The sequence below is a fragment of the Azospirillum oryzae genome (assembly GCF_008364795.1).
Taxonomy (GTDB): Bacteria; Pseudomonadota; Alphaproteobacteria; order Azospirillales; family Azospirillaceae; genus Azospirillum; species Azospirillum oryzae.
In genome coordinates, this window is the sequence record NZ_VTTM01000008.1 from 114192 (window position 1) to 229534 (window position 115343).

Here is a 115343-nt window from a genome sequence, read left to right on the forward strand (position 1 = left end):
TTGCGCTGCACCCAGGCGAAGGCATCGGCCAGCCCCAGGGGACGCGCGGCTTCGTCGGTCGCTTCGGCTTGCCCGCCCAACCGGGCCAGGGTGCTAAAATAGGCTGAAATGTCCCGTTCCATGCATGTACCGCCTATTTCAACAGCGTCTGAAGATATTTGAGCACCGCCGATTTTTCCACCGACTTGCGGTGGCCGACGATGTTCACCTTCAGCGCGCCGGCGACGTTGCCGATGAAACCGGCATGCGCCAGCGACGCTCCGGCGGCCACCAGCGGAGCCGTGATGGCGAAGAAGGCGTCGCCGGCCCCTACGGTGTCCACCACAGTCCTGGTGAAGGCGGGGATGTGGATCAGCGGTTCGCCCGGGCCGCGGGTGACGCAGCCGTGGCGGCCGTTGGTGATGATGGTCCGGTCGCAATCGACGCGGGCGGGAAGGAGTTCCGAGATGATGTGGCTGATGTCGGCGTATTTGTCGGCGACCGCCAGCCGCGCCTCCGGGGCGTCGATGCAGATGTAGTCGGCGCGCGGGTAGCGGGTGATCAGGTTGAAGCCGGTGTTGGCGCTGTTGGACTGGGCATTGACCGCAAGGAAGGGCGAGCACTCCGCAAGGGCCTGGATGACCCGCGGCGTGATCAGCCCATGGCCGAAATCGGTGACGATCACCACGTCGGCCGCCGCCGCGCGCTCGCGCAGGGCGGCGATGAAGCGGGTCTCCTCGTCCGCCCGCAGCGGGGCGTCGTCCATATGGTAGACTTCGAACAGCTTGCGCAGATAGCTCTGGTCGACGAAGCGGCATTTCCGGGTGGTCGGCATGCCGTCCCGCTCGATGGAGCACAGCGAGACGTTGGGCTTCAGGCTTTCGGTCACCAGATCGCGATGTCCGTCCACGCTTCCCAGCGCGGTCAGGACTTCGACCTCCCGGCAGAAGCTGGCCGCGTGATTGGCGGCGGCGACGACGCCGCCGGCGAACAGTTCGCGGTTCTGGAACAGGGTCGCGATCATGTTTTCCTTGGGCGAGCGGCCCATCGGAATGACGTACTGGTATTCGTCGACGATGGTGTCGCCGACCATCAGGACCTTGAAGTCGCGGACACGCTCCAGCAGTTCGGACATCGCCGTGAGCCCGTCGGACTCCCGCAGACGGTTCAGGAACTCGCGCAACGGCGGGTCGTAGATGTCCAGGTGGCGGTTGATCAGGGACGACGAGCTGAAGGTGACCTCGTCCGTGAAGACGGTCCGTCCGCCATAGCTTCTGACGACCGCCTGTTCGTCATTGATCTTTCCGGTGACGTCGTCCTCGGCGTTGGCGTAATCGCTCCCCTTGACGTAGACGTCGGGCCGAATGATCCGGAGAACGCCCTCCGACGTCGGCTCCTCGCTGATGCCGACATAGTCCACCGATTCCAGCGAAGCCAGCATTTCGGCACGGATGCCGTGGCCGAACACCGGCCGGCCGGGACCCTTGTTCACGAAGCCGTCGGCGGTGACCGTCACGATCAGGACGTCGCCCTCGCTCCGCGCCGCTTGCAGATGCCGGACGTGGCCGAAATGCATCAGGTCGAACGTGCCATGGGCGAGCACGACGGTCTTGCCTTGCGCCCGCGCCGCCTTGGCGATGTCGCCCAGTGCACCGATGTTGCGGATTTTCGAGGTCGGATCGTTTCCCATGCTGTCTTCTCAGTCCTTCAGATACCGGAACCAAGCCTGGGTGGCATCGGCGATGCCCGCCTTGTCCCACACCGGCGCCTCGCGCCAATCCTCGATGTGATCGAGCATAACCCGCACGCCCTGCTCGAAGGAGACGCGCGGCGCCCAACCGAGAGCCTCCCTGATGCGCGAGGTGTCTGCGAAGGTGCAGTCCGGCTCTCCCGGGCGCTTGGGCACATGGGTGACCGGTCCGCCCAGCAACTCCACAAGGCGGTTGATGGGGTAGGTGCCGCCGGACCCGACATTGAACACCTCGCCGTCCGCCTGCGAATCAGCCGCGGCCACGAAGGCTTCGACCACATCGCCGACGAAGGTGAAATCGCGGGTCTGGCTGCCGTCGCCGACCACCGTGAACGGCTTGCCGGCCAGCTTCTGCGCCAGGAACACCCCGAAGACGGCGCCGTAGGTACCGCTGGTCCGGGCCCGCGGTCCATAAACGTTGAACAGGCGCAGGGACACCACGGGAAGCCCGTACACCTTGCCCCAATGCAGCACGCTGGATTCGCCGATCCATTTGGTCAGCGCATAGGGATAAGCCGGCGCGATCGCCGCCGTCTCGGGCGTGGGGAACTGGGTGGCCAGTCCGTAGCAGGACGATGACGCGGCATAGACCAGACGCTTGACGCCAGCCCGCCGGGCCGCCTCCAGCACGCTGACCGTGCCGTTCACATTGCTGTGGTGATAGTGCAGCGGGCGTTCGATGGATGGGACGATGTCGGCCAGGGCCGCCAGGTGGAAAACCCAGTCGGCACCGGCGAAAAGCGGGGATATCGCGTCGATGTCGGCTACGTCGACCTCATGGAACGTGAACCGCCCGCTTCGCTCCGCCGCCTCCAGATTGGCTCTGCGGCCGTTGGACAGGTTGTCCAGGCCGACGACCGTGCAGCCCCCGGCGATCAGCCGGTCGGTCAGGTGGCTGCCGATGAAACCGGCAGCCCCCGTCACGACCGCAAGCTTGCCGTCAAACGCCAAATCCGTCACGCGATCCCCTCCCACCCCGCAGCCCTGTCAATTCCGCTTTGCGATCCCGTTCGTGCGCGGTCCCAGTCCTCCAGGATTTCGCGCTCGCTTTGCGGATCAAGCCGGTCGCTTCCGTCTAAGGACATTTTCCGCGAAAGCCAAGCCGCCATGTCGCGGGCCGTGTCACCGACCGGCCGGAAAACCAGACCGGCTTCGACCGCCTTCCGGTTGGAGGCGGCGTAAAGCCAGCGGAACTTCTCCGGCAGGCACGACCAGTCGGCCAGATCAAGCCACCGGCGGCCTTTCGGATGGCCTTGCAGATAATCCGTGCCGACCCAGTCGAGGCGGGCATCGCCGGCCAGCGCGCCCGCCATCTCCGTCAAGAGGGATCCTGCGGTGGATTCTCCGGCGGGACCGACGGCGTTGAAGGTTCCGGCCCGTCCGGTTTCCAGCATCAGGCCGATCCAGTCGGCCAAATCCCGCACGTCCAGCACCTGCCATGCCGCCTCCGGCCGTCCCGGCACCAGAACCCGTCCGCCGGCGGCAAGGCGCCGGGTCCAATAGGCGAAGCGGACACTCTGGTCGTGGGGGCCGACCAGATATCCGGGCCTGACCACCAAAGCCCGGTCGCCGAAGACGTCGCGCACCGTCCGCTCGGTCCCGGCCTTGAGCGGTCCGTAGGTGACGGCATCGAGGCGGGGTTCATCGGCCGGTTCCGGTTCCGACGGATCGTCTTCGGCGATACCGCAAACCGGGAATGCGCTGTACTGGTTGATGGTGGAAATCAGGACATAGCATCCCACGCTGTCGCGCAGCGCGGCGGCACTGGCCGCCGTCTGGCGCGGATAGTAAGCGCAGGTATCGATCACGGCGTCCCAGCGCCGGCCGGACAACAGATCCAGATTTCTTTCACGATGGCCCCGCAGATGCTCGATCTCAGGAAAGGAATCGGGAGCACTCTGACCACGGTTGAAATGGGTAACGGTATGCCCGCGCTGGACCATGGCATCGGTCAGGTGGCGTCCCAGAAAGACAGTCCCGCCGATGATCAATATGTTCATTGCCCAGCACCTTTTATGGACGGGAACCGGCCTCCTCGACCGCTGATTGATTCGGCACCCACCATCATCGCTGTCTTATTATTCCGCAAAGGCTTATAATATTGGCTGAGATGCTTGCAAATCGAAAGAGACGGAGCGAAATCATCGGGTCAATGATCACTTTTCCGCTTGAAATTTATTGACAATAGCGTCGGCAAGACTAGCGCGGAATGAGTAAACAAAAACTTAATTGTAGCGGTGGCTGGACAGTGGGCAGGGTGACGTAACCGCAGGCCGGCCGAGGGCTGCGGTTACGCGACGCTCCAGGGGTGCTTCCTGTTGCGCGGCGTGGGGGGACAGGCTTTACTGTCGGCCACGTCATGCAAGATCGGCTGTTCCAGGTACGGCCCCGTTCATCGACCGGAGATCAACGCCGATGGCACCATTGTCCAATGCCATTCCCAGTGCCACCCTTGCATCGCTTTTTCCGGGGATCGAACGCAACCTTCCGATCGAAATCAGCAGCCAGCTGTTCTCTTTCGGGGCTCCGGAAATGCCTTTGTTCCTGCCTTACGAACAGGCCGTCTTGGCGGGAATCGTCCGTTTCACCGCTCCCCGCCGCCTGCTGGAGTTCGGTACGGCTCAGGGGCAGACCACCTTCGCCCTGGCGGCGAACAGCCCTGCGGACGCCGAAGTCCACACCGTCGACATCATGCAGTGGACGGACTACACCCGGAAATGCCTGCGCGGCGACGAGACGATCGGCGCCTTCTACCGCTCCTCTCCCCACGCGGGCAAGGTTCGGCAGATCTTCCGCCGGGTTCCGGATGAGGTTCCGGATGAAATCGCGGCCCTGCGCGGCCGTTACGATTACATCCACGTCGATGGCGATCACAGCTATGGCGGCGTCAGGACGGACACGGTGACCGCCCTGGACCTAGCGGCCCCCGACGCGATCTTCACCTGGCACGACTTCTACACGTTCCCGGACTATGTGGCGGAACCGCCGGAACGGCGCGGCGTCTATCCTTATCTGAACGAACTGGCGCGGTCCGGCGGCATCACGTTGCGCCACATCGTCGGTACGTATCTGGTCGTGGGCTGCCGCACATGGCCGCAGGACATGCCCGGCGTCCTGGTTCAGCCGGGGGAACCGGAAGCGCCGTTCGGCCGCCGGAATCTGCGTCTGGCCGACACCGGATGGAAGCAAGGTGCCTCCTGATGCGCGATGCGACGCGGGGTTGAGTCGTCGTCCCGCCGAGGCTCCGCAGACGCGAGGCGTCAGCGAAATTAGTTCCGGGACGCTTCTTTCCGCTTTAGTATCGCAGTCGTCCTGCCTCCAAGCGACAAGACGTCGCCGCAAAAAAGCGTGGCCATTGATGAATGTGCTCGGCCTATCCTTCGATTACCATGACGCTGCGGCAGCGATTCTGGTGAATGGGGCAATCGTCGCCGCAGCGCAGGAGGAACGGTTCAGCCGCCGCAAGCATGACAAGGCCCTGCCGGAACAGGCGATCGACTATTGTCTGAAACAGGCCGGATTGCGTGCCGTCGATCTCGACAAGGTTGTCTATTATGAGCAGCCGCTGTTGAAGTTCGACCGGATCCTGCGTTCATCCCTGCGCCGGGGAAAGGCTGGCTTCGCATACCTGAAGGACACCGCCGCGGCGTGGCTGCGGGAGGACAAGTTCGAACCGCGCCTGCGGATCGCCGAATGCCTGAACCTGCCTCTGGAGCGGGTCGTCTGCGTTCGCCACCATGAGTCGCATGCGGCGTCGGCCTTCTACTGTTCGCCCTTCGACGAGGCGACGGTCATCACGCTCGACGGGGTGGGGGAGTATGAAACCGCGACGATCGGCGTCGGACGCGGCTCGGAACTCCGGACGCTGTCGACGATCCGGATGCCGCATTCCCTCGGCCTGTTCTACAGCGCCTTCACCGCCTATCTCGGCTTCGAAGTGAACGAGGGGGAATACAAGGTGATGGGCATGGCCGGCTTCGGCCAGCCCGATCGTCATGACGAGCTGCTGCGTCTGTTTTCGCTGCAGGACGACGGAACCTTCCGGCTCGACCAGCGCTTCTTCGAATTCACCGCACCGAACGACCTTCCATACACTCCGGCGCTTCCCGCATGGCTCGGTCCGGCCCGTCCCCCGGAGAGCCCGTTCGCGACGACGGAGGGCGAGGGGCTGGACGCCGCCGCCCTGGCGGATTGCCGCCGCTATGCCAACCTGGCCGCCAGCGTGCAGAAATGCACCGAAACGGTCATCCTGCACATGGTGAGCCGTGCAGTCGAACGGACCGGCATCCGCAACGTCTGCATGGCCGGCGGCGTGGCGCTCAACTCCCTCGCCAACGGCCGGATCATCCGCGAACTGGGCCTGCCGCTCTACGTGCAGCCGGCGGCGGGCGATGCGGGAGGCGCGGTCGGAGCCGCGCTGTCCTATTACCACTCCGCTTCCGGCGGGAAGGGACGGCGGCCGCTGACCTCCGCCTTCCTCGGCCCGGCCTACACGCCGGATGAGATCGCGGCGGCGATTCGCGACAGCGGCTTCGAACAGGTCGAATGCTTCGACGACGACGATGCCCTGATCGACCGCACCGCCCAACTCCTGGCCGACGGCTTGGTGCTGGGCTGGTTCCAGGGGCGCTCGGAATGGGGGCCGCGGGCATTGGGGTGCCGCAGCATTCTGGCCGACCCCACCCGTCCGGACATGCAGCGCGCCGTCAACGAGCGGATCAAGTTTCGCGAGCCTTTCCGGCCTTTCGCACCGGCGACGCCGGTGGACGAGGCCGTACGATTCTTCGATATGCCGCCTGTCGGCGGCGCGGCGGCGCCGGAATATTTCATGCTTGCCGTTCATCCGGTTCGCGAAGAGCAGCGCACGGCGATTCCGGCGGTATCGCACGCCGACGGCACCGCCCGGGTGCAGGTCGTCAGCGCGCAGAGCAACCCGCTTTTCTTCGCTTTGCTGCAAGCATTCGGGCAGCGGACGGGAGTGCCGGTCCTGCTCAACACGTCGTTCAATCTGCGCGGCGAACCGGTGGTCGAGACCCCTACGGATGCCTTGAAGACTTTCGCCTTCAGCGGGATCGACGCGCTCGTGATGGGGCGCAGCATCGTCCATAAAAGCTTCACCCTCTGATCACCCAGGAAGCCTGCATGTCCATCGCCGTCGTTCTGCCGCCCGACCATCGCTTCAACCTACGCTGGCTTGTCCAGCCTTTGGAAGCCGTACGGACATGGCTGGGTGAGCGTTTCGAGAGCGTGAACTTCTTATGCGCTGCGGAGCTGATGGACGCTTATCGACCTGCGTTGGGCACGGGCGCGGCGGTAAGCCAACTGACCCGTGAAAGCCCCGCGGCTTTCACCGAAGTGTTCTTCATCATCCTCGATCCGGGATATCCGGTGGGACACTATCGCACCGCTCCCGAAGCCGCCATCCATACGGTCGACCGCACGGGAGCCATTCGCCCGCACGGCCGTGTCCTGACGGAGGATGAGGATCCGGGGATGAACGCGCACGTCTTCACCAGGTTGGGGCCGCGCGACAGCCAACATGCCTGGGCGTTCAATCATTTTCCCTGGGGATATCTATACCGCGATCCATCGTGGGGAGCGGTCGATGGTTTCGGACACCGGATCACCGCGGACCTGCGCGCCCTCGAAAAACGCGAGCGTACCCATAAGGTGGTCGCCTGTTACGGGGGCTCCGCCGCCTGGGGATGGGAGTGCCTGCCGCATCAGGTCTGGACGGCACTTCTGGAAGAGCGGCTGAACGCGCGCAGCCGGAGCGTCGGATCGCCGCTGCGCTTCACGGTGCTGAATTTCGCCGGGCCGGGCCATGTCGTTCTGCATCAGATATTCACGCACATCCTGCACGCCCATCGCCTGAATCCGGACGTGGTGATCACCTTCGATGGCATCAACGATCTGTTCGACGGGCAATTGTGCGACCCCTCCCTCGTCGGCCCACATGACATCGTCTATCAGGAGGCCCAGGAGCTCTGGGCGCAGATCCTCCACCAATCCCATGACCGCGCCCGGGTTTTTCCGCCGGAAACAGATGGTCCATGGCGGGCGGTAAACCAACCGATGACGGTGCTGCGCGCCTATGTCGCTCGCGCCCGTCAGTTCCGGCGGATGGCCGAAGGCATGGGTGCGCACTTCATCTGGGGTGTCCAGCCCGTCGTCTCCAGCAAGGCCGCGTTGTCGCCGGAGTTCGAAAAGGACTATCTCGATCGCCATGCCGACCATCGCCTGGAAAGCATCCATGACAATTGCCGCCGCATGCTCGATATTTTGTCGCGCGAAGCCACGGCATCGGATCGTGAGGCGATGGTCGATCACCACGCCCTGTTCCGTCGTTTCGGGGCCGAGGACTGGCTGTTCTGGGACTCCTGCCACCTGACCCCTGAAGGCAATGTCCGTGTTGCCGATTTCTTCGCCGAACACATGGCGACCCGCATCCTTCCAATACTGGAAGCGGACGGCTTTGGGAGAGGAACCGATGACCAGCGCTGATCATTCCACCCGGGAGCGTGCCCGCCTGCGCCGTTTGATCCGGCAGGCATGGTCGGAGCGCCTGTGGCTGACCTTCCTGTTCCTGGTCGCGGTGTATCCCTTTCTATGGCGCCTGGCTGTCCGGATGCGGCTCCAGGGAGGAGCGGGCAAGCCGGCGTCTCCCTTCGTCTATACGTTGCGCTAGAACAATCGCATGAACTGCGCAGGGTCCGCCGTCCGATCGTCGCGCCGGATCGGGTGTGATGCTTGACCCTTCACTTGATCATCATGCACTTTGCGTCGTTGACAACCGCGGCGCAGGGGCTGGGAAAAGACAAATGGCGGTCGATCGGTCAAACAATGTTGCCTCTGCCCATGCCGCCTCTGCATCGACGGTGCCTGCGATGATTGACGTCGACGCGTGGCGGCGGCGAATCAGGGAAGACACCTTCTCCCATTATCATCTGGCGATGGGCGTGGCATTGCGGAGGAATGGGGATGGCGCTGCGGCCATCGAACGGTTCCAGGCAGCCATTGCGATAATCCCCGGCCATGCGTTGGCTTACTGGAACTGGGTCGGGATCCTGCACGACGCCGGTCGGGCCGCCGAAGCCGAGGCGGTTCATCGGGAAGCGATCGCCGCCAACCCGCATTATCAGGTCGAGGCCTTGCACCTCGAAGGCAAGAGGCTGGTCGAAGACAGGGACTATCTGGCTGCCGCCGAACGGTTCCGCGAAGCGATCCAAAATGGATGGAACGTGGAGACGGTCAGGCGCGATCTGAGCGATGCGCTGCGGTGGCAAGGGGTGATGGTCGCCGGGAAAGGATCCGACGAGAAGGCTCTGCCGTTCCTTGAAGAGGCCAGCCAACTGAACGCGACGGACGAGACGCTGGTCACCCTGAGCGACGCGCTCCTCCGTCTCGGACGAAGCGCCCAGGCGGTCGGGGCATTGCGGCAGGCATTGGCGGGCAACCCGTTGCTTGCAAAGTCCCACTATGCGTTGGGGCAGCACCTCAACCTGCAGGCCAATTCCACCGCGGCCGTGTCGATGGCAAAGCTGTCGATGGCAAACGCCATCGCGGTCGATCCGCCCTTTTCCGCTCCCTACGACATGCTTTCGCAATTCTCATTGCGCGACGGCCAATTGCGGGGTGCGGTGAACCATGCACGTCATGGTGTCTGCCTCAACGCTTCCAGCCCGATGGCGCATTTTCACCTGGGGGTGGCATTGATCGCTTCCGGCCGCTACGAAGACGCGGAAGCAGTCAATGCCAAACTGCGGTCCATGGTACCGCAGGAGCGCTACCCGGTCGAACAGCACATCATGATCATGATCGGCATGGAGCATCATCAGTCGGCGCTGACCGCCCTGGCGCCTCTGCTGGCGGCCACTCCCAACGATCCGATGACATTGGGGTGCAAGGGACACTCGCTGTTCCGCATCGGTCATCGGGAAGAGGCGGAAGCCGTGCTGCGATCCGCGGTGGCCTCAACCCCCGACTCTGCATGGGCCAGGCTGTGCCTGGGATGGATGCTGCGCCGGACCGGCCGCGGCGAAGAAGCCGCCATGCATTTCCGGCACGCCGTCCAGTTGCGTGGATGCTGGGTGTTGTATGAAGCACGATTGTGCCCCTGGACGGCGGAGGACGCACTTGCGGCCTATCGGGAATTGGGGGTCACCTGACGCCGCGTGCCCTTGGCTGGAATTGACCAATCATTGACGAATGCCGCCCATAATGCAGGCTCCAAACATACGGAAAGCGTTTTACCAATGACCGAAATGAGCTTGCCGAAAGACACGCAGCCGGTCGATGGAAAAGGGGAAAAGCATCTGCTTCATCCCAACCTGGAAGACTTCCAGGACCCTCGTAAAATTTTTCATCACGCGGATCGCGTTTTCGAGCTGTGGCGGGATGGCGATACCCGGCCTGTTCACATGACCATCGGCCTGACCAATTACTGCAACCATAAATGCCCATGGTGCTACATCAATTGGAATCAGGCGGGACGTGCCAGCGAACGTTCCGGGGGGGAGCAGGCGGATGCCGGGCGGCGGGCCATCAACGCCGACTGGCGGTTGATCGAAGCGGTCGGAGAGGCGGCGGCCATCGGCCTGAAGGCCGTCACCATCGTCGGAGACGGTGAACCGACGCTGCACAAGCGCTTCGTCGAGTTCCTGACGGCTCTGAAGGGCTTCGGACTCGATATCGGCATCTTCACGAATTTCAGTGCCGACCGCCCGGACGTGATCGAAGCGATGGCAAAGCACTGCTTCTTTGTCCGTGGCTCGATCGACGCCGATTGTCCGGAGCACCATCGCCTGACCCACGGCGCCGATGATTTCGAGCGCGTGATCGCCAACTTGCGCCATCTGATCGCTTTGCGTGGAACGGCGACCTACCCGATCATCGGCGTCCAGTTCGTCACCAATCACTGGAACTATCGCGACCTGCCCCGTGCCGCGGCATTCTTCCGTGATCTGGGCGTCGATTATATGACGATCAAGCCGGCGTATAAGAACGCTCTCAACCCGGCACACCCGGAGAATGAACTGGATCCCAGAGCTGCCTTTCCCTTCATGAAGGAAGCACAGGCGTGCTCTACCGAAAAATTCAAGGTATATGCAAAATATTCTCAGTTCATCGAAGTCCTCGACTACGAGACGAACGACGGACGCTTTTACAAGAAGTGCATGGCAACCCCACTTTCCCCGTACCTCGATGAGGACGGGAATGTCGAGATGTGCGGAAACTTGAAGGGCCGCAATTTCACGATGGGAAATATATATGAAAATTCTTTTCAGGAAATCTGGGCATCGGAAAGACGCAAGGATTGCCTGAAGCGGATCGATCTTCACGCCTGTCCTTCAGGCTGCAAGCTTGACCCTTTAAATAAAACCCTATGGACGGCATTTCACCCTCAAGAGGAAAAGACTCATCCAAACTTTGTTTAATTCAAGGTATCTCCGCCAGACTTACCTAATCCATGAGTTATTGCTGGCCATAAGTCACTGCTGGTGAGCGGCAAGGTGGGCTGGAATGGTACGAGAAGTACGGTTTCTTGATCCTGTCCTGTACAGGATCAATTCCCCCCTGCTTCAAAAATAATGCTCCGGCTTTAATCGTTAAAGGGTAGATCCATGCCACGTCTTGTCACCTCCTGCCCAGTCTGCTTGCAAAGCAATCACCGAATCATATCCTCCTTGTTCCGTGACCAGGATTTTCCTGAGCGTTTCATGTTTGTGCCGAATCGCAATCTTGTTGCCTGTCAAAACTGCGGAAACATCATGCGGTTTCCTGTGGAGATTTTTGACCAGAGCGAGATCAACCGCTTCGGCGGTGAATATTACGACCGGGTCGCCGCAATGGCGGACTGGTCCGAGACGGTAAAGATCCACATCGATTATCAGGTTCATCATTACCAGAGACTGCACGAGGTGCTGCATCGCATCGCCACTCCGACAAGCCATCCGCAATGGCTGGACGTCGGGTCGGCGGGATGTCCGACGGCTTACGATGACTTTCAGTTCCATACCGTCGAACCGGATGCCAGGGTTGTCGCCGTCGGTCAGCAGCGGTTCCGGGCCGACCGCATCCATTGCGGCATCATTGAGACCTTTTCGGCGGCGCCTCGTCTAGATGGGATTGTGTTCCACGACAGTTTTTACTGCATTCCGGACCCCAACTCGGCATTGGCGCGTGCACGCGAACTGTTGCGGGAAGATGGGCTGCTGGTGATCCGCATCGGCAGTCACTTCATGGAATGCCATGATTACGCCAACGATGAGCATCACCATCGGATCGAAGACATCTTTCGCGGCGACGTGATGTGGAATTACTTCAATCCACTCAGCTTGCGCCACATCTGTGCCCGCCATGGTTTTGCCCTGGAACAGGATCTGTTAATTTCCGACGTTTATTCAGATAGTAGAAGCTGGCGGTATTTCATCTTCAAGCGTCAGGAAACGGCCGAATCGCCGGTTTCCTTCGAAAGCATGCGAGCGCTCCAAGAGGAACGCCTGCAGATGTTGCTCGATAGTTTCGATGGGATCACCCAAGCGACGCTCGACATGATCGACCGTCCGGACGTGGCCGTAATCGGGGCTCGCGACCTGATCCGCGATCTTTGGCGCGGCCGGCCGCCCAAGGCCATGAGCCGGCACATCGACCTCAAGCACTATCCAATGGAACCTGCCTTCTCCCTGGATGGCCTGAGCTATTGCCCGATGCCGGCGTTGGCCGATGCCTTGCGACGGGGAGAGGTGCAGCATGTGGTGATTGCTTCCTTCCGTGACGTTCCAACCGCCATCGGGTTGGTCGCCCACCATGCGCCGCTGAACGGCGCGCGACTTTACATCCCGACCCGCCGTTCCGGCATCGAACGACTAATGGGCGAGTTCGACGGTGTCTGGCGTCCGATCAAAGCCTTTGCGCTGATAGAGATCGAGATCGCCCCCGAGGCACCAAGCGGATACCGCCTGGTCGACGAGGGAGCGACGGTCCGCGAATTGAAAGCACGCGAAAACGGATAGGATGCCTGATACCGGGTTCGGAAGGCTCCAGCTTTCCGAACCCGGTTATCACCCGCGACTGCGGGCGCGCGCCGGATCAGCCCGCAGCGCTTACGGTGTTCCGACGATAGCGGAACTGGGTGGGGATCGTGTTGGATGTCGATGCGCCGCGCCGCCGTGCGACGAAGACGACGTCATGGCTGTTTCCGGGCGCCCCCAGCTTGGCATATAGCGGATCGGGTTGATGGTCGTAACTGTTGAAGCTCCAATGCCGATGACGATGCTGACCATTGGTGAAGTCATGTTCGACGATGGAGCACTCCAGTATTTCGAAGACATTCGCCTCATAGTAGTCAAAGAAAAAAGTCGGCGAAAATTGATAGAATCCATGCTCCGGAACGTTGTTCATCGGAGATGAATGAATGATAACTCCGTCGTTTTTAAGATAGTGGAAAGCATTTTCAAGGAAGTTCGGGACATGGAAAATATGCTCCATTGTCCCGTTGTTATATAGGACATCAAAATAACCGATATGGGATGCCGGTGGAGTGACGTTGAGATCTTGCTCTATCTCAGCTTCCTCGGATCTATCGAAATCAATTGCAAGGCATTCGGAGAAGCCCAGCAGGCCAGTCAGGCGCTTGTCGTTGATGATCCGGTCATCGGCATAGCCGGCGGTGGCGATGTTCGGGAACGAACCATGCTTCGATAGCAGGGTTTTTACTTGACCGAAGGTGACTTGGCTTGGCCACAGCCGCCCAAGAAAACCGATTCTTCCCTTCAGCAGATGATCTTTTGTCAACCTGGCAAGCAAGTCACAAGCGTAAGGTCCAAGAGGCATCTGGTTTCTTTCGAATCTCTATCCGGAAGGGGTTTCGGAAATCAGGCGTCAGTTCTTGCGGACCATGCCGGCAAAGAAGACATCGGCTTTGGAATAGTCGTTGGCATCTTCGCGAATGATCGACTTATGGCGGCAATGGGTGCATCCCCGGCATTCCGGATTCATCCGTGCGGGGTCGTTGACACCGGCGCGAAAGGCCTCCAATGCGGAACCGTTCCAGATTTCCTCAAGAGAGGACTCGGCGAGATTGCCGACCGGCTTGTACGACACGGGACACGGATAGACTGCACCATCCGGCTGGACCGACAGACGGCGCCACGGCAGGAAGCAGGGCCGATGTCCAAGCTCGCGCGTGGCCGCCTGGTTTTCCTCCATCCCGCCGCTCTGCAGGGCCATCCGTACGCCCTGTTCACGGGCATAGCGCAAGGCTTCCTGGGTCAGGCGGACGAAGCGTTCCCGGTCCTTCAACGGCATCCGCTCGACCATCTCCTCGCCATAGGCGATGAGCGCCGTCACCTGCACACCCTCTTCCGCCTGATGCTCCTTGGCGAAGTCGACGGCGCGGGGAAGATCCTCCAGAGTGTCCAGCATGCCGACCGTGGAAATGCGCAACATGGGATAGTGGACGCCACGTTTGCGCTTCAACTCGTTGATAGCACGCAGATTGGCCACTACCTTGTCCAAGCGGTCGGCCCCCATATGGCGCGCATAATCTTCGCGGTTGAAGCCGGTGACGGAAACGGTCAGCCACCGCAACCTGCCGACGATCGCCTCGATGGACTCCTCGGTGAAGAGAATGGCATTGGTTGAAAAATAGGTCTCGATGCCATATTCAGATATTCTATTAAATATCTTGACGAAATCCCTACACGTAAGGGGTTCGTACTTGCTGAACAAAGTAACTGACTTCAATTGCTTCAATATAGGGTCGATCTTCTCCATAAAATATTCAAAGGAGATTTGAGAACTGTTCGGGACATTGAAATAGCTGAGATGACAGAATGAGCAGCGAAGATTGCACTTGCTGCTCAGGTCGATGTCCATATGCAACGGGAGGGTCGAGGGCTTTATCGCGCCCAAGAGGTCTCCGGACATTTCTTCATCGGTCATTGTTCGTATCCGTTGGATATCGACGGGGCGAAGCCGTCACCAGCCGAAGGAATCATCCTGCCATTCAGCGTCGAGGAATGTATGGTCATGCGTGAGCCGTCACCGTCGACCCGGCGTTGACATCCACTTCCAGGTAAGAAGGACCGCGATACAGCTTGTTGACGTGCGTGCGCAGCAGGAAGCGGCCCAGCCCGTTGGTGCTGGTGCCATATTGGCGAATATAGGCTTCGATGAGTTGACGCTGCTCGTCGGTATGACGGATGCGGAGTTGGTGACGCCGCCCGGTATAGTCCGCCGGATCGGCCTCGAAACGCTTCCCCATCAAGGCCACAAAGTCGAAATCGAAGGTCTCGACAATGTCGAGAGCGCTTTCCAGAAGGGAATCCTTACGCAGCAGACTGAAACGCTTGAGCTGGGTAAGGTAATTCTCGGCCAGATCGTTCAGGGCGCCGGCATCCTGCAACAGCTGGCGCCCGGTAGCAAAGGCGATATGATGCAGATCCTCCTGATGCTGGAAGAACGCGATGGCTTTGTATTTGTAGAGTTCGCTGCTGCCCAATTCCCCGGAAATGTAGCGGGTGATGATCTCGGGCTGGGCGACAAATTGCTCCAGTTCCTCCTGTATCATCCAGAGCTTCTCATCGTTCTCGCGCATGTATCCATCATAGATCGCCGCCAGACCGCTGTCGGGCGCAAAAGCGGCGGCATGCGTCTGCACCAGGAACCGCGATGTCGGCACGCCATGCAGATTGAGGAAGTTGCACAGTTCCCTGAAGACGCCACCATTGTGGAAGAGTTCAACGGAAAGGTCGAGCGCCCGGCAGACAAGATAGTCTTCATAGGACAGGCTATTCTGTGAAACGCAGATCTCCTCCATCTCGACGACGCCCACTTGGTCGCCAAGCATGTCATAAAACCCGAAACAACGTGGCAACACCCGGAAGCGGCCGACCAAGCCGAAGCGTTCGCGATAGGCGGCATCGGAAATCTCCGATCCCGGCAACATCATCGCCTGGTACATCATCACGTCATTGATGTTGGCATCGACCATGCTGGCGACGCTGCGGAAATGCGCGTCCCGGCTATCTCCTGGCAAGCCGAGGATGATCTCACAATAGCTGTTGGCGCCGGTTTCCTCGGCACTCTTGCCGACGGCTACGATCTGATCCAGGGAGATGTTCTTTCTCTTCACGTTCTCCAGAATCTTTTCATCGGCAGTCTGAATGGACACGGTCAGAACCATGGCGCCATCCAGAATGCGGGCGGCCTCCAAAACCCGTTCCTTCTGGTTCTTGCCGGAAGAGTTGGCGACATACTTCGGCCATTTCCTCTCCCGCCGAAGGTCAGCCAGAATTCGGCAGATATCCAGATCTTCCCGATACATGCCAAAGTTGGAATCGCTGAACAGAAGGTCAGGAGTCTTCGCCCGGTCAGCGATGTAATGCAGCTCTTCATGAAGCCTTTCAAAGCTGTGCCTGCGCACTTTGTTGAAATAGGTGCGACCTATCTCACAGAAAGTGCATTGGAACGGACAGCCGCGAGCCATCTCGATCATTGGAATGAGGACAGGATCGAAAAACTTCTCGAGAAGACCTAAAAGATAAGGAGAAGGGATTTCGTCAAGGTCGCCGACCCGCTCGAGCACCTCTCCGCGGACCATGGTGTCGCCTGAGATATAATGGACGCCGCCGATAAGTTCCCGCGCCTTCTTCATCGCGGTGACATTGAGGTCGACAGCGATCAACCGCTCCAGCAACAGCGAGAACGCCCTTTCCCCCTCCAGCCAGACATAAAAATCCACGGCGGGGTGGGCTTCCAACCAACGGCGCTGCTCGGCTTCCTCGCCAGGATAGGTTGGTCCGCCAAAGACGATTACAACTTTTGGGTTCTTCTGCTTGATGCGCTCCGCATAGGCATAGGCCAAGCGTGTGTTCCAGAGATAGTTGGAGAAGCACGCAATCTGGGGCACTCCCCTGTTCAAATACCCGGAGAAATCATCTGGGTATTTGAAGATTTCGACATCGATTTCATCGCCAAATTTTTGTTTAGCGTAGGCTGCGACCAAGGAGATGCCGTAAGGAAAAGTGTTGGCTGCAATCACCTGTCCTGTATGAGTCAGATCGGCAAAACTTATCTTGATCGACATATCTGACCAATCCTGCTTATCGTCCTGGCTATGCACAATGGCATGGCGCACAGCTACAGCAAACACCTGATTCCATAGGGCGGCAAGGGCACCCCTTACCATCAGGCTTCGGCGGGAAAGGGATGCGGATGACCGCGGGCTTCGCCGCCACGCCTTGCAATCGCCCGCTCATAGAGCGCGATCAGCCGATGAATTTGCGTGTCCATCCCGAATTCACGATTGAGGCGTCGAATGTTGGCGACGGCGCCGTCATAGTCGAAGCTTTTCAGGCGCTCTGCGAGAGTGGGGATTTCCGATGATGCAATGGAAAGGCCAACCCCCCATTCATTGACCAGACGTGCCATTTCATCGTACTCGGCGTTGACGATGACCGGCAGGCCGGCCTCCAGATAGGTGAAGAACTTGGTGCCGAATCCGCCACGCATCTGCCCGGGGTTCAGGCGCAGGATGGAAAAGTCGATGTCACACAGGATCAGGCCGAAATCATAACCTGCGATGACGCGCGGCAAACGGTCGGGCAGCACGCCGTCGTGGAGACGATAGCAGGCATATTCCCTCTCCAACTCGACGAAGGTCTGATAAGTCGGGTCGCCCTCGGCAATCGGGCGGTAGGGGGTGTGCCGGACCTCCAAGGCGAATCCCTGTTCCAGCAGCATTCTGAAAGTCTGGGGCTGGCTGGCTTCGGGATAAATCGTTCGCGGATGGTCCGCCGTCTGGGGCACCAGCCCCCCCGCATAGACCAGCCGGGTCACTCCGTCGCGTTTGGACGGCTTGTCGCTGCGGTAGCAAACATATTCCGGGCAGACATAGCTATGCATTTCGATATTGGGCGGCAAGTCGCCTTGCCGCCCGCCCCATACCTCCACTTCGCGCGGGGGGAACCGGTGCACGAGGCCATCGGCTTCGTCCAGGATCAGCGACTCCATGGCCAAGTCGAGATCGATGCATGCCTCTCCCCACAACTCGGCGAGAACTTCGCGGCTGCCGTAGATCGAAGTCACGTCATAGAATTCGCAAACGACCGGCGTCTGCCCTCGATTGCGCAGGACTAAGCCACCCAGAACATAGCTCAGCATCCAGCACTGGACGTGGAATAGGGTCGGCCGCAACTGGCGCACGAGCCCGCGCATGATGCGGCCGCTGTTGCAGCCGTCGGCTACCCCGTCGAAGGCCTCCTCGAAGAACGCCTTGATCGCCGGCGGCAGGTGGGCGGCGCAGATCAGATAGGTGCGGAAGCCGTTCCGCCGGAGATACAACGACTCCCGCGAGATTACGAAATAGGGCGTGGTCGCCATGAAGACGACAGTGCGTGCGCCATCTGCGTGATTGTTCGCCGCATCGATGAACTCGCCGAAATCCCGCCGTGGCGAACGGGAATCCATTCGGAAAAAGCTTGCCAGCAGTCCTCGCTCGTCGGCGATCCTGCGGAAGCTTTCCAATTCGCGCGATACGGCGTCCGCATCCCAAGGGCCGGCGACCAGATCCTCGACCCGCCGACGCAGCGCCTGCGCATCGGCGGGAGAAAGGAGCTGGGCAAGGTCATCGGCGACCGTTACCAGTGCCTGCGCATTCACGCAAACGTCCCCCCCGGCCGGACCAGCCTCCGGTTCCATCACTGGCCCAACCTCCGGACGTGGCAATCCGAAGGTCTTCCGGTAGGCCTCATCGACCTCGACCGTCCAGGCCCCCGGGCGATCGGCCCACAATCCCGTCATGCAAGACCCTCTCGATAGGTTGGGAAAAAGCCCGTTCCGCCCTCCGGAATCGGGGGAGACGCGGTTCTGCGGGCCTCCGTGGCGCGCCGGTAGGCCTCCTGGTCGTGCACATGGTGGACGATGTGGTAAGGGCAGGTTCCTTTGGAAAAACCCTGTTTGAAAAACACCAGCGAAGCCCGGCCGCCGCCCAGATGCAGGTGCCGGTATCCCCCCTGGTGTGCCCAGGACGCCACTTCGTGAATCATGAAATGGTTGGGGTGCTTGCCCAGGAACCGCAGATCCGATGCGCTCAGGAAATAATCGAGCACGTTGCCATGGCGGAGGAAAATCGACGCCGCGGCGATGTCATTACCATCGCGCACGACAAACAGCAGAATGTCGTCCCGCAAGCTTTCGAAGAGCTTCAGGAAATAGGAACGCGGCAGATTAAGATAGCCGGTCTGGTTATGCCGCTCCATCGTTCGGCGGTAGAGTTCCGCGAAAGCATCGACCAGTGTGTGCTCACGGTCCAGTTCCAGGCGCAGCCCGGTAGCCGAGGCCTTGCGAATGCACTGGGTGTAGCTTTCCCGGTAACCCCGCACCCGTTCCGCCTCGTCGAGGCGGAGATCCATCAGAACATTGTTCTGGTGCAGATACAGCCGGTCGAAGCATCCCTCTCCATGCCGGTGGTTCTGCAACATGGGGTGGAAGCGGATGAATTCGGACACCACGCCGGTTTCGCGGCAATGGCTGGAAAAAGCTGCCCGGAAATCCCGGATCAGGCCGGGCGCACGCTCATCCCCGGCATTATGGACATAGCCACCGTAGCAGTAGGGCGTCACCAGATCATACCGGCCGGCCCAGGACTCCCCAAGAAAGGGCAACTCGGCCAGAGGCCGCCGGATGTAGGGGTAGAGCACGATCAGGTCATCCGCCTGATACTGGAAACACTCGGCCAGACCGTCCCCCTTTTCCTGGTAAACGCGGCTGAACCGGGGGTAATGCGTCAAATCCTTGTTGGGTATCCGTTCAAGGCTGGCCGACCACGCGGCAATATCGTCCAGCGTATGGATGCTCACCCGCTCCATCGCCTTCCCCTAGCGCTTCGACAACAGATGGCTGCCGAGCATGAGCGCATCCATCCCCGACGTCGCATAGGTTCGGATGGCATCGGCCGGCGATTCGACGATCGGTTCCCCATTCAGGTTGAACGAGGTGTTGACCAGAACCGGAACGCCGGTCAGCGTGCCGAAAGCCGTAATCAGGTCATGGAAAAGGGGATGGTCATCCCGTTCGACCGTCTGCACGCGCCCGCTTCCATCGGCATGGACGACGGCCGGGATGTCCCGCCGCCGCTCGGCCCGGACCGGCAACACCTTTTCCATGAAGGGAACACGGGTTCCGGCCGGCGCCTCGAAGAACCGCCCGACATCCTCCGCCCGCACCGCCGGCGCGAACGGACGAAATCCTTCGCGGAACTTCACGGCGGAATTGAGCCTGTCCTTCATGTCCGGATCCAGCGGAGAGCCCAGGATCGACCGACCGCCCAGCGCGCGCTGCCCGAACTCCATGCGGCCCTGGAACCAGCCGACGATCTTCCCGGCGGCCAGCAACTCCGCGGCGGCGCCGGCAGGGGCGTCGACCCGGGTCGACACCAGCCCGCAGCGCCCAATGGCTTCGGTGATCGCCTTATCGTCGTAGGAACTTCCAAGAAACGGCGTGATCACTTGGTCGCGAACAGGATCGCCTGCCCGTTGGGCGACCCACAACGCCGCCCCGATGCTGTTCCCGCTATCGTCCGGTGAGAAGGGCACGAAGACATCGTCGAACGGGCCGTCCAGCGACAAGCGTCCATTGAACAGGGAATTCATGGCGACGCCGCCGGAGAGGCAAAGCCGGGGACAGTTGGTCTCCTTGCGCAACCAGTCCAACGCCCAGCGCAGAACCTCCTCCAACCGGGCCTGGGCAGCGGCAGCGATGTCGAAATGACGCTGTTCCATCGCCTCGTCGCCACGCCGAGGCTGGCCCAGAAGACGGTGTGCGGCCGGCGTCAGATATCCGGCCGTGTCGAAGTTGAAGTGATCGAAGAAGTCCAAATCGAGGTGGAAACCTCCATCCGGAGCCAACCGGATCATGCGCTCCATCGCCGCGCGGTAAGGCTCCGGGTCGCCATAGGCCGCCGCCCCCATCACCTTCCATTCGTCAAGATCCGGCCGGAACCCGAGGAACTCCGTGATCGCCGAATAGAAGCTGCCCACCGAATGAGGGAACTCGATCCTCTTGAGGATGCGGATGTCGCTGCCACGCCCCACGGCCCATATGGTCGTATCCCGCTCCCCATAGCCATCGCACGAGAACAGCGCCGACTCATCGAATCCCGAAAGGCAATAGGCGCCCGTCATGTGGGCCAGATGATGGGAGACGTATGTCAGTTGGATCGGCTTCCCGCCCTCACGATGAAAGATCTGGTCGGTGGCCACATGGGGCGCCCCGCCCAACCGCGGCAGCAGGTGATTGGGGTTGGCGGAAAACCGCTCCCCCGGATAAGCAGGCCATTCGGAAAAGCCGGCGCGATAGCGCCCCGCTACATTGATTGCCGGATTCCAGCCGATGGCGAACACGTCGACGTCAGCCAACGTCAAACCTTGCCAGCCCAACGCCCGACCGATCGCCAGATGAGGAAAATACTTGGAATGCTTGCGTCGATCTAGGCGCTCCTCGGCACACCCGAAGACGAGCTTTCCATCGACCACAAGCGCGGCCGAACTCAATATCCCGGTGTTGTGAATGCCGATGACGATCAACGCTTTCTCCTCGTGCCGTCCCAGTCCAGGCACCGTGCCGGGGAGGGGACGTGGCGAAACGTTATCCGACCTTCGCGCGCAAGTGTTCAAGGATTCTTAATTTACGCGGCCATTCCCCCACGCCTCCGGCCCGAAGGGGCCACGCAACCGGAACGGAAGCGTGGAATTAGGAATTGCTTAGCCTTTCGCCGCCACGATCCCACTGTTGCGGACGCTTACCGGCGTGTCGCAATCAACTCAAGATGGAGCTTTACACCTTGTCTTTCCCGGATGATTTCTGGAGCGTGGTCAGGCCGTTGCTCGGCCCTGACCGGGCACGCCAGACACTGGAACTGGCCGATGAGGTGGAAGAGTATTTTGGCGGTCCGCGCGACACAGGCATCGCCCGGCAATTCATCCGGACCCACCTGCCACCCGGCCGCATCTACGTCTACGGCGCCGGGCTGCACTCGGAAAACATCATCGATATCCTGCATCGCCGCGACGACTTGGAGATTCTGGGCTTCCTGGATCGCGATGCCGAACGGCTGAAGAGGTTCCACGGCTATGAGGTTCTCCCGCCTGAACAGATCGTGGAGCGGGATTTCGACTATGTCCTGGTTTCCTATCAGCGGATCGAAGCCACGATGGTGGACCGGCTGCGGCAACTGGGCGTGCCGGCGGCCAAAATCCGTACGATCTATTCCGACTCCGACTTCATCGCCACGGCCGTGGCCGAACAGTTCTCCAGGATCGAAAGGCGTCTCGACGGCCGCCGGTTCGATCACGTCATCGTCCGTTCAGGCATTCACGAGGTCGTTCCGGACTCGGTCCTGGTCGAGTTGTTTCCTCCCGAAACCACACTGGCCATTCACATCGGCCCGGCCAAGTCGACGGTTGCCGCCAGCCCTTTCTGGACCATCGACGCCCAGGGGTGCGCGGCTTTGGCCGCCCGCATCGTAAAAGCGTTGCAACCCAAGACCATTTATCTGAGCACCGCCCAGGAGTTCGAACTTTTCTATTTTCCGATTCGTCGCGCGGCTCCGAACGCACGGCTGATCCACGAGATTTATGACTTCTTCCCGCTGATCCCGGAGGACTGGATCAAACTGGGAATCAACGCCGGCGACAGGTTGATCGATTTGATGCGGCTGGCCAATTACTTTAGCTGTCAGGACTCCCAGATGATCGTTTCCAAGCGCGCCGGACGCGAATGGAACAAAGCCTGTGAGGGGTTCAGTGCACCCTATCTGTTCGTCTATCCGGGGATTGGTTCCAAAGGAAGCGTGGATTGGGATGAGTCGACCCGCAATAGCCCTGGAGACGGGCCGATCCACATTCTCTATGCCGGGGCTCAGGTCCCGCCTCATTTCCGTATCTACATGCGGTCGGATTACAATTTTCTTCCTTTGATGGAAGAGGTGACCGCAAAATCCGATGTCACCATCGATATTTTCAACTCAAGCCATGCCTATGAGATAAACGATCCGTCCTTCCGCGACTATATGGAGCGTTATCCCGGTCCGCCGATAACCTATCATCGGCGCATTCCATTCGACAATTTGATACGTCGGATGCAAAAATACCATTTCGGCTGGCTCTGCCTTCCTCCGCGCGAGCAGGATCTGGCCGATCAGCAGGTGGTGATCTGTAACCGCTTCAGTGCCTATGTCTATGGAGGGCTGCCGACGATCGTCGATGCCGAATGGCATTTCATCGCCGATCTGGTCGCCGAATACGGGGCCGGGCTGGTGATCGAGGATGCCGATGCAGACAAGGTGCTGCGGGCCATCAGCGATTGCGACTATCAGGCTTTGCTGCATGGTACGGCACGACTGCGCGAATATATGTGGCGGCACAACGAGGCGACCCAGGAACTGCTTTGCCAGCTTGTCGGCAAAGCAGCCGTCAGTCCTTGAAGAGAAATGACCCTATAACTGATGGGTATTATGGACTCTCCTCGCCGTGTCCTGACCATGTCCTGATTACGCTTCGCAAAGCTTGGCTGTGGTTCTGGACATGAGATGAAGCGCGTGTTAAAAAATTCCGATCATTCGAGTCGCCTTATGCAGAGATTTTGGTGTGATCGTCCAGCGGGCGACAACCGAATCATTGTACGAATGCTATATATGTCGGCGGAAGGGGTGGGACGCGAACATCGTCGCAGGTGCGATGGGCGTCAACGCTAGGAGGCTTCAAGACCATGAGGGTACTGATCGTTGCGCCGAAGTTCACGGAGTCTCCCGGAGATTTCTACCAATTCCCTCTCGGCCTCGGCTACATCTCCTCGGCCCTGAAGCGGGCGGGTCATGAAGTTCATTGCTTGAACTGCAACCAGTTCCGCGAGGATCCGGTGGTGCTGGTCGAGCAGACGGTTCGCGCCATCAACCCCGACGTCTGCGCCACTGGTGGCCTGTCGCCCTTCCTGCCCAAGGTCCGGGACATCTTCGCCGCCGCCCGCCGTGCCAGGCCCTCTATCATCAACATCGCCGGCGGCGGCTGCCTGAGCAGTGACCCCGAAGCCGGACCGATGGTAATGGACATCGACGCCGGCGTCATCGGCGAAGGCGAAGAGACCATCGTCGACCTGTGCGACGCCCTGGAAACCGGACGCGACCTGTCCAGCGTCATGGGCATCGTCTACAAGGACGCGCAGGGCGCCATTCGCCGCACCATCCCGCGCCCGGCAATCATGGATCTGGGAAGCATCGCCTGGCCGGATTACGAGGGATTCGGGTTCGGGGAGATCATCGATCTTCAACGCCCCACGGACAATTACTTCTTCCACACCATGGACCGTCCACGCTCGGTGGACATGATCACCAGCCGTTCCTGCCCTTACCGCTGCACCTTCTGCTTCCATCCCACCGGCAAGGTTTACCGGGAGCGTCCCCTCGACGATTTCTTCGCGGAACTCGACCATCTTGTTGCGCGCTACCGCATCAACATGGTGGCGGTCATCGACGAGCTGTTCTCGTTGAAACGCCAGCGGCTTCTGGAGTTCTGTGAACGGATCAAGCCTTACAAGCTGCAATGGATGGTCCAACTCCATGTGAACGTCGCGGACAATTATATCCTTGATGCGATGAAGGATGCCGGCTGCACGTACATCAGTTACGGCATCGAGAGCATGAGCCAAGATATCCTCATCAGCATGAAGAAGAAATCAAAGAAGGAACGAATTTCCCTGGTAATGGAATCCACCTATAATAAGAAGATCGGAATCCAAGGGAACCTTATTTTTGGCGACACGAACGAGACGCTGGAAACCGCCAATGAATCTCTCGACTGGTGGGCAAACAACCGGCGTTACATGGTCAACATCAACCGTCTTCAGGTTTATCCCGGAAGCCCCGATTACATCGAAGCAGTGCGTGACGGCCTGATCACCAACCGCGTTGGATACATCGAGAGCCAATTCGTCGATCTGAACATCTCGAAGATGAACGACGAGGATCTCAGTATCCTGTCGACAAAGATATGGACAGCCCAATCCTCGCTCCTCAACCTTGCCAAGGCCACCATCTTCGAGAAGGAGCCGGAACCTGATCCGGTTCGCAAGGAGTTGCATCGCATCGCCTGGGATTGCCCACGCTGCCAGCATCACAACGACTATCGGGGCGTCCTGCTCAACTCGACAGAGTTCAAGCACTCCTTGCGCCTGACCTGCCGCGGGTGCCTGAGCCGTTTCGACATCGAGAACGCGAACCGCGTCAAGTTCGAGGACCACTATGTGCTCCCCGAACTCGACGGGCTCTTCGCCCAGGCGAAATCACTCGCCGATGCCGGGGATCGGAAGGTGGCCCTGCAGCAGATCATTACGCGCGGCTCCTGGTACTGGCCGGCCCAGGTCGAACTGGGGCGCCTCTATGCCGAGGCAGGCGACCGCCCGATGGCGGTCCGCCATTACGGAGCGGCCGTTCAGGAAAACCCCTATGAACCGCAATGCCATGTGCTCTTCGCCGACTTGATGGTCCAGGAGCGGTCGATCGGCTTGGCCCTGCTGCACTACCGGCAAGCCCTTCTGCTCGCCCCTGAGAATGCTGATGCCGCGCGCAAGCTTGCCGCGCTGGAAGCCGGGGAGTGGACCGAGGAGGACTATGCCACCTATTGTACCTCCTACTCGGAAACTCCGCCGCCACGCCGTCTGGAGAACGAGGACAGCGGGTGTGGCGGCAAGCGCAAGGGAGAGGCCGAGTTCCCGGACATCGCCGCTCTGGAAGTGAAGGCTTTGCAGAAAAGGCAGGAGAACGGCGACTACACGGTTCACCGCTATCCCAGTGGCCATCTATCCCATCCCAGGGCCGCCAAGCACGACGAGGCCGCTGCCCTCGACTTCGTCTGCACCCGTCTTCCCGCCGGACGCGTCATGGTGTATGGCGCGGGAACGCATACGGCGCGGCTGATGGATGCCTTGGCACAGCGAAGGCCCGACGTGTCCGTGACCACGGTGCTCGACCGGAACGCCTCCCTCACCGGCGAGTTCCGGGGCTGCGCCCTGCGCCCGCCCAATTGGGCCGTGACTGGCGAGGCGGATTGGATCGTCGTGGCTCACCCACTCTGGGAAATGGACATGATCGAGGTTCTGCTCAGCCATGGAATGTCGACGGAGAAGCTGTTCTCCGTCTACTCCAATCCCGATTTCACCGCCTACACCAGCGAAGCCAAAGAAAGGCTTTCAGCCTGACCCGTGCGCCGTGACAAGGAGACATGACGAAGCCCAGACGGCCATGCCAGCAGTTCCCTCGGCCATGAGGGTCCTGATCGTAACCGCGGAAATCGGCGAAGGTTCAGGAGGGCCGTTTCACGAAACCCTTTCGAACATCGGGCTTCTGGCCTGCGCTCTGAAGGAGGCGGGACACCGGGTTTTCTGTCTCGACCTTGGACATGGGGCCGATGCATCGGAAATTGTGGCGCGGACCGTCCGCGCCACAATGCCCGATATCTGCACCATCGCTGCCGAACTGCCGACGCTTCTCACCCGGAGTATCTTCCGGACGGCTCGGCAGGTCAGGCCCGGCATCGTCGGGATCGCCCGGTCAGACGGAGTCATGACAGGCGTTTCCGATCCTGACGGGCCGGATATCGAAGTCGTTGGCGTGGGTGAAGACGCCTTTATCCGGCTTTGCGACGCTTTGGCCCAGAACCAGGATCCGTCGGGCGTCCCCGACATCGTCTGTAGGGACGGGAATGGCCGAGTCCGGCGCACACCGCCACGCTCGACCGTCACCCGGCTGATGTACGACGTTGTGTCGAAAGGGACATCGGAGTCCGGCGAGGACTTGAATGGCCTGGACGCCCATGTCCATCGGACCGTGACTGCCCAATGGGCGCCGCGCGACGAAGCGGCAGCCCTGGATTTTGTGCGTGACCATCTTCCGGGCGGCCGGATCATGATCTATGGAGCCGGCACCCACACGGCGCGCCTGCTCGATGTCCTCGCCGACCGGCCAGACGTCACTGTCCTGGCCGTACTCGACCGCAACGCTTCCGGCACGGGAACCTTCCGCAGCCATCCGCTGCTTCCCCCCTTGGCAGCGCGGCAGGCCGATGTGGATCATGTCGTCGTTGCCCATCCGGTCTGGGAACTGGACATGGTCGAGGCATTGTTGCGCCACGGCGTGCCGTTGGAACGATTGTTCCAGGTTTATTCCAGCCCTGCCTATCTCGCCCGGGTGCTCATCCGATCGGTCGCCACCGCGCTTGCGACGCTGGATGGCGGGATCCGGAACCTGGTCATCGGACCGGCGAAATGGAGCATCGTTTCGGATGCCGAATTGGCCGAAGCGCTTCCTCCCGACCAGACGGTCAAGCTGCATTTCGACCCGACCGACCCTTTCGTCGCCAGCCGGACCTACCGCACCATCGACCTTCGGCATTCCTATGCCCTGCTGGACGCCGTGATCCGGCATGTTCGTCCGGCAACGATCTATCTGCGGACTCATGTCGGAAGCAACTTGCTGGGCTACGTCATCCGCCGGATGGCCCCGCAAGCCCGACTGATCCATGAGCTGTACGATTTCGCCAGCCTGCTGAGCGACCAGATGCTTTTCGGCTGGATGGAACGGTCGCCGGAAGCGGTCGCCGCATGCAGAGCGACCGAACGGCACAGCATGCGCCACAGCGACCTGATCGTTTCCAAGCGCGCCGGCCCGTCCTGGCAGCCTTTTCTAGAGCGGTTTACCGCACCGTATCGCGTCTTCTATGCCGGCAAGGCGGCTCAGCCACCATCACGTCCCCCTCCTTCGCCGGGACGTCCCATCCGCATTCTCTATGCCGGCATTCTGCCGAGGCCGGAGCTTTTGGATGTCAGCCTCTGCGACTACAACTTCCTTCCCCTGCTGGAAGCGCTCGCGGCGACCGGCCGCTTCGAGATTGCGCTTTACAATTACCTTCATGAGGGGAGCGCCATGGACTATCTGTTCAGTGGCTATCTGGAGCGCTTTTCCACCCCCGCTCTGCGCTATCACCGCTGTGTCGCCTATGAGGCATTGGTCGAACTGGCCGGTCAGTTCGATTATGGCTGGCTTTACCGCGATGCCACGCAGGAAGACAATCCGGACGCCCGCATCATCGTCGGTCAGCGTTTCACCGGCTACGTCTTCGCCGGCTTGCCGCAGATCCTGGATGAGGGGTGGGAAAGTATGGCCGATCTGGTTCGGCGCCATGGCGCGGGCCTTGTCGTCTCGCATGCGGACCAACACCGGCTTGCCGACATCATAACCGCCGCCGATCACGCGGCACTGGCGGCCGGAGCCCAGCACCTGCGGGAAGCGATGATCGAGCATAACCAGGCCGTTCTGCACGATATCGCCGGACTGGCTGCACCGGCGGTCAGGGACGACGGCGACGGACGTCCCTGACCGCCGTGCATCACACCGCCAGCACCGGATAGCCCTCCGGCAAATCCACCACCTGTGGCTCCGGCATCGGCCCCAGCTCCGCCACCATCGCGCCCCAGGACCAGCCCACGCCGAAGCCGGCCATCAGCGTCTTCACCGGCCCGGCTGCCACTTGCGCGCCCATGCTGTGGCAGATCGCCAGCGGGATGGAGGCGGAGCTGGTGTTGCCGAAGCCCTGCATGTCGATGACAAACCTCTCCGCCGGCGCTTTCACGCGCTTGCGCAGATGCTCCAGCATGAAGGCGTTGGCCTGGTGCAGGACGAAGCGGTCGATGCCGTCGACGTCGGTGCCGGCATGCTCCATCGCCTCGCGCAGCAGCGGCGGCACGGCGCGGAGCGTGAAGGAGAACACCTCCGCCCCGTTCAGCGTCAGGCGGGAATCGCGCTCCAGTTGGGCGGCGGCTTCCTCGTCGGCGATCCGGCCGGCGGTGCCGACCGGCGGGATCAGGCAATGGCGCTTGCCGCCGGCCTTGACGAAGATGTGTGGCGCGCCGGCGCCGTCGGTGCCGATCACCACCGGGATGGGCGGGGCGGCAGCGTCGACCTCCAGCGCCGTCGCCGATCCGGCATCGCCGAACAGGGGCAGGGTGGCGCGGTCCTCCGGGTGCAGGTGGCGGGTCGGGTTGTCGCCGCACAGCACCAGCGCCCGTTTGGCCGAGGATCCGCCCAGCAGCTTCGCCGCGATCCACAGACCGTAGACATAGCCGGAGCAGCCCAGCGGCACGTCGAAGGCAGCGGCGCTGGTCGGCAGCCCCAGCCGGTGCTGCATGATGCAGGCGGTCGCCGGCAACACATAGTCGGCGTCCTGCGAGACGAAGACCAGAACCTCCACCGTCGCCGGATCCCAGTCCAGTTGCTGCATCAGCCCTTCCGCCGCGGCGAGGCAGAGGTCCGACGCGCAATAGGGCGGCAGCAGCACCCGGCGTTCCTGCACGCCGATGGTGGCGGCCAGCTTCTTCGCCTCCTCCACCGTGAACATGCCCGGATTTTCGACGAAGGAATGGCGCTGGGGCGGCACCACCGCGCGCAGGCCGGCGATCCGGATGCCGTCGATGATGGCTTTCATGGCTGTCCTGTCCTTCGCGTGTTCACGGCCCGGCGGGGGCCTCTTCGGAAATACGGTGGCCGGCACCATAGCGCAGAGTGGCGCCGGATTGGTTTCCAGATCCTTGATTCCGGACAATGGAGGAGGGCGTGACCGGTTTATGAGTGGCTTTCGTATGATCCTGAAGGATTATCGATGAAACCGCGGTGAGACTCGCAATACTGTTGTTCCGCGGCCACCGGACAACTCCACCCGCGTCACCACCGGGTGGATGATAGGGAGATCGATAAGATCGTAACGGTGCCGGCAGCACTGGGCCGTCGCCCTTACAGCCGTCCCGCAATAGGGGCAGACCTCGGCCAGACGCCGCTCCGTCTTGTCCGGCTCCTCGCTCAGCGGATGCGACACACCGGAGCGGGATGCCCGCGGCTTGCGCCGACACTTGGCCGCTGCCTTCGAACTGGGGCGGCCGGGACCGTCCTGCGATGGCGGGGTGTGGGAATTCGACGACGTCTTGCGCGGCTTGCCGACCAGGGCCTCAAGTTCCGTGATCCGAGCGGCCAATCGCTCGATCAACGCCGCCTGCTCCAAAAGCAGGGCGTCTTTTTCGGCATCACTCAGGCCGTAGTGCGGCGGTTTCTCCATCCAAACGTTGAATCATATTCAACGAGGTGGCGCAATCTATTTCACCAGCCCCATGAGCAGTTACGTACACCTTCGACCGGACAAGGGGAAGGAAGCAATCTTTACGACTGGAATTCTGTTATCAGTCAGTCAATACTCCAGATCCACGACATATCAGATCGTCGCGCCAGCATCGAACATGACGGGAATTCGGGTAAAGACCCTGTACATGTATATAATCATGGCCGGGGCTTGTGCACTGTACGCGGATACTTGTGCCCCGCCATCCCCCCCCTGGATACCACAAAGCAACCCATCGCGTTCAACTCAGCGACGAGCATCGCTGACAATGTGACCAATTTCGTTCTGCCGTATCCGTTGTTCGTGCCGGCTGGGCTCGGCATCCGGTTCACCCGTGCCATCAGCGGGACATCGAGCATGGGATACTATATGACCTATGATACCGGACCCGATTGGCGGGGACGGCGCGGGCACCCGCCGGGGCCTATCCGAAGGTGGCGCGCCCGATCCTCCGATCTCCAGCATATGGGAGTGATGATGTCTCGCGCGGCGGATGGCGTCGGCTTTTACGAACGCTTCTTCAAGGGCGAAACCTTCCTGTCCCCGGGACGGACCTCCGTATATTCCGGAAAAGCCTATCTCCGCGGGATGGGCATCGACGATCCCGCCCTTTTCGCCGGACGCAGGGTTCTAGAGATCGGGGCGGGGCGGGGGCGGGTGACGCTCCAGCTCGAGGAACACGGTATGCTGGCCAGTACGACGGAATATGTCGTCGTCGAGCCGACATCGGCGATCGACCGCATCGCCGAAGCCTTGCCGCCGGGGCGCGCGACATTGGTACGGAGCCCGCTCGAAGGTCTGCGGGAAAGGCTCCAGCCGGCGTCGTTCGACACCATCCTCTGCCTGGGCGTCATGCCCCATCTGGATGAATCGTTGCGGCGATCCTTCGAAGCCGTCGCCCATTTCCTACGCCCCGGAGGAGCGGTGATGGTCAACGCCTTCTTCAACGGCGACCGTCTGCGCCTATCGCAGGAACTGCGTCGGTACACCGTGGGGCATCCGGCCCGGACCTCGGCGGCCGCCCTGGGGCAGACCCTGTTGCAGAAGGCCTCCTACGGCCTGCATTTCGGAGCCCCGCGACTCTGGTACCATCGGCATTTCCCATTCAGTTTCCAGAAATCGTTCCGCGGGATTTTCGATCAGTGTCGTGAGTATTTTGGCGTCCCCAACTACGACATTTCTTTATCTTATGAGGACTACATCGAAGCGATGGCTTCCGCCGGATTGGGGCTGGCCGAACTCTACCCGACGTCGTTGTCCCTGAAGGCGGTCAAGGGGGCCGCGACCTGTCGACTGGGCGGCATCCGGCCCGGCGCGACGGTCGCGGTGGTCGGCCGCGATTGGCGCGGGCGGGCGATGGCGCGGCGGCTGGGACTGAGGGAGGCTTCCCTAAAGGCGACGCCGGAGGAGGCCGTCGGCCACGATCAGGTCGTCATCGCCTACGACTACACCCGCGGCCCTTCCTACATTGATGCGGTGTCGGTTCTGGTCGATCATGGATACCGGTTGGGGGAAACGGTCTTCATCCACCAGATGCTCGGGCCGTCCAAAGCGTGACGTCGCTCCGTCAGATGTCGGCCTCCATAGCAGCACCAGCGCGTAGCGGGCCGTCGATCCGCCCAGCGGCACGTCGAAGGCCGCAGCACCAGTCGGTAAACCCGGCCGGTGCGGCATGATGCAGGCGGTCGCGGGGAGCACGTAATCGGCATCCTGCGAAACGAAGTTGGTTTCCGGAAGATCGATTGTGGAGATGGCCCCGCCGTCACCGACCCGGCTCCTTTGCGCCAGGTTCCCTTGCAGGGAGCTCCGGGATCAGGCCGACGGTCAGTCCGAAGGGCCGGGCCAGCCGCTCCAGCGTCGTCACCGTCGGGTTGGCGGCCCCGGTCTCCAATGCGAGACCTGCCGGGTGGTGAGGCCGAAGGTCCGCCCGAACTCCGCTTGGGTCATGCCGAAGCAGCGGCGCATGGCCCATACCCCTTCGGCCCAGGGCAGATCTCCCCCTTCGGCCGCCCGGAGCAGGCTGTGGCGTGCCTCCACCAGGTCCATTCGGCTGGGCGGCTTACGGCGCGGCATCGCCGTCCTCTGGCCTGGTACCGCTTGCCGGCAGGGCCGCAAGTGCCGCAGCAAGCTCGCCGTAGGCGGCGAAGGCGCGGGCGATCACCGGGTCCTTCGCGAAGAGTTCTCCGCCGTCTCGACAAGGCGTTCTCCGCCTTCTTCCGTCGCCTGAAGGCGAAGGGCAAGGCCGGGTTCCCGCGCTTTCGCGCCAAGAGCCTGTTCGATAGCGCAGAGTTCCGGGTTGGCGATGGGGTGACGATCCGCAAATCCAAACGCCTTGGCATCACCGGCATTCCCGGCGAGATCAAGGTCAATTGGCACCGTGACCTTCCTGCCGGCGTCAAGGTCGGCGCGGCCATTCTCTCCCGCTCCGCCGGGAGTTGGTTCGCCTGCTTTCAGGTCACGGTGCCGGACGGCAAGGTTCAGCAGCGCGACGGCACGTCGGTCGGCATCGATGTTGGCCTGTCCAGCCTGATTGCCACGTCGGACGGCGAGACGTTCGAAACGCTGCCGTGGACGAAGCGTGCGGCTAAGAAGCAGCGCCGTCTCCAGAGGGCGCTTTCGCGATGCAAGCGGAACAGCAAGCGTCGCGCGAAGGTGCGGCGGAACCTTGCCCGTCACATCGCGGCCACGGCCAACCGCCGCCGCGACATCCTGCACAAACTGTCCCGCTCGCTTGTGGACCGCTACGCCTTCATTGCCTTGGAAGACCTGAGCGTTGACCGTCTGGCCCGGTCGATGTTCGCCAAGGCGGTTTACAACGCCGCGTGGGGCCAAATTCGATTGTTTCTCGAATACAAAGCTACGAACGCTGGTGTTCGGGTGGAAGTCGTCGATCCGCGCGGAACCTCTCAGACCTGCCCGGAGTGCGGGGCCGTTGCCGCCAAAACGCTTTCCGACCGCACGCACCACTGTGAGTGCGGATGCGTGCTGGATCGGAACCTTGCGGCGGCAAAGGTCATCCTGCAAAAGGCCGTCTCACGAATGGGGCCGGAACACGGCCTTGGGGCGCCAAGCGTGCCGGTTGCGGCGTAGCTTGCCTCAGAAGCTGCCTGCTTCGGCGGGCAGAGTTGTCACATCGACCCGGTCGCGCACCGACACCGTCCGCCAGTCGGTCACCGGCCGGCCAGCGGTAAACTCTGCATTGCCGAAGCTGATGAAATAGAAAGGGTCGTACCCAAGCCGGGTGGCCGAGCGGAGCCCGACCCTGGTATCGGTGACCGCCAGATCGGCGGCATCATGCGAAGCACCGTGATGATGGACCTGGACAGTCAGGCTTGCACCGTCGCCCATGGCACCTTGCCTCAGAGAAGCATTCCACTTTAATGGATTGTTCATACAGGCTTTTTCGAATAAAATACGCCATTATAATAGCGTGCTTTGCCAAGGGGCCGGCATCGACGACGCCGTTGCTGCCGATTGGGAAACGGGCGCAGCGCCCCGCACCAAAAGGCCGCAGCCCCGGACGCGCTGATGTCGGCCGGCCATCGTGCTATGGTCCCTGCCTCACACTCCACCGAACCGGATTTCCCTGCCATGACAGCCGCCTACAACCCCATGGACCTGACCGGCCGCCGCATCCTGGTGACCGGGGCGTCGGCCGGGATCGGCCGGGCGACGGCGGTGGTGCTGGCGAAGCTGGGGGCCCGGCTGGTGCTGAACGGCCGCGACGAGGAACGGCTGGCCGGGACCGCCGATAAACTCGAGGGAGATGACCATGCCATCGCCCCCTTCGACCTGTTGGATCTCGAATCCGTGCCGGGCTGGGTGAAGGGGCTGTGCGCCGACGACGCGCCCTTCGACGGCATCGCGCACTGCGCCGGCATCCAGACGCTGAGGCCGATCCGCATCTTCTCCGCCGCCTTTTTCGACGAGGTGATGCGGGCCAATCTGGGCAGCGCGTTGGCGCTCGCCCGCGGGCTGCGGCAGAAGGGGTGCCATGCAGACCGGGCGGCGATGGCGCTGATCTCCTCCACCGCCGCCACGGCGGCCTCGCCGGGCAACGTCGTCTATGCCTCCAGCAAGGGCGGCATCATCGCCGCCACCAAGGGGCTGGCGGTGGAGCTGCTGAGCGACGGCATCCGCGTCAACTGCGTCGTCCCCTCCATCGTCGAGACCGAGCTGATCGAGCGCGGCAAGCAGAAGCTGACCGCCGAACAGTACGAGCATCTGCGCACGCTGCAGCCGCTGGGCTTCGGCCATCCCGACGACATCGCCCACATGATCGCCTATCTGCTCGCCGACACCAGCCGCTGGATGACCGGGTCCATCGTCACGGTGGACGGCGGCCGCACCGCCTGAGGGCCGCGATGTCCAACGATGCTCCCGAAAGCCGCTGGTTCCACCTCTGCATGGCGGATGACCTTGCCAGCCCCAACGCCTTCGTCACCACGCGGGTGGGGGCGGTGCCGCTGGTGGCGCAGAACATCAAGGGGCGGGTGGTCGCCTTCCGCAACGTCTGCACCCACCGCTTCGCCGTGATCCATGGCGAGCCGTCGGGCTGCGGCCCGCTGCGCTGCCCCTATCACGGCTGGAGCTTCGACGCCGACGGCGTGCCGGTGGGGCTGCCCTTCAACCCGACGGACTTCCAGCTGGAGGCCGAGGGACGCCGCCGGCTGGCCCTGCACCCGGCCTCGCTGGCCCGCTGCGGCCGGCTGGTCTTCGTCCGGGTGGCCAGCGACGGCCCGTCGCTGGAGGAGGAACTGGGAAGCGGCCTCTTCGCCCGGCTGGCCGCCCTGTCCGACGCCTTCCCCCGCCGCGGCGACGCGGTGGAGCCGGAGGACGGTTGGGAGACGATCGAGACCGCCAACCTGCGCCTGCATCTAGCGCCAAACGGCGCGCTGCTACTGCACAGCGCCGCCCCGCCCGGCGCCGACCGGCGCTTCTCCCGCACCGTCACCTTCCATCCCGCCAACGCCCCCATTACGACCAATGCGGAGCTGCCGGCATGAGCACGCATCCCGTCCAGAGCATCGTTCCCGAGGCCGGCGCCTTCCTTCCCCACAGCCATTTCTGGACCGAAGAAGCCTTCTCCCAGGAGCGTGAGCAGGTCTTCGGCCGCTGTTGGCTCTACATGGGCGTGTTCGACGACACCAACCTCCTGACCGCCGAGATGGCCGGCCTGCGCTTCGAACTGCATCGCCGCGGCGAGGCGATGGAGGGCATCTGCCGCGACGGGGAACGGGTGCGGCCCTTGCAGATCGACCGCTGCGGCGCCCTGGTCTTCGCCCGCGTGGCACGAGAGGGCGGCCCGACCCTGGCCGAGCATCTGGCGCCCTACGGCGAGCGGCTGGCGATGATGTCGGCCAACTGCCTGAACCCGCAGCCCCCCGTCGGCATCGCGTTCCAGGCCAACTGGAAGGCGCTGGTCGAGAACACGATGGACGACTTCCACGGTTCCACCGTCCATCCCGACACCATCCACCCCGCGGTGCATCCCGACTGGCAGAGCCACCTCGTCACTGAACGCCACGGCACCAACAGCGATTCCCGCTGGCTGCTGGCCGACGGCACCGCCGGCTGGTGGGCGAAGCTGGACGCCAAGCTGCGCATGCGCCGCTTCGCCGACGAGTCCTTCTACCGCCACACTTTCATCTTCCCGAACTTCTATCTGGCGACCTTCTACGGCGCGACGGTGATCCCGCACCGGGTCGATCCCGTCGCCCCCGACGCCTCGGTCCTGCGATGGCAGCTGTTCCTGCCCACCACCCGGCTGGAGACGGCGCGCGAGCAGGCCTTCCACCGCTCCACCGCCGCCTACCTGATCGAGTCCGCCGGCACCGTGATCGCCGAGGACCGCCCGGTCTGCGAGGCGGTGCAGCAGGGCCGGCCCGGCATCGCCGATCTTCCCGGCGTCACCGGCATCTACGGCCGGCGCGAACGCCGCATCCTCGACTTCCATCAGGCGATGCTGCGGCAACTGGGAGAGGCCGCATGAGCGGCGCCCTGACCTTCATCGAGCCGACGGAGGAGCACGCCCGGCTGCTGCTCGACTGGCGCACCCGTCCCGACATCGCCGGCCAGATGCTGAGCGTCGTCGCTTACGACGTGGAACGGCAGAAGGCGTGGCTGCGGCGCAGTAAAGAGCGCGACGACTATGTCCACCGCATCCTCTGCGTCGACGGGGAGCCGGCCGGCCATGTCTCCATCACCGTGACCGAGCCGGAGTGGCGGATCGCCACCATCGGCGTGCTGATGGGCGAGCGGGCGGGGCGGATGGGGGCGGCGCCGCTGAACTTCGCCTACATGTTGAACCACGTCTTCTTCACGCTGGGGCTGCGCAAGGTGGTGAACCACATCCTGGGCACCAACAGCCCCCGCCTGTTGAAAGGCCAGCCGATGATCGGCTACCGCCCGGTCGGCGTTCTGAAGCGCCAGGTGGTGAAGGACGGGCAGGAGATCGACCTGCACATCTTCGAGATGCTGGCCGAAGACTGGCTGGCGGTGCGCGACCGCTTCCGCATCTACCAGGACATGGATGGGCGGGAGTGGCGGTGAGGCTAATGCCTCATCGCAGACTCTGTTCAAAGCCGCACGCCAAGCGACGAAGCCGGGAGAACTCGGCGACTGACGTCATTCGATGTCAGCATGGCGATATCAGCATGACGGCGGTCTCGCGGCATTGGTCGACCGTGAGCGTTGGGTGGCCGGGCTGATCCTTGCCGAGTCGAGGCCTGTGCGGACGCGCTCGCGGATCATGGTCGACCGGATCGAACGCACGCTGGCCGGCCTGGACCGGCTCGAAGCCCCGGACCAACGCCGCCGTGGATTTCCTTCGCCCACGTTCGGATCACTCGGTGAATGCCTGTTTCATTCCAGAAAGCCGCCGTTCGGCGAAGTTTCTGGACAGAACCTGCGATGAGGTTCCCAGGAATGTCCGTCCGCCCGATTCCATCGACGTCGATAGCATCAGATCGGACTGCACCGATTGTCGAAAATCTCTGTGTTCGTGAAACAAGCGCTTCGGGAGATTTTCTATTTATTACTTAACACACATAAGTGCGACACATAGAACAGTTAAGAGCTTCAATAGAATACTCGGATATGATGGACAGTTATTTCCGTTCATGTCACAAAATAGCGGAAAGAAAGACCCACTTCCGTGAAGACATGGTGGCTCATATGATGAAGCGTCTACATGGCCTAAGCATAACCGCAACGTTGCTGATGCTGTTTGGCAGCGTCGTCATATTTCTAGTGCTGGTCGTCAGCATGGACACCGTGTCATCCCTGCGCACGCTGTCGAACAGCCGAAGCGTTCAAGCCGGAGTCGAGGCGTCGCGGACCATCTTCTCGGCGATGCAGGCGATCCGCTTCGAGCGAGGCGGAACGCGGCGGTTGCTGTTCCAGCCTCCGGGTTCCGATGCCGCGATGGTGGCGAAGTTGCCGGGCGTGCGACAATCCTCAGCCGTCGCCGTCGAGGCTATTGCCAACGTCTGCGGTGCGGTGGAGTGCGCCTCCGGCCTGGGCGCTGCCGAGGTGCGTGCCGCTATTGCACGGCTCGATTCACTGCGTAACGAAGTGGACGCGGCCTTGAAGCTCGCCGTCGCCCAACGCCGCAAGGATTTGGTCGACGATTGGATGGGCGGTTCGACGGTCGCCATTGACCTGCTCGCCCGATCATCGACGACCCTCTTGGAACCGATGCGCGCGCTCGACCCCCTGTTCTCCGAACTGATCGGCGTGAAGGATGCGGTCGTGGCGGCCCGTGAAGCGGCGACACCGCTGCGTGTGCTGTTCGACGGCGCAATGCTCCAGAAGAAGGTTTCTTCGGAGGACAGCATCCGAATGGCTCTTGCCCGTGGCCAGTTCGATGCGGCGTGGCGCACGGTGCGCGAGGCGGCCCAGCGCCCAACGACCCCTGACGCCGTCAAGGCGGCGATTGCCGCGGCCGAGCGCAGCTACGTATCCGATTACCTGAAAGTCCGCGATTCGGTTCTGACGGCGGTTACCGCCGGCCAGGAGCCACCGATGCGCCTGGACGACGTGAACGACTTGGCCGATCGCTCGATGAGCACCCTCGACGCCGTGGCCAATGCCACACTCGATGCCCTTGCCGTCCGCGCGGCACAGCATCAGAGCGAGGAGATCACGGCGCTGTCGATCAATGCCGCGTTTCTGGTGCTGGCCCTGGCGCTCGGCATCGCCGGCACGCTCATCGTCCGCCGCCGGGTTGCCGTCCCCATTCATGAGATTTCCATGGCAATGCTGCGGGTCGCCGATGGCGACCTCTCCGGCGAGGTTCCATACCGCGACCGGGGCGATGAAATCGGCAGGCTTGCCGGGGCTCTTGTCGTCTTCAAGGAGCATGCCCAGGAGCGCGATCGCCTGGAAGCCGAACAGGCCGAGGAGCGTCGGGCCAAGGAGCGCCGGGCTGGGATGGTTGAGACACTTGTGCACAACTTCGACAGGACAGTGTCTGGCATTCTGCACACCGTGTCTGCTTCCGCTGATACGCTGGAGTCCACGGCGCAGAGCATGTCAAAAACTGCCATCCACACCAACCAGCAGGCTGCCGCAACCGCAGCAGCGGCCGAACAAGCGTCCAGCAACGTACAGACCGTCGCCACCGCAACGGAGGAACTGACCTCCTCGATTGCCGAGATCAGCACACAAGTTGCCCGGTCGACCGGGATCGCTGAGCAGGCGGTCGCAGAAGCGCAGCAGACGACCGAGCATGTCAACGGTTTGGTCGAACAGGCGAACCGCATCGGCGAGATCGTCCAACTCATCACCAACATCGCCAGCCAGACGAATCTTCTGGCGCTGAACGCCACGATCGAGGCAGCGAGAGCCGGCGAAATGGGCAAGGGCTTTGCCGTGGTGGCAAGCGAGGTGAAGAACCTCGCCACCCAGACCGCCAAGGCGACGGAGGAGATCGCCGCTCAGATCACTTCGATGCAGACGGCAACCGGCAACGCCGCGGCATCGATCACCGGCATCGGCCATACCATCGCGACGATGAGTGAAATCGCCACCACCATTGCCGCCGCCATCGAGGAGCAGGGTGCAGCGACCAGCGAGATCTCGCGAAATGTCCAGCAGGCGGCAATCGGCACCCAAGCGGTGACCAACAACATCGCCGATGTCAGCCACGCCGCCACCGAGACCGGTTCCGCCGCCGGCGACGTGCTCGATGCGGCCGGTCAACTGTCGCATGAGGCTGACCGGTTGCGCGGAGAGGTGGAACAGTTCCTGACCGCCATCCGTGCGGCATGATCCTGACACCAGGGGCGATCACGTGAACGCAGGCGGATCGCTTCCTGAAGGAGATCGTCACCGCAAGAGTGGGCGTCAGCCCCCCATCATCCCCCGCCACACCGCGTGGAACTGCTGGATGCGCTCCTCGTTCAGGCCGAGCAGGGCGGGGCGCTCCGTCTGGCGGCAGCCGCGGAAGGCCAGTTCCGACGCCTCCTGGTCCTCGCGCAGCAGGGCGACGTTGAGATCGCGCGCGCCCTCCTCGATCAGCCGGCGGGCGGCGGGGCCGCCCTTTCCGGCATCTCCCCCAAGGGCGCCGTCCGGATCGGCCAGGAACAGGCGGAGGTTCAGGGCGCAGCGGTCGGGGCCGAGCGGGTCGTAGGTCTGGACGCTCATCACCGCGCCGCGGGTGAAGCCGATCTCCAGGTTGGGGAAGATGTGCAGGTGGTCGTAGTCCCGCAGAATCGGGCTGGGGCGGAAGCCCAGCCGCTCCGACACGCCGTCCCACCAGCGGGCGCTCTTGTCCGACACCCCGGTCACGCCGCGGGAATGGGCGCCGTCATAGTCGCAGCGCCAGTCGCCCTTCACCAGCTTGCGGAAGGTCATGGGGTGGGTGAGGTCGGCGTGGTAGACCTCCAGCACGCTCTCCACCCCCATCTTCCAGTTGGCGGCCCATTCCATCGACCGCTCGTCGAAGGGGCGGACGAAGATTTCCGAGGCATGGCGCAGCACGTCGGCATAGACGCCCAGCCAGTCGCCGAGGTCCGGCCCCTCCGCCGCCACCCGCAGGAAGACGAAGCGGCCGCACACCCCGACCGCCACCGGGGTCAGGGCACGGCCGCAGCGGCCCTCGCGGTCGAGGCCGAAATTCGCCTCGTTGCCGGGGATGCCGTAGGGCACGCCGTCGCGGTCGAAGGTCCAGCCGTGATAGCCGCAGCGCAGCATGCCGTTGCCGCGCGGCGCCCGGTGGATCATGGCGAAGCGGTGGGTGCAGACGTTGCGGAAGCCCCGCAGTTCCCCGTCGAAATTCTGCACCAGCACGTCCAGCCCGCCGATCCGCCGGGTCAGATAGTCGTTGGGCTGGGCGAGGTCGTCGGTGAAGCCGGCGAAGATCCAGGCATGGCGGAAGACCCGCTCCTCCTCCGCCCGGAAGATCTCCGGGTCGTGGTAGGCGGCGGGATCGATGCCGGGGACGGCCTTGGCGGCGACGAAGGGGAGGGCGCTTTCCATGGGGCCGAAGGGTAGCCCGCGCCCCGCCGGCCGGTCCAGGGTACAGCGGGTCGCAGGCGATCCCTTCCGTCACGGCCGGAACAGCGTCGCCTCGATGCCGCGCAGCCCCGTGGCGTCGCAGATGTAATAGGCGACCATGGCGCGCCCGTCCGGCAGCACCGCCGCCCAGGGATATCCCAGATCCGGCGCCGGCCCGTCGTCGCGCAGCACCAGCTCCGGCGCCTCGTCCGGCTGCTGGCGGCGCGGGTCGTAGAGGCGGGCGCGCACGCCGTAGGGCGCATGGCGATAGCCGCCGACCAGCAGCAGCCGGCCGTCCGGCAGCGGGCAGGCGTCATAGGGATGGCCGACCACCGCATGGCGCCGCCACGGCTCCCAGCTGTGGCCGAGATCGGTGGAGCGCGAGGTCGCCAGACGGTCGTCCAGCCCGGTGGTGCGGTGGAAGGCGTGCAGCACGCCGTCGGCGTCCAGATGCAGCGCCGTCTCGCAGAAGCCGGCCTTGGCTTCGGGATCGATGGCGATGATCGCCCGATGGACCCAGCTCTCCCCCCGGTCGGTGGAGGCGAAGAGATGGCTCGCATAGGTGCCGGTGGAGGGGTGGTGGGTGTAGCCGGTCTGCAGGATGGTGCCGTCCGGCGCCTTCACCGCCCGGCCGCGCACCGCTCCGCCATGGAAGGGCCGCTGGCTCGGCACGATGTCGGGATGGCCGGGCAGGGGGGGCAGGTCGCGGTGCGGGGTCCAGCTCCGCCCGCCATCGTCGCTGTGCCGGCTGTATCCGCCCCAGAAGATGTAGAGGTCGCCGGTCTTCTGCGGATTGCCGGTCAGCCCGATCCCCAGCGCGCGCAGCGCCTCCCCTTGCGACGACGGCACCGGATACCAGCGGAAGCCGGTCAGCAGGATGCGGCCATCCCGCAGGGTGAGCAGGCTGGCGTCCTGGTCGGCCGCCTGCGGGTCGGGGGGCAGGGGCATCTCCTCGCCCAACGGTTCCGCATCGGGGCCGAGCCGCAGCAGTACGGTCTGCGAGCGGGAATCGAGATGGTCGACATGGTTGAACCCGGTCTCCCCCGTCCGATATTCCGCCCCGCGCAGCCAGCGATGGTCGCGCGCGCGCCGGAAGGCCAGCAGCACCGATCCGTCTCCCACCGGGGTCAGCGACGGGAAGGACGCATAGAACCGCGGGTCGCGGTACAGCACGCGATGCTCGGCACCGGTCATGGCCATCGGGTTTCCTTCTCCCTCTTTGAAAAACAGCAACGAGCCTGCACAAGGACGAATCTGCTCAGGCCAGCCCGATCCAGAGGAGAAACGCCCGGTTGACCGTGAGCATGCTTTCATCCTCCAACCGTCCGAACGCCTCGCCGATCTTGTCGCGGGCGATCGTCTGGACCTTGTCGACCATCACCTGCGAGCGTTTGCGCAGACCGTTGCCCGGAGTCGGATCGACCGACGGGCGGAACAGCGGCGCGTCCACCAGGGCGCTCGTGATCGGCAGAATGGTGACGCTGGGATGCCCGTCGAACAGGTCGGACTGGATGACCAGTGCCGGACGCGGCTTGCCGCAGTCGCCCTGCAAGGCGACCGTCACCAGATCGCCGCGCCTCACTCCCAGCCCTCGGTGTCACGAACCGCGTCCAGCCAGTCCATGGTCTCCTGCTCCTGCGGCGTGTCCCGGACCAGCAGAGACTGGCGCCGGCATTCGGCAGCGAAGCCGGGCCGGCGGGTGTCCGGCACCCAGATCTGCAACGGCCGCAGCCCGGCGGCGCGCAGGCCGTTGCGGTGGCGCTGAACACGGAAGGAAAGCGGCGTGGGCATGGGACAGGCACTCCCTTATGTTACATGTAACATTGATCGTCCGCCGATCCTGTGCAAGCCCAACCCCAATAAACCCGCCCCTCTATAGACCCGCGACCTCGTGCCTCAGCAGCAGTGCGGTGCGTCGATGCGGATGCGCCTTGAAAGACCGATGCCCTTATGGAGAGTCTTCACCGCAGACGATTCTCCTTCCACGCGGTGTCGCATCCCATGGCGTCCTCCTTCGTCCCCGCCTCCGCCCCCGTCGGCAGCTTTCTGGACAATGTGCGCACGCGCATCGCCTCGCCAGGGGCCTATTGGCGCAAGGCGAAGGCCGATCCGCGCTACGCCATCTACGACATCCTGCCCATCGTCACCGATCCGGTCCTGCGCGACCGGCTGGCGGCGCTGATCGCGGCCCGGCGGCCGCACACGCCGGGCTTCTACCCGTCGCTGGAGGCGCGGGACTGGTGCCGGACGCTGGAGACGGACGGCATCACCCCGCTGCTGCCGCCGATCGCCCCCGCCATCGTCGCCGATCTGCGCGCCTATTTCGAGAACACCCCTTGCCAGGATCCCTTCCGCCCGCATCTGGGCTGGTTCCGGCCCGACAGCCCGCCCAGCCCGGACTCCAACATGGGCTATCACGGCGTCGACCAGATCCTGCGCGCCCCCCATGTGCTGGCTCTCTTCAACGACCCCCAGGTGCTGGAGACGGCGGAGCTGTATCTCGGCTGCAAGCCGATCCTCGACAACATCGGCTGCTGGTGGTCCTGGGGCGGGGAGAGTTTCGGCGGGCGGGAGGCGGCCAAGGGCACCCAGCGCCACCACCGCGACCTCGACAGCCTGCGCGGCTTCAAGCTCTTCTTCTATCTGACCGACGTGGACGAGGACGGCGGCCCGCACATCTACGTCAAGGGCAGCCACCGCAGCCGCCAGCTCTCCACCGGCCGCGCCCTGACCGACGCGCAGGTGGAGGCCGCCTTCGGCACCGCCGGCACGGTGACGATGACCGGCGCCGCCGGCAGCCGCTTCCTGGGCGACACCTACGGCGTCCACAAGGGCGCCCTGCCGCGGCGCGGCCGGCGTCTGCTGCTGACGGCCCAGTACAACGTCAACCGCAGCCCCCACGGCCCGACCGTCCCGCCGCTCGACCGCCGCTGCGCCGAGGTGCCGGCCGGGCTGGATCCCTTCGTGAACCAGATCTACGTGACGCCGTAAGGGAGGGATGGCTCCGGCAGTCGGGCGGCCTCAGCCCATGGCGAGAGCCGAGGCATAGCCGATCTCGTAATACAGCCGGATCATCGCCCACAGGCTCTCGCCCTCAAGGCTGTCGATGTCGATGGCGGCCAGATCGGCCAGATTGACGTTGAAGTTGCAGCCCTGTTCCGCCTGCCCGTTCCGCCGTTGCATCAGGCGGTTGGAGACCCCCTGATAGAACATCCGCCGCATCAGCCAGCGGCGGTTCAGCCGGTCGGGGTGGATGAAATGGGACACCGTGGCGGCCGGCACATAGTAGGTGGCGGCTCCCGCACGGCGCATCTCCACGAAGATGACGCCCTCGTTCGCCAGAAGGCCGTCTCCCCTGCGACCGAGGTCGGTCGGAAAGGCACGGCCGGCCATCAGCCGCTTGCGGAAGGCGCAGTTCCCTTCGCCGAACCATTCGGTCTCACGCAGGAAGCGGGATTCGCTGTCCCAGCCCCAGCGGCATGAGAAGAAATGCAGCATGTCGTCGGCCAGCCAGCCCGGCCTAGGCACGGTCCCAAAATCCGGTTCGACCTCGCCCGCGACGATGTCGACGGCGTCGCCCAACCGGTGGAAGGGCTCCAGCAACCGCTCCAGCCACCCGTCGCAGGCCCGCTCGTCGTCGTCGATGAAGGCGATCAGCGCTCCCGCCGCCTCGGCCACGCCGCGGTTGCGGGCGAAGCTGACGCCCGGACGCTCCTCCAGGATGTAGCGCAGCGGAACGCCTTGCAGGGCAAAGGCGGCCTGCCGGCGCTCGACGACCGGGCGCCCTTCCGCCAGGGCGGAATTGTCGATCACGAGGATTTCATGCGCAGCACCCGGAGAGCCTCCCACCCGCTGCCCGATCAGGCTGTCCAGGCAGGCGCCGAGCAGTTCGGGGCGCCTATGGGTGCAGATAACGATGCTGACGGCGATTTCCAGGCTGTCGGTGTTGGGGGTTCCAGTGGTCGGCATGCTGCTTCGCCTGTCAGTGATTGGCATGGACGATGCGCAGATCCGGCAGGCCCCAGGCGGTCACGCCCATATCCTTGGCCATCGCCGCCAGCCCCTCCGTCTCGATGTAGCCGCGATGGCTGTAGGGAGGAAAACACAGTCCCTCGCGATGAAGGTCCGCGCGCACCAGCAGCGCCGTGCCGCCAACCCCGTCCAGCGGCACGATGTCCTGGCCGGCGAAAGCGTCCAGATAGAGCCGACCGGCGCCGCGCGGCGGCTGGAAAATGCCGTCGGCCAGATGGCGCGGGTCCTCATCTCCCGTCAGCCGGAAGCTGTTGAGGTCGAAGGTCCGCCCGTCGGGCAGGACGCAGTGGGGAACGACGATGTCGCGCCCGGTGGCAAGCAGCCGGGCCAGCAGGTCCGGCGGATAGTCGACCAGATCGGCGTCGAGCCACAGCACCCAGTCCTCGTCCCCCAGCGCACCGGACAGCAGCCGGTTGCGCGAGCGCGCCAGCAGCTCCCGCCGCCGCCGCTGGACGTCCGGTGCCCAGCGCGGCCCCTCGGGCCGGAACCCGTAATCGTGACGCAGCAGAGCCACCCGGCGGTAGCGTTGCCGCAGCTCCGGCAGCCGGTCGGCCAGCCAGTCATGCGTGCCGTCGCCGCTGTCCCCCTCCAGAAAGCCCAGCGACAGGCGGGACGGATCATGGTCGAGCCGGCCGAGCAGCTCCAGATAGCGCGGCAGATGGGCGACGGCATCCTTCACCGGGGTCAGCACCAGCACCTTTTCATGCATCGTCGTCTTCTGCCGCGCCGCCACGGTCGCCGGGGCAGGCATGACGGCACGCCGATAGGCCTCCACCGGCAGGCGCTTGCCCATCTCCTCCAGCATGGCCCGGCAGCGGTCGCCGCTGAATCGGGCGGCGGTCGCCTTCCAGTGGTCTTCGAAATGCGCGGCGGTGAAGGTGTTCCCGCCATGGACGACATAGGTGTAGAGCCGCGGCAGGTCCATCCGCACGACGCGGGCGCTGCGGCGCAGCTGCTCGACCACCGGCGTGTCCTCGCCGCGGCGAAGTGCCGGATAGCGGGGCATCACCGCCTTCTCGCACAGAAGCGAGCCTTCCCAGTCCCGTTCGCAGGACACCGCCAGCCGATCCTCGGCCGGCCACCAGATCATCCAGCGGCCGAGCAGGCAGGCCTGGGCGCCGGCCGCGGCCAGAACCCGCTGCTGCATCTGCAGCCGGCAGGGATCGTAGAGGTCGTCGTCGTCCCACTGGCAGACATAGCGGCCAGCCGCATGGTCGACGGCGATGTTGCGCAGCTCGCCCAGCGTCAGGCCGCCGTCCCGGCCGGCCGCATTCACCCGGATCAGACGAACGTTCCGGCCCCCGGCGGCACGAATTGCGCGCTCCAGCGGGTCGTCCTGCGGCAGTGCCGGGCTGTCGCAGACGATGACCAGTTCCCGGTTGGGATAGGTCTGGCGCGCGAAGCCGTCGATGGCGAACTCCAGCAGCGCCCGCCGCCCCCTGGTGACCATCAGGCAGGAGATCAGCGGCAGCCCCTCCGCCTTCGCCCCCTCCGCCGTTGCCAGCGGGGAGCGGGCACCCTCCGGCCGGCCGTCGGTCACCACCGCCGCGATCTGCCGCGGCAATGTGGCCTCGGGGCCGGCGCCGCGCCCGGCGGCATCGCGGAACCAGGTGCCCTCCCAGTAATGGACGCCATAGGCCCGGCGTGTCGCCCGCTCCCAGAACACGGGATCGAACAGGCGGCCGCTCCAGCAATCCTCCTTGGTGACGGGGTAGAGCAGCTCCGGCGGCAGCACCGTCACCGCGGCGGCGCCATCCCCATGCCGGGCCTCTTCATATGCGGCATGGGCGCGGGTCAGCAGGAAGGGGCCGGTGGCGTCCAGAACGTCGGCGCTGGACCGCGCCTCGACCAGCCGGTCCAGCAGATGGTCCCAGAAGGGATGGCCGGGCACCGACGCCAGGAAGGACGGACACAGGATGCGGGGCAGCCCGCGCTCCACCGCCTTCGCCAGCCTGCCATGCTCCTCTGGCTCCAGCCCGACGACGAAGCTCCGGCCCTCCAGCAGCCCGTCGATCGGACGCAGGCATTCGAAATCGAGGTCGGCATAGACCCCGCCGAAGCGGCGCAGGATCAGGTAGCGCGCCAGATCGATCCGCGCGATGGGATCGGCATAGCCGTGGAAGACCGGCAGCAGCGCCGGATGCTCCTCCGCGATGAAGCGCCCGATGTCCTCGTCGGTCCAGAACCGGTACTCGAAGCCGGAATTGCGGTCGATCCAGCTGCGCTGCAGCGCCTGGAATTCCAGCGGAACGTCGCGTGTCTTCCAGGTCTGGTGGATCAAGCGCGGGATCGGGGAACAGGTGTCGGTGCGCATGGACTTTGACCGCAATTGTGCATGGACCGATAAGCACTATTGCCGAGCCAGCTCAATAGAAATGAGTGCTTGGGAAAAATCTGTCACACTTCGTTTCATTCGACACACGCGAATGTTGAAATCACTTTTGGATCTTCATTTTATTGCCAGGCATGAACAACTCATCATACGAGTCAACCCTTCAAGGCATATCATTTAAGTATAATATAATTAAGGTTAATCTTCTTATGATTGTATTTCAGGCGCGCCTCTCACATCGGAAAGGCGGTTTCCCTCCTTGTGGATGACTGGACGCGGACATGCCGCGGCTGGTAGGCCGTCATCGGGATGTCGTTTCCCCCTGCCGCAGCCCTCAGAGAACAGCCCAGCCATGCCCGGACACCGCCCCTACCGACTGCATCGCCCCTGGACCGTGCTGGACAGCCGCGAGCTGCTCGACGCCGATCCCTTCCTGAAGGTGCGGGTGGAGACGGTGGAACTGCCGGACGGGCGGCGGATCGACGACTACTACCAGTTCGACCAGCCCTCCTTCGCCTGCATCTTCGCCGAGACGGCGGACGGGCGGATCGTCACCTACCGCCAGTATCGCCACGGCCCGCGCAAGGTCGGTCTGGTCTTCCCCGGCGGCCACCTGTCGCCCGGCGAGGAACCGCTGGCCGCGGCGAAACGCGAACTGCTGGAGGAGACCGGGATGGAGGCGGAGAGCTGGACCGACCTCGGCGCCTATATCGTCAATGCCAACCAGGGCGGGGCCTGGTCGCACATGTTCCACGCCGCCGGCTGCCGCCGGGTCGCCGATCCGATCGCCGACGACCTGGAGGACACCGAGATCCTGCAGTTGACCCGGCAGGAGCTGCTGGAGGCCATCGGCCGCGGCGAGATGCACCTGCTGACCCAGATCGCACTGGTCAGCATGGTCTGGCAGGCCGACATCGCGCGGGTGCTGTCCCGCCCCCACTCCCCGGACACGGCCCCCTGAAACGCCAGTTGAGGAAAACCGGATGACCCGCTTCGCCCTCTCCGTTCCGATGGCCGCCCTTCTGTTGAGCGGCATCCTCGCATCCCCGGCCGGCGCCGAGCCGATGAAAGGCCGGTACGAGCTGCGCTGCCAGGACCCGCAGACCCGGCAATGGAGCGTCGCCGGGCAGGTGACCGACCCGGAGATCGTCGATCTGCCGGCATCCGGCGGCCAAGCTGGGAAAAAGCCCGGCGGACGTGAGGTGCGCGGCACCGGGACCGACGGCAAGCCGGTGGTCCTGCCCATGCCGTCGGACCGCACCTGCATGCTCAGCGCGCGCTGACCGGCGTCGGTTCCCCCCGCCATCGAACGGGGAACCGACCGTCAAACTGTAACATCCCCGCTGTAGCTTCCCGACGCTCGCCAAGATCAAGGCGGCGCCGAACGGGCTCCAATAAGCCCGACGGTGCCGCTCATGCCAGCCGCTTGCCCTGATGAGGGTTCGGGAGACACCAGCCATGACCGATTTGCCTGTTCAGCTGCCTGAAACGTCGCGCCGTTCGGTGCTCCGCGCCCTTGCCGGGCTGCCGCTGCTGCCGGTCGCCGGCATCGGCGCCGGCGAGCTGCTGTTCGCCTCGGGCGCCGAGGCGGCATCCGCCAAGGGTGCGCCGGTCGCCGTCGAGTTCGTCGGCATGGCCGCCCCCACCACGGCCGCCGCGCAGGCCAAGACCACGGTCGAGTCCAGCATGGTCGTGACCTGGGCCGACGGCTCCAAGCAGAGCTTCGCTCTCGGCTACCAGCCGCTGTTCATCACCGGCGATCACGTGCCGGACGGCAAGGGCGGCACGATCCTGGCCGGCGGCTATACCGACATCAACGGCAAGCCGATCCTCGATCAGTCGATGGCGACCCCGGCGCCGTTCTTCTCCGACTGCCCGGACGGCTGCAACCTGCTGGCCCCGATCCCCGGCGCCAAGGTGGCGGGCGTGACCGGCAACACCCTGTTCGCCGTCGTCCAGTTCGAATACGCCACCCGCGATTCCAAGGACGCCTCGATGTACGGCAAGCTGCCGTCGCCGATCGCCGTCCTGACGCTGGACCAGAACAAGGAAACCGGTGCCTTGAAGCTGGTGCAGTACCACAACGTCGACACCAGCCCGGCGCACGGCCTGTGGATCACCTGCGGCGCCAGCCTGTCGCCCTGGAACACCCACCTGTCGAGCGAGGAGTACGAGCCGGACGCGGCGGCGCTGGACGACCAGTTCCGCGCCTACAGCAAGAACCTGTTCGGCGACGAGACCAAGGCCAACCCCTACCACTACGGCCACCTGCCGGAAGTGACGGTGAACGCCGACGGCACCGGCACCATCAGGAAGCACTACTGCATGGGCCGCATCTCGCACGAGCTGGTGCAGGTGATGCCGGACGAGCGCACCGTGCTGATGGGTGACGACGCCACCAACGGCGGCCTGTTCATGTTCATCGCCGATCAGCCCAAGGACCTGTCCGCCGGCACCCTCTATGCCGCGAAGATGGAGCAGGAGGCCGGCAAGGACATCGACAAGGGCGGCGCCTTCGCCCTGAAGTGGGTCAAGCTGGGCCACGCCACCAGCGCCGAGATCGAGAAGCTGGCCGACAGTCTGAAGGCCGCCGACATCGTCGAGGTGAAGAAGGAGGATCCGAAGGACCCGTCCTTCACCGCCATCCCCTTCAACGGCAAGACCCAGTGGGTCAAGTTCAAGCCGGGCATGGAGAAGGCCGCCGCCTTCCTGGAAACCCACCGCTACGCCCCCACCGTCGGCGCCACGCTGGCCCTGACCAAGCTGGAAGGCGTCACCGTCAACGCCAAGGACAAGACCGCCTACATGGCCGTGTCCTACATCTACAAGACGATGAGCGACGGCAAGAGCGGCATCAAGGTCGACAAGATCAACGCCGGCGCCGTCTATCAGCTGCCGATGAAGGGCGGCCAGACCGACATGGCAGGCTCCGCCATCGCCAGCGACTGGGTGCCGGTGCATTTCAGCGCCGTCCCGGCCCTGGTCGGCCGCGACCTGGCCACGCCGGACGCGCTGGGCAACACCGCCGACGCCGACCTGATCGCCAACCCCGACAACCTGAAATTCTCCGAGAAGCTGCGCACCCTGTTCATCGGCGAGGACAGCGGCAACCACGTCAACAACTTCCTCTGGGCCTACAACGTCGAGACCAAGAAGCTGGCCCGCATCCTGTCCTGCCCGGCCGGTGCGGAATCGACCGGCCTGCAGGCGGTCGACGACGTCAACGGCTTCTCCTACGTCATGAGCAACTTCCAGCACCCCGGCGACTGGGAGAAGGGGCTGCACGACAAGGTGAAGGACAGCCTCGCCTCGCTGATCGACGACGCCTACCGCAACCGCCGCAGCGGCGGCGTCGGCTACATCCACGGGCTGCCGCAGGCGGTTTGAGAACGTCAGCCCGACAGGGTCCCCGATGGGGCCCGACGGGGGCTGGGCGGAAGAGAAGAACGCGGCCGGGCAACCGGCCGCGTTTTTTCATGGTTTGATCAAAAGAAGTAATACTACCGCCAAATCGCATAGCGGCGTTTTTCTTGGAAGTGGTAATCACCAATCGACCTAGGACCAATCGGTGATCTTAACACCTCGTTAACTGGCCGGATGGCTAAATAAGTTCATCAGAACGGGCAGAAGCCTCCACCACGAATACAGGGATCTCCGCCATGTCCAAGACCGATTGCGCCGTCAACATCTTCGTCTCTGCCTCCCTGCACCTGGATGTGGTTGACGAATTCATCGCCATCACCCAGTCGAAGCTGAACGGCGCCACCAGCGATTTCACCCGCGACAGCCTGGCCGACCTGCTGGCGGGCCTGACCGAGCAGCGCGAGACCTACCGCACCGTGCTGGCCGCCGCCCCGACCGTCAACGCGCTCGCCGCCTGATCCGCCCGCTTCCTCTGCCGCCCCCTTTCTTCCGAAAGACCGCCATCATGACCGCCCCCATCGCCAAGGACGTCCTCGCCTCCGCCACCCTGCATCTGGAGGTGCTGGAGGAATTCATCGCCGTCGTCCGCCGCCGGATGGCGTCGACCACCGACACCTTCGCCCGCGACAGCCTGAACGACCTGCTGCTGAGCCTCACCGAACAGCGCGACAGCTACCAGGCCCTCGCCATACCGGCCATCGTCGCCGCCTGAGACTGCCGCCTGAGACTGGGGCCTGACGGCGGATCAGGCATCGCCTGCACGCTGTGATGGTGAATGGTATGGACGGTGAACGGAGTGGACAGGCGCGATTGCTTTTGTGAAGCTCCCGCTTGCCCGTTTTCACTCCGACCGGCCAAAGGGTCATGGAACCGCTTCCGTCCTCCACAGAAGGACGCCTGCTTCTCGCGGCGTTCTTCGTCCTCCTGACCCTGATCGGCCTTTCCGTTCTGGGAGAGCGCACCCTGCCGCTGTTCGGCGGCAACCGCGATCTTGCCGGACGGGTCTACAAGACGCTGTTCGTCGGACTGGGCGGCGGCATGCTCAGCCTCGCGACCCCGGCGCTGGTCACTGGCTTCATAGGCCGCCTGCGCACCCTCTTCACCCGGATCGAGGCCAAGGGCGCCATCGCCGACGCCATCCTGCGCGACCGCGCGCTGGATCAGGCGCAGACCGCCGGCTTCGTGCTGATGGCGCTGTTCGCCATCGCCGGCATCGTCGCGGCGGTGCTGGTCTGGACCGGCCAGCTCTGGCCGGGCGAGCGCTGAGCCCATGCTGCGCATTTCCGACCGGCAGCAGGACCAGCTCCACACCGCGCGCGCCACCGCTTTCCACGCCCGCCTGCGCGCCGCGGTGACGGCGATGATGGCCCGGGAGGCACCCGACGTTCCGGCCGGCGAGGTCGCCGCCCGGATCGACGCGGCGCTCGCCGCCGCTCCCGCTCACGGCATGGAGACCGAGCGGCAGATCACGCGCTACGTCCACATCCTGGCAGCCTTCCCCCTGGACCATGCCCGGCGGGAGGAGTTCGCCTGGATCGGCGCCCTGCTGGAAGGACCGGGCGACGCCGACGCGCGGCTCGACCGGATCACCGCCGCGCTGACGGCACCCCGCTCGCCAAGGGGAGCGCGATGACCGTGCATACCGTCCAACGTGGCGAGACGCTGTCCGCCATCGCCCGGCGCAACGGCACCACCGTGGCCGAGCTGCAGCGGCTGAACGGCATCTCCAACCCCAACATGATCGCGTCGGGCCAGCGGCTGGTCGTGGCGCCGCCCCCGGCACCGCCGGCGGCCCCCGCGGCGGCCCGCGCCGGACAGGCGGCGGCGCAGACGGCGGCCCCGGCACCGCCCGGCGCGCCGGTCGCCCCCTGCCCGAAGAAGCCGGCCTTCCTGAAGCGGGCGGGCGGCGACGACAATGTCAGCGTCCTCTACGCCATGGCCGACGGCGAGGCGAAGCGCCAGGGCCTGCTGGGGCAGGCCAAGGGCGAGGTCGGCGTCGGCATGGTGAAGATGGAGCATGCCGGCCATCTCGGGAACCGCTATGTCGGCGGCTCCCACAAGATGGAGGTCCTGACCGCCGAGGCGAAGGCCGCCGGCGGCATCGTCCATGGCGCCGGCGGCACCGCCTCGGCCAAGGCGGTGATGGCCACGCAGGACGCCACGCTGTTCGCCGGCACCGACAAGAACAACCCCTGGGCCGAGGCCGGCGGCGAATATTCGCTGATGCAGGCCGAGGCCAAGGCCGACGGGCTGATCGGCTCCGACGGGCGGCGGGCCGGCATCGCGCTGGGCGCCAAGGCCGGCGCGGCGGCGGCGTCGGGCGACCTGAAGGGCGAGATCAACATCCCGATCCCCTTCACCGACTACACTCTCAGCCTGCGCGGCAAGGGCGGCGCGTCCGCCGGCTCGGTCGGGGCGGGGGCCGCCGCCTACGCCTTCAAGGATCTGGAAACCGGCCGCTACCATATGGGGGCGGGAGGAGAGGCCGCGGCCTTGCTGGGGTTGAAGGCCGATGTGGACCTCAGCATCGGCCCCCGCTACACCGGCCGGGAACGGAGCGCCGGGCCATGAGCCCGGCGCGCCTCGTGACGGGAGAGTAGACCATGGACCCCAGACTGCCGACCCTGCTGACGGCGCCTGTGTCGCCGCGCCTGGTGATCGAAGCCACCTATCTGGACGTCCTGGTCCGCGACGGGCTGCCGGCGGGGACCGGATTCTCCATCGCCCTGCCGCGGGGCTGGGCTGTGGAACGGACCGCCACCGCCGCCCCCGGTCCGCAGGCACCCATCGTCCCGCTGGCCCGCTTCCATCCGGGCGAGCCCGGCGCGACGGGAGCGGCGGAGGGGGTGGAGCTGGTGGTCTGGGCCGCTTTCCTGCCACGCGAGATGCACGGGGCGGACTGGCTGCGCGCCTGGATGCGCTCGCAGGGCTACCGCGAGCTGGATTTCCGCCAGGCTCCCTCGCCGACCGGCATGATGGGCGACGCGCTCGCCGCCGGCCGTCACAACGGGGCCTTGCGCCTGCACCGGCTGCTGACGGTGAAGGACGGCGACCTGCTGTTCCTGATCGACGGGCGCATGATCCAGGGTGGAATGGCCCAAGGGGGCGTGGCGGACCACCGGGTCATGCAGGAGATCGTCCTGCTCGCCGCCATGCGCTTCCGGCTGGCCGAGCCGACCGGCCAGACCTTCGCCGAGGGGTTCGAGTGGACGGAGCTGAAGGGGGGGACGCACGCCGTCCGCTTCCTCGCTTCCGGCCTGTGGCGGGAGACGCCGGGCGGCGACGCTCCGCCGGACGGTGCCTCCCTGGTGCTGGACCATGTCGGGCCGGACGGCTCCACCGGCCGCGGCAGCCTGATCGCGGTGCTCGGCGCCGCGGAGGCAACCGCCGAAGCCGCCCTCGCCGCCGCCGCGGAGATCGAGCGGACCACGCTGGCCAAGCTGGCCAACCAGGGCTTCGCCCTGTCGGCCGAAGCAGACCTGCTCGCCAAGGAACGGACGGCGGAACGCAGCCTCCTCCTCCACCGCCGCAAGGCCCGCCGGAGCGGCCCGCAGGGGAGCACCCCGATGACCGTGCTGTCGGCCCGCATCGCGCTCGCCGAAGCTGGGGGCGGGGAGGGGGTTGAGGCCGGGCAAGCGCTGCCGGTCTGCCTGATCCTGCTCTCCCCCGACGAGGACACCGCCTTCGAGGCCTGGGCGATCAACCGGCGCGCCTTCGAGATCGCCCTGTCGACGGTGCGCTGAGCCCTTAAAACGCCTTCAGCTTCTTCCAGGCGAACACCACCATGCGGGCCAAGAGCCAGCCGTGGGTGAAGCGGGAGATCTGCGTCTCGCCATAGCTGCGGTCGGCGTAGCGCACCGGCACCTCGACGATCTTCAGGTTCTGCTTGGCGGCGCCGAAGATCAGGTCGAAATCGCCGAAGGGGTCGAAATCGCCGAAGTAATGGCGGTTGGCGACGATGGTCTCGTAATCCTGGCGCCACAACACCTTGGTGCCGCACAGCGTGTCGGTGAAGCGCTGGTTCAGCAGGAAGGAGAAGATGCGCGCGAAGGCCCGGTTGGCCAGGAAGTTCAGGAAGCGCATCGCCTCCGGCGCCATCGGGTAGACCAGCCGCGTGCCGTTCACGAACTCGCCGCGCCCCGACACCATGGCTTGGTAGAATTTCCCCATCGTCTCCGGCGGCACCGTCAGGTCGGCGTCGAGGATGATCAGGATGTCGCCGCGCGCCACGGCGAAGCCGGCGCGCACCGCGTCGCCCTTGCCCTTGCCGGGCTGCTTCATCACCTTGATGTCCCAGTCGGGATAGGCGTCGCGGACGCGCAGGCATTCATCGAAGGTGTTGTCCTGGCTGTTGCCCTCGACATAGATCACCTCGATGTCGGGGGCGAAGCGGGGCAGGCGGCGGATGGCGTTCTCGATGTTGCCACGCTCGTTGCGGCAGGGGATCAGCACGGTGACCGAGGCCGGCTTGCCGTCTACGGTCACCGCCTCGACGGTGGGCTGCGGCCGGGCGACGACATAGTTGCGCACGCACAGCCGGCGGATGCCCGGCAGGGGCGCGACGTAGCGGTTGACCAGCGTGCCCAGCCCGAACAGCCGCTTCGGGATCAGCTGGCGCCATTCGCGGCGCACCGGCTCCCAGCCCGCCAGATCCAGCAGGTTGACGATGTCGCTGGTCGACAGCCAGTTCTGCTGGCCCTGCGGCATGCGCATCCCCAGCTTCTCCGCCGCCCACAGGATCGGCTCCCAGGCGCGGGAGTGATAGCTGACGATGATGCGGGTCTTGGGCGTCGCGACCCGGCGCAGCAGGCGCAGCGTCTCCTCGATGTCGTCGAGGAAGCCGATGGTGCCCGACAGCAGGATATGGCTGAACGGCCCTTCGATTGCGTCGATGGTCGCCGGATCCTCGGCGTCGGCGGCGATCAGTTCCAGCTGCGGATGGCGCGCCTTCGCCACGGCGATGGTCGCCGGGCTGAGGTCGATGCCGACGCCGCGCGACGGCTTTAGATCCGCCAGCGTGTCGCCGACGCCGCAGCCGATCTCCAGCACCGTCGCCCCTTCCGGAATCAGGAAGCGCAGATAGGCGCGGTCGGCGTCATGGAAGGCGCGGTTGCGCTCGGCCCAGCGGTCGCGCAGGGGGGCCATGGCGTCGAACAGCGAACGGATGCGCTGCTGGCGCGGGGAGAGACCGCGCGTCTCGACGGCTGCGGTGGTCACGGCAGTGGTGTCCGGCGTGGCGGCATCCATGGAAGCGCTCCGGGAAAGCGTCGAAGTCGGCTGGTCGGTCATCGGGAGAAATCCGTGGGAAAGGCGTCGGGTCCGCCATGAGACGTCGGGACAGCCGTCCGGGCGGCGGTCTCACTGCGCAGCAGCAGCCAGAACAGGCCGCCGGGCAGCGACAGGACGGCGATCGACAGCCCGATCAGCAGCGAGACCAGAAGGGCGGCGTCGGCATCGAAGCCGAGCAGCGCGAAACCGGCGACCATCGCCCCCTCGCGCACGCCCCAGCCGCCGAGCGAGACGGGCAATGCTGCGGCGACGATGGCGGCCGGCACGATGGCCAGCCCGTCCAGCCAGCCGAGCGGCAGGCCGACCGAGCGCGCGAACAGGATGGTGGCGGTGATGGTGGCGAGATGGACGCCGATGCTGTGGCCCAGCGCCGCCCAGGCGGCCGGGTTGCCGGCCATGGCGCGCAGCTGCGCCACCGCCCCCCAGACGGTCCGCCCCAGCGCCCCGTCGCGCAGCCGCTTCGGGATCGGCAGCCGGTCGCGCGGGATGCGCCCGGCCAGCAGCAGCAGGCCCATGGCGACGGCCAGGACCAGCGCCCCGGCCAGCACGGTGCCGGCGACGGCGGGCGGCGCCACCGCGGCCAGATGCGGCAGCCCGACCAGCCCGATCAGCACCACGCCCAGCAGAGCCATCAGCCGGTCGACCAGCAGGGCCAGCATCACCGGCCCGGCCGGGTGGCCGAGCCGCCAGGTGAACCAGCCGCGCAGCAGGTCGGCCCCGACCGATCCCGGCAGGATCTGGCCGACGAATCCGCTGGCCATCTGCAGGCGGAAGGCGGTCCAGCGGGTCAGGGAGAAGCCGGCGGCCCGCCCCACCGCCCGCCACCGCTGCGAGGCGAAGGGCAGGGTCAGCGCCTTCACGGCGAAGCCGGCGGCGAACAGCCACGGATCGGCGGCCGACAGGCGCGCGGCGATGCCGGCCCAGTCGGCTCCGGCGGCGAGCGCGCCCAGCACCACGACCGTCACCGCCAGCTTGACCAGCAGCGGCCAACGCCGTCCGGACGGCTTCCCCGGACCGGAGCCGGAACTGGAGCCGGAACCGGGCTTCGCCGATTGGACGAAGGGGGTGTCGAGAAGAGCCTGGGCCATCATCCCCGCATGGAAATCCGGGTGCCGCGGGACAGCGGCGCCGAACGGGCCGTTGTAACGGCTCACGCCCGGCTTGTCACCCGGTCAGGCGGGAGAGGGGCCAGGGGGAGAGCCGGCGCCTCACCCCATCCCGGCGGCGGCCAGCATGCCGCTGTCGGGAACCATTGCCGCCGCGCGAGCGGTGGAGCCGGCGGGGCTCAGCGCCCGGCCCTCCTGCCTGCCGAAGACGATGTAGTGCCGCATCGCCGCCGTCAGGTCGCCGCCGGTCGCCGCCGCCACGTCGGCGTTCGCCGCCAGATAGGCCGACGCGTTGAAGCCGGTCGTCCGCCCTTCGGTCCGGCCGTTGGTCAGGTAATGCAGCTCGGCCCGGGTGGTGTCGGTGCCGAAGGCGGCGGCAAGGTCGCTGTTGGCGGCCAGATAGGCCGTGGGATTGAAGGTGACCGTCCGCCCCTCCGCCCGGCCGTTGGTGATGTAGTGGATCTCGGCGCTCGTCCGGTCGGTGCCGAAGGCGGCGGCGAGGTCGCCGTAGGAGGCGAGATAGGCCAGCGGGTCGAAGCTCACCGTCCGGCCCTCCGCCCGGCCCATGGTGATGTAATGAATCTCGGCGCTCGTCCGGTCGGTGCCGAAGGCGGCGGCGAGGTCGCCGTAGGAGGCGACGTAGGCCAGCGGATCGAAGGTCACCGCCCGGCCTTCCGTCCGGCCCATGGTGATGTAATGCGCCGCACCGGCATCGCCGTTGGTGCCGAAGGCGTTGGCGAGATCGCCGTAGGAGGCGACGTAGGCCAGCGGGTCGAAGGTTACCGTCCGCCCCTCCGCCCGGCCCATGGCGGCGTAATGCGCCGCGCCGGCGGCGGCATTGGCGCCGAAGGCCGCCGACAGGTCGCTGTAGGAGGCGATGTAGGCCAGCGGCGAAAAGGCCTGCCCAGGCGAGGCCGTAGACGTGCCGGTCGCCGGGGTGGTCCCGCTTCCCGATCCGCCGCTCCCTGAGCCGGGGCTGGGGATTCCCGGCACCGTCAGCGGGGCGGATCCCATCCGCGCCCAGTCCAGGTCATGGATTCCCAATCCTGCCGCGGCCCCGCTGCCGAGCCGGAAATCGCCGGCCGCCGGGTTGGCGAACAGCCCCGACGACACCGTGTCGCCGCCGGTCAGCCCGCGCACGCCCTGCAGCAGGTTGTTGGTGACGGTGTAGGAACCGGGGGTCCAGAACTCCCAGTAATCCACGCCCGTGGCGGAGGAGATGACGTTGCCGGTGACGCTGTTGTTGGCGAGCAGGCCGATAGTCCCGGCGCTCGGCACCCATTCCAGCCGGATGAAGCGTTCGCGCGGGTTGGACAGGGTGGCGAAGTTGTTGGTGACGCTGTTGGAATCGCCGCCATGGATGAAGACGCTGGCCCAGCCGGTGTTCTGGATGAAGTTGTCCCGGACGGCGACGCCGTTGGCCATGTCGTCCAGATAGATGCCGAAGCTCTTGTAGCGGTCGAGCCAGCCCGACCCGTCGGTCGCCAGCCCGCCGACGTTGCGGATGTCGTTGCCGCGGATGGTCGTGCGGGTGTCGACGTTGGAGCGGCCCAGCATCTCGATGGCGCCGCCGTCGGCGGTCTCGGTCATCGTGTTGTAGATGCGGTTGTATTCCACCACCGTGTCGGTGTTGACGGTGGCGCCGTCCCAGTTCTTGATCGAGATGCCGTAGCGCGGGCTGTTGCGGATGTCGTTGCCGGAGATCAGCGTGCCGCTGGTGCCGTAGAGCTGGATGCCGGCGACGTCCTTCAGCACCTCGCCGATGCCGTCGACGCTGTTGGCGCTGATGCGGTTGCCGTTGCTGCCGTAGGCGACCTTGATGCCGCTCGCCCCCAGATGCTCCAGCCGGTTGGCCTCGATCACGTTGCCGGACGATCCGGTCAGCGTCATCGCCGTGCCGGCATCGACGAAGCGGTTGCCGGCGATGCTGTTGCCCGACGAATTGGTCAGCGTCAGGGCCGAGCCGTCCCAGGTCGTGTCGGCGAAGGTCAGCCCCTGCAGGGTGACGCCGCTCGCCCCGTTCAGCGACAGGAGCGTGCCCAGCCGCGGCACCACCGCGCCTTGGGCCAGCAGGGTGCCGGGATCCTGCGGCTTCACCACCAGCCGGCCGGTCTCGGCCTGCCAGGCGAACTCGCCGGCGTCGCGGATGAAGGCGTCGTCGTTCAGCAGGCGATAGGTGCCGCCGCTGCGCAGGGCGTATTTCACCCCTTGGGTAAAGTTGACGGTCCGGCTGCCGGCATCGGCGGAGGCGACACCGACGATGGTGTCGGACAGCCGTTCGGTGTCGAAGGTCTGGACCATCATGCCGGGCTGGACCCCGGCGGCCAGCACCGCCGCCATCGCCCCGTCGCCGGCCCCGACGCGCAGGCTGGTCTTGCTGGCGCCGCCGGCCGCCGCCTCCAGCACCGACCAGCCGGACTTGGCGTCGCCGGCGTTCCAGTCGCCGGTCTGCGCCACCTTCTGCCGCACCCCGCCGATGAAGAGGTCCAGCCCCGTCGTGGACGTCGGCGCGGCATAGAGTCCGCCGCCGATGGCGGTGAAGCCGCCGACCCGCTCACCGCCGCTGAAGACCGGCGTCTCGCCCGGATAGGCCATGATGCGCACGCCGTTGTCGGCCCCGGTCAGCGTGACCGTGCGCGCCATGGCATAGGTGCCGCCGCGCACATAGGTGTCGCGGATGCCGGTCGCCCGCATCGCGCCCTGCGCGCGTTCCAGCGTGGCGAAGGGACCATCGGTGCCGTCGGCATTGGGTGCCGCCAAACGCCCCGACCAGGAATCGTTGCCGTTGGTCGCGACGAAGAAAGCCTGCTGCGTGTCTGTCATTGCCGGATTGCCTTGCCGATACCGGGCAATCACACGGCAGGAATACTTAATAAAGAGGTAGTTTCATCCTTTCGGATGTATACTTTCGTGACGCGCGTCCGTGTTCATTTCGTGACAAATGCCAAGGTCGTGGCAGTTGTCACTTGCCCGATCCTCCGCGTTGTCTTGGATACCCCCCGCTCAACCCGGTCAGCGCAGCTCGACCCGCCGTTCCTCCCGGAACACCGTCCCGTCGCCATGGCGTAGCGTCACCGTCACCCGGTAGGGGCCGGGGAGCCAGGAACCGGGAGCGGGCTTCTTCACCTCGGTGCCGAAGAACAGCACGGCCAGCGGACGCGGCACCGCACCCTCGTTGCGGGACAGGCGGCGGCCGTCGGGGCCGGTCACCTCCAGCGTCACCCGGTCGCCCTGCCGCCCGCCCATCAGCTCCGCCCACACCCCCAGCGTCGGCGCGTCGGCGGGCAGGGACTTTCCACCATAGCCGCCGTCCCGCGCCACCTCCGCCTTCGGCGCCTCGGGCGCCAGACCGGCGCCGAGCAGCGCGCTCGGCCGGTAGGCGAGTGTCCGGCGCGCCGCGTCGCTCCACAGCGTGCCGGACGGCATGGGTGCTTTCCCCTGGTCGACAGCGCAGGCGGGCGCCTCTCCGGTTCCCGCCTCCTTGCCGGTATAGGGGTCGAGGGTATGGCCGTCGTGACGGATGCCGAAATCGACATGGGGGAATTCGGTGTTGCCGGACAGCCCGACCTCGGCCAGCGGCGTGCCCGCCTCCACCCGGTCGCCCGGCCTGACCTCGATGCTGCCGCGCTTCAGGTGGCTGTACTGGGTCTCCCAGCCGTTGCCGTGATCGACCACCACCGCGTTGCCGGCCTCCCGCCCGGCCGGCGCGCCGCCGCTCTGCCGGATGCTGACATCCTCCATGCCGTCGCGCACGCGGGTGACCGTGCCGGGTGCGGCGGCCACCACCGCCACCCCGCGCCGCATCGCCTCCAGGTCGGGCAGCCGGAAATCGGTCCCCTTGTGCCCGTCATAGGTCAGCCGCCCGCAGGCGAAGTCCTGCATCCCCGGTCCCGGATCGGCATCGACATAGTTCTGGACGAAGCACTCCGCCCCGATCCGGCAGCGCACCGGCAACTCCAGCACCGGCGCGCCGACAGGAGGAGCGGCGGGAGGGGCGGCGGGGGATTGGACGGCTCCGGCGGACGGCAGGAACAGCAGGGCGGCGAACCCCCAGCGATAATGGACCGGCACCCTCATCCAAACCCCTCGCACAGCACTGCTCCGTCCTGCCTGACCGTCCCTCTACAGGTGGGGCGCCGGAGGGAGGGGGCCAGCCCCACCTCATTCCACATGCTCCACTTATGCGCCGTCGCATAAGGGGGTCAGACCCCGCCGGCCTTCCGGCCCGGCCGCTGGAACTCGGCCCTTGCCCGTTCCACCTCGCCATGCAACGCACAGTCTTCGACGTGATCGTTGATCAGCCCCATCGCCTGCATGAAGGAATAAACGGTCGTCGGACCGACGAAGGACCAGCCGCGCTTTTTCAGATCCTTCGACATGGCGATCGACGCCCGGGAGGTGGAGGCGGTCTGCGGCGGCGCGCATTCATCAGGCGACGGCTCGAAACGCCAGACATAGGCCGCCAGCGATCCTTCCTGTTCCACCAGTTCCCGCGCGCGCCGGGCGTTGTTGACGACCGCCTCGATCTTGCCGCGGTGACGGACGATGCCTTCGTCCGTCATCAGGCGTTCGACGTCGGCCGGCGTGAAGGCGGCGATCCGCTCAAAATCGAACCCTGCGAAGGCGGCGCGGAAATTCTCCCGCTTGGCAAGGATGGTGCGCCAGCTCAAGCCTGACTGGAAGCCTTCCAGGCACAGCTTCTCGAACAGGCGGCGGTCGTCGCCGACGGGAAACCCCCATTCCGAATCATGATAGGCGAAGAATTCGGGCGCCGCCGCGCACCAGCGGCAGCGTGGCCTTCCATCCGGTCCGGGAATGGTCGCGCTCATCGCTCACCCCTGCAGGAACGCCAGACGGTCGTCGACGCGACCCGGCGCGATTTCGAGGATGTCGGCGTCGACGACCCTCTCCGCCACAAAGGGGTCCTCCCGCAGACGCGCGTCCAGATCGTCGCGCGAGATGTTGTGCGCCAGAACGGCACCACCGGCGCCGCCGGCAAGGCTGCCGGTCAGCAGGAAGATGCCGTCCCCGAACCCGCGCCGAATCCAGGCGTTGTGCCCGTCCATATGTCTGGCGGCCTCCGCCCTGTTCGCGGAAAATTTGAGCGTGACGACAAACATGCGAAACGATTCCTTCAAGCTTGTGGGGAGGAAGGGCATTTGAGGCGGCTTGGGCCGGGACGCTGCGCCTCCAACCAGGCGCGCATGTCCTCGACCTCGCGCTGGATGAAGGCGTCGTCGCGGAGGGCCGTCGCCAGCGTCGCGATGCCCTGGCTCCGCATCAGGACATGCATGGCGAGCGCATCGGCGTCGGCCTCACGTCCAAGTGCCGCGAACTGGCGGGCCAGCCACTCCCGGAACAGGGTGAAGAGTTTGGCCGCATCCTCTTTGGCAACGTGATCGAGCTTGGCGAGCTCGTTGCAGAGCGTGCCGACCGGGCAGCCGTAGAGCATGATCTTCGCCCGGTTCATGACGAGAATGTCGATGAAGCTACAGATGCGCTGCGCCGGATCGCCAGTCCCGGCCTCCCACGCTTCCAGCATCCTGCCGGTGTTGGTAAGACGCAGGGCGATCACCGCACCCAGAATCTCGTCCTTCGTCTTGAAGTGATAATAGAAATTTCCGCGGGAGAGCCGCACGGCCGCAGCGATGTCGGCGAAGGAGGTGGCTTCGAACCCCTGCTCATAGAAGAGCCGGTCGGCAGCCTCCACGATCTGCTGGCGCGTGCTTGCGGCACCCATCGTCTTCTCCCCACGCCCCGTGTGCCGCCTGCCGTTCCGAGCCGGAAGGTGGACAGGCAGGCAACGCCAATCTCTAGGTCAACTGACCTAGAGATTTCTAGGACAATCGTCCGACAAAGTCAATTCCCACAAAATTAATCGGGCTCAAATCCGCCCCGTCCTTATCATCCGAAGGCCACACCGCCAGCCGCCATACTCCGCCCCGCATCTTATCGACGGCAGCAGGACGGGGACCGACAGCATGGCGAACAGCACCTATACCGGCCGGGGCGAGACGGTCGTCGTCATCGACAGCGGCTGGTCGCCGACCTGGGAGGCCGCCTCGCGCGTGGTCTATCAGCACGACTATGCCGACAACGACGCCGACGCGCGCAACCCCAACGCCGACACCCACGGCGCCCTGGTGACCTCCACCATCCTGTCGCAGGCGCCGGACCTCGGCATCATCGCGCTGAAGGTGATGCCGGACAGCGCCACCACCGCGTCAGGGGCGGCGATCGAGCAGGCGCTGCAATGGGTCGTGGCCCATGCGTCGGACTACAACATCGTCGGCGTCAACCTGTCGCTGGCCGGCGGCTCCGCCTCGTCGGAGATCACGACCATCCTGTCGGACGAGCTGGCCGGCCTCGCCGCCAAGCGGGTGCTGGTGTCGGCCGCCGCCGGCAATGCCGGGCAGAACGGGACGGCGACAGACGTGTCCTATTTCGCCGCCGACCACAACACGATCTGCGTCAGCGCGTCGGGCGGCGACGGCACCATGCCGGGCTGGGCCCAGCGCAATCCGGGCATCACCGACCTCTGCGCCGACGGCACCGACATCCGGCTGACCGATCTGGCCGGGCGGACGCTGATGGGCAACGGCTCCTCCTTCGCCGCGCCGGCGGTGACCGCCGCCGTGGCGCTCGCCCAGCAGGAGGCGGTCGCACTGCGCGGCAGCGCCCTGACCCAGGACGAGTTCCTGTCGCTGGCCCACCAGACCGGGACGCCGATCGCCGGCACCGGCTACACCGACCTGAACACCCAGGCGCTGCTGACGAAGATCGGCCAGCTCTACGGCACGACGGCTCCCGGAACCGGCGCCCCCGCCACCACCAGCGCCGCCATCCTGGTCAACGCCAAGGGCACGGCGGCGGCCGGGGTGAACGCCCATTTCACCCTGCTGATCGACGGTCATGCGGTCGGCGGCGCCACCGTCGGCACCGCGGCCAAGAACTACGCCTTCACCGCCACCGTGTCGGCCGACAGCGCCCACAAGGTGCAGGTCCAGTACGACAATGACGGCTTCGCCGGCGGCCAGGACCGCAACCTGTTGGTCAACAGCGTCAGCGTCAACGGCCACAGCTATGCCGCCACCGACGCCGCGGTGACGTACGACAAGGGCGCGCTCGACGGGCGCGACGTGGTCAAGGGCCAGAGCGGCATGTGGTGGAGCGGCACGCTGGTGGTCGCCGCCGACAAGAGCCTGTTCGGTGCGCACCCTGCGGCCCAGGCGCAGGTGGCCGAGCTTCAGGCAAGCGACCTGCTGGGCCACGCCGTGTCGGCCAACGCGGCATCGCACGGGACGGCCGACGTCACGACGGCCTGGATGCCGGAAACCCTGCCGGCCTTCGAGGACGCCGCCCACGGCCTGCACGCCTGGTACGACGCGCATGATCTGGCGCACGGAGTGGCGGCGTAACCCAGAGATCCCCTCTCCCCGGGGGGGGGAGAGAGGGGATCCCCGGGAGAGGGCGCATCTCACCGCTCGTGCATCGCTTCCTGGGCGCTGCGCGAGAGCGGCGAGAGCAGGTAGTCGGCGATGCGGCGGCGGCCGGTCTTGATCTCGGCACTGACCGTCATGCCCGGCTGCAGCCGGGTCTGCCTGCCGTCGACCTCCAGCGTGTCGCGGTCGAGCGCGATGCGGGCGGCATAGACCGATCCCGCCTCCGGCGCCTTCCCCGCCCCCTTGTCCGTCCCCTTGTCGGCCTGCTGCTGCTGTTGCACGGCGTCGCCGGACAGCGAGGCGACGCGGCCGGGGATCAGGCCGTATTTGGTGAAGGAGAAGGCCTCCACCTTCACCTCCGCCACCTGTCCGGTCTGGACGAAGCCGATGTCCTTGTTGGGGATGAAGGCCTCGACCTCCAGATGGCTGTCCTCCGGCACGATGACCATCAGCGGCTGGGCGGTGGTCACCACGCCGCCCACCGTGTGCACGGCCAGCTGCTGGACATAGCCGTCCACCGGCGCGGTCAGGCGCAAGAGATCAACCTGCTGCTCCGCCTTGGCCAGCTCCTGCCCCAGCGAGGCGGCCTTGCGCTCGGCCTCGGCGAGGTTGGTGTAGAGCTGGCGTCGGAACTCGGCCTCGGTCTGGCGGCGCTGCTCGGCGGTGGCGGCGATGGAGGCGTCGGCCTCCGTCAGCTTGATCTTCTGGACCAGAAGCTCCTGCTCCTGCCCGACCAGATCCTGCTGGAGCTGGAGATACTGGAAGCGGGACGAGGTGCCGCGCTTCGACAGGTCGAACAGCGCCTCCGCCCGTTCGCGGATCAGCGGCAGGGTGGCGTTCAGCTTGGCGATGGTCTGCACCACGGTGGCGCGGTCGGCCTCGCGCCGGGCCTGCTCGCGGTCGAGCGCCGCCAGCTTGGCGCGCTGCTCGGCGATCTGGCTGGCGAGAAGCTGGCTCTGCATCCGCGCCAGATCGGGCGACAGGCCGGCCGGGGCGGCGAAGGCGGCGTCGGGCTTGCCGTTCACCACCTCCAGCGCCGCCCGCAGCCGCGCCGCCTCGGCTCTCGCGGCCGACAGGTCGGAGCGGATGCGATCACGGTCGGCGGCGGCCTCGGTCGGGTCAAGCTCGATCAGGGTCTGGCCGGCCTTGACCAGCTGGCCGTCCTCCACGTCGATGGCGCGGACGACGCCGGTCTGCATCGGCTGGATGGTCTTGGTCCGGCCGCTCGGCACCACCCGGCCCTGCGCCACCGCCACCACGTCGACATGGCCGAACCACGCCCAGGCGCAGGCGGCGGTGAAGGCCAGCATGATGACCCCGGTGAAGATCCGCGCGGTGGGCGAGGGGGGACGCTCCAGGATCTCCAGCGCGTCGGGCAGGAAGTCCATCTCGTCGCGGCGGCGCTTCTGAGGCTTGGTGGGCGGGCGCGGACCGCCGGGCTTGCCCGGCGCATTGGCCGGCGGCTTGACACCGGGAGTGGAGGCGGGAGAGGTGGGAGTGTGATCGGCGGGGGTGGTCTTCACCGCGGCGGTCGTCTTGCTCATGGCGTTCATTCCCCTCAGCCCGCGGCCCGCTGTTCGATCAGTCCGTCCGCAGGTGGGGCGCCGCTGCCCGGCAGCTGCCCCATCTGCCCGCGGAACAGCGTGGCGTAACGGCCGCCGCGGCGCAGAAGCTCGTCCGGCGCGCCGTCCTCGACGATGCGTCCGCGCTCCACCGTGACGATGCGGTCGGCGATGGCGACGGTGGACAGCCGGTGGGCGATGATCAGCACGGTGCGGCCGGCGCAGATGCGGCGCATGTTGGCCTGGATGATCCGCTCCGATTCATGGTCGAGCGCGCTGGTCGCTTCGTCGAAGATCAGGATGCGCGGGTTGGTGACCAGCGCGCGGGCGATGGCGATGCGCTGCCGCTGCCCGCCCGACAGGCTGGCGCCGCGCTCCCCCACCACGGTGTCGTAGCCGTCGGGCAGCTCGACGATGAAGTCGTGGGCGCCGGCCAGCTTCGCCGCGGCGACGACGCGGCCCATCTCCATGGTCGGGTCGGTCAGGGCGATGTTCTCGCGGATGGTGCCCGAGAACAGCACATTGTCCTGCAGCACGACGCCGATCTGCCGGCGCAGCCACACCGCGTCGGCGGTCGACAGGTCGGTGCCGTCGACCATCACCCGCCCGCGCTCCGGCACATGGAAGCGCTGCAGCAGCTTGGCCAGCGTGCTCTTGCCCGAGCCCGACGTGCCGACGATGCCGACCACCTGTCCCGCCGGGATGTGCAGCGACACGTCGCTCAGCGTCTCCGGCCCGTCATGGCGGTAGCGGAAGGTGACGTGGTCGAAGGTCAGGTCGCCCCTGATCGCCGGCATGGCGGCGCGCCCGGCGCTCTGCAGCGGCTCGGGCGTCGTGTTCAGGATGTCGCCGATGCGGTGCATCGACAGCCGCACCTGCTGGAAATCCTGCCACAGCTGGGCGATGCGCAGCACAGGCTGGACGACGCGGCCGGCGAACATGTTGAAGGCCACCAGCTCGCCCACCGTCAGGCTGCCCTCGATCACCAGCTTCGCCCCCAGCCACAGCACCAGCATGGTCGAGATCTTGGAGACGAACTGCACCGACTGGCTGGCGACGTTGTTCAGGTTGCCGGCGCGGAAACCGGCGCGGACATAGCCGGACAGCTGGTCCTCCCAGCGGCGCTGCATGCGCGGCTCGACCGCCATCGCCTTGACCGTCTCGATGCTCGACACCGTCTCGACCAGGAAGCTGTGGTTCTCGGCGCCGCGGGCGAACTTCTCGTCCAGCCGGCGGCGCAGGATCGGCGTCGCCACCAGGCTGATGACGATGTAGACGGGGAAGGACGCCGCGACGATCGCCGTCAGCATCGGGCTGTACAGCAGCATCACGCCCAGGAAGACCACGGTGAACAGCAAATCCAGCACCAGCGTGATGGTGGAGCTGGTCATGAAGTTGCGGATCGTCTCCAGCTCGCGCACGCGGGCGACGCTGTCGCCGACCCGGCGCGCCGCGAAATAGCCCATGGGGAGCGACAGCAGCCGCTGGTACAGCTTGGCCCCCAGCTCCACGTCCAGCCGGTTGGCGGTGTGGGCGAAGGTGTAGGTGCGCAAGCCCCCCAGCACCGCCTCGAACAGGATGACCGCCAGCATGCCGGCCATCAGCACGTCCAGCGTGCCCAGGCTGCGGTGCACCACCACCTTGTCGACCACCACCTGGAAGAACAGCGGCGTCACCAGCGCGAACAGCTGGATGAAGAAGGAGGCGAGCAGAACCTCGCCCAGGATGCCGCGGTATTTCCAGGCGACCGCGCCGAACCAGCGGGCGTCGAAGCGCGGCTGCCCCATGCCCAGTGTGCCCTTGCGGCCGAGACAGATCAGCCGGCCGCTCCACAAGGGTTCGAAGCCCTCGCGGTCGAGGATGCGGGTCTGGTTGGTCGCCGCATCATGCACCAGCACGCGGTCGTTGCCGGCCTTGGCCAGCACAAGAAAGCCGCCGTCGGGGCCGGGGACCAGCGCCGGTAGCGGCGTGCGTTCCAGCCGCTCCCACTTGGTCTTCACCACGCGGGCCTTGGCGCCCAGCCGGTGGGCCTGGCGGACCAGCCCGGTCAGGTCGGGGGATTCACCGCCGCAGGCATGGCGCACGCCGTCGTAATCGGCCGGAATCCCCAGCATGCGCAGCGCCGACACCAGCCCGGCGATGCCGGGATCGAGACGGGGCCCTGGGTTGGAGCCGGGGTTGGAGCCGGTTTGGGCGCCGGGGGGAGGGGAGGAGGGGTCCCGCGCCGGATCGGCCGGCGATCCGTCTCGCATCTGTTCCATGAAGGCTTCCCGGTTCCGAAACTCTAAGGGGTGGCGCCGAACGGCTGCGGCCAACCGAAGGTGAGCATCGCGTGCCTGCGCGGCCACCCGAACGATGGGGTACCCCGCATCGTTGGTGTTCAAACGGGGTTGGCCGAACGGCTTGGCGCGCTTTCTCTCCAACCGCTTTTCCTGGACCCGGCGAGGTGCTTGGGAGTAGGCATGCAGCACAGCCGGGCTGCCAAAACCGGTGCCGTTTCCCCCTTCGCCGGATACGACCCGCCTTGTCGCCGATCCCCCAGCTCCTGCGCCTTCTGCTCCTGCTGCTGACGCCCCTGTGGCTGTCGCTGGCGGTGGAGGGGCTGGGGCTGCAGGGATCGATGCCGTCGCTGCTGTCCAACTGGCGCCGTTCCGCCGAAGTCGACACCACCCTGGCGCCGCCGAAGGGCTGGCGGGAGCGGGCCTATCTGGCCGCCAACCCCGACGTCGCCGCCGCCGTCCGCAACGGGCAGCTCTCCAGCGGCTATGCCCACTATGTCCGGCAGGGCCGCGCCGAGGGCCGCCGCGGCGGCTTCGCGGAACAGGTCGGGGAAACGGCCAAGCCGGCTCCCGCGCAACCCGCCCCCGAAAAGCCGTCACAAGCCCAACCGGCTCAAGTCCAGCCTGTCGAGCCCCAGCCGGCGGCACAGCCAGCCGCAACCTCCATTCCGGCCCCCCCGATTCCGACGGCAAAGCCCGAGCCGCAGGACGACGCCCCCGCCCTGCGGACGGAGCCGGCGGTGGAAATCCTGCGTCCCGGCGTCAAGCCGATCCCCGACCCACCCACCCGCCCGACCGGTGTCCAGACCGTGGCGAGCACGGCGACGCCCCGCCATGTGGAGCGCATCCGCACCGCCAACGGCGGCGACGGGCTGCGCGTCGTGCTCGACCTCGACCAGGACCCGCGCTTCGAGACGCCGGTGCGCCGCTCCGACGGCCGGCTGGAGGTGATGCTTCCCGGCACGCTGTGGCAGGCCGCCCCGTCCGGACGCCTGCCGGCGACGACGCTCGCCTACCGGGCGGAGCGGAGCGGCAGCGGCACCCGCCTGCTGTTCAGCGACGAGGAGGGCGACGCCAAGGGGGATGCCGTCCGGCTGCTCGCCGTCTCCACCCTGGCCCCGGACAAGGAACGCGGCCACCGGCTGCTGATCGACGTGGCGCTGCCTTCCATGACGAAGGCCGACCGCAAGGGCCGCTGAGGAAAGGCCCGCTGACGGCCTCCCGCCGCAGCGATTTCCCCGATTGTCTTCATGGTTGTCTCGGGCCCCCGGATCGGTTAGCTGTCTGACCGTTGTCAGTCGCACTGGCCGTAAGCGTTCAACGTCAATCAACGCACTCAACGATCCTCGCGGTCGGAGTGCGTTCTGATGTTCGGACGCCTGTCGACCGCGGACCAGTGTGGAGCACACCCATGAGTCCCCAGCCGACACGCGATCCAGCGAGCGACCAATCTCAGGGCCGCCTGTTCATCCTGGCCGCCATCCTTTTCGTCTCCTATCTCTGCGTCGCCATCTCCCTTCCCGTCACGCCGCTGTTCGTGGCCGGAACCCTGGGATTGGGCAATTTCTGGGCGGGGTTGGGCGTCGGCAGCGCCTTTCTCGCCACCATCCTCACCCGCAGCTTCGCCGGCAATTTTGTGGACGGCGGCGGGGCCAAGCCGGCGGTGGCGCGCGGACTGGCGCTCTACATCGCCGGCGGGCTGGTCTCGCTTGCCACCGGGCTGCTGCCGCAGCTGCCTTGGACGGCCTTCTGCGTCCTTGTTCTGGGGCGCCTGCTGATCGGGCTGGGCGAAAGCCTCGTCGGGGTCGGCGTGATCGCCTGGGGGATCGGCATCGTCGGCCCGCAGCGGTCGGGCAAGGTGCTGGCCCTGGTCGGCGCGGCGCTCTACGGCGCCTTCGCGGCGGGCGGTCCGCTGGGGCTTTTGCTGCTCGACGCCATCGGCTTCGCCGGCACCATGGCGGTCGGCGCCCTGCTGCCGGCGCTGGGGCTGCTGGCGATCCGCCCGATGGCGGGGGTCGCGGCGCATCCCGGCGCCAGGCGCCCGCCCTTCCGGGCCGTGCTCGGCCGGATCTGGCTGCACGGCGCCGTCGTCAGCCTGCAGGGCATCGGCTTCGCCGCCATCGGCGCCTTCTTCTCGCTGCACTTCGTCCATGAATCCTGGCCCTTCGCCGGGCTCGGCCTGACCGCCTTCGGGGTCGGCTTCGTCCTGGTGCGCTTCGCCTTCGGCCATCTTCCCGACCGCATCGGCGGCCTGCCGGTGGCGATGGGATCGCTGGCGGTCGAGGCGGTCGGCCAGCTGCTGGTCTGGAGCGCCGGCGACCCCGCCCTGGCCCTGGCCGGCGCCTTCCTGACCGGGCTCGGCTGCTCCCTGGTCTTTCCCGCCATGGGCCGGGAGGTGGTGCATCTGGTGGAACCGCATCTGCGGGCGACGGCGCTCGGCGCCTTCGCGGCCTTCCAGGATCTGGCCTATGGCCTGACCGGCCCGGTGGCCGGGCTGCTCGCCGACCGCGCCGGCTACGGCAGCGTCTTCCTGCTGGGCGGCACGGCCGCCGCGGCCGGCTTCCTGACCGCCCTGTCCATGCGCCGGCCCCGGATCGCGGCCGGAGACCGGCCGGTCCAATAAGGAAAGGGGCGGTCCCAAGGTCGCCCCTTTCCTCATCCTCAGGCCAAATCTCAGGCCGGAAGCTCCGTCCGCTGCCGGGTGGACAGCCCGCCATCCCCCGCCGCCAGCAGGCCGGACGCCATGGCGGACGACGAAGAGTCTTGGAAGCCGCCGTCGATCCCCAGCGTCTCCGATCCGGTCATCCCGGCCGCCAGCATGGTGACGGCGATGGGCGTCATGGCGGCGAAGGCGGGCATCGCCACTGTTTCGGACGAGGTGCTGCGCTTGATGTAGGCCAGTTCGACCGCGGCGTCGCTGGTGCCGAACTCCGTGGCGATCTCCGGATGGCTCGCCAGATAGGCCGCCGGGTCGAAGGCGGTCAGCGACCGGCCCTCGCTGTAGCCGAACTGGACATAGTGGATTTCGGCCGCCTGGACGTCGGGACCGAAGGCCTGGATCAGGTCCGGGTTGCTGGCGATGTAGCGCAGCGCGTCGAAACCCTGGGCCGGTCGGCCTTCCGACCGGCCGAACTGAATGTAATGGGTGGCCGCGGCGTCCGGGCTGAGGCCATAGGCGAGGGCGACGTCCCGGTTGGCGGCCAGATAGTTGTAGCCGTCGAAGGTGACGCTGCGCCCCTCGGCGGAGCCATGCTCGATAAAGTGGCGGGTGCCGGCGTTGGCGTCGGTGCCGAAGGCGGCGATCAGGTCCGGATAGGAGGCGATGTAGGCAAGCCCGTCGAAGTTGGGGTGCCGCCCCTCGCTGTAGCCGAACTGGATGTAATGCCGGGCCGCGGCGTCGGCGTCGGTGCCGAAGGCCGCGATCAGGTCGGGGTAGGAGGCGGTGTAGGCCAGTGGGTCGAAGGTGACCGTCCGCCCTTCCGCCTGTCCATATTGCTGGTAATGCTGGGTCGCGGCCTCGGTGTTGGTGCCGAAGGCGGCGATCAGGTCGGGATAGGAGGCGATGTAGGCGAGCGCGTTGAAGCCGCCCGACTGCCCGCCGGCGGCCGGTGTCGAGGCGGGATCCGCGGGCGGGAGGGGAGTGGGATCCGGGGTGGGAACCGGTGTGGGATCTGGGGTGGGGACCGGTGTCGGATCAGGGACGGGCTCCGGAGTGGGATCAGGCTGCGTGACGGGCGGGGGAGGGGGAGGGGGAGGCGAAACGGCCTGAACGATGGTGACGCTGCCGCCGCTGCCGGCCTGGAACTGGCTGGCCTCGAAGCTGCCGTTCAAGGTCACCGCCAGATCGCTGCCGACCCGCAGGGTGGTGGAGCCGGCGGCCGTCTCGACCTGCATGGCCGTCAGGTCGGCGCCCTCCATCACCAGCCGGTCGCCGATGCCGGCATCGGCGATGGTGACGGCACCGGCGGTGCCGGCGGCGATGCGGATGATGTCGTCGCCGCCGTTGCCGGTGACGGTCGCCCCGGCCCCGACGGTCAGGTCGTCGGCACCGGCGGTGCCGGTCAGGGCGACCCGGGCGAAGCCGGCGGCGCCGGACAGGTCCACGGAAGCGCCGGTCCCCGCCGCCGTCACCGCGAGCGCGTTGCCGTTGCCGGTCAGCGCCAGCCCGGCCAGCTGCGAGGCGGCGAGCGTCAGGGTGCTGCCGCTGCCGGTGAGCTGGATCGCCTCGATGCCCGACAGCGCCGTCGCCGACAAGTCGGCACTGCCGGCGATGCGAAGCGTGTCGGTCGCCGCGCCGCCGACGATGCTGTCGAAACCGGCGGCCTGGGTGCCCGTCAGCGTGACGTCATGCCCCTTGCTGCCGGTCAGCTCCAGCCGCTCCACCCCGGTCAGCGTCATCCCCGTCAGGTCGATCGTGGAGGAGGCGACGTCGGTGTAGTATTCCAGGTCGTAGCCGTTGTAGCTGGTCAGGTTGTCGGACCGGACCTCCAGCGTGTCGGTGCCGTCGCCGCCGTCGAAGCTGACGGTGCCGGCGTCATACTGGCTGACCACGATGTAGCGGTCGTTGCCGCCCTCGCCGAAGATCTGATCGGCCTGGGTCTGGGCATAGCTGCCCGAGCTGACGATGCCGGCCAGGATGGTGTCGTCGCCGTCGCCGCCATGGATGGTGTCGCGTTCCCAGTCGCCCTTCATCAGGTCGTTGCCGGCGTCGCCATAGAGCAGGTCGGTACCACCGCCGCCGGCCACCGTGTCGTTGCCGATGCCGCCGTGAAGCTCGTCATTGTCGGCGCGGCCATACATCAGGTCGGTGCCGCCGCCGCCGAAGATGGTGTCGTTGCCGTCGCCGGCCTCCAGCGTGTCGTTGCCGGCCCCGCCATACTCGACGTCGTTGCCGCCATGGCCCCAGAACCACACCGCGCTGTCGCCGGCGGTCAGGCTGTCGGCATATTCGGAGCCGACCCAGCGCTGGATGTCGACGAAGCTGTCGCCGGCCGCCTCGCCGGTGTTGTTGGCGCCGTTGGTCAGGTCCAGCGTGATGCCGGTGGTGGCGTTCTCGTAGGTGACGATGGTGAAGCCGTTGCCGCCGACATAACGGTCACCGCCCAACCCGCCATTCAGCGTGTCGCCGGCCGACTGGCCGCTGTTGCCGCCGCCGACCAGCGTGTCGTTGCCCAGACCGCCGAGCAGGCTGTCGTTGCCGGTGCCGCCGGTGATGCTGTCGTTGCCGGCCCCGCCGTTGATGGTGTTGCCGTCATTGTCGCCGATCAGCGTATCGTCGCCGTCGGTGGCCGTGCCGCTGTAGGCCAGACAGTGGACCCAGGCGCCGGTGTCGGAGACGGGCAGGGACGCGGCGATCGGTCCGGTGGTCACGTCAAGATCCCAGGAGGCGCCCAGCGACGGATGGCCGACCGGATGGCTGGCGGCGGCGACGCGTGCGCCGGTCGCCCCGGCGAGCGCCGCGGCGAAGCGGCCGCCGTCGGCACCAACGTCGCAGGCATGGATCAGGATCTCCGTACCCGGCGCCTGCGGCCACATGCGCCCCTCTGCCTTGCGGCCGGACAGCGCCGCGACGTCGAGCCGGCCGGCCCCCAACCGAACCGCACCCGGTTCGCCATGGGCCAGCAGATGGATGACGGCGGGCCGCTCGACGAGGGCGTCGGCCAGGGCCTCCCCGCCATCCTCGTCTGCCATTACCCGAACGATCCGGACGTCGGACCGGCAGCGGTCGAGCAGCAGATCGAGATCGTCGAGGCTGGCGTCCGCAATCAGTACGTCGCGCAAGGATGGTCCTCCTTCATGGCCGCCGGCGGCAGCGGCAATATTCCCTCAGACCGAACGGCCTCTTCCCCCGAATGTGAGGAATGGACGCACATCAACAATTCGATAAGTCGGGGTATCGCCGGGAAGAACGGGTGATCACCTGTGGGAAATCGCAAGAAGGAAAGTGCGATTTAAGACGGTGACTTCAGCGCATGTCCGCGTCCGGCCGTATTTGACCAAAATTGCCGCTTTGCGGGAAAAATCCTTTTGCCCACACGAAAAAGCGGTAGTGCGGAGCCGGGCCGCGGCAAAACTCCAGGGTCAGAAACCAATATTTCAAATCATGATTTCATGACGCCAAATCGACACATAAGGGCGCTTATGGAAAAAAGCCAAGCTCCGGCTCCGGCCGCTCACTCCCCGGCGGGTTCCACCACCGCCTGCCCGCGGGAGATGTCGGCGGCAAGCCGGATGAACGCGTCGGCCCGGTCGCGGGGAAGCGTGACGTGAAGCTGGACCCCGTCGGGGGTGAAGCCCGTCGTCTCCACCCGCGTGCCGGGAAAGCCGCCAAGCGCCGAGCGGATGCGCGCCTCGTCGGCGAAGGCGCAGGCGACCGACAGGGTGGCGTAGGCGATGATGGGCTCGCGCTCCGCCGCCTTCAGGCAGCTGGCCGCCGTGCCGCCATAGGCGCGCACCAGTCCGCCCGCCCCCAGCAGGATGCCGCCGAACCAGCGGCTGACCACCACCGCCACCCGGTCCAGCTCCTGCCCCTCGATGGCCTGCAGGATCGGCCGCCCGGCCGTCCCGCCCGGTTCGCCGTCGTCGCTGAAGCGATAGACGTCGCCGACCCGCAAGGCCCAGCAATTGTGGCCGGCGTCCGGCATGCTGTGCTCGGCGATGAAGCGGCGCGCCTCCTCCTCGCTGCCGGCCGGGGCGGCCTGGGCCAGGAAGCGGCTCTTCTTGATCTCCTGCTCGAACCGTTCGGTCCTGACGAGGGTGAACATCTCCCCCCTACAGCACGAAGTCGAAGGCGGAGAAGCTGTAATTGGCGATGTTGACCTGGACGCGGAAATCGGCCGTCCCGTCACCGTTCACGTCGCCTTCGATCAGCGTCACGGTGCCGGAGGCCTGATAGCGCAGCTGGCCGGCCGCGCTGAAGCCGGCGGTGCCGATGAAGGTGAAGGCGTCGTTGTCGGTGGTGCCGGTGATGGCGTCGATCTCCGACAGGTCGATGCGGTCGCCCTCGGCACCGACGGTGGCATAGCTCGCCAGCCCCTTCAGCGCCTCCGCCGCCACGACGGCGCCGTTGAAGTTGAGGATGACGTCGGGGGCGGCCAGGGTGGATTCGGTCAGGTTGCGGATGGAGAAGACGTCCGCCCCGGCGCCGCCGTCCATCAGGTCGGCGCCATAGCCGCCGATCAGCGTGTCGCTGCCGTTGCCGCCCAGCAGCACGTCCTCGTAGGTGGTCGTCGTGTCGCTGGCGTTGACGGAGATCTCGTGGCTGCGGTCGGAATAGACGTCGCCGAACATCACGTCGTCGCCGCTGCCGCCGCGCAGCACGTCGCTGCCCAGCCCGCCATAGAGCGTGTCGTTGCCGCCGCCGCCGTCCAGCCAGTCGTTGCCGGCCCCGGCGTCGAGCCAGTCGTTGCCCTCCTCGCCCAGCAGGGTGTCGTTGCCGACGACGTCGATCACATCGCCGCGCATCAGGTCGTCCCCCGCCCCGCCGAACATCAGGTCGTTGCCCGCCCCGCCCTCCAGCTGGTCGGCGCCGTCGCCGCCCAGCAGGACGTCGTTGCCGGCATTGCCGAACAGCGTGTCGTTGCCGGTCAGCCCGGCGATGGTGTCGTTGCCGGCGCCGCCGCCGATGGCGTCGCCCATGATCCCGCCAACCAGATAATCGTTGCCGGTGGAGGCCGAGGACGAGACGGTCAGCCCGGTCAGCGAGGGCTGGGAGAAGCCGAGCAGCGACCCCACCGGATAGACCCCGTCGGTGGCCTGCAGCAACTCGATGCCGGTCAGCGTGTCGGTGCCGTCGGGCCCGCTGACCAGCAGGTTGCCGTTGCTGTCGATGGACAGCGAATAGGAGGCGAGCGCGCCGGTCAGCACGAAGGTATCGATGCCGCCCAGCCCGTCCACCGCGTCGGTGATCGGGTTGCCCAGCGCATCATAGGCGGCGCTGCCGCTCAGCGTGTCGTTGCCGGTCGTTCCGGTCACCACGACCGGTGCACCCAATGGCGCATCCTGCCTGGACAGCGCATCCGCCGCCCAGGCGGGAGCCGCCGCCCCGGACAGGCGGGGCGTCGCCCGCAGCGGCCGGCCCTCGTTCCGCCCGAAGACGAGGTAATGGAGTTCGGCCGCTGTGGTGTCGCCGCCGGTCGCCGCCGCCACATCGGCGTTGGCCGCCAGATAGGCCGCCGCGTCGAAGGTGATGCCGCGCCCCTCGCTCCGCCCGAAGCTCAAATAATGAAGGGTCGCGGCCCGGCTGTCGGTGCCGAAGGCGGCGATCAGGTCGGGATAGGAGGCGAGGTAGCCCAGCGCGTCGAAGCCGGTCGTCCGCCCTTCGCGGGCGCCATAGACCAGATAATGCTGCCGGGCGGCCTCGGCATCGACGCCGACCGCCGCCAGCACGTCCGGATTGACGGCCAGATAGCTCAGCCCGTCGAAACCGCCGAGGCTGCGCCCCTCGTTCCGGCCGTTCCAGGCGTAATGGGCCGCCGCCGCGATCGTGTTGTCGCCGAAGGCGACGGCGAGGTCGCGGTTGGCCGCGAGGTAGCTGCGCGCGTCGAAGGCGAAGGCAGACGGTGCGGCGGTGCGGCCGTCGATGGTCAGCAGTTCGACATCGGTCAGGGTATCGGTGCTGCGGCTCGACACCACGGCATAGCGCCGGCCGCTGCCGTCGAGCGCCACCACCACCGGCGTCTCCGCCCGGTAGTTGCCGCCCTGCAGGGCATAGCGGCGCGGATCTGCGGTATAGATGGCGCGGTCGGTGCCGCCGCCGCCGTCGAAGCTGCGCCCGCCGGGGACACCCAGATAGACGCTGTCGTTGCCGTCCGCCCCGACGAAGCCGTCGATCTGCTGGAAGGTCCGGGCGCCGAGCCGGTCGAGCGTCCCACCGGTCAGCGGAACATTCAGCCCCTCGATCCGGTAGCGCAGGGTGCCGGCACCGTCGCGGTCGGTCAGGCCGGTGAAGCGGACGCTCGCCGCCGCCCCACTGCCGGCGGCGGCATAGTCGAGCGTGGCGGCATGCGCCCGCCCGGCGACGGTGCGGGTGACGGTCTGGCTGCCGGTCCCGGCGGCGATGGAGGCGGCATCCGGCAGGGTGGTGAAAGCGTCGGCGACGAACCCGTTCGCCAGCCGGGACTCGTCCATATCGAGGGCGAAGCCCTGCCCCGCCACCAGCCGCGCCATGCACGCCCCCCTAGCCGCCCCCCTGGCGCCGCAAGGCGGCGCCGCCCGGCCGATCAGGCCGGATGAACCAGGTCAGATGACCTGGAGATAGGCCGGGTCGAGCGCGCCGTGGCGGAACGGGATCCAGTCCTTGTGGTCGGCGCGGTACTGCAGGCCGTAGGGGTTCTTGAAGAAGATCTTCTGCAGCGGCTGGCCGCCTTCGGCGCGGGTGCGCTCCAGGTCGATCAGCGGCGAGGAGGCGAACACCTTCTCCCACAGCTCGGTGTTGTCCACCTCGCGGCCGGCGTTCTTCACATAGTCGCGCGCGGTGTCGCTGAGCTGCCAAGCCTCTTCGACCATCGCGTAATAGTCCACAGTACCCTCGGCCATGGCCTTCGAACTCCAACCAGCGTTGCACAGAGTTTCCGCTCACATAGCGCATTTCCGGCGGCAAAGGAACCACCTGCGCGCCGCAGCGGTCGAGCGCGGCCGGCCCCCGCCGGCCATGCCCCCGCCGGCTTCGCCGGCTACGCCCATGAGATGATGTTACGGACGGTCCGCCGCCGCTCCGTCGATGGCCCGCCCGTTCATTATGGCTGTGGGCATGGGCGCGGGCAGCGCGGCGGCCGGCCGCGTCTTGCGCAGCGGGGCGGCCAGCTTCTCCCACGACCGGGTGCGCAGCAGCCGGCCGGCCACCCCCAGCCCGACCGCCAGCAACCCGGTCAGGCTGATCGCCGCCCCCACCGGCCCGCCGACCAGCAGCCCGGCCAGCCCGGCCGCACCGGCCAGCAGCGCGCGCAGGCCGATGGTCAGCGCCACCGCCCCCGTTCCCGGCGCCAGCCGCGGCAGCAGAACCAGCAGAAGCCCGCAATCGACCGCGGTGCGCAGGCTCCAGGCCACGGCGGCGCCGGTCGCGCCATAGCGCTCGGCCAGCAGCCACAGCACGCCCAGATAGACCGGCAGTTCGGCCATCTGCAGCCTTGCGGTCACGTCGACCCGCCCGACGCTCTGGATCAGGGTGTTGGGCACATAGGCGGTGGCGTTGAAGAAGACGCCCAGCATCAGGATCGACAGCACCGACGCGCTGTTGGCGGCGAAGGCCGGCCCCAGCCACAGCTCCAGCGCCGTCTCGCCGCCGACGATGGTGGCGGCCTGCATGACCAGGAACACCGCCAGCGTCAGATGGCCGCCGGCGTCCAGGATGCGGCCCAGCGCCGGCGGATCGCGCCGGAACAGGCTGGAGGCCAGCGGGAACAGCGCCAGCGACAGCGCGCCGGGGATCACCATCAGCCGCGACAGCAGCTCGAACGGCGTCGTGTAGAAGGCGACCATCGCCGCCGGAACGAGGCTGAGCAGGATGAAGCGGTCGGCATAGAGCATCGCCGGGCCGACCAGATTGTTCAGCATCATCCAGGCGCTCATGGTGAACAGCCCGCGCAGGGACGGGCGGCCCCAGCGGCCGGGCCGCAGCAGGTCCGGCACTTGGCCCACCGCCAGGATGCCGTAGCCGACCAGCCCGATGAAGCGCCCCACCGCGATGGCGGCGATCACCGGCACCAGGCTCTGGCTGAAGGGCAGCACGCAGAGCGGGCTCAGGTAATTCAGCACCCCCACCGTCATCCGCACCAGGCTGATCGGGCGGAAGCGCTGGTGCGCCTCCAGCACGCCGCGCAGGCCGGCGGAGATCAGCGCGATCGGCACGATGGCCGCCGCCACCAGCAGGCTGAGCCGGATCTCGTCCGGCGAGGTGCCGGTCTCCAGCTGGAAGCGGTCGGCCAGCAGCCCGGCGCCCAGCGCCACCACCCCGCCGGTCAGGAGGCCGATGGCGCCCATCAGGGCGATGGCCGGCCCGGCGATGCCCGCAGTATTCGCAGAGCTGCTGGCGGTGTTCGCAGAGCCGTTGGTGTGCTCCGCGTCATGCCCGATCCGGTCGGCGACGACCTGGACCAGCGACCGTCCCAGCCCGAGGTCCAGCACGCCCAGATAGCCGAGCAGCGCCCAGATCAGGGTCAGCGCGCCGAAGCGCTCCATCCCGACGGCGGAGATGAGCCACGGAATCGACAGCAGGGCCGCCGCCATGGGCAGCCCCTCGCCGAGCAGATTCCAGAGCGTGTTGCGAAGCAAAATCGAAGGTCCGTACGCGAAACACTGTGGAGCGGCGTTCGGGATGACCCGACCCCGGCCATGCGGCTCTTCAGCCGTTGGACCTAGGCCTATGCCGTCCTGACGACGCCATTGTTATCCGTCCATCCTGTCCAAAACGCTAACGGAATCGCTTGGATGAAACGGTGTGGATCCTGAACGTCCCGACGGATGGCCGATAGGACACCCGTCAGGACAGAGCCCGCTCCAGCGCCGCGGCGACCCGGTCGACGTCGCCGTCGGCCATGGCCGGGAACAGCGGCAGCGACAGCGTGTGGGCATAATGGGCCATGGCGCCGGGCAGGACGGGGTCGCCGTAGCGGCGGCGCCAGTAGGGTTGGCGATGGACCGGGATATAGTGCACCTGGGTGCCGACGCCCAGGGCGCGCAGGGCCGCCATCACGGCGGACCGGGTCCGCCCCGCGGCATCGAAGTCGATGCGGGCGGCGCACAGGTGCCAGGCCGGCCGGCACCAGGGCACCAGGGCCGGCGGCCGCACCAGCGGGGCCAGCGGCGCCAGCCGCCCGGCGTAGAGCGCCATCAGCCGCGCCCGCCGGTCGACGAAACGGTCGAGCCGGCCGAGCTGGCTCAGCACCAGGGCCGCGTGGATGTCGGACAGGCGATGGTTGAAGCCGGGCTCCGCCATCTCATAGTACCAGGGGTTGGCGTTCCCCTCCGCGTCGAGTGCTGCCTCGGGATCGGCGAAGCCCTCCCCAGCATGGGGCTCGCGCATCATGCCGTGGTTGCACAGGCGGCGGACCCGCGCCATCAGCGCCGGATCGCTGCCGGTGACCGCCCCGCCCTCCCCCGCCGCAATGGTCTTGACCGGGTGGAAGGAGAAGACGGTCAGCGACCCCGCCTCCACCTCCGGCCGGCCGGCGCCGACCGGCACCTCACGGCCGCCGGACAGATCAACCGTGCCGATGGCGTGGCAGGCGTCCTCGACCAGCGCCAGCCCTTCGGCCTGCGCGAGTGCCGCCAGTTCATCCATCGGGGCGGTCTGCCCGGCATAATGGACGGGGGCGAGCGCGCGGACGCGCCAGCCGGCTTTGCGGGCGCGGGCGATGGCGGCCTCGGCCTCGACCACCCCCATCAGGCCGCTGTCGGGATCGACGTCGGCGAAGGCGACCTCTGCCCCGGCATGGCGGGCGGCCGAGGCGGTGGCGAGGAAGGTGTTGGAAGGCACCACCACCGCGTCGCCCGGCCCGATGCCGAGCGCGGCATAGGCCAGCCGCAGCGCCGCGGTGCCGTTGGCGCAGGCCACCGCCTCGGCCGCCCCGACCCGCGCGGCCAACGCCCGCTCGAAGCCGGCGACCGCCGGCCCCTGGGTCAGCCAGTCGCCGCGCAGCACCGCCGCCACCGCGGCGATGTCCTCCTCCTCCACCGACTGGCGGCCATAGGGGAGGAAAGGTAACTCCGCCGGCAGGGGGTCCGTCATCAGGGCGCTTCCGCCAGCAGGCGGCGCAGCCGCTCGCCGTCCAGCCAGTCGTCGTTGCCGTCGCTGGCATAGCGGAAGCCGTCGGTCACCGGGCGGGCGTTCAGCCGCTCGTATGGCGCGTGCTGCCAGAAGGTGAAAGTCGGTTCGATGACGTAGCGGTCGGCCAGCTCGTAGGTCTGGCGGGAATCGTCCTCGGTGATCATCACCTCGTGCAGCTTCTCGCCCGGCCGGATGCCGACGATCCGCTGCGGCAGATCCGGCGCCATGGCGCGGGCGAGGTCGGCGATGCGCATGCTCGGGATCTTCGGCACGAAGATCTCGCCGCCCTGCATCATGGCGAAGCAGGACAGCACGAAATCGACGCCATGCTGCAGGGTGATCCAGAAGCGGGTCATCCGCTCGTCGGTGACCGGCAGATGGTCGGCCCCCTCGGCGATCATCTTGCGGAACAGCGGGACGACGCTGCCGCGCGATCCCACCACATTGCCGTAGCGCACCACCGCGAAGCGGATATCGAGCGTGCCCGACAGGTTGTTGGCGGCGATGAAGATCTTGTCCGATGCCAGCTTGCTGGCGCCATAGAGGTTGATCGGGTTGGCCGCCTTGTCGGTCGACAGCGCGACGACACGCCGCACCCCCGCCGACAGCGCCGCCCGCACCACATTCTCCGCCCCATAGACGTTGGTGTTGATGCACTCCATCGGGTTGTATTCGGCGGCCGGCACATGCTTCAGCGCCGCGGCATGGACGCAGAAATCGACGCCGCGCATCGCCAGCTTCAGCCGCTCGCAATCGCGCACGTCGCCGATGAAGTAACGCAGCGTCGGCGCCCACTCCGCCGGCATGTGCTGCTGCATCTCGTACTGCTTGAACTCGTCGCGGGAGAAGATGATGACCCGGCGCGGTTTGGCGTGGCGCATCACCGTCTCGACGAAGCGGCGGCCGAAGGAGCCGGTCCCCCCCGTCACCAGGACCGAGCGGCCGTCCAGCATGCGCAACCCCGCCTCCAGACCTCCGTCCGCCCCGTCCGGGGTCCATCCCTCGGGTCCGCTGGCCTTGCTGGAATGAGTCGTCACCGCCGGTTCCATCCGTTGAAGGTCCGCATCGCTCGAAACCGCCGGGAGACCTCCCGCGCTCCGGATGGTCCGGGGCGGGCGCCAAGTCGGGATCGAAATGAACCCCGACCGTAGCCGGTGCTTTCTGACGATCGGGTTAATTCACTCCGTCCCCCGGCGCAAGGCCCCCGGCAGGCGGACAGGAGGGCAGCCTCCCCGCCTGCACGTCCTCCAGCAGGCGGATCTGCGCCGGCAGGCAGACGGTGGCGAGGTCGAAGCGCTCCACCGCCGTCATCCTTGCGGCGGCCGACAGGGCGGCGCGCAGATCCGGGTCGTCCAGCACCGTCTCCACCCGGTCGGCGAGCGCCATGGGATCGAAGAAGCCGGTCAGCAGCCCGTTCACCCCGTCCTCGATCACCTCGGCGACCGGCGGCGTGTCGGACCCGACGATGACGGCGCCGCAGGCCATCGCTTCCAGCATCGACCAGGACAGGACGAAGGGGAAGGTCAGGTAGATGTGGGCGCGCGAGACGCGCAGGACCGACAGGTAGTCCTCATAGGGCAGCTTTCCCAGCACATGCAGCCGCGCCGCCTCAGGCCGCGGGCTGCCGGCGGCGTCCAGCATCGTCTCCCGCCACATCGTCTCGCGCCAGGTGCCGCCCCCCTCCGGTGGCGCGCCGTAGCTGACCTCGTCGCCGCCCACCACCAGGATGTGCAGCTTCGGCCGGCGCCGCAGCAGCTCCGCCGCCGCCCGCATGAAGGTGGGAAAGCCGCGGTAGGGCTCCAGGTTGCGGGCGACATAGGTCACCACCTCGTCCTCGCGCGACAGGGTCCGGCCGTCGGGCAGGGTGACGGTGGCGGCCGGATCCGGCCGGCAGACCGCGGTGTCGACCCCGTCATGGATCACCGAGATGCGCGGGCGGAAGACGTCGGGATGCTGGCGCCGCTGCCATTCGGTCGGGCTGACGCCCCAGTCCATCGCCTCCAGCCCGGCCAGCAGCGAGGCGTTCTTGGTGCGGATGCGGCAGCGCGTCTCCAGCGTCACCGGCCGTTCCGGATCGAAGCCGACGTCCGACCCGTCGGCCCGATAGAAGAACTCGCAATAGAGCAGCAAGCGGGCGTCCGGGAACAGGTCCTTCAGGAACAGCGCCTCGCCCCAGCCGGGATGGGCGCAGATCACGTCGGGGGTGAAGCCCGCCTTCTGCAGGGCCAGCCCGGCCCGCACCGCGCCCTGCCCGTGCAGGACCTGCCCCTCGAACATGCGGATATAGGGGTGGGTGCCCTCCCCCGGCTCGCGCGTCGGCCGGTAGAGCGCCATCTGCACGCCCTTCGGCAGCTCGCGCCGGACCTTGCCGATGAAGGCGACCTGATGGGCCGGGTCGGCCGCGAAATGGCGGACGAGATGCTTGTACTGGCCAGGGGTGTTCTGGTGGACGAACAGGATCCGCATGGAAAAACAATGCCCGGAAGACGGAGAAGCGGGGCGACAGCCTGCAACCATCCGGCGGCGCTGTCGATGGGGAATGGGGTTTCCCGCATCTGGCCGCAATCTGACTGCGATCAGACCGGAACGGCTTCTTCATGAAAAAGCGAACGGGAAAAGGCTGCACAAAAAAACCGTGGAAATGAATGGTCATCGAGATGCCGCGAAATCACCCCAGCCTGCACCCTCCTGCAACCTCCGGGCTGTTATCCAAACAACGATTACACGGATTTTTGTTGCCATTATGCATATTGCTTAAGTACAGGTTTCTATCATTGAATGCGTTGGGGGAGCATTGAAAATGGAATTTCTTTCGTTGAAACGCCTCAAGGCTGCCGTCGGCCTGGGGGGTGCGGTTGCCGCGGCGATGCTCGGCGGCGGCATGCCAGCGGGGGCGGCCGAGCTGTTCGGGCTGAGCGGCACGGTCACCGGCACCAACGGCGTCTCGCAGAGCGGCTCGGTGACGTTCAACGCCATCGAGGACATGGCCAACAAGCTCGACAATGCCGGGCTGCGCTCCGTGTTCAGCAACTACACCAGCGTGTCGGCCGCCAACGTGACGCTGAACGTCCGCGGCCTTCCGGCGACGGCGTCCTACGCGCTCAACTCCACCGCGCTGCGCTTCCAGGTGCCGTCGGCCGGCATCGACATCACCTTCCGGGGAGCCACCCGCGACCAGAGCCAGGACCAGCTGCTGGACTTCCTCAAGGGCAAGGGGTCCAGCCTCCTGACCGAGATGCTGAAGTCGCTCGTCGCCAACTCGCCGGTCGATCCGGTGGCCGGCAACCCGGCCAGCCTTCAGAGCCGCATGAGCGAGCAGACCTTCGGCAACGCCACCGGCTTCGGCACGCTGGGGGATCCCACCGGGACGCCGGACGGCAAGGGCGGCTTCGTGGCCGTGCCCAACCTCGTCACCGTGGGCGGAGACGTCGGCGTCGCGCGGTCCGGCGGCTACACCAGCCAGATCGCCACGATCCCGATCAAGTACTCGTACTATTTCAGCGATCCGCGCTACGCCATCACCGTCGACCTGCCGATCACCTATGTCCGCACCGAAGGCGCCAACTCCGGCCAGGCCTCGCTCGGCCTCGGCTTCCGCTTCCCGGTTGCCGAGAACTGGTATCTGGTCCCCTCCGCCCGCGTCGGCGCGGCCGGTTCGCTGGACCTCGGCGCCGGGGCGCTCCTGTATTCGGGCGATCTGACCAGCGTCTACAACATCTACACCGGCGACCTCAAGGTCACGATCGGCAACGGCGTCGGCTATTACCGGTCGCAGAAGCTCCATATCGGCGACGTCAGCATCGACTATGACCTGCAGAACACCGCGCTGAAGAACGGCGTCAGCGTCGAAGGGCCGCTGGGCTTCACGATGTTCGACCGGCCGACCTCCTGGCAGGCTTACGTCACCGACACCCACATGTTCGGCGACAAGCTGTATGTGCAGCATTACGACGAAGTCGGCCTGCTGTTCGGCACCCGCCCGACCATGGACGGCCAGTCCTGGGACTCCTTCCGCCTCGGCGTCAGCTACACGCACGGCAACAACTACAACGCTCTGAAGGCCAATTTCGGCTACCGCTTCTGACGCGGAACCGGGTTTCCCGCGAGGCCGGACCGTGCCGGCCTCGCGGGAAACCTCGACCTGGCCCCATCCGGAACGGCTTCAGGAGCACCGCCATGCCGCCTTTCACCCTCTTCGCCTCCAAGCACACCGGTCCCGCCGGGCGGGCGACGCCGCCTTTCCGCCGGCTCGCGCTGCTGGGTCCTCTGCTCGGCCTTCTGCTGGGAACGGCGCTGTCGGGCTGCGGCGGTGGCGTCATGGCGGTGAACTACATCGCCAGCCAGTCAGAGCTGAAGGCGTCCGCCAACCTGTCGGACACCGATCTGGCGGACCTGCGCGACGGCCGCCTGACGGCGCTGCGCGAGCGCTATGACCATGTGCCGGCCGACCGGCTCAGCGACGGACAGCTGTCGCTGCTTTGCGACGTGCGGCTGAAGCTGCAGGATTTCGGCAGGGCACAGCTCTGCAACGAGACTTTGGCCGTGCGCGCCGCACGGAACGGCGATGCCGCCCTGATCGGCAAGGTGCGCGGCAGGCGCGCCCTGTTCGCCCTGGCCCAGCAGCGCTATGGCGACGCCGTCGCCGAACTGGAGGGCAACCAGAACGAGGGAGCCCGTTACGTGCGCGCGCTCGCCCAGGCCCGGCTCGGCAAGACCGCGGAGACCCGCGACGCCGCGGCGTTGCTGGGCAGGCAGTTCAAGCCCCGCCCCGTCTTCTACGCGGCCTCGCTCTACGCCGCGGCCGGCGACTGCGGGCAGTCCCTGCGGCTGCTGGAGGACCCGGAACGGCGGCTGCTCGCCGATTACGGTCTGACCGCCCTTTCCGCTGGCGCAAGCGCCAGCCCATCTGGTGGCGCAAGCGCCAACCCATCTGGTGGCGCAAACGCCAACCCATCTGGTGGCGCAAGCGCCAACAAGGCCCCGTTCCGCCTCGATGTCTTCGACGATTTCAGCTATGGCTGGTTCGGCGACTTCTCCTTCGCGCCGGCCGCCAATGTCTATGTGGAGATGCTGGCGGCGCAATGCATGGCCGAAACCGGCCGGACCGCCATGGCGGTCGACCGGCTGAACCGGCTGCTGGCCTTCCCCGATCTGCCGGCCTACCGCGACGTCCACTGGGCGGCGATGTACCGGCTGGGCCGTCTGCGCCAGCAGGCCGGCGACCGGGACGGCGCCCTGTCGCTGTTCCGCTCCGCCGCCGAGGTGGTGGAACAGTCGCGCGCGACCATCCTCAGCGAAGACGGCCGCATCGCCTTCGCTCTCGACAAGCAGCAGCTCTATGGCGATCTGGTCGACGGGCTGCTCCGCCAGGGGCGGCAGGAACAGGCGCTGGAGGTGGTGGAGCGCGCCAAGAGCCGCGTCCTGGTCGACATGCTGTCCAGCCGGCGCGACTTCGCGCCGGACGACCTGCCGGTCGGGGAGGCGCGCCAGCTGCTCGCCCAACTCGACGAGGCGCAGGCCTCTTTCTCGACGATCGCCTTGCGTGGCGACGGCGGGGCTGCGGGCGGCGGTACGGATGCCGCCTTGTCGGCGATCCGCGCCGCCAACGGCCGCATCCGCAGCCGGTCGCCCAGCCTGGCCCCCCTGGTCAGCGCCGTTCCCTTCCGCTTCGCCGAGCTGACGGCGGTCCTCCAGCCGGGAGAGGCCGGCGTCGTCTATTACAATGTCGGAGATCACTGGTACGCGTTCGTCCTGTCTTCCGGAACGGCGCGCACGGTCGATCTGGGGACGCCGCCGGTCCGGACGCTGGTGCTGCAATTCCTCAAGCAGCTGTCGGATCCGGCCAGCACCGGCTATTCCGCCGCCGCGCGCGCGCTCGGCGACGCGGTGCTGACACCGGTGCTGGCCGGCGCGTCCGGACAGAAGCTGCTGATCGTCCCGCACGGTCCGCTCCATTACGTCCCGTTCGCCGCCATTGACGGCGCGGGCGGCCCGCTGGTCGCCCAACGCGCGATCCGGATGGCGCCCAGCCTCAGCGCGCTGGTCGCAACGCGGTCCCGGCCAGGCATGACGGCAGGCGCGGCCGACCGCCGCGGCGCGATCTTCGGCAACCCCGCCCGGCGCGAGGCCGGCCTCAACCTCCCGGGAGCCGAGGCCGAGGCGCAGGCGATCGCGCATATCTATCCCAAATCGGACCTGTTCCTGCGCGGTCAGGCCACGCTTGACCAGTTCCGCAGCGCGGCGCAGGGCAAGGCCTTCGTCCACATCGCCGCACACGGCCTGTTCCAGCCGGCCGATCCATTGGCGTCGCGCCTGCTGTTCAGCCCATCCGGCGACAACTCCGGCGATCTGACGGTCGGCGACCTCTACGGCATGCGGCTGGACTCGTCGCTGGCGGTGCTCAGCGCCTGCCAGACCGGTCTCAGCGACGTATCGCCGGGCGACGACCTGATCGGGCTGGTCCGCGGCTTCATGTTCTCCGGGGTGGGTGGGGTCGTCGCCACTTATTGGAACGTTGCCGACGAATCGACCGCGCTGCTGATGCAGACCTTCTACAGCCGCCTGAAATCCGGCGCCTCGGCGCAGGAGGCTTTGCAGGCCGGCCAGACGGCGGTCCGGCAGCGCTTCCCCCATCCCTTCTACTGGGCACCTTTCGCCCTGATGGGGGGCGATGCCCGTCTCTGACGGCCGGTGGCATGTCTCCGCAAAAAAGTTTAATAACCGGTCAGACCCACAACCGAACGGCCCGTCCGCCATGCAGCTCCTCCATCCCTGGCAGCAGGTCACCGTCGGCAGCGGCCTGATGCTGCATGCCCCCCTGACCGTCCGCGCCGATGCGGCAACGCTTCAGCGCGAGTTCGCGGCCCTCGACGCGGCGACGGGGGACGAGGGGCGCCAGTTCAGGGCCGGCGACGGCAGCTGGTCGTCGATCACCCTGATCGACGAGGGGCTCGGCTCCGACGGCATGCGCGCCATCGGCCGGCCGACCCCGGCGCTCGACCTGATGCCGAGCGCCCGCGGCCTGCTGGAGGGGTTGGGCTGCCGCATCCTGTCCTGCTACGTCCACCGGCAGGAGCCGGGCGGCCTGCTCCGCTGGCATTACGACAATGCCGCCCTGCACTGGCCCGAAGCGCGGCTGATCGTTCCGGTCCTCGTCCCGTCCGCCGCGGTGACCTGGATCGGCGACAGCCCCGCCGCCTATCCGGCCGGCGTGCCGTGGGCTGCCGACTTCACCTTTCCCCATCAGGTGGAGAACGCGCCGGAGGCGCAGCGCATCGTCCTGCTGGTGGACGTGGTCAGCGACGACCACGCCCGGTCCCTCGCCCCGGCGGAGCTGTACGACCGGCCGGCGCTCCGCCACGCATTGAGGGAGCAGGCGGTGGCCAGTCTCCTGGCGAACCGGGATCTGGGGCCGGTCTGACGCGGAACGCCCGACGGCGGCTCATCCCCCGCGAGCCGCGGCCTTCTCAAGTCCCACGAAGGATCCGTTCCGCCGCTGTCGCCTTGCGCCTATAAGGTTTCCGTCCGCCGGCGGTGCCCGGCCCATCGCGCGACGGAGCGCCGACGCCCCTTGCCTACCCTCACCCCGTCTACCCTCACCCCGTCTACCCTCACCCCGTCTGCCCTGCCGTCCTCCCCCTGGCGCTTCCTGTGGATGTTCGTGCGCGACGGCTTCCTCGGACGCGCCATCCTGCTGAACCTCGCCGCCGCCGGCGGGATCGGGCTGATGGGGATGGAGCCGGTGGCGATGCGCGGGCTGGTCGACGCGCTTGCCGGGCTGTCGGGAAACCAGCCCGCCGGCTCTCCCGGCTGGACGGCGGAGGTGATGCGCTGGTTCCTGCTGCTGGGCGGGCTGTGGATCGCGTCCGCCCTGTTCAACCGCCTGCGCGAACTGGTGGACCTCCACACCTCGCCCGCGTTGCGCCATGCCATCCAGGTCCGGCTGTTCGACCACCTGATCGACCATTCGCCGCGCTACTTCCAGGACAATTTCGCCGGCAACCTCGGCCAGAAGGTCAAGCAGGCCGGGCAGAGCGCCATCCAGATCCTGGAAATCCTGACCAACGACATCATCCGCATCGTTGTCATACTCGCCATCGGCCTGACCCTGCTGGCCTCGGCCCAGACCTTGTTCGCCGGGCTGCTGGTCGGCTGGACCGCCGCGCACCTGACCCTGTCGGCACTGCTGGCCCGGCGCTGCCTGCGGCTGTCGCACGCCTTCTCCGAAGAAGTGTCGTCGACCACCGGCCGGATGGTCGACGTCATCGCCAATGCCGAGCTGGTGCGCGCCTTCGCCCGCCGCCGCCAGGAGCTGGCCGGCCTGTCCGACGCGCTGACCGGCGAGATCGACCGCTCCAAGGAGCTGCGCTGGTTCCTGACCAGGATGTGGTTCTGGCTGTTCAACGCCCTGCTGGTCTTCCAGATCACCCTGATCGGCCTCGCCGTGTCGGAGGCGACGGCCGGCCGCATGAGCGTCGGCGACTTCGCCATGGTCTTCTCGCTGGCCAGCATCGTCGGCGCCAATGTTTGGGGCCTGTCGACGCGCATGCTGGGCTTCTTCGAACAGCTGGGCATCCTGTCCGGCGCCCTGGAGCTGATCGTCCGCCCGCACGAGATCCCGGATCCGCCCGGCCGCCCCGATCTGGCCGTCACCGAGGGTGCCATCCGTTTCGAGGATGTCCGCTTCGCCCATCCGGGAGGCGGGGCGGTGTTCGACGGCCTGTCGCTGATCATTCGGCCGGGGGAGCGGGTGGCGCTGGTCGGCCCGTCGGGGGCGGGCAAGAGCACGCTGGTCCGGCTGCTGCGCCGCCAGTTCCCGGTGCAGGGCGGCCGCATCCTGATCGACGGCCAGGACATCGCCGAGGTCAGCCTCGCCTCGCTCAACCGCGCGGTGGCCGAGGTGCCGCAGCTGCCCAGCCTGTTCCACCGCTCCATCCGCGACAACATCGCCTATGGCAGCGAGGGAGCCGGCGACGACGCCATCCGTGCGGCTGCGGCCCGCGCCCATTGCGACCGCTTCATCGAGGGCCGCGCCGGCGGCTACGACACCGTTGTGGGAGAGCGCGGCATCCAGCTGTCGGGCGGCGAGCGCCAGCGGGTGGCCATCGCCCGCGCCTTCCTGAAGGACGCGCCGATCCTGGTGCTGGACGAGGCGACCTCGTCGCTCGACTCCGAGACGGAGCATCTGATCCAGGACGCCCTGCTCGGCCTGTTCGAAGGCCGCACGGTGATCGCCATCGCCCACCGGCTGTCGACCGTCACCGGCATGGACCGCATCCTCTATATGGAAGCCGGCCGTATCCTGGAGGACGGCGACCATGCCACCCTGCTGCGCCGCGACGGCCCCTATGCCCGGCTGTGGCGCCGGCAGGTCGGCGGCTTCCTGCCGGACGATGCCGGCTCCGCCATGGGGACCGGGGCCACCGACATGGAAAAGGTGCGATGATGCGGATCCGACCGGCGCTGCTGCTCGCCGCCAGCCTGTTGCTTCACATCCCGGAGGCCGCCGCCATGTCGCCAGCCATGTCCCCCCTGCCCTTCTTCCAGCGGGTCGAGCGCGTCGGCCTGCTCTGTGCCGTGGACGCCGAGGCCGGCCCGGCCGCCGATCTCGGGGATGACGCGCTCTGTGGCCGCGCCGCGGCGGTGCTGTCGGGACTGCTGGCCTCCGGCCCGGCGGTCGCGGTGCTCGTCCCCAACGATGCCCGCATTGTCGACCCGGGAACCCTGCTGCTGCTGGTCCACGCCACGCTGCGGCCGGATGACGGAAAGCGGATTTTCTCGCTCGCCGCGACCCTCCAGCGCAGCGGATCCGCCGGTAGCGCGCCGTTTTTCATGATGCCGCCCCAGGCTCTGGCGCTGCCCGGCAAGCTGGACGAAAGTCTTTTGGAGCAGGCGCTCCGCCGCCTGCTGACCCCGCTGGCGAAGGCCCTGCGCGCCAATCCCTGAGGAGGCGGAGTTTGGAGTCTTGTCGCAGGGGGGAGGAAGCGGCACCGCAGGCTCGAACGTCCACAAGCCGTCATTCCCGCGAAGGCGGGAATCCAGTCATGTCAAGCGCTTGGACCGGAAGCGGGCCGGAAGCCTCGATTCCCGCCTTCGCGGGGATGATCGTCATGCGGGCGGAGTGGCGGGCAGGGTGCGTGCGCAGCCCCTACCGGCAAAGCTGCGCGAACTTGCGCTCCGGGATCGGCGGCGGCGAGGGGTGCAGCATCAGCCCCTGTTCCTCGACATCGACCCGCGCATCGGGATAAACCGCAAGCGCAAGCTGCAGAGCCTCGATGAACCGCTTCCGGAAATCGCGCAGGCGGCTGTATCCGGCGCCGAACTGCTCGAACACCGCCGGCCAGGTGATCGGGGTGGAACGGTTCAGGCTGTGCAGCCGGTAGGCCAGCCAGATATAGATGTCGATGCTGGTGCTGTTGTTCTGGATGTGGCGCAGCGCCGGCTCCCAGATCGGCACCGGGTGGGCCTTCAGCTCGCGGAAGAAGGCCTCGGACAGCAGGACGCGGTCCTCCCATAGCGACCCCTGCCCCGGCTCCGCCCCGGCATTGGCCGAGAAATGGATGCCGCCCTTGACGATCGACCCCTTTTCGAAGCCGATGCTGTGGGCATCCTCCCAGGCGAAGGTCAGGTTGCAGGCGGCGATGCGCGAGGCCTGTTCGCGGATGTCGCGATAGGTCTGGCCGCCGACCGACAGGCCCATGCGGTCAAGCCATTCGTGCATGCTGCGGCCCAGCTCGACCTCGCGGCTGTCGGTCTGGATCGCCCGGGTCTGGAGATACAGCAGGATCATCCGCGCGCGGCTGCCGTACGGAACACCGTAAAGCTTAAAGCCACCGTTGCGGATCGGCAGTCGTCCCGGCTCGATCAGCAAGCGGATCTTATGTCCGCGACGCTCCCACGGCTGGTCGTCGGGAAGACGACGATGCGGAAGAGCCGTCAGCGCGAAGCCCGAATAGGTGATGCCAAGCTCCTGCCGCTCCTCTTCGAGGACGGCAGCGGCGACATCGACTAGCGAACGCTGATCCGGATCGGTCTGGAGCGCCTTCGCCTGGTCACGTCCTAGCTGGGTGATCAGGGTATGTATCTGTCCCATAGCGAGCTGACCTTGGCACGACTTTGCGAGGAACCCTATATCACGGCCGGTTAGTGCCAGCAATTTGGAGTCTTGTCGCTCAAACTATTTGTACGGTTATTTGATTCAGTTAATAGTTTGCGCGACAAGACTCCAGTAGAGAATCGCGAGTCGCGCGACAAGACTCCAGAATTCCCGCGACAAGACTCCAGCGGATAGTCCCGATTGCCTGTGGATTTTCCGTCGGACGCGACAAGACTCCAGGCGGGACATTTCGATTCGGCCCCGAATCGCTTCCGATTCGCTTATTTCCGAGTCGCGGAGCCGAATCGACCGCCGTCTGCCCGTGATTCATGCCCCGCGCCGATCCGATCCGCACCCGGGGTTTGGAGTTCTGTCGCGCCCCCATCCGTCCAGCCTTTGCCGCATCGCCGTCCCCATTCGTCCCTGTTGGAGCCGCCGGCCCCGGATCCGGGGGTGCTCCGGGGATCGGCCGGCAGGGGGGCGCGACAAGACTCCAACCTCGACCCTGGCCTTATCGCCGCCGAACGGGGGGCCGGCGGGGGGATGTTTGGAGTCTTGTCTCGCTCCTTACCGCCCCGATCCCACCCCCATCCCGAAGAGGCGCCCCGGTCGGGTGGGTCTCGGAGGGGTGCTTGTGGAGCATGGAAAGCGCGGTCTATAACGAACCGCCGTGGCGCCGGCCATTGGTCCTGCCTTTGGTTTTCCGGCGCCCGGCCACATGTTCAACACAATGAATGGCGGCAGGATGAACGGCAATTCCGCGCAGAAGATCGTCCCGGTGCTGCTGTCCGGCGGTACGGGGTCCCGTTTGTGGCCCTTGTCGCGCGAACTGTATCCCAAACAGTTCCTGCCGCTCTGCTCCGACCGGACGATGCTCCAGGACACCGCCCTGCGGGTCAGCAGCCAAGCCGGCTCCACGCTGGCCGGCGGCGCCGCGGATGCCGTCTTCTCGGCCCCCCTGGTGATCTGCAACCAGGAACACCGTTTCCTCGCCGCCGAGCAGCTGCGCCAGTCGCGCTGCTCGCCGCGCGGCATCATCCTGGAGCCGGCCGGCCGCAACACCGCCGCCGCCTGCGCGCTCGCCGCCCTCGCGGTCGCGGCCGAGGATCCGGACGCGCTGCTGCTGATCCTGCCGGCCGACCACGAGATCCGCGACGCCGAGGCCTTCCGCCGCGCCATCGCCATCGCCGTCCGCGCCGCCCAGGCCGGCCGGCTGGTCACCTTCGGCATCACCCCGACCCGGCCGGAGACCGGCTACGGCTATATCCGCCGCGGCCATTCGATGGACGAGGCCGACGGCGCCTACAACGTCGCCGCCTTCGTCGAGAAGCCGTCGCTGGAGGTGGCGGAGCGTTATCTCGCCGAGGGCACCTATGCCTGGAACAGCGGCATGTTCCTGTTCCCGGCCGCCCGCCTGCTGGCCGAGCTGGAGCGCCACGCCCCGGCGGTGCTGGCCGCCTGCCGCGAGGCGCTGGACCAGGGCTCCAGGGACCTCGACTTCTTCCGCCTGGACGCCGCCGCCTTCGCCAAGGCGCCCAGCATCTCCATCGACTATGCGGTGATGGAGCGTACCGACCGCGCCGCCGTCGTCCCCTGCGAGATCGGCTGGACCGATGTCGGCGCCTGGTCGGCGCTGTGGGATGTCGGCAACAAGGACGGCGAGGGCAACGTCATCGTCGGCGACGTGCTGCTGGAGGGGGCCCGCGACTGCTACGTCCGCAGCGAGAACCACCTGACCGCGGTGGTCGGGGTGGAGAACGCCGTGGTGGTGGTGGTGGACGACGCCGTGCTGGTCGCCGACCGGAGCCAAGCCCAGGACGTCAAGCGCATCGTCGACCGGCTGAAGGCGGAGGGGCGCAGCGAGTCCGTCAGCCACCGCCGGGTCCACCGCCCCTGGGGCTCCTACCAGTCGCTGCACACCGGCGACCGCTTCCAGGTGAAGAGCCTGACCATCGCCCCCGGCTCGCGCCTCTCCTTGCAGAAGCACCATCATCGGGCCGAGCACTGGGTGGTCGTCAACGGCACCGCGCTGGTCACCCGCGGCGAGGAGCAGGTGATGGTCTACGAGAACCAGTCGATCTACATCCCGATCGGCACGGTCCACCGGCTGGAGAACCCCGGCAAGGTGCCGCTGACCATCATCGAGGTGCAGTCCGGCTCCTATCTCGGCGAGGACGACATCGTCCGGCTCGAGGACGTCTACGGCCGCAACTGAGCGATCGTGACCCACCGGCACCGGTGGTGCCGGTGGAGGGCCGCGACCGCGGCCCCGCGGGCACGTGCCCGCGACAGCCAAGAGGCCGGATGGCCTCGTCGGCGATTGAGGCCAACGACAAGAGCCTCCGCGCAAGCGGAGGCGTCGCCTGTGTCTTCCTGCGGTTCTGGACAATGGTGGCTTGGTCCGGATCGCCACCTTCCGGTAGAAAGAGGATGCGAGGGTGCCGCAGCGGCGCCCCGCCTTCTGCTGCCGGGACCATCATGACCATCGAGCCGCCGCCGGACGACCGCATCCCCGAACTCTATGCCGACGGGGTCTTCGACATCGGCTTCGGCAACGGCATGGTCCGCATCGACCTGTTCAGCCTGTCGGCTCTGCGCAAGGACGCCAACGGCCAGCCGCTGCCCGCCATCCGCCAGCGGGTGGTGATGAGCCTGCCCGGCTTCCTCGCCAGCCTGTCCGCGCTCGAGGGCATGCGTCAGCGGCTGGAGGCGGCCGGCGTGCTGCCGCCCAATTCCGGCTCCGTGCCGGGTGCGCCCGTCTCCGCTCCTGCGGTCCCTGCCGCTCCGGTCTTCCAGAGCCCGGTGCAGGCGACGATCCAGCCCGCCTCCCCCACCGGTCCGTCCACTGGCCCCGCGACGCCGGCTCCCTCCGGACGGCCCCGCTCGCCGAATTTCGGCTGACCGATGCCGGACGCCAGCACGACCGTCGCGCCGCCCCCTCCGCCGGGTCCGGACGCCGCCCCCGACCGTGGCGCCCCTGATCGCAACGAAAGCACCGCGCTGCGCTGCCTGACGCTGGTGGCGCGCCATCACGGCCTGTCGGCCTCGCCGTCCGCCCTGCGCGCCCGCGTCGCCCCAGGCCCCAGCGGACCAAATGGCGAGCCGTCCACCGCCGACCTGCTGCGCATAGCCGCTGCCACCGGCTTCAAGGCGACCGCCCGCCGGCTGGACTGGAAGGCCCTGCAGGCCCTGCCCCCCGTCTTCCCGCTGCTGGCGCGGCTGTCCAACGGCAACACCGTCATCCTGGTCGGGCTGTCGCGTCCTGCGGACCCGGCGGAGGAACCGGTGGTCGGCGTCGTCGACCCGCTGGCCGACCGGTTGGACGTGATCGACGTGCCGCGCGACCGCTTCCTGGAGCGCTGGGACGGCGAGCTGGTCTTCCTCAAGCCGCGCCGCGGCCTCGCCGACCCGCGTCAGCCCTTCGGCCTGCGTTGGTTCGTGCCGGAGATCCTGCGCCAGAAATCCGCCTTCCGCGACGTGGTGGTGGCGGCGCTGGTGCTGCACGCGCTCGCCCTTGCCGTCCCGGTCTATTTCCAGATCGTGATCGACAAGGTGCTGGTGAACGAGACCGTCGCCACCTTGCAGGTGCTGACCATCGGCGTGCTGGCCGCCCTGCTGTTCGAGGCGGCCTTCCGCTTCCTGCGCCAGTTCATCCTGCTGTCGGCGGCCAACCGCATCGACATCCGCCTGTTGAACCGCACCTTCGGCCATCTGCTCGACCTCCCCATCACCTTCTTCGACGGGCATTCGGCCGGCGTCACCGTGCGCCACATGCAGCAGGTGGAGCGCATCCGCGAGTTCCTGACCGGAAACCTGCTGTCCACCGTGCTGGACAGTCTGGTGCTGCTGGTCTTCCTGCCGGTGCTGTTCTTCTATTCGGTCAAGCTGACGCTGGTGGCCCTGCTGTTCGCGGCCCTGATCGCCGGGGTGGTGGTCGCGCTGGTGCCGGTCTACCGCAGCCGCCTGCGCGATCTCTACAACGCCGACGCCGAGCGGCAGGCCATGCTGGTGGAGACCATCCACGGCATGCGCACCGTCAAGTCCTCGGCGCTCGAACCGCAGCAGCGCCGCGGCTGGGACCGCAAGGCGGCCCGCGCGGTGACCAGCCATTACCGGGTCGGCCGCATCTCCATCGCCGCCCGCACGGTGACGGAGTTCCTGGAAAAGGCGATGATGGTGGCGGTGGTCGCCGTCGGCGCCTTCGACGTCTTCGACCGCCAGCTGTCGGTCGGCGCGCTGATCGCCTTCCAGATGCTGTCGGGCCGGGTGGTGACGCCGCTGGTCCAGATCGTCTCGCTGATCCACCAGTACCAGGAGACCGCGCTTTCCGTCCGCATGCTGGGCGAGGTGATGAACCATCCGGCCGAGCCCCGGCGCGAGGGCAGCGGCGCCTGCCCCGCCCTGATTGGCCGCATCGAGATCGAGGGCCTCGGCTTCCGCTACGACCGCAACCGGCCGGCGGCGCTCGACGGCGTCACCCTGACCGTGCCGGCCGGCTCCGTCGTCGGGCTGGTCGGGCGCAGCGGCTCGGGCAAGAGCACGCTGATGCGCCTGCTCCAGGGCTTCTATCCGGTGCAGGAGGGCAGCATCCGCTATGACGGGCTGGACATCCGCGAGCTGGATCTGGGTCATCTGCGCCGCTCCATCGGCGTGGTGCTGCAGGAGAATTTCCTGTTCCGCGGCACCATCCGCGACAACATCGCCATGACCATGCCCGAGGCGAGCCGCGAGGAGATCGTCGAGGCCGCCCGGCTGGCCGGCGCCGACGAGTTCATCCACCGCCTGCCCGACGGCTACGACACGCTGGTGGAGGAGGGGGCGAGCAACCTGTCCGGCGGCCAGAAGCAGCGCATCGCCATCGCCCGCGCCCTGCTGCCCCAGCCGCGCCTGCTGATCCTGGACGAGGCGACCAGCGCGCTCGACCCCGACAGCGAGGCCATCGTCATGGCCAACCTGCGGCGCATCGCCCAGGGCCGCACCGTGCTGATCGTCACCCACCGGCTGTCCACCCTGACCGGCTGCGACACCATCGCCGTGCTGGAGCAGGGCCGCCTGCTCGACCTCGCCTCCCATCCCATCCTGCTCGACCGCTGCGCCGAATACCGGCATCTGTGGCAGCAGCAGAACCGGGGGCGCTGAAGCCATGCCCGATACACGCATATCCGGGGCAGATCAGGGCGCCGAAGCGGTGGAAACCGAAGCGGTCGAGACCGGCCGGGAGGTGGTCGTCCCGGCCAAGGCCGCCCCAACCCCTCCTTCTCCCTCTCCCTCTGGCCGCCGTCGCCCCGCCCTGCCGGCGCCGTCGGCACCGCCGCCGGGCTTCGCGCTGGACTATCTGCCGGACGGGGCGGCGATCGAACATGCGCCGCTGCCCTGGCTCGCGCGCTCCACCCTCTATGTGCTGGCCGGGCTCTTGGTGGCGCTGGTCCTGTGGGCCGGTTTCGCCCAGGTCGACCGCATCGTCACCGCCGGCGGCCGGCTGGTGACCACGGCGCCGCTGGTGGTGGCCCAGCCGTTGGAGACCGCGGTGGTGCGCGGCGTTGACGTGCAGGTCGGCGACCGTGTGCGGGCCGGCGACCGTCTGGCGACGCTCGACCCCACCTTCGCCGCGGCGGATCTGGCCGACCTGACCGGCAAGCTCGCCGGCGTCGAGGCGCAGATCGGCCGGCTGCGTGCCGAACTGGACGGCAGCGACTTCACCCCCGCCGCCGGCAATCCTGACGCTGCGGTGCAGGCCGCCATCCTGGAGCGCCGCCGCGCCGAATACCGCTCCCGCCTCGCCTCGCTGGACGAGAAGGCCGGGCAGCTGGACAGCGCCATCGCCGCCAGCCGCCGCGCCCAGGCCGGCCTTGCCGAGCGGCTGGCCGTGGTCGGCGAGGTGGAGGACATCCGCCGCCAGCTTCAGGAGCGCCAGACCGGCTCGCGCCTGACTTGGCTGGAGGCGCGGATCGAGCGGCTGCGCATGCGCGACGACCTGACCGCCCTGCAGGACCGCGAGCGGGAGAGCGCGCACGAGCTGCGCGGCATCCAGGCCGACCGCGCCGCCTTCGTCGACGAATGGCGCCGCAAGACGGCGGAGGAGCTGGTGGAGCAGACCCGCCAGCGGGCCACCCTGGTGGAGCAGATCGCCAAGGCCGAGCGCCGCCGCTCGCTGGTCACCCTGACCGCCCCGGTCGACGCGGTGGTGCTCGAGGTGGCCAAGCGCTCCGTCGGCTCCGTCGTCCGCGAGGCCGAGCCGCTGGTCACCCTGGTCCCCGCCGACGTGCCGCTGGAGGTGGAGGCCGAGATCCCGTCGCGCGACATCGGTCTGATCCGTGTCGGCGACTTCGTGCGGGTGAAGCTGGACGCCTTCCCCTTCCAGCGCCACGGCACCCTGTCCGGCGAGATCCGCACCATCAGCGCCGACGCCTTCACCCACGACCCGGCCCAGGGCGGCTCGCAAGGAAGCGGGGCAAACTCCATCAACGCCGACGCCCCCCGCCCGGCCGCCGGCGCCGTCTTCCGCACCCGCATCCGCCTGACCGATACCCACCTGGAGGCGGTGCCCGACGGCACCCTGCTCAGCCCCGGCATGGTCGCCTCGGCCGAGATCCGGGTCGGCACCCGCTCGGTGCTGTCCTACTTCCTCTATCCCGTCATCCGCGCGCTGGACGAGAGCATCCGCGAGCCCTGAGAGCGAGGGGATGCCCAACAGGGTGCCGTCGCTCCATGTTGGATCATCGCCATTGCGGTGCTACAAGGCCAGCCGGCTGCCAAGCTTTGACTTGAGCGGCTCGGCGACCTTTCCTGCCCTTCCGCTACATCCTCCGGCGCGTTCGTCGGTCTGCAATCTGGTGAGTCCCCGATGCCCAAATCCTTGACCGTCTCGACCGGGGGGCTGTTCGCCGCCGTCGTGCTGGCCCTGTCGGTGCTCTACGCGGCACTGGCCTGGACGCCCTCCTCCTACGGGGTGGCGCTGCGCCAGATGGGGGTGACGGAGGACAGCGGCCTTGTGCTCGGCAAGCCGCGCGACATCCGCAGCGACGAATGGGCGGTGTGGACGCCCTATCTGCAGATCGCTGTCGACAATGATTTCGCCCGCCACAATGCCCATTCGCCCTATCACGAGGATCTGCGCAACTTCAACGCCCTGCCCCTGCGGGACTGGGCGCTGCCCTTCAAGCCGCAATACTGGGCCTTCTTCCTGGTCGATCCGGCCCATGCCTTCGCCATCTACCACGCCGCCTTCATCGCCCTGTTCCTGATCGGCTATCAGCGGATGGGGCGGATGCTGGGGATGGCGCCGGGCATCTCGGTCTGCTTCTCGCTGCTCGCCTTCTTCGCCGGCTACACCCAATATGCCTGGACCACCACCGGGCCGCTGCTCGCCCTGTTCCCCTGGCTGCTGGTGACGCTGGCGGCGCCGCTGCGGCTGCCGGTGAAGGGGCTGCTGCTCTACTGGCTGGCGGCGGTGTGGCTGCTGTCGCATTTCTACCCGCCGGTGATCCTGTCGCTGGGCTTCGTCGGCGCCGTGCTGGTGCTGGCGCTGCGCCGCGACCTGCTGCGGTGGCCGCTGCTGGCGACGGCGGGGCTGGCCGCCGCCCTGGCCGCCGGCACCGTCTACGCCTATCTGGCCGAACCGCTGCAGGCGATGACCGCGACCGTCTATCCCGGCCAGCGGCACAGCGACGGCGGCAGCGGCGACTGGCGCATCTGGCTGTCGACGGTCCTGCCCTTCATCACCACCCGCGGCTTCGACAGCCTGATCGTCCACAACATCGTGGAGACCGGGGCGATCGGCAGCTATTGGCCGCTGCTGCTGCTGGTCTTCGCCGACTGGCGGCAGGGACTCGCCGGGGGAGCCGTCGATCGCGGCCGGCTGCTGACGGCCCTGGCAGTGCTGGGCGGCGGGCTGGCGCTGGTGTCGGCCTGGATGCTGCTGCCCATCCCGGCGGCGGTGGGGAAAATCCTGCTGTGGGACCGCGTCTTCCCGCCGCGCATGATCGTGGCGGTCGGCCTGCTGGCGCTGGTCGCCACCGCGTTGCTGGCCGGTTCGGTCCGCTGGCGGATCACGTCCCTGCGCGTCGCGCTGTTCACCGCCGCCGTGCTGGCGGCCTGGATGCTGTCCAAGCGCGCCGGCGGCGTGGCGCCCTGGTCCAGCCCGTTCGACGTGACGATCCTGCTGGTGCTGGCCGGCGGGCTGGCGCTGTGGCGTCTGATCCCGCTCCTGGGACTGCCGGCGCCGCGCACGGACATGGGCACAGGCACGGGCACGCTGGTGGCCGGGGTGGCGGTGGCGGCCAACCTGCTGACCTTCGGGCAGTTCAACCCGATCCAGTCGGCCAGGCCGATCTTCGACCGGCCGCAGACCGCGCTGACCGCCCGGCTGTCGGCCATGCAGGCGGCGCACCCCAAGGGCTGGCTGGTGGAGACGCTGCCGATCTTCACCGGGGCGGTGCTGGCCGGCTGGGGCTACAACTCCATCGCCCACACGCTGATCGCCCCCCATGCGGACTTCTTCCGCCCGCTCTTCCCCGACATGGCGGAGGACCGCTTTACCCAGGTCTTCAACCGCTACGCTCACATCATCCCGGACACGGTGACGGAGCCGGTCTCCCCCTATCCCGATCAGGTCCGGGTGCCCTGGTCGGCCCTGGATCCCAGGGCCGCGAATTCCGGCATTCCGGCGCGGGAGGCGAGCGTCCTTCCGGCCGATGCGGCCCCGGCCGGCGGGCCGTTCCCGACCGGCGGCAGCCTGGACGAGGTCCGGCTGGAGAACGGGCTGCTGCGCCTGCGCGGCTGGGCGCCCTGGACCGGCGTCCGTGCCACGCAGGGCGTCACGGTGGTGAGCGACGTGCCGCTGACCGTGGTGTCCCAGGGGCTGGAGCGCCGGCCCGACCTGCAGGCCGCCTTCCCCGCCGCCGACCGCGGACAGGCCGGCTTCACCATCCTGCTGCGGCCGGCGGCGGCATCGGACCAGCCGCCGGTGCTGTGCGTGCTGGCCCGCGACACCGATGCCGGCACGGTCGCCCTGGGCGCCCCCCGTCCGGCGAATGACGGAGGGGAGTCGGGCTGCCGCCGGCTGGGGCTGGCGCGGTGATGCGGCAGATGGCCCCGGGAGATGCCCCGGGAGATGCCGTGGAAGATGGTTGTGGTGACCCCGCATCGCTCACAACGGGGTAACGCGCGCCTCCCTCTCCCTCTCCGGAAGCCCTTGCCTTAAGCCGGAAAAACCCATGCCGGGGGCCGTGGACGCGCTACTTTCAGGCGGATGACGCCCAACGACGAAGAGCGGACCATGACCAGGAGCGACAACGCGACCGTGCTGGTGACCGGCGGCGCCGGCTATATCGGCTCCCATGTGGTGCTGGCGCTGCGCGACCAGGGACGCGCCCTCGTGGTGCTGGACGATCTGTCCACCGGCCGGCGCCAGGCGATCCCCGACGGCGTGCCCCTGGTCGAGGGCGACGTCGGCGACAAGGCGCTGCTGGCCGGGACCTTCGCCCGCCACGGCATCGGCACCGTGATGCATTTCGCCGGCAGCATCGTCGTGCCGGAATCGGTGGAGCGGCCGCTCGCCTACTACCGCAACAACACGGTGAAGAGCCACGCCCTGATCGAGGCCTGCGTCGAGGCTGGGGTCGGCCGCTTCATCTTCTCCTCCACCGCCGCCGTCTACGGCATGCCGGAGCGCCTGCCGATCGACGAGCAGACGCCGACCAGCCCGATCAACCCCTACGGCTCCTCCAAGCTGATGACGGAATGGATGCTGCGCGACAGCGCCGCGGCCCATCCGCTGCGCTACGTCGCGCTCCGCTATTTCAACGTCGCCGGGGCCGACCCGCAGGGCCGTTCCGGACAGGTGTCGAAGGTCGCCACCCACCTGATCAAGATCGCCGCCCAGACCGTCACCGGCCAGCGGGCGGAGCTGCAGATCTTCGGCGACGACTACGACACGGCGGACGGCACCTGCGTGCGCGACTACATCCATGTCAGCGACCTCGCCGACGCCCATGTCGCGGCGCTCCGCCATCTGGAGGCGGGCGGCGCGTCGGAGGTGCTGAACTGCGGCTATGGCCGCGGCTATTCGGTGCGCGAGGTGCTGTCGATGGTGGAGCGGGTGACCGGCAAGCCGCTGCCGATGCGCATCGGCCCGCGCCGCGCCGGCGATCCCCCGGCCCTGGTGGCGGGTGTGGAGCGCATCGGCCGCACGCTCGACTGGACCCCGCGCCACGCCGACCTGGAGACCATCGTGGCCTCGGCGCTCGCCTGGGAGGAGCGGTTGGTCCGGTAGGGGTGAGTTTGGAAGAGCAAAGAGAAAGAGGGCGCCGGTCGAAAGGCTGGCGCCCTTTTTACATACGGCTTCCTCACCCGAAGAACCGACCGCGGAAATAGGCGATGGTGCGGTCCAGCCCCTCGTCCAGCGGAACCGCCGGTTCCCAGTCCATCAGCGCGCGGGCCTTGGCGATGTCGGGGCGGCGCTGCTTGGGGTCGTCCTGCGGCAGCGGCTTGTGCTCGATCGTCGAGGACGAGCGGGTCAGGCGGATCACCTTCTCCGCCAGTTCCAGCATGGTGAACTCGCCGGGATTGCCCAGGTTGATCGGCCCGGTGATGCCCGCCGGCGTGTCCATGAAGCGCAGGAAGCCTTCGATCAGGTCGTCGACATAGCAGAAGGAGCGCGTCTGCTGGCCGTCGCCGTAGATGGTGATCGGCTCGCCCTTCAGCGCCTGGATGATGAAGTTCGACACCACGCGCCCGTCGCTGGGGTGCATGCGCGGGCCGTAGGTGTTGAAGATGCGGATGACCTTGATGTCCAGCCTGTGCTGGCGGTGATAGTCGAAGAACAGCGTCTCGGCGCAGCGCTTGCCCTCGTCATAGCAGGCGCGCGGGCCGATGGTGTTCACGTTGCCCCAATATTCCTCGGGCTGCGGATGCACCGCCGGGTCGCCGTAGACCTCCGAGGTCGAGGCCTGCATGATCCGCGCGTGCACCCGCTTGGCCAGCCCCAGCATGTTGATGGCGCCGATGACCGAGGTCTTGGTCGTCTGCACCGGATCGTGCTGGTAATGGATCGGCGAGGCCGGACAGGCGAGGTTGTAGATCTCGTCAACCTCGACATAGAGCGGAAACGTCACGTCGTGGCGCATCAGCTCGAAATGCGGGTTGTTTAGCAGGTGCAGGACGTTGTCGCGGCTGCCGGTGAAGAAGTTGTCGACGCACAGCACGTCGTTCCCGGCCGCCAGCAGCCGGTCGCACAGATGGGAACCCAGGAAGCCGGCGCCGCCGGTGACGAGGACACGCTTTCGGTTGGTCAGGGCCTGCATGGCTTCCTTTCTGCCCGGTTGGAACGGCGTCAGCCGAGCAGCCCAAGCAGGTAACGCCCGTAATCGTTCTTCTTCAGCGGCTCGGCCAGGCGGCGCACCTGCTCGGCGTCGATCCAGCCGGAGGTGTAGGCGATCTCCTCCGGGCAGGCGATCTGCAGGCCCTGGCGGTGCTGGATGGTGCGGACGAACTCCGCCGCCTCCAGCAGGCTGTCGTGGGTGCCGGTGTCGAACCAGCCGTAACCGCGGCCCATCTGCTCGACCGACAGCCGGCCCTGATCCAGATAGGCGGCGTTGACGGACGTGATCTCCAGCTCGCCTCTGGCCGACGGCTTCACCGCGGCGGCGATGTCCAGCACGTCGTTGTCGTAGAAATAGAGCCCCGTCACCGCCCATTTGGAGCGCGGCGCGACCGGCTTCTCCTCGATGCTCAGCGCCCGGCCCTCGCCGTCGAACTCCACCACGCCGTAGCGTTCGGGGTCGCGCACGGCATAGGCGAAGACGCTGGCGCCCTCGGTCTTCTCGCCGGCGGCGCGCAGGATGTTGGTCAGGCCGTGGCCGTAGAAGATGTTGTCGCCGAGAACCAGGGCGCAACTGTCGTTGCCGACGAACTCGCGGCCGATGATGAAGGCCTGGGCCAGCCCGTCGGGCGAGGGCTGGATCGCGTAGGTCAGGTTCAGGCCCCACTGCGACCCGTCGCCCAGCACCGTCTGGAACAGCGGCTGGTCGTGCGGGGTGGTGATGACCAGGATGTCGCGGATGCCCGCCAGCATCAGGGTGCTCAGCGGGAAATAGATCATCGGCTTGTCGTAGATCGGCAGCAGCTGCTTGCTGATCGCCCGCGTCACCGGGTAGAGCCGGGTGCCGGACCCGCCGGCCAGGATGATGCCCTTCATGGTCCTCGTCCTCACGCCTGCGGCGGGTTGGTGAACAGCTCGTCGATCACGCGGTCAACGCTCTCCTGCCACGGCGGGCAGGCGACGCCGAGACGCTCCCTGGCGCGGCTGCAGTCCAGCCGCGAATTGGCCGGGCGGCGCGCCGGGGTCGGGTAGTCGGCGGTGCCGATGGCGGTCAGGCGCGGCCGCTTGCCGGTGCGCTCTTCCAGCCGCCGGAAGATATGGTCGGCGAAATCATGCCAGGTGGTATAGCCGCTGCCGGTCAGGTGGTAGGTGCCCCAGGCGGCGGCGCCGGTCTTCTCGATGGTCTGGGCGATCTGCACGATGGCGGCGGCGAGGTCGGCGGCGGCGGTGGGGGAGCCGTGCTGGTCGGCGACCACCCGCATCTCCTCGCGCTCCTTGCCGAAGCGCAGCATCGTTTTGACGAAGTTGTTGCCGTAGGCGCTGTAGACCCAGGAGGTGCGCAGGATGACGTGATGCGGGGAGGCCTGGCGCACCGCCTCCTCGCCCGCCGCCTTGTTGGCGCCATAGACGCCCAGCGGGTTGATCGGGTCGTCCTCGGTATAGATGCCGTCCTTCGTCCCGTCGAACACATAGTCGGTCGACACATGGATGAAGGGGATGCCGCGCGCCGCACAGGCCGCCGCCATGGCGCCCGGCCCGTCGCGGTTGATGGCGAAGGACAGGTCGACCTCGCTCTCGGCCTTGTCGACGGCGGTGTGGGCGGTGGCGTTGACCAGCAGGTCCGGCGCGTGGGTGGCGACCGCCTTCTCCACGTCGCCCGGCCGGGTCACGTCGAACTCGGGATAGGGCAGCCCCACCACATCGGTGCCCGGCGCCCAGTTGGCCCGCATCAGCTCGAAGCCGAGCTGGCCGTTGCTGCCGAGAACCAGGACTTTCATGGGAACCTTCATTGGGCCGCTCCTTCTTCCGTCAGGCCCAGCCGTTCGCCGCGGTAGGAGCCGTTCAGGATGGCCTGCCACCAGTCACGGTTCTCCAGATACCAGGCGACCGTCTTGCGCAGACCGCTCTCGAAGGTCTCCTGCGGGGTCCAGCCCAGCTCGCGCTCGATCTTGCCGGCGTCGATGGCATAGCGCTTGTCATGGCCGGGGCGGTCGGTGACGAAGCTGATCAGGCGGTCGTGCGGGGCGCCGGCCGGGTCCATCTCGTCCAGATGCGCGCAGATGGCGCGGACGACCTCCAGGTTGGTGCGCTCGTTGTGGCCGCCGATGTTGTAGCTCTCGCCGATCCGGCCCTTCTCCAGCACCAGCCGCAGGGCGCGGGCATGGTCCTCGACATAGAGCCAGTCGCGGATGTTGTCGCCCTTGCCGTAGACCGGCAGCTTCTCGCCCGCCAGACCCTTGAGGATCATCAGCGGGATCAGCTTCTCCGGGAAATGGTAGGGGCCGTAATTGTTGGAGCAGTTGGTCAGCACCACCGGCAGCCCGTAGGTCTCGTGCCAGGCGCGGACCAGATGGTCGCTCGACGCCTTGCTGGCCGAATAGGGCGAGTTGGGGCTGTAGGCGGTGGTCTCGGTGAAGAAGCCGTCCTCGCCCAGCGTGCCGAACACCTCGTCGGTCGAGATGTGATGGAAGCGGAAGCGCTCCTTGCGGTCCGCCGGCAGGGCCGACCAGTAGCCGCGCGCCGCTTCCAAGAGGCGGAAGGTGCCGACGACATTGGTCTGGATGAACTCGCCCGGCCCGTCGATCGAGCGGTCGACATGGGATTCGGCGGCCAGATGCATCACCGCGTCGGGCTGGTGGGTGTCGAACACCCGCCTCAGCTCGGCGGCGTCGCAGATGTCGACCTTCTCGAAGGCGTAGCGGGGGTTGCCCTCGGCGCCCGGCAGGGAGGACAGGTTGGCCGCGTAGGTCAGCTTGTCGACATTGACGACGAAGGCGTCGGTTTCGGCGAGAAGCTGGCGGACCACCGCCGAGCCGATGAAACCGGCGCCGCCGGTGACGAGAATGCGCGTCATCAAACCACCTTACCGCCAAGAACGGGGCCGCACGCCCCACCGGGCAAAAAAGAGCCGAAATCCAATAGCGCCGTCAGAACCAGTCGCCAAGCTGGGCGAAGGTCGGATGCTTGTGATCCTTGGCCGACAGCTGCGCCTTGTCCGCCGACACCGGCCAGTCGATGCCCAGTTCCGGATCGTTCCACAGCAGGCCGCGGTCATGCTCGGGCGAATAATAGTTGGTCACCTTGTAGATGACCTCGGTGTCCGGCTCCAGCGTGCAGAAGCCGTGGGCGAAGCCGATCGGCACCAGGATCTGGTTCCATTCCGCCGCGCTGATCACCGCGCTGACATGCCGGCCGAAGGTGGGGGAGCCTTTGCGGATGTCGACCGCCACGTCCAGGATGGCGCCGCGCACCACCCGCACCAGCTTGTCCTGGGCGAAGGGCGGCAGCTGGAAATGCAGGCCGCGCACCGTGCCGACCTCGGCCGACAGCGAGTGATTGTCCTGGACGAAGTCGTAATGCAGCCCGGCCGCCTCGAACGTCTTCTTGGTGTAGGTCTCCGAGAAGAAGCCGCGATGGTCGCCGAACTTCTTCGGGCGGATGATCTTAACGTCGGGAATGTCGAGGGAGACGACGTCCATGGCTCAGATGCTTTCCTTCTGAAGCTCTTTGCGGGCCGCCGGCTGCTCCTTGCGCAGCCAGGGCCTGACCGTGCGCGGCGGGAAGGCCAGACCGAAGTCGGACGCATCCAGGGTCAGGTTCGGGTTGTAGAAGGGATCCTCGATCAGCGACCGGCCCCAGCGTTCCTGCATGTAGGCGATCTCGCGCTTGAAGCGGGCGATCTTGTCGGGCGCCATGTCCGACCCGCGCGAGGCCGATTCCAGGTGGTACAGCTCGGCATGCGGCGTCCATACCAGGAAATAGCCGGCGTCGCGGACCTTGAGGCAGAGATCGACGTCGTTGAAGGCGACGGCCAGATGCTCCTCGTTCAGCCCGCCGACCTGCTCGAACACCGCCTTGCGCATCACCAGGCAGGCGGCGGTGACGCAGGACATGTTCTGCGTCAGCATCAGCCGGGCGAAATGGCCGGGATGCTCGCGGGCGAAATGCTTGTGGATGTGGTTGGCCACCCCGTTGATGCCGGTGATGACGCCGGCATGCTGGATGGTGTCGTCCCCGTAATAGAGCTTGGCGCCGACCGCTCCCACCTCCGGCCGCAGGGCATGGGCGACCATCTCGGTCAGCCAGCCCGGATGGATCACCTTGATGTCGTTGTTGATCAGGCCGATCAGTTCGCCCTTGGCCGCGCGCACGCCGAAATTGTTGATGGCGGAGAAGTTGAAGGGGCCGTCATAGCGCAGTACCCGCACCCGCTCGCGCCCCTGCAGCGAGGCGAAATAGTCGAGCGTCTCCTTCTCCTCGCTGTTGTTGTCGAGGACGATGACTTCCAGGTTCGGATAGTCGGTCTCGGTCAGCAGCCCTTCGACGCACTGGCGCAGCAGGTCGACCTTGTCGCGGGTCGGCACCAGCAGCGAGATCAGCGGCGCCGGCTCCGGCACCGGATAGACGGCGCGGGTGTACCATTCGGCCCCCGGCGCCGGCTCCACCCGCACCGGCTGGCCGGTGCGCTGGAAATGATCCTGCAATGCCCGGCGCGCCGCGTCGGTGGCGGTCGGCAGCGCCACGGTCGAGAAGGAGGAGGAGGCGGAGAACACCCGCCAGTGATAGAGGATCATCGGGATGTGGCGGATGCGCGGCGCCGTGGTCTTCTCCACCGCGCGCAGCACCAGATCGTAATCCTGGCTGCCCTCGTAGCCGACGCGGAAGCCGCCGATCTCCACCAGCAGGCTGCGGCGGAACACGCCCAGATGGCTGACCATGTTCTGGCCGTGGAACAGGTCGGGGTTCCAGTCGGTCTTGAAATAGGGGTCGTAGCGCCGGCCGTTCTCGTCGATCTTGTCCTCGTCGGAGTAGATCACGTCGGCGTCCGGGTGCCGCTCGATCTCCTCCGCCACCATGTAGAGGGCGTGCGGCGGCAGTTCGTCGTCATGGTCCATCAGGGCGACGAACTCGCCCGAGGCCAGATCCAGCGCGCTGTTGCTGGCGGCGGAGATGTGGCCGTTCGCCTCGCGCCGCATCGTCTTGATGCGGGGGTCGCGCGCGGCATAGTCCGCCAGCACCGTCGCCACATGCGGGGCGGTGGAGGCGTCGTCGGCGATGCACAATTCCCAATGCGGGTAGAGCTGGGCCAGCACCGTGTCGAGCGCGCGGCGCAGATAGGGCTCCGGCGTGTTGTAGACCGGCATGACCACGGAGATCAGCGGCCGCCGCGTCATCCGGCCGATGGCCTCGGCGATCGACTGGCGGTCGAAGGGGGTCAGCGTGTCGTAGAGCCGGATCCAGCTCTCGTAATCGGTGACCAGCGTGTTCGGCTGCAGATCCTGCAGCAGCTTGTGCTTGGTCGCCGCCAGACCGTGCTGGCGCAGATAGGTCAGCCCGCGGAAGGCCTGGCCCTGATAGGTCTTCAGCGCCCGCTGCAGGACCTGGAGCTTGCCGATCTCCTCGACCGTCACATCCTCCAGCCGGAAGCGCGCCGGCCGGTCGGTCGGGTCGAGCCGCAGGGCCTTGGTCTCGTAGGGCAGCAGCACCAGGGCCTCCGCCTCGCCGTCGACCACCGGCGGCAGGCGCAGCATGCCCCCTTCGCCGAAGCCGGTGCCGCAATCGATGTAGAGCACCGGGGCCAGCGGCACCGTGGCGTCGGCGACGCGATAGCGGATGACGCACCAGCCGGCCGGGCAGCGGCCCTGGTCGGAGACCAGCCGGAAGGCGGGATCGACCCCCTGGGTCTCGAAACGGCCGTCCTCCAGCCGGACGACGTCGTGGAACGGCTCCAGCGCGATGGCGTGGCGGCGCGAGCGGTGGAAGCGGCGCAGCTCGGTCGTCAGCCGGCCGAGCTTGCGCACCGGGGCCGAGACCTTCCAGGAGGTGGAATTGACCAGGGCGTGGATGTGATGGTCGCGGGCGCGCACCACCCCGTGCAGCTCGTCGTTGGCGGCGCGCAGCCGCGCGGCCTCGGCATGGGCCTCCTCCAGGTTGCGGCGCAGTGCGTCGCCTTCGTCCTGCAGCGCGGCGATCCGTGCGTTCAACTGCCCGATCTCGCCGCCCAGTTCGACGATGTGCGCATCGCGGTCGGCGATCCACTGCTGCAGGGTAGCGATCGACTCGTTGCGCTCGGCCACCGTGGTCATCAGACCGCGGATCTCGTCCACCCGGCTGCGGACGTCCTGATGCAGGCCGGCGATGTCCTGCTCCAGCCCCAGGATCCGGCGGGCGCGTTCCTGCGCCTGCTGGGTCTCGATGACGCCGCTGCCCAGCCGGTCGAAGAAGGCGCGGATCTGCTGGGCGGTCTGGCCGTCGCGGCCGGCCTCGAACAGCCAGCGGATCTCGTCCGGCAGATCGTCGCCGACCGCCAGCACGCCAAGCCCGTTGGAATGCAGGAAACCGAAGGACGGGTAGCGGGCGGTCAGCTCCTCCCACAGCTTCCAGACGCCGAAATCGCCCTTGCGGACGTTGATGTCGTGGAACAGCACAACGCCGCGGCCGCTCATCTTCGGCAGCCACGTCTCGAAATCGTGGCGCACCGCCTCGTAGGTGTGCAGGCCGTCGATGTGCAGCAGGTCGACGCTGCCGTCGGCGAAATGGACGACCGCCTCGTCGAAGGTCATCCGCAGCATGCGGGAGAAGGCGGCGTAGCGCGGATCGTGGAAGTCGGCGAGCGTCTGGTAGACCTCGTCGCCGTAATAGCCCGCCTGCGGGTCGCCCTGCCAGGTATCGACCGCGAAGCAGGCGGTGCCGGTCCCAAGCTGCTTCACCGCCTGGCAGAAGGTCGAATAGGAATTGCCGGTGTGGGTCCCCAGCTCGACGAAGGTCCGCGGACGCAGCGCTTCGGTGATCCACAGCGCGAAGGGCGTGTGGCCGAGCCAGGACGGCGGGGCGACGATGAGATCGGGGGTGAGAAAGCTGATCGGCCGGCAGAGGCGATGGAGAGTATCGGAACCTGCGTCCTGCAAAAACGAATCCACCTGTCGCCTCTTGTTTTGCCTGCCTCCGCACCGGGACCGTTCCGGGCTTCCGGCCGCTGCTTCGATCCTGTCGCCCAGTCCGGGCATCCAGACATCCGGGCATCCGGTCTGCGGGCGCCGGACGGCCCTGTCACAGCCGCCGACAGACATACGCTGACACCCCGGCGGAATGCAAGCCGCTGACCCCGGACCGTCCGGTGGGGGGCCACAATAGCCGGAACTGCGGTTTTCCTGCCTCACTCCGGGTTTATGGGCGCGCCGTCCCTATTTTGTCGCAGGGACGGAGCGCGGGGCGGAGGCCCCCTCCGCCTCCAGCGTGATCGCCAGCATCGGCATGCCGACCAGCCCGCGGACGACATGGCTGGCGTGGACCTTGAAGAACAGCGCGTCCTCGACCCAATGGTGCTGCACATGGTCGTTCTGCGTGCCCTCGGCGAGCGCCACGGTGATGGAGAAGTCGCCGCTGGGCAGGTAGGGCATCTGGAAGCGGAAGCGGGCGGCGAAGTCCTGACCGGCGGGGATGGTGACGGGATCGAGCTGGTAGCTGAGGAAGGTGTTGTCGCCGAACAGGTTCTGGCCCAGCTTGTCCTTGACGTAGAAGCCGACGATGGGGCGGTGGACCTGCTGGTCGGCCCGGCAATCCACCTTCAGCACGATGACCTCGCCGCCCTCCAGCACGCTGAGCGGATGCTCCTCGGCATCCAGGATCGAGACGTTGGTGATGGTGGCGCCGCGGTTGCCGAACCAGGGGCCGCTGTCGTTGAAGTCGAACAGCTCGATGGCGTTGCGATGCTGGGATGCCTTCAGCAGCGCGGCGCGGGCGTCCTCCACCGGCTCCTCGCGCCTGGCCTGGGGCAGGGCCTGCCGCGCCCCGCCGATGCGGAAGCCGCGCGAGGTGTCCTGGTCGCTGTAGAGCGCCGCCAGATAGTCGTGGCAGACCTCCTTGGCCGGGCCGATCGCCCGCACCGACCCGTTGTCCAGCCACACCACCCGGTCGCAGAGGTTCACCACCTGTCCGGTGTCGTGCGACACGAAGAACAGGGTGCCGCGCTCCTTGAAGCGGTGGATGAAGCGCATGCATTTCTGGGTGAAGGAGGCGTCGCCGACCGCCAGGATCTCGTCGACGATCATGATGTCGGCGTCGACATGCGCCGCCACCGCGAAGGCGAGGCGGGCGTACATGCCGCTGGAATAGAGCTTCACCGGCTGTTCGATGAAGTCGCCGATGCCCGCGAACTCGGCGATTGAGTCGTAGCGCTGGGCGATCTGCTCGTTCGACAACCCCAGCACCGAGGCGGCGAGGTAGACGTTCTCGCGCCCGGTGAATTCCGGGTTGAAGCCGGCGCCCAGCTCCAGCAGCGCCGCGATGCGGCCATCGACCACGATGCGGCCGGAGGTCGGCGTCAGCGTGCCGCAGAGCAGCTGCAGGAAGGTCGATTTGCCCGAGCCGTTGCGGCCGATCAGCCCGACCGTTTCGCCGCGGCGGACCTCCAGGTCGACGCCGCGCAGCGCCCAGTACTCGTCGTAATATTTGCGCCGGCCGCGCACCAGCATCTGCTTCAGCCGGTCCTGCGGGCGCTTGAAGATGGCGTAGGCCTTGCCCAGCCCCTCGGCCCGGATGACCACAGGTGTATCGGCGGGAGGGGTATCGGCGGGGGTATTGGCGGCGGGAGTCTCGGTCTCAGACGACATCGGCGAACCCCCGGCGGGTCTTCATGAACCAGAGATAGCCGAGCCAGGCCACCACCCAGGCGCCCAGCGTCGCCAGTCCCCACTCCACCGGCGACGGGACGCGGCCCCAGAACAGCAGGTCCTTAGACTGTTCCAGGATCGCGGTCATCGGGTTCAGGTGCAGGATGGCGCGGAAGCGCTCGGGGATCGCGGTCATCGGATAGAAGATCGGGCTGAGGAACATCAGCACGGTGACGGCCACCCCCACCACCTGCCGCAGGTCGCGCAGGAACACGCCGGCGGCGGCGAAGAACCAGCTCAGCCCCAGCGTGGTCAGGCACAAGGGCGCCAGCACCAGCGGCAGCAGCAGGGCGGTCAGCGGCGGCAGCCCGGCCACCAGCAGATGGAAGACCAGCAGGATGACGAAGCCGATGCCGGCGTTGAACAGCGCGACCGCCAGCGACACCAGCGGCAGGATCTCCAGCGGGAAGACCACCTTCTTGATGTAGCTGATGTTCTCCAGCAGCAGCCCGGGCGCCCGGTTCAGGCATTCGCCCAGCACGTTGAACAGGATCAGGCCGGAGAACAGCAGCAGGGCGAATTCGGTGTTGCTCTCCCCCGCCGCTCCGCTGGGCGTGCCCCAGCGCGCGCGGAACACCACCGAGAAGACGAAGGTGTAGACCGCCAGCATCAGGATCGGATTCAGCACCGCCCAGACGATGCCCAGCACGGAGCCGCGATAGCGGGCGTCGATCTCCCGCCGGGCCAGCCGCAGGATCAGCGACCTGTGGTGCCAGGCGGTCTGGAAAAGGGCAAAGGGACCGGCGCCGAAACCCGCCACCTTAGGGTTTCCCGACTGAGAGTTGAACAATTTAGAGTATTCCCCGTCTGCGGCCGGCCGACCATAACTCCCGCCCCGGCGGCGTTCAAGCGAAAGCATCCCCCGGCACCGGAGGGGCGGCAGAGGGAATGGCTGGGTGGGAACGACTGGCCGGGTGGACCCTCCTGAAAAAGAACAGGGGGGGGAACGGACCTTTGGTTTCCCCCGTTTACCCGAAAGATCGGAGAGGTGGTGACTCTGTCCAGGGATTTCCGTTATCACGAAAGAAAATTTTACAGTAAACATTCGGAACGTCGGCACTATCCGGGCTAATGCCACGGGAACCGCCGGAGTTCCGCGTCCTATGCGTATCAGTAAACTTCAAGTCGAAATCAAACGCGACTTTCCTATGCGCAGGATAGGGACATGCCTTGTCATGAGGTTGCTATCCGATGTGCGATCCACCATTGGGGGTCGCAACGGTAATTTTATAAGCCCATGGGGTTAGATCCGGATTAGAGCTAAAAAAGCTCATCCGATAGGGCCATAACTAGCCTTGAGAAGCGGCGATTGCCCGATTTGCAGGAAAGACGCACCGATTGCCGAAGTCCGGGAAAAACCGGAGTGCCCGGCGGAGCGGTGACGCAAAAGGAGGCCGTTGTGTTTTGGAATGCAAAGACCCTGACAGCCGATCACTATGCCGCATCGTTAAGAAATCACTTCGGTGACGGTGCGGTCCATCGTCTTCAGAAAGAGATCGGTTTTGTTGGAAAGCGGCTTCTTAGACTTCCCAGCACGGAAAGATCGAGCTTCTTCGATCCCTGGTTCACAGAGGAGAACGCCCGTCATCTGCGGTCGGTCGCCCAGTCGGTCCGCGGGATCATGCCGGACGCCGCCGGTGCGGCCGGTGCCGCTCCCCGCGCCGCTCCCCGCATCGTCTTCCTGCACGGGGTCATGCCGCGCAGCGGCACCAACTATCTCCAGAGCCTGCTGGAGCTGCATCCCGACGTGGTGGTCAACCCCCACGGCGTCCGGGAGCTTCCCTTCCTGAACACGGTGGAGGACGCGCGCATCTATGAGGGGCGCTTCCTGCGTCTCTATCAACGAAACCGGGAATCGTTCAGCGATCTGGAAACCTTCTGCTATATGGTCAGTGGCTTCCTCCGTCGCATCGAAGCCGAATTCCCGGCGGACAAGACGGTGGTGATCAAGTCGCCCCACACCCGGATGATGCGCTATTTCCCCTACCTGTTCCCGACGGAGCGCTGCCTGATCGTGCTGCGCGACGGCCGCCGAGCGGTGCAGTCCACCATCGACACCTGGCCGCTGCGCTTCCTCGGCCGCACCTTCGCCGACGTCTGCCGTGAATGGAGCTTCGGCACCGAGGCGGCGCTGGAGGCGCAGAGCCGGATGAGCGCCGACGCCTGCCGTCTGGTCCGCTTCGAGGACGCGGTGGCCTCCCCCGACGGCACCGCCCGCGACCTGCTGCGCTTCCTGGACCTGAGCGAGGAGCGCTATCCGTTCGAGCGGATCGGCGACCTGCCCATCCTGGGATCGTCCCGCGTCTCGCGCCGCGATGGCGAGGTCAGCTGGACCCCCGTCAAGAAACCCGAAGGCTTCGACCCGTCGAAGCGCCAGATCGACTGGTCGCGCAAGCGTCGGACCGTGTTCGACGCCGTGGCCGGAGACATGCAGAAGAAGGCCGGCTATGCTGCTTGATCCACTGCTCGACCCCCACCCCGCGGCCAAGGATCGCTCCGGGGCCGCGACCGGTTCCCCCGGTTCCGTCCCTGCTTCCGAGGACAGCTTGCCCGCCATCCTGACCACGCCGGCCCGCCTCACCCACTTGCAAAGGCTGGAGGCGGAGAGCATCCACATCATGCGCGAGGTGGCGGCCCAGTTCCAGAAGCCGGTCATGCTCTATTCGGTGGGCAAGGACAGCTCGGTGCTGCTGCATCTGGCGATGAAGGCCTTCCATCCGTCGAAGCCGCCCTTCCCGCTGCTGCATGTCGACACGACCTGGAAGTTCCGGGAGATGATCGAATTCCGCGACCGCACGGCGCAGGAGTTGGGCATCGACCTGATGGTCCACATCAACCGGGACGGCGTGCGCCAGGGCATCGGCCCCTTCACCCACGGCTCGGCCGTCCACACCGACGTGATGAAGACGCAAGGGCTCAAGCAGGCGCTCGACGCCCACGGCTTCGACGCCGCCTTCGGCGGGGCACGCCGCGACGAGGAGAAGAGCCGCGCCAAGGAGCGCATCTTCTCCTTCCGCACGGCTTCCCACCGCTGGGAGCCGAAGAACCAGCGGCCGGAGCTGTGGAGCCTCTACAACGGCCGGATCAACAAGGGCGAGAGCATCCGCGTCTTCCCGCTGTCGAACTGGACCGAACTGGACATCTGGCAATACATCCACCAGGAGAACATCCCGGTCGTCCCCCTCTATTTCGCCAAGCCGCGCCCGGTGGTGGAGCGTGACGGCACGCTCATCATGGTCGATGACGACCGCCTGCCGCTGAAGCCCGGCGAGACGCCGGAGATGGCCTGGGTGCGCTTCCGCACGCTCGGCTGCTATCCGCTGACCGGGGCCGTGCGTAGCACCGCCGCCACCCTGCCCGAGATCATCCGCGAAATGCTGCTGTCCACCAGTTCGGAACGGCAGGGCCGCGTGATCGACCAGGACGCCGCCGCTTCCATGGAAGCGAAGAAGCAGGAAGGCTACTTCTGATGCTGAAGGAACTCGATCCCGTCGCCGCTCCCGCCATCGCGACCTCCGACATCGCTCCCGCCGATGCCGCTGCGGAGGTGCAGGAGTATCTCGCCCGCCAGAACAG

Annotated in this window: 89 protein-coding genes and 1 pseudogene (2 of these 90 cut by a window edge); 45 read left to right on the plus strand and 45 right to left on the minus strand. The window is 66.8% G+C overall.

The window, feature by feature from the left end:
• The 4 genes in view from FZ938_RS20825 to FZ938_RS20840 are tightly spaced (at most 11 nt apart) and all read right to left on the minus strand, a layout consistent with a single transcriptional unit that may run on beyond the window.
• A protein-coding gene (locus FZ938_RS20825) for an SIS domain-containing protein (protein WP_149200361.1) crosses the window boundary here: on the minus strand, nt 1-122 show its 5' end (the start). It extends 502 nt beyond the left edge of the window; only the first 122 of its 624 coding nucleotides appear in the window; its start codon is at nt 120-122; the stop codon falls past the left edge of the window.
• A gap of 11 nt (nt 123-133) precedes the next feature.
• Nucleotides 134-1669 (minus strand): PfkB family carbohydrate kinase, encoded by a 1536-nt coding sequence (locus tag FZ938_RS20830; protein WP_149200362.1) that lies wholly within the window; start codon nt 1667-1669, stop codon nt 134-136.
• 9 nt (nt 1670-1678) lie between these two features.
• A complete protein-coding gene (locus FZ938_RS20835; protein WP_246457167.1) occupies nt 1679-2689 on the minus strand; it encodes an SDR family oxidoreductase in 1011 nt (336 codons plus the stop codon).
• Entirely contained in the window at nt 2686-3720 is a 1035-nt protein-coding gene (locus FZ938_RS20840) for an NAD-dependent epimerase/dehydratase family protein (RefSeq protein ID WP_174756966.1), read from the minus strand. The genes FZ938_RS20835 and FZ938_RS20840 overlap by 4 nt, the downstream gene beginning before the upstream one ends.
• 541 nt (nt 3721-4261) lie before the next feature.
• Here FZ938_RS20840 and FZ938_RS20845 point away from each other — a divergent pair.
• The 7 genes from FZ938_RS20845 to FZ938_RS20875 all read left to right on the plus strand — a co-directional run bounded on the left by FZ938_RS20845 (nt 4262) and on the right by FZ938_RS20875 (nt 12744).
• Nucleotides 4262-4930, plus strand: a complete 669-nt coding sequence (locus tag FZ938_RS20845) for a class I SAM-dependent methyltransferase (protein ID WP_174756968.1) — start codon at nt 4262-4264, stop codon at nt 4928-4930.
• Entirely contained in the window at nt 4920-6854 is a 1935-nt protein-coding gene (locus FZ938_RS20850; protein ID WP_149200365.1) for a carbamoyltransferase family protein, read from the plus strand. The genes FZ938_RS20845 and FZ938_RS20850 overlap by 11 nt, the downstream gene beginning before the upstream one ends.
• A 17-nt stretch (nt 6855-6871) precedes the next feature.
• Nucleotides 6872-8233: an SGNH/GDSL hydrolase family protein gene (locus FZ938_RS20855; RefSeq protein ID WP_149200366.1), complete on the plus strand. Its 1362-nt coding sequence runs from the start codon at nt 6872-6874 to the stop codon at nt 8231-8233.
• Nucleotides 8220-8417 (plus strand): hypothetical protein, encoded by a 198-nt coding sequence (locus FZ938_RS20860; RefSeq protein WP_149200367.1) that lies wholly within the window; start codon nt 8220-8222, stop codon nt 8415-8417. The genes FZ938_RS20855 and FZ938_RS20860 overlap by 14 nt, the downstream gene beginning before the upstream one ends.
• Nucleotides 8418-8616: 199 nt before the next feature.
• Nucleotides 8617-9897 (plus strand): tetratricopeptide repeat protein, encoded by a 1281-nt coding sequence (locus FZ938_RS20865; RefSeq protein ID WP_211101131.1) that lies wholly within the window; start codon nt 8617-8619, stop codon nt 9895-9897.
• Between the two features lie 87 nt (nt 9898-9984).
• A complete protein-coding gene (locus tag FZ938_RS20870) occupies nt 9985-11166 on the plus strand; it encodes a radical SAM/SPASM domain-containing protein (RefSeq protein ID WP_149200369.1) in 1182 nt (393 codons plus the stop codon).
• Between the two features lie 249 nt (nt 11167-11415).
• Entirely contained in the window at nt 11416-12744 is a 1329-nt protein-coding gene (locus FZ938_RS20875; protein WP_174756972.1) for a class I SAM-dependent methyltransferase, read from the plus strand.
• A gap of 76 nt (nt 12745-12820) precedes the next feature.
• Here the strand turns inward: FZ938_RS20875 and FZ938_RS20880 are convergent, their stop codons facing one another.
• The 6 genes from FZ938_RS20880 to FZ938_RS20905 form a co-directional block, all read right to left on the minus strand.
• Nucleotides 12821-13564: a class I SAM-dependent methyltransferase gene (locus FZ938_RS20880; protein WP_149200371.1), complete on the minus strand. Its 744-nt coding sequence runs from the start codon at nt 13562-13564 to the stop codon at nt 12821-12823.
• Nucleotides 13565-13612: 48 nt separating this feature from the next.
• Complete coding sequence (locus FZ938_RS20885; RefSeq protein WP_149200372.1) at nt 13613-14674, minus strand: radical SAM protein; 1062 nt, start codon at nt 14672-14674, stop codon at nt 13613-13615.
• Between the two features lie 85 nt (nt 14675-14759).
• Entirely contained in the window at nt 14760-16820 is a 2061-nt protein-coding gene (locus tag FZ938_RS20890; protein WP_174756974.1) for a B12-binding domain-containing radical SAM protein, read from the minus strand.
• Nucleotides 16821-16921: 101 nt separating this feature from the next.
• The gene (locus FZ938_RS20895) at nt 16922-18535 is read right to left on the minus strand and encodes a glycosyltransferase (RefSeq protein ID WP_149200374.1); all 1614 of its coding nucleotides are present in this window, start codon (nt 18533-18535) and stop codon (nt 16922-16924) included.
• The gene (locus FZ938_RS20900) at nt 18532-19602 is read right to left on the minus strand and encodes a GNAT family N-acetyltransferase (RefSeq protein ID WP_149200375.1); all 1071 of its coding nucleotides are present in this window, start codon (nt 19600-19602) and stop codon (nt 18532-18534) included. Before FZ938_RS20900 ends, FZ938_RS20895 begins: the two co-directional genes overlap by 4 nt.
• Before the next feature lie 9 nt (nt 19603-19611).
• On the minus strand, nt 19612-21318 hold the full coding sequence (locus FZ938_RS20905; protein ID WP_174756976.1) for a carbamoyltransferase family protein: 1707 nt from the start codon (nt 21316-21318) through the stop codon (nt 19612-19614).
• Nucleotides 21319-21560: 242 nt separating this feature from the next.
• Here FZ938_RS20905 and FZ938_RS20910 point away from each other — a divergent pair, with 242 nt between their 5' ends.
• The 3 genes from FZ938_RS20910 to FZ938_RS20920 all read left to right on the plus strand — a co-directional run bounded on the left by FZ938_RS20910 (nt 21561) and on the right by FZ938_RS20920 (nt 28160).
• A complete protein-coding gene (locus FZ938_RS20910; protein ID WP_149200377.1) occupies nt 21561-23216 on the plus strand; it encodes a PglD-related sugar-binding protein in 1656 nt (551 codons plus the stop codon).
• Nucleotides 23217-23500: 284 nt separating this feature from the next.
• Nucleotides 23501-25984: a B12-binding domain-containing radical SAM protein gene (locus FZ938_RS20915; RefSeq protein WP_149200378.1), complete on the plus strand. Its 2484-nt coding sequence runs from the start codon at nt 23501-23503 to the stop codon at nt 25982-25984.
• Between the two features lie 64 nt (nt 25985-26048).
• Nucleotides 26049-28160: a hypothetical protein gene (locus tag FZ938_RS20920; RefSeq protein ID WP_149200379.1), complete on the plus strand. Its 2112-nt coding sequence runs from the start codon at nt 26049-26051 to the stop codon at nt 28158-28160.
• 10 nt (nt 28161-28170) lie between these two features.
• Here the strand turns inward: FZ938_RS20920 and FZ938_RS20925 are convergent, their stop codons facing one another.
• Nucleotides 28171-29265, minus strand: coding sequence for a 3-oxoacyl-ACP synthase III family protein (locus FZ938_RS20925; protein ID WP_149200380.1), 1095 nt, complete (start codon nt 29263-29265; stop codon nt 28171-28173).
• Between the two features lie 210 nt (nt 29266-29475).
• A pseudogene (locus FZ938_RS20930) lies at nt 29476-29889 on the minus strand (IS66 family transposase); the annotation flags it as partial.
• A 537-nt stretch (nt 29890-30426) separates the two neighbouring features.
• Between FZ938_RS20930 and FZ938_RS20935 the strand changes: the two are divergent.
• Together FZ938_RS20935 and FZ938_RS20945 are read left to right on the plus strand one after the other, a co-directional pair.
• The gene (locus tag FZ938_RS20935) at nt 30427-31506 is read left to right on the plus strand and encodes a class I SAM-dependent methyltransferase (RefSeq protein WP_211101132.1); all 1080 of its coding nucleotides are present in this window, start codon (nt 30427-30429) and stop codon (nt 31504-31506) included.
• A 558-nt stretch (nt 31507-32064) separates the two neighbouring features.
• On the plus strand, nt 32065-33039 hold the full coding sequence (locus FZ938_RS20945; protein WP_174756979.1) for an RNA-guided endonuclease InsQ/TnpB family protein: 975 nt from the start codon (nt 32065-32067) through the stop codon (nt 33037-33039).
• Between the two features lie 6 nt (nt 33040-33045).
• Here the strand turns inward: FZ938_RS20945 and FZ938_RS20950 are convergent, their stop codons facing one another.
• Nucleotides 33046-33297, minus strand: a complete 252-nt coding sequence (locus tag FZ938_RS20950; RefSeq protein ID WP_246457168.1) for a hypothetical protein — start codon at nt 33295-33297, stop codon at nt 33046-33048.
• A 243-nt stretch (nt 33298-33540) separates the two neighbouring features.
• On the opposite strand from FZ938_RS20950, the gene FZ938_RS20955 reads away from it, so the two are divergent.
• The 6 genes from FZ938_RS20955 to FZ938_RS20980 all read left to right on the plus strand — a co-directional run bounded on the left by FZ938_RS20955 (nt 33541) and on the right by FZ938_RS20980 (nt 39222).
• Entirely contained in the window at nt 33541-34305 is a 765-nt protein-coding gene (locus FZ938_RS20955) for an SDR family NAD(P)-dependent oxidoreductase (protein ID WP_149200383.1), read from the plus strand.
• Between the two features lie 8 nt (nt 34306-34313).
• Nucleotides 34314-34955, plus strand: a complete 642-nt coding sequence (locus FZ938_RS20960) for a Rieske 2Fe-2S domain-containing protein (protein WP_149200384.1) — start codon at nt 34314-34316, stop codon at nt 34953-34955.
• A complete protein-coding gene (locus tag FZ938_RS20965) occupies nt 34952-35941 on the plus strand; it encodes an RHO alpha subunit C-terminal catalytic domain-containing protein (RefSeq protein ID WP_149200385.1) in 990 nt (329 codons plus the stop codon). Before FZ938_RS20960 ends, FZ938_RS20965 begins: the two co-directional genes overlap by 4 nt.
• On the plus strand, nt 35938-36501 hold the full coding sequence (locus FZ938_RS20970; protein ID WP_149200386.1) for a GNAT family N-acetyltransferase: 564 nt from the start codon (nt 35938-35940) through the stop codon (nt 36499-36501). The genes FZ938_RS20965 and FZ938_RS20970 overlap by 4 nt, the downstream gene beginning before the upstream one ends.
• 145 nt (nt 36502-36646) lie before the next feature.
• Nucleotides 36647-36865, plus strand: coding sequence for a hypothetical protein (locus FZ938_RS20975; RefSeq protein ID WP_149200387.1), 219 nt, complete (start codon nt 36647-36649; stop codon nt 36863-36865).
• Nucleotides 36866-37047: 182 nt separating this feature from the next.
• Nucleotides 37048-39222, plus strand: a complete 2175-nt coding sequence (locus FZ938_RS20980; RefSeq protein ID WP_246457169.1) for a methyl-accepting chemotaxis protein — start codon at nt 37048-37050, stop codon at nt 39220-39222.
• Between the two features lie 75 nt (nt 39223-39297).
• Here the strand turns inward: FZ938_RS20980 and FZ938_RS20985 are convergent, their stop codons facing one another.
• The 4 genes from FZ938_RS20985 to FZ938_RS21000 all read right to left on the minus strand — a co-directional run bounded on the left by FZ938_RS20985 (nt 39298) and on the right by FZ938_RS21000 (nt 42240).
• Nucleotides 39298-40431 (minus strand): aromatic ring-hydroxylating oxygenase subunit alpha, encoded by a 1134-nt coding sequence (locus FZ938_RS20985; protein WP_149200388.1) that lies wholly within the window; start codon nt 40429-40431, stop codon nt 39298-39300.
• Between the two features lie 69 nt (nt 40432-40500).
• On the minus strand, nt 40501-41649 hold the full coding sequence (locus tag FZ938_RS20990; RefSeq protein WP_149200389.1) for a sialidase family protein: 1149 nt from the start codon (nt 41647-41649) through the stop codon (nt 40501-40503).
• Nucleotides 41650-41707: 58 nt separating this feature from the next.
• The gene (locus FZ938_RS20995; RefSeq protein ID WP_149200390.1) at nt 41708-42031 is read right to left on the minus strand and encodes a type II toxin-antitoxin system PemK/MazF family toxin; all 324 of its coding nucleotides are present in this window, start codon (nt 42029-42031) and stop codon (nt 41708-41710) included.
• On the minus strand, nt 42028-42240 hold the full coding sequence (locus tag FZ938_RS21000; protein WP_149200391.1) for an antitoxin MazE family protein: 213 nt from the start codon (nt 42238-42240) through the stop codon (nt 42028-42030). Before FZ938_RS21000 ends, FZ938_RS20995 begins: the two co-directional genes overlap by 4 nt.
• Before the next feature lie 210 nt (nt 42241-42450).
• Between FZ938_RS21000 and FZ938_RS21005 the strand changes: the two genes are divergently transcribed.
• Nucleotides 42451-43440: a phytanoyl-CoA dioxygenase family protein gene (locus tag FZ938_RS21005; protein ID WP_149200392.1), complete on the plus strand. Its 990-nt coding sequence runs from the start codon at nt 42451-42453 to the stop codon at nt 43438-43440.
• A gap of 30 nt (nt 43441-43470) precedes the next feature.
• Here the strand turns inward: FZ938_RS21005 and FZ938_RS21010 are convergent, their stop codons facing one another.
• Both FZ938_RS21010 and FZ938_RS21015 read right to left on the minus strand, forming a co-directional pair.
• On the minus strand, nt 43471-44418 hold the full coding sequence (locus FZ938_RS21010) for a glycosyltransferase family 2 protein (protein WP_149200393.1): 948 nt from the start codon (nt 44416-44418) through the stop codon (nt 43471-43473).
• A gap of 13 nt (nt 44419-44431) precedes the next feature.
• Nucleotides 44432-46795: a glycosyltransferase gene (locus FZ938_RS21015; protein WP_149200394.1), complete on the minus strand. Its 2364-nt coding sequence runs from the start codon at nt 46793-46795 to the stop codon at nt 44432-44434.
• A gap of 370 nt (nt 46796-47165) precedes the next feature.
• Between FZ938_RS21015 and FZ938_RS21020 the strand changes: the two genes are divergently transcribed.
• From FZ938_RS21020 to FZ938_RS21060, 9 genes are all read left to right on the plus strand, one after another.
• Entirely contained in the window at nt 47166-47774 is a 609-nt protein-coding gene (locus FZ938_RS21020) for an NUDIX hydrolase (protein WP_149200395.1), read from the plus strand.
• A 22-nt stretch (nt 47775-47796) separates the two neighbouring features.
• On the plus strand, nt 47797-48096 hold the full coding sequence (locus FZ938_RS21025; protein ID WP_149200396.1) for a hypothetical protein: 300 nt from the start codon (nt 47797-47799) through the stop codon (nt 48094-48096).
• Nucleotides 48097-48271: 175 nt separating this feature from the next.
• Nucleotides 48272-50200 (plus strand): PhoX family protein, encoded by a 1929-nt coding sequence (locus FZ938_RS21030; protein WP_149200397.1) that lies wholly within the window; start codon nt 48272-48274, stop codon nt 50198-50200.
• A gap of 272 nt (nt 50201-50472) precedes the next feature.
• On the plus strand, nt 50473-50694 hold the full coding sequence (locus FZ938_RS21035) for a hypothetical protein (protein WP_149200398.1): 222 nt from the start codon (nt 50473-50475) through the stop codon (nt 50692-50694).
• A gap of 47 nt (nt 50695-50741) precedes the next feature.
• The gene (locus FZ938_RS21040) at nt 50742-50948 is read left to right on the plus strand and encodes a hypothetical protein (protein ID WP_149200399.1); all 207 of its coding nucleotides are present in this window, start codon (nt 50742-50744) and stop codon (nt 50946-50948) included.
• Between the two features lie 152 nt (nt 50949-51100).
• Nucleotides 51101-51502: a hypothetical protein gene (locus FZ938_RS21045; RefSeq protein ID WP_149200400.1), complete on the plus strand. Its 402-nt coding sequence runs from the start codon at nt 51101-51103 to the stop codon at nt 51500-51502.
• A gap of 4 nt (nt 51503-51506) precedes the next feature.
• Nucleotides 51507-51869 carry a hypothetical protein gene (locus tag FZ938_RS21050; RefSeq protein ID WP_149200401.1) on the plus strand — a complete coding sequence of 121 codons (363 nt, stop codon included), beginning with the start codon at nt 51507-51509 and terminating at the stop codon, nt 51867-51869.
• Nucleotides 51866-52807 (plus strand): LysM peptidoglycan-binding domain-containing protein, encoded by a 942-nt coding sequence (locus FZ938_RS21055; protein WP_149200402.1) that lies wholly within the window; start codon nt 51866-51868, stop codon nt 52805-52807. The genes FZ938_RS21050 and FZ938_RS21055 overlap by 4 nt, the downstream gene beginning before the upstream one ends.
• A gap of 32 nt (nt 52808-52839) precedes the next feature.
• The gene (locus tag FZ938_RS21060) at nt 52840-53979 is read left to right on the plus strand and encodes a hypothetical protein (RefSeq protein WP_149200403.1); all 1140 of its coding nucleotides are present in this window, start codon (nt 52840-52842) and stop codon (nt 53977-53979) included.
• A 4-nt stretch (nt 53980-53983) separates the two neighbouring features.
• Here the strand turns inward: FZ938_RS21060 and FZ938_RS21065 are convergent, their stop codons facing one another.
• The 7 genes from FZ938_RS21065 to FZ938_RS21095 form a co-directional block, all read right to left on the minus strand.
• The gene (locus tag FZ938_RS21065; RefSeq protein ID WP_246457170.1) at nt 53984-55483 is read right to left on the minus strand and encodes a glycosyltransferase; all 1500 of its coding nucleotides are present in this window, start codon (nt 55481-55483) and stop codon (nt 53984-53986) included.
• 38 nt (nt 55484-55521) lie between these two features.
• Nucleotides 55522-56679, minus strand: coding sequence for a lysylphosphatidylglycerol synthase transmembrane domain-containing protein (locus tag FZ938_RS21070; protein WP_246457171.1), 1158 nt, complete (start codon nt 56677-56679; stop codon nt 55522-55524).
• A gap of 54 nt (nt 56680-56733) precedes the next feature.
• The gene (locus FZ938_RS21075; protein ID WP_149200405.1) at nt 56734-59454 is read right to left on the minus strand and encodes a right-handed parallel beta-helix repeat-containing protein; all 2721 of its coding nucleotides are present in this window, start codon (nt 59452-59454) and stop codon (nt 56734-56736) included.
• A gap of 189 nt (nt 59455-59643) precedes the next feature.
• Nucleotides 59644-60708, minus strand: a complete 1065-nt coding sequence (locus FZ938_RS21080; protein ID WP_149200406.1) for a M23 family metallopeptidase — start codon at nt 60706-60708, stop codon at nt 59644-59646.
• Nucleotides 60709-60833: 125 nt separating this feature from the next.
• Nucleotides 60834-61460 (minus strand): DNA-3-methyladenine glycosylase I, encoded by a 627-nt coding sequence (locus tag FZ938_RS21085; RefSeq protein WP_149200407.1) that lies wholly within the window; start codon nt 61458-61460, stop codon nt 60834-60836.
• 3 nt (nt 61461-61463) lie between these two features.
• Entirely contained in the window at nt 61464-61751 is a 288-nt protein-coding gene (locus FZ938_RS21090) for a YciI family protein (RefSeq protein ID WP_149200408.1), read from the minus strand.
• 14 nt (nt 61752-61765) lie between these two features.
• On the minus strand, nt 61766-62371 hold the full coding sequence (locus FZ938_RS21095) for a TetR/AcrR family transcriptional regulator (RefSeq protein ID WP_149200409.1): 606 nt from the start codon (nt 62369-62371) through the stop codon (nt 61766-61768).
• Between the two features lie 241 nt (nt 62372-62612).
• Here FZ938_RS21095 and FZ938_RS31480 point away from each other — a divergent pair, with 241 nt between their 5' ends.
• Nucleotides 62613-64049, plus strand: a complete 1437-nt coding sequence (locus FZ938_RS31480) for a carbohydrate-binding domain-containing protein (protein ID WP_149200410.1) — start codon at nt 62613-62615, stop codon at nt 64047-64049.
• 59 nt (nt 64050-64108) lie between these two features.
• Here the strand turns inward: FZ938_RS31480 and FZ938_RS21105 are convergent, their stop codons facing one another.
• Both FZ938_RS21105 and FZ938_RS21110 read right to left on the minus strand, forming a co-directional pair.
• On the minus strand, nt 64109-65617 hold the full coding sequence (locus FZ938_RS21105; RefSeq protein WP_149200411.1) for an HlyD family type I secretion periplasmic adaptor subunit: 1509 nt from the start codon (nt 65615-65617) through the stop codon (nt 64109-64111).
• 14 nt (nt 65618-65631) lie between these two features.
• Entirely contained in the window at nt 65632-67896 is a 2265-nt protein-coding gene (locus FZ938_RS21110; protein ID WP_246799080.1) for a type I secretion system permease/ATPase, read from the minus strand.
• 263 nt (nt 67897-68159) lie between these two features.
• On the opposite strand from FZ938_RS21110, the gene FZ938_RS21115 reads away from it, so the two are divergent.
• Together FZ938_RS21115 and FZ938_RS21120 are read left to right on the plus strand one after the other, a co-directional pair.
• Nucleotides 68160-69113 carry a hypothetical protein gene (locus FZ938_RS21115; RefSeq protein ID WP_149200412.1) on the plus strand — a complete coding sequence of 318 codons (954 nt, stop codon included), beginning with the start codon at nt 68160-68162 and terminating at the stop codon, nt 69111-69113.
• Nucleotides 69114-69325: 212 nt separating this feature from the next.
• Nucleotides 69326-70537, plus strand: a complete 1212-nt coding sequence (locus FZ938_RS21120) for an MFS transporter (protein WP_149200413.1) — start codon at nt 69326-69328, stop codon at nt 70535-70537.
• A gap of 50 nt (nt 70538-70587) precedes the next feature.
• On the opposite strand, the gene FZ938_RS31390 is transcribed toward FZ938_RS21120, so the two are convergent.
• The 8 genes from FZ938_RS31390 to FZ938_RS21160 all read right to left on the minus strand — a co-directional run bounded on the left by FZ938_RS31390 (nt 70588) and on the right by FZ938_RS21160 (nt 83146).
• The gene (locus tag FZ938_RS31390; protein WP_211101135.1) at nt 70588-73695 is read right to left on the minus strand and encodes a DUF4347 domain-containing protein; all 3108 of its coding nucleotides are present in this window, start codon (nt 73693-73695) and stop codon (nt 70588-70590) included.
• Nucleotides 73696-74087: 392 nt separating this feature from the next.
• Nucleotides 74088-74678, minus strand: a complete 591-nt coding sequence (locus FZ938_RS21130; protein ID WP_149200414.1) for an IMPACT family protein — start codon at nt 74676-74678, stop codon at nt 74088-74090.
• A gap of 7 nt (nt 74679-74685) precedes the next feature.
• Complete coding sequence (locus FZ938_RS31395) at nt 74686-77082, minus strand: calcium-binding protein (protein WP_149200415.1); 2397 nt, start codon at nt 77080-77082, stop codon at nt 74686-74688.
• Between the two features lie 72 nt (nt 77083-77154).
• The gene (locus FZ938_RS21140) at nt 77155-77451 is read right to left on the minus strand and encodes a hypothetical protein (RefSeq protein WP_044553747.1); all 297 of its coding nucleotides are present in this window, start codon (nt 77449-77451) and stop codon (nt 77155-77157) included.
• Between the two features lie 156 nt (nt 77452-77607).
• The gene (locus FZ938_RS21145; RefSeq protein WP_149200416.1) at nt 77608-79185 is read right to left on the minus strand and encodes a flippase; all 1578 of its coding nucleotides are present in this window, start codon (nt 79183-79185) and stop codon (nt 77608-77610) included.
• Between the two features lie 208 nt (nt 79186-79393).
• Entirely contained in the window at nt 79394-80641 is a 1248-nt protein-coding gene (locus FZ938_RS21150) for an aminotransferase class I/II-fold pyridoxal phosphate-dependent enzyme (protein WP_149200417.1), read from the minus strand.
• Complete coding sequence (gene pseB / locus FZ938_RS21155; RefSeq protein ID WP_211101136.1) at nt 80641-81717, minus strand: UDP-N-acetylglucosamine 4,6-dehydratase (inverting); 1077 nt, start codon at nt 81715-81717, stop codon at nt 80641-80643. The genes FZ938_RS21150 and pseB overlap by 1 nt, the downstream gene beginning before the upstream one ends.
• A 136-nt stretch (nt 81718-81853) precedes the next feature.
• Nucleotides 81854-83146 carry a glycosyltransferase family 4 protein gene (locus FZ938_RS21160; protein WP_149200418.1) on the minus strand — a complete coding sequence of 431 codons (1293 nt, stop codon included), beginning with the start codon at nt 83144-83146 and terminating at the stop codon, nt 81854-81856.
• Between the two features lie 349 nt (nt 83147-83495).
• On the opposite strand from FZ938_RS21160, the gene FZ938_RS21165 reads away from it, so the two are divergent.
• From FZ938_RS21165 to FZ938_RS21185, 5 genes are all read left to right on the plus strand, one after another.
• A complete protein-coding gene (locus FZ938_RS21165) occupies nt 83496-84764 on the plus strand; it encodes a hypothetical protein (protein ID WP_174756981.1) in 1269 nt (422 codons plus the stop codon).
• A gap of 92 nt (nt 84765-84856) precedes the next feature.
• Nucleotides 84857-87364: a CHAT domain-containing protein gene (locus FZ938_RS21170; RefSeq protein WP_149200420.1), complete on the plus strand. Its 2508-nt coding sequence runs from the start codon at nt 84857-84859 to the stop codon at nt 87362-87364.
• Nucleotides 87365-87434: 70 nt separating this feature from the next.
• Nucleotides 87435-88100: an aspartyl/asparaginyl beta-hydroxylase domain-containing protein gene (locus FZ938_RS21175; protein WP_149200421.1), complete on the plus strand. Its 666-nt coding sequence runs from the start codon at nt 87435-87437 to the stop codon at nt 88098-88100.
• Between the two features lie 150 nt (nt 88101-88250).
• Complete coding sequence (locus FZ938_RS21180) at nt 88251-90125, plus strand: ABC transporter ATP-binding protein (protein WP_246457172.1); 1875 nt, start codon at nt 88251-88253, stop codon at nt 90123-90125.
• The gene (locus tag FZ938_RS21185; protein WP_246457173.1) at nt 90122-90625 is read left to right on the plus strand and encodes a hypothetical protein; all 504 of its coding nucleotides are present in this window, start codon (nt 90122-90124) and stop codon (nt 90623-90625) included. Before FZ938_RS21180 ends, FZ938_RS21185 begins: the two co-directional genes overlap by 4 nt.
• Before the next feature lie 202 nt (nt 90626-90827).
• Here the strand turns inward: FZ938_RS21185 and FZ938_RS21190 are convergent, their stop codons facing one another.
• Nucleotides 90828-91772: a replication protein RepA gene (locus tag FZ938_RS21190; RefSeq protein WP_012978551.1), complete on the minus strand. Its 945-nt coding sequence runs from the start codon at nt 91770-91772 to the stop codon at nt 90828-90830.
• A 748-nt stretch (nt 91773-92520) separates the two neighbouring features.
• Between FZ938_RS21190 and FZ938_RS21195 the strand changes: the two genes are divergently transcribed.
• From FZ938_RS21195 to galE, 6 genes are all read left to right on the plus strand, one after another.
• A complete protein-coding gene (locus FZ938_RS21195; protein WP_149200422.1) occupies nt 92521-93990 on the plus strand; it encodes a mannose-1-phosphate guanylyltransferase/mannose-6-phosphate isomerase in 1470 nt (489 codons plus the stop codon).
• Between the two features lie 263 nt (nt 93991-94253).
• Nucleotides 94254-94676, plus strand: a complete 423-nt coding sequence (locus FZ938_RS21205; protein WP_149200424.1) for a hypothetical protein — start codon at nt 94254-94256, stop codon at nt 94674-94676.
• Between the two features lie 3 nt (nt 94677-94679).
• Entirely contained in the window at nt 94680-96914 is a 2235-nt protein-coding gene (locus FZ938_RS21210; RefSeq protein ID WP_174756983.1) for a peptidase domain-containing ABC transporter, read from the plus strand.
• Between the two features lie 4 nt (nt 96915-96918).
• Nucleotides 96919-98448: an HlyD family type I secretion periplasmic adaptor subunit gene (locus FZ938_RS21215; RefSeq protein ID WP_149200425.1), complete on the plus strand. Its 1530-nt coding sequence runs from the start codon at nt 96919-96921 to the stop codon at nt 98446-98448.
• Between the two features lie 171 nt (nt 98449-98619).
• On the plus strand, nt 98620-100854 hold the full coding sequence (locus tag FZ938_RS21220; RefSeq protein ID WP_149200426.1) for a DUF7657 domain-containing protein: 2235 nt from the start codon (nt 98620-98622) through the stop codon (nt 100852-100854).
• 198 nt (nt 100855-101052) lie between these two features.
• The gene (gene galE / locus FZ938_RS21225) at nt 101053-102048 is read left to right on the plus strand and encodes a UDP-glucose 4-epimerase GalE (protein WP_149200427.1); all 996 of its coding nucleotides are present in this window, start codon (nt 101053-101055) and stop codon (nt 102046-102048) included.
• 73 nt (nt 102049-102121) lie between these two features.
• Here galE and FZ938_RS21230 read toward each other — a convergent pair whose 3' ends face one another.
• The 8 genes from FZ938_RS21230 to FZ938_RS21265 form a co-directional block, all read right to left on the minus strand.
• Nucleotides 102122-103078 (minus strand): UDP-glucuronic acid decarboxylase family protein, encoded by a 957-nt coding sequence (locus tag FZ938_RS21230; protein ID WP_149200428.1) that lies wholly within the window; start codon nt 103076-103078, stop codon nt 102122-102124.
• 29 nt (nt 103079-103107) lie between these two features.
• Entirely contained in the window at nt 103108-103971 is an 864-nt protein-coding gene (gene rfbA / locus FZ938_RS21235) for a glucose-1-phosphate thymidylyltransferase RfbA (RefSeq protein ID WP_149200429.1), read from the minus strand.
• Nucleotides 103972-103982: 11 nt separating this feature from the next.
• Nucleotides 103983-104885: a dTDP-4-dehydrorhamnose reductase gene (rfbD, locus tag FZ938_RS21240; protein ID WP_246457175.1), complete on the minus strand. Its 903-nt coding sequence runs from the start codon at nt 104883-104885 to the stop codon at nt 103983-103985.
• Complete coding sequence (gene rfbB / locus FZ938_RS21245; protein WP_149200430.1) at nt 104882-105949, minus strand: dTDP-glucose 4,6-dehydratase; 1068 nt, start codon at nt 105947-105949, stop codon at nt 104882-104884. Before rfbB ends, rfbD begins: the two co-directional genes overlap by 4 nt.
• A gap of 73 nt (nt 105950-106022) precedes the next feature.
• A complete protein-coding gene (gene rfbC, locus FZ938_RS21250; RefSeq protein ID WP_149200431.1) occupies nt 106023-106574 on the minus strand; it encodes a dTDP-4-dehydrorhamnose 3,5-epimerase in 552 nt (183 codons plus the stop codon).
• Nucleotides 106575-106577: 3 nt separating this feature from the next.
• The gene (locus FZ938_RS21255) at nt 106578-110015 is read right to left on the minus strand and encodes a glycosyltransferase family 2 protein (protein ID WP_246457177.1); all 3438 of its coding nucleotides are present in this window, start codon (nt 110013-110015) and stop codon (nt 106578-106580) included.
• A 264-nt stretch (nt 110016-110279) separates the two neighbouring features.
• Nucleotides 110280-111707: an ABC transporter ATP-binding protein gene (locus tag FZ938_RS21260; RefSeq protein WP_149200433.1), complete on the minus strand. Its 1428-nt coding sequence runs from the start codon at nt 111705-111707 to the stop codon at nt 110280-110282.
• Entirely contained in the window at nt 111697-112527 is an 831-nt protein-coding gene (locus tag FZ938_RS21265; RefSeq protein WP_149200434.1) for an ABC transporter permease, read from the minus strand. The genes FZ938_RS21260 and FZ938_RS21265 overlap by 11 nt, the downstream gene beginning before the upstream one ends.
• A gap of 861 nt (nt 112528-113388) precedes the next feature.
• On the opposite strand from FZ938_RS21265, the gene FZ938_RS21270 reads away from it, so the two are divergent.
• The 3 genes in view from FZ938_RS21270 to cysN are tightly spaced (each overlapping or abutting the next) and all read left to right on the plus strand, a layout consistent with a single transcriptional unit that may run on beyond the window.
• Nucleotides 113389-114225 (plus strand): sulfotransferase family protein, encoded by an 837-nt coding sequence (locus FZ938_RS21270; RefSeq protein WP_149200435.1) that lies wholly within the window; start codon nt 113389-113391, stop codon nt 114223-114225.
• Nucleotides 114215-115237 carry a sulfate adenylyltransferase subunit CysD gene (gene cysD, locus FZ938_RS21275; RefSeq protein WP_281497566.1) on the plus strand — a complete coding sequence of 341 codons (1023 nt, stop codon included), beginning with the start codon at nt 114215-114217 and terminating at the stop codon, nt 115235-115237. The genes FZ938_RS21270 and cysD overlap by 11 nt, the downstream gene beginning before the upstream one ends.
• Nucleotides 115237-115343: the beginning of a sulfate adenylyltransferase subunit CysN gene (gene cysN / locus FZ938_RS21280; RefSeq protein WP_149200436.1), read on the plus strand. Its footprint extends 1837 nt past the window's final position; the window shows 107 of its 1944 coding nt (coding positions 1-107); the start codon lies at nt 115237-115239; the stop codon falls past the right edge of the window. The genes cysD and cysN overlap by 1 nt, the downstream gene beginning before the upstream one ends.

Bases quoted from the DNA above. Each gene is read 5' to 3' on its own strand.
- FZ938_RS20830 (WP_149200362.1), bottom strand. From the start codon at position 1,669: ATGGGAAACGATCCGACCTCGAAAATCCGCAACATCGGTGCACTGGGC.
- FZ938_RS20845 (WP_174756968.1), top strand. From the start codon at position 4,262: ATGCCTTTGTTCCTGCCTTACGAACAGGCCGTCTTGGCGGGAATCGTC.
- FZ938_RS20855 (WP_149200366.1), top strand. From the start codon at position 6,872: ATGTCCATCGCCGTCGTTCTGCCGCCCGACCATCGCTTCAACCTACGC.
- FZ938_RS20860 (WP_149200367.1), top strand. From the start codon at position 8,220: ATGACCAGCGCTGATCATTCCACCCGGGAGCGTGCCCGCCTGCGCCGT.
- FZ938_RS20865 (WP_211101131.1), top strand. From the start codon at position 8,617: ATGATTGACGTCGACGCGTGGCGGCGGCGAATCAGGGAAGACACCTTC.
- FZ938_RS20870 (WP_149200369.1), top strand. From the start codon at position 9,985: ATGACCGAAATGAGCTTGCCGAAAGACACGCAGCCGGTCGATGGAAAA.
- FZ938_RS20880 (WP_149200371.1), bottom strand. From the start codon at position 13,564: ATGCCTCTTGGACCTTACGCTTGTGACTTGCTTGCCAGGTTGACAAAA.
- FZ938_RS20885 (WP_149200372.1), bottom strand. From the start codon at position 14,674: ATGACCGATGAAGAAATGTCCGGAGACCTCTTGGGCGCGATAAAGCCC.
- FZ938_RS20890 (WP_174756974.1), bottom strand. From the start codon at position 16,820: ATGTCGATCAAGATAAGTTTTGCCGATCTGACTCATACAGGACAGGTG.
- FZ938_RS20895 (WP_149200374.1), bottom strand. From the start codon at position 18,535: ATGACGGGATTGTGGGCCGATCGCCCGGGGGCCTGGACGGTCGAGGTC.
- FZ938_RS20900 (WP_149200375.1), bottom strand. From the start codon at position 19,602: ATGGAGCGGGTGAGCATCCATACGCTGGACGATATTGCCGCGTGGTCG.
- FZ938_RS20910 (WP_149200377.1), top strand. From the start codon at position 21,561: ATGGAGCTTTACACCTTGTCTTTCCCGGATGATTTCTGGAGCGTGGTC.
- FZ938_RS20915 (WP_149200378.1), top strand. From the start codon at position 23,501: ATGAGGGTACTGATCGTTGCGCCGAAGTTCACGGAGTCTCCCGGAGAT.
- FZ938_RS20920 (WP_149200379.1), top strand. From the start codon at position 26,049: ATGAGGGTCCTGATCGTAACCGCGGAAATCGGCGAAGGTTCAGGAGGG.
- FZ938_RS20925 (WP_149200380.1), bottom strand. From the start codon at position 29,265: ATGAAAGCCATCATCGACGGCATCCGGATCGCCGGCCTGCGCGCGGTG.
- FZ938_RS20935 (WP_211101132.1), top strand. From the start codon at position 30,427: ATGTCTCGCGCGGCGGATGGCGTCGGCTTTTACGAACGCTTCTTCAAG.
- FZ938_RS20950 (WP_246457168.1), bottom strand. From the start codon at position 33,297: ATGGGCGACGGTGCAAGCCTGACTGTCCAGGTCCATCATCACGGTGCT.
- FZ938_RS20955 (WP_149200383.1), top strand. From the start codon at position 33,541: ATGACAGCCGCCTACAACCCCATGGACCTGACCGGCCGCCGCATCCTG.
- FZ938_RS20960 (WP_149200384.1), top strand. From the start codon at position 34,314: ATGTCCAACGATGCTCCCGAAAGCCGCTGGTTCCACCTCTGCATGGCG.
- FZ938_RS20965 (WP_149200385.1), top strand. From the start codon at position 34,952: ATGAGCACGCATCCCGTCCAGAGCATCGTTCCCGAGGCCGGCGCCTTC.
- FZ938_RS20970 (WP_149200386.1), top strand. From the start codon at position 35,938: ATGAGCGGCGCCCTGACCTTCATCGAGCCGACGGAGGAGCACGCCCGG.
- FZ938_RS20980 (WP_246457169.1), top strand. From the start codon at position 37,048: ATGATGGACAGTTATTTCCGTTCATGTCACAAAATAGCGGAAAGAAAG.
- FZ938_RS20985 (WP_149200388.1), bottom strand. From the start codon at position 40,431: ATGGAAAGCGCCCTCCCCTTCGTCGCCGCCAAGGCCGTCCCCGGCATC.
- FZ938_RS20990 (WP_149200389.1), bottom strand. From the start codon at position 41,649: ATGGCCATGACCGGTGCCGAGCATCGCGTGCTGTACCGCGACCCGCGG.
- FZ938_RS21000 (WP_149200391.1), bottom strand. From the start codon at position 42,240: ATGCCCACGCCGCTTTCCTTCCGTGTTCAGCGCCACCGCAACGGCCTG.
- FZ938_RS21005 (WP_149200392.1), top strand. From the start codon at position 42,451: ATGGCGTCCTCCTTCGTCCCCGCCTCCGCCCCCGTCGGCAGCTTTCTG.
- FZ938_RS21010 (WP_149200393.1), bottom strand. From the start codon at position 44,418: ATGCCGACCACTGGAACCCCCAACACCGACAGCCTGGAAATCGCCGTC.
- FZ938_RS21015 (WP_149200394.1), bottom strand. From the start codon at position 46,795: ATGCGCACCGACACCTGTTCCCCGATCCCGCGCTTGATCCACCAGACC.
- FZ938_RS21020 (WP_149200395.1), top strand. From the start codon at position 47,166: ATGCCCGGACACCGCCCCTACCGACTGCATCGCCCCTGGACCGTGCTG.
- FZ938_RS21025 (WP_149200396.1), top strand. From the start codon at position 47,797: ATGACCCGCTTCGCCCTCTCCGTTCCGATGGCCGCCCTTCTGTTGAGC.
- FZ938_RS21030 (WP_149200397.1), top strand. From the start codon at position 48,272: ATGACCGATTTGCCTGTTCAGCTGCCTGAAACGTCGCGCCGTTCGGTG.
- FZ938_RS21035 (WP_149200398.1), top strand. From the start codon at position 50,473: ATGTCCAAGACCGATTGCGCCGTCAACATCTTCGTCTCTGCCTCCCTG.
- FZ938_RS21040 (WP_149200399.1), top strand. From the start codon at position 50,742: ATGACCGCCCCCATCGCCAAGGACGTCCTCGCCTCCGCCACCCTGCAT.
- FZ938_RS21045 (WP_149200400.1), top strand. From the start codon at position 51,101: ATGGAACCGCTTCCGTCCTCCACAGAAGGACGCCTGCTTCTCGCGGCG.
- FZ938_RS21050 (WP_149200401.1), top strand. From the start codon at position 51,507: ATGCTGCGCATTTCCGACCGGCAGCAGGACCAGCTCCACACCGCGCGC.
- FZ938_RS21055 (WP_149200402.1), top strand. From the start codon at position 51,866: ATGACCGTGCATACCGTCCAACGTGGCGAGACGCTGTCCGCCATCGCC.
- FZ938_RS21060 (WP_149200403.1), top strand. From the start codon at position 52,840: ATGGACCCCAGACTGCCGACCCTGCTGACGGCGCCTGTGTCGCCGCGC.
- FZ938_RS21065 (WP_246457170.1), bottom strand. From the start codon at position 55,483: ATGGATGCCGCCACGCCGGACACCACTGCCGTGACCACCGCAGCCGTC.
- FZ938_RS21075 (WP_149200405.1), bottom strand. From the start codon at position 59,454: ATGACAGACACGCAGCAGGCTTTCTTCGTCGCGACCAACGGCAACGAT.
- FZ938_RS21080 (WP_149200406.1), bottom strand. From the start codon at position 60,708: ATGAGGGTGCCGGTCCATTATCGCTGGGGGTTCGCCGCCCTGCTGTTC.
- FZ938_RS21085 (WP_149200407.1), bottom strand. From the start codon at position 61,460: ATGAGCGCGACCATTCCCGGACCGGATGGAAGGCCACGCTGCCGCTGG.
- FZ938_RS21090 (WP_149200408.1), bottom strand. From the start codon at position 61,751: ATGTTTGTCGTCACGCTCAAATTTTCCGCGAACAGGGCGGAGGCCGCC.
- FZ938_RS21095 (WP_149200409.1), bottom strand. From the start codon at position 62,371: ATGGGTGCCGCAAGCACGCGCCAGCAGATCGTGGAGGCTGCCGACCGG.
- FZ938_RS31480 (WP_149200410.1), top strand. From the start codon at position 62,613: ATGGCGAACAGCACCTATACCGGCCGGGGCGAGACGGTCGTCGTCATC.
- FZ938_RS21105 (WP_149200411.1), bottom strand. From the start codon at position 65,617: ATGAGCAAGACGACCGCCGCGGTGAAGACCACCCCCGCCGATCACACT.
- FZ938_RS21110 (WP_246799080.1), bottom strand. From the start codon at position 67,896: ATGGAACAGATGCGAGACGGATCGCCGGCCGATCCGGCGCGGGACCCC.
- FZ938_RS21120 (WP_149200413.1), top strand. From the start codon at position 69,326: ATGAGTCCCCAGCCGACACGCGATCCAGCGAGCGACCAATCTCAGGGC.
- FZ938_RS21130 (WP_149200414.1), bottom strand. From the start codon at position 74,678: ATGTTCACCCTCGTCAGGACCGAACGGTTCGAGCAGGAGATCAAGAAG.
- FZ938_RS31395 (WP_149200415.1), bottom strand. From the start codon at position 77,082: ATGGCGCGGCTGGTGGCGGGGCAGGGCTTCGCCCTCGATATGGACGAG.
- FZ938_RS21140 (WP_044553747.1), bottom strand. From the start codon at position 77,451: ATGGCCGAGGGTACTGTGGACTATTACGCGATGGTCGAAGAGGCTTGG.
- FZ938_RS21150 (WP_149200417.1), bottom strand. From the start codon at position 80,641: ATGACGGACCCCCTGCCGGCGGAGTTACCTTTCCTCCCCTATGGCCGC.
- FZ938_RS21160 (WP_149200418.1), bottom strand. From the start codon at position 83,146: ATGCGGATCCTGTTCGTCCACCAGAACACCCCTGGCCAGTACAAGCAT.
- FZ938_RS21170 (WP_149200420.1), top strand. From the start codon at position 84,857: ATGCCGCCTTTCACCCTCTTCGCCTCCAAGCACACCGGTCCCGCCGGG.
- FZ938_RS21175 (WP_149200421.1), top strand. From the start codon at position 87,435: ATGCAGCTCCTCCATCCCTGGCAGCAGGTCACCGTCGGCAGCGGCCTG.
- FZ938_RS21185 (WP_246457173.1), top strand. From the start codon at position 90,122: ATGATGCGGATCCGACCGGCGCTGCTGCTCGCCGCCAGCCTGTTGCTT.
- FZ938_RS21190 (WP_012978551.1), bottom strand. From the start codon at position 91,772: ATGGGACAGATACATACCCTGATCACCCAGCTAGGACGTGACCAGGCG.
- FZ938_RS21195 (WP_149200422.1), top strand. From the start codon at position 92,521: ATGAACGGCAATTCCGCGCAGAAGATCGTCCCGGTGCTGCTGTCCGGC.
- FZ938_RS21205 (WP_149200424.1), top strand. From the start codon at position 94,254: ATGACCATCGAGCCGCCGCCGGACGACCGCATCCCCGAACTCTATGCC.
- FZ938_RS21210 (WP_174756983.1), top strand. From the start codon at position 94,680: ATGCCGGACGCCAGCACGACCGTCGCGCCGCCCCCTCCGCCGGGTCCG.
- FZ938_RS21215 (WP_149200425.1), top strand. From the start codon at position 96,919: ATGCCCGATACACGCATATCCGGGGCAGATCAGGGCGCCGAAGCGGTG.
- FZ938_RS21220 (WP_149200426.1), top strand. From the start codon at position 98,620: ATGCCCAAATCCTTGACCGTCTCGACCGGGGGGCTGTTCGCCGCCGTC.
- galE (WP_149200427.1), top strand. From the start codon at position 101,053: ATGACCAGGAGCGACAACGCGACCGTGCTGGTGACCGGCGGCGCCGGC.
- FZ938_RS21230 (WP_149200428.1), bottom strand. From the start codon at position 103,078: ATGCAGGCCCTGACCAACCGAAAGCGTGTCCTCGTCACCGGCGGCGCC.
- rfbA (WP_149200429.1), bottom strand. From the start codon at position 103,971: ATGAAGGGCATCATCCTGGCCGGCGGGTCCGGCACCCGGCTCTACCCG.
- rfbD (WP_246457175.1), bottom strand. From the start codon at position 104,885: ATGAAGGTTCCCATGAAAGTCCTGGTTCTCGGCAGCAACGGCCAGCTC.
- rfbB (WP_149200430.1), bottom strand. From the start codon at position 105,949: ATGACGCGCATTCTCGTCACCGGCGGCGCCGGTTTCATCGGCTCGGCG.
- rfbC (WP_149200431.1), bottom strand. From the start codon at position 106,574: ATGGACGTCGTCTCCCTCGACATTCCCGACGTTAAGATCATCCGCCCG.
- FZ938_RS21260 (WP_149200433.1), bottom strand. From the start codon at position 111,707: ATGTCGTCTGAGACCGAGACTCCCGCCGCCAATACCCCCGCCGATACC.
- FZ938_RS21270 (WP_149200435.1), top strand. From the start codon at position 113,389: ATGCCGGACGCCGCCGGTGCGGCCGGTGCCGCTCCCCGCGCCGCTCCC.
- cysD (WP_281497566.1), top strand. From the start codon at position 114,215: ATGCTGCTTGATCCACTGCTCGACCCCCACCCCGCGGCCAAGGATCGC.